Source organism: Brumicola pallidula DSM 14239 = ACAM 615 (assembly GCF_000428905.1).
Taxonomy (GTDB): Bacteria; Pseudomonadota; Gammaproteobacteria; order Enterobacterales; family Alteromonadaceae; genus Glaciecola; species Glaciecola pallidula.
Map to the genome: position 1 here is coordinate 202,399 of NZ_KE386816.1, position 115,343 is coordinate 317,741.

Here is a 115,343-nt window from a genome sequence, read left to right on the forward strand (position 1 = left end):
TTACCCTGTTAGCGCCAATATCCCCGGAAGTAAAGGCGTTGACCAACCATTGTTTGATTCTGTCATTGTAGTAACTGACAGACGATTACTCGACAAACAACTTAGAGATAATATTAAAGAATTCTCTGAAGTTAAAAATATTGTTGCTCCTGCATTTAAATCTTCTGAGCTAAAGTCTGCACTAGAGACTGGTAAAAAAATCATCATTACCACTATTCAAAAATTCCCATTCATTATTGATGGTATTGGCGATTTGAGTGATAAACGTTTTGCTGTAATTATCGATGAAGCGCACAGCTCACAATCAGGATCTGCCCATGACAATATGAACCGCGCAATGGGTAAAGCAGAAATTGATGAAGTGGAAGACGCGCAAGATAAAGTTTTAGAGGCTATGCGCTCTCGCAAGATGCGCGGCAATGCATCTTATTTGGCATTTACTGCAACACCGAAAAACGCCACATTAGAAAAATTTGGGCAGCAACAAGAAGATGGAAGCTTTAAACCGTTTCATTTGTACTCTATGAAACAAGCGATTGAAGAAGGCTTTATTCTAGATGTCATTGCAAACTACACCACTTACAAAAGTTTTTATGAAATAGAAAAGTCGATTCAAGACAACCCTGAATTTGATACCAAGAAAGCACAAAAACGTTTACGAGCTTATGTAGAAACTAGCCAACAAACGATCGATACCAAAGCAGAGATTATGCTAGAGCACTTTATCCCGCAGGTAGTGAATGCCAAGAAACTACGTGGTAAAGGCAAGGGAATGGTGGTTACACAGAATATAGTTACAGCAATTAGGTATTACAAAGCCATTAAACGTGTCTTAAATGAGTATGGTAACCCATTCAATGTCGCCATCTCATTTTCTGGTAAAAAAGAGGTTGATGGAATTGAGTATACCGAAGCTGAGATTAATGGCTTTGCGGAAAATGATACTAAAGACAAGTTTGATACTGATGAATATCGCCTACTAGTGGTCGCTAATAAATATATTACTGGGTTTGATCAGCCCAAGCTGTGTTCTATGTACGTAGATAAAAAACTAGCGGGTGTGCTGTGTGTTCAAGCATTGTCTCGCTTAAATCGCTCAGCACCAAAATTAGGTAAGAAAACAGAAGACCTGTTTGTCCTCGATTTTTTCAATAGCGTAGACGATATCAAAACAGCTTTTGACCCATTTTATACATCGACGTCTCTCTCTCAAGCCACGGACGTTAATGTATTGCATGAATTAAAAGATTCTATGGATGATGTAGGCGTTTACGAATGGTTTGAAGTTGAAGACTTTGTTAAGCGCTACTTTGACAATGAAGATGCACAAACGCTAAGTCCAATTATTGATACTGCTGCCAATCGTTTCAATATTGAGTTGGAGCTTGAAGACGATGACAAGATAGACTTTAAAATAAAATCCAAGCAGTTCGTAAAAATATACGGTCAAATGGCTTCAATCATGCCTTACGAAATTGTTGATTGGGAAAAGTTATTCTGGTTCATTAAGTTTCTGATACCTAAATTAATCGTTAAAGATCCAAATTCAGAAGCATTAGACGCATTGTTAGATTCGGTAGATCTAAGTTCCTACGGCTTGCAAAGAGTAAAACTGAATTACGGTATTACTATGGATGACGCTGAAACTGAACTAGACCCACAGAACCCAAATCCTCGAAGTGCTCATGGTGATGGTGATGAACACGACCCACTAGACGATATTATAAAAAACTTTAATGAACGATGGTTTCAGGGGTGGAGTGCAACACCTGAGGAGCAAAAGGTTAAGTTCATCAATATTGCAGAAAGTGTGAGAACTCATCCTGATTTTGAAATGAAATATCAAAACAACCCAGATCCCCATAACCGAGAATTGGCATTTGAAAAGATGCTTAAAGAAGTCATGTTGGCAAGGCGTAAAGATGAGCTAGAGCTTTATAAATTATTTGCTGGTGACTCAGCGTTTAAAGCGTCATGGACCCAGAGTATGCAGCGTACTGTGGGATTGTAAAATTGAGCCAACATATATGGAATAAGGAAGGAGTGCCTCATAAGGGTACTGTCAACTTATCACAAGTACCAATATCTGTGAGATAATTAGCGCATGGAAAATACTAAAATGTACGCAGGTTATCGCTACCCATCTCAGGTTATTAGTCACGCTGTTTGGCTATACCATAGATTCACACTTAGCTTCCGAGATGTTGAAGAGCTATTGGCTGCCAGAGGTATCTGCGTTAGTTACGAGACTGTTAGAAAATGGTGCGTAAAGTTTGGTAGCCAATATTGCAATCAGCTCAGGAAGAAACGCGGTCAACTGGGCGATATATGGTTCTTGGATGAGGTATTTATTAAGATAAATGGTGTTTTGCATTACCTTTGGCGTGCCGTGGACCAAGATGGCGATGAGATAGATATTCTCGTTCAAAAACGTCGTAACAAAAAGGCAGCCATGAAGTTCTTCAAAAAATTATTGAAGGGCCAGCAGGCAACGCCATTAAAGATAATTACTGATAAATTGCGCAGTTATTCAGCTGCGAAAAGAGACATTATGCCCAGCGTTAGTCATTCAACCGAGCAATACGAAAACAACCGTTGTGAGTTATCTCATCAGCCGACTAGACAACAAGAACGGCAAATGCGGCGGTTCAAATCACAAGTGTTGAATTGTACTCCAATATGATCCATTTACCTCTTTGTTTTGCATCCAATACTGAACCACTTTTAAGGATGAGAGCTTCTGGATATAAGCATTATAGAGGGGTTTTTTGGCTCAAATATTCAATGCAAACGTGGGTCAATAAACTTTGCAATTCAACAGAGCTGGTCTCTTATTCAAGTCAAATGTGAATAAAATACAATCGAAAGTTAAAAAGCTTTGCCTTACTTGGATTGCTAAAAAATATTACAGCTCATAGATCGATAAAACCTTTATTTAGAGTGTTTTTGAGGTTGGCATTATTCTTTTTAATTCTTCTCGCGCAGGCAACTGTTCTGGCAAGGTTAAATCCCACGTGAGTCCAATATAAGCCAATCCTTTTAAAACTAACCAGCCAACATCTACCTGTCCTTTCTCCAAACCCATATTTGCAGAGGCAGGAAACGCATGATGGTTATTGTGATAGCTTTCCCCCATGGTCAGTAGAGCAGCAAATGGAACATTGTAGCCTTGCACATGAGCTCTATCTACATGCCAATCACGCTTGCCATGATTATGTGCGAAGTAGCCAATCAACCAATGCCCGGTGACTGACACAGATACTCTAACGGCAATGCCCCACACTACCCAAGCAAGTCCACCGAACCAAAATAGAATTATTGCCAGTGGCAGTTGTTGAAGCATCCATGATTTTTCCATCCATCTATAAACACGGTCGTTACAGACACTTTGTTCTATATTAAATTTAGGTGAATTCTCAAGTTTAATATCGCAAAATATTTGCCAAAGGAAATCTTTCCAAATGGGCTGCTGATGCCCAAAGTAATCGTGACAATTTTCCTGTCGTTGCGCCCAGTCGCGCATGTCATGTGTTTTTATCATGCCAATAGGGCCAGCGAGTCCCACTATTACGCCTAGATGAACAAACAAGTATTCTAACCACAATGGGCATTGATAGCTTTTGTGGATTAGGCGTCTATGCATGCCTAATGAATGACCTAAACATAAAGAGACAATAGTCGTTATCACAAACACTAAAAACGAGGCCATTGAAAACGTATAGTATCCACCAATCATTGCAGCCAAGAACATGCTGCCAACCCATAACACTTTGGATATTGAAAAAACCACAACGCCAGCGTTAGCGTTGCTTAGCTCGTCAATTACGATACGATCATTGGTATACATATGTATTCTCCTAACTTTATTTGTTATGCCTTGTTGGGAACAAATAGTTCACTGAGCAAAAGCGCTGCTGTTTGCCCAATTGCATATTCTTGAACTGGACCGAAATACCACGCTGGGTCAAGGAATCGGTGGTAATGGACTGTCAGCGTTACTTTTGTGCCGCCATTTTCTATAGTTTTAAAGCTAATTTCTGTCCCCTTAAGATTTAGGTAATTACCAATATAACTCGTGTCTTCCAAAAATGTAGTACGGATATAGTCGTGCTCAACTTGGGTCAGTTCAAGTTTCATATGACCCTTATGTGTATTGGTTACAAACCAGCGATGATAAGTAAAGTCGATTTTATGCACATCCCCTGAAGATAAAGTGCCAGCATGTATATTGGTTGGCATAGGAAACAAGCTTAATAACCAGTTACGCTCTACGTTTAGGTGCATGGGTTGCGCAAGTTGTTGTTGGATTTGTTGGATGGAAGCATCAACAAGCAATTCTCTAGTAACCGAATACTCACGCTCAAAACTTACACTAGGGAGAACACCTTCAAACGCACTCATAAGAATTATCACGGGTAGTACATGTGCATAGTGTTTACCTTTATTAGTATGGTTTAAGTATTCAACTAACACTTGAAACAGGTACATCAGGAATAAAATAGCGAAATAAATAGGCATGAACATTATTACGCAAACAAAGCCTTCAAACAAAATGACAGATGTCCCCAGCATTACGATTAATGACCACATTACAACGTGTCCATAGTACCTGTGCAAACTTGGTTGTTCCGGTTTTTGTACGACATACAATAGTGCAAGTGCAACTAGAAATGGAATACCCACATACAGTAAAGCAGTTCGATCAAAGTCATATGAAATAAGCGCCCGAATAAGTAATGACGTTATCCCGATAATAAGCAGTATATAAATATTTCTGCGACGAGCACTTATTGTGCGAGTTTTTGGATCCGAACTTGAAACAGACATAGCGTTTTCCAGCTTTTTTGGTTAGTATAAATCACGCGTCAATTAGTTAATTAACTATTTAGTTAAATATATAATCAATGAGTAATGTATTTCAAGCTTTATCTTCGCCCGTTCGAAGAAAAATTTTAGCCTTTTTGTCTGAAGCCAGTCTAACGGCAGGTGAAATAGCGGGTAAATTTGAAATGAGCAAACCTGCTTTATCTAAGCATTTGAGCATTTTGACTAATGCAGGATTAATTAGCTCAGAAAAAAAAGGACAGTTTGTTCACTATTGTTTAGTGAAGGAGAACTTGTTTGCCAGTATGAATGATTTTTTAGTCGACTTTTGTCCCGAGGGTAAACCTTTGAAAGTAGAGAGTCATGCTATTGCCAAAGAACAAAGGGACATGGAATAAACATAGATATTTATTTTATTGACTTTTTCGTTACCTATTTTGCTGAAAAGTCTTAGACTCCCAATCCGTTAGTTCAATGAGAGCACATTCTAGAACTGCACATGGGTTTACTCTCGATGATTACGTTGCTCAAAAGCATTATGCACGTTTTATTAATGATGCCTCAGCTACATCAAGTACATATTTACTGCATAGATTGAAGCAAAACTTAATAAGGCAATACTACCGAACGCCAACGCGGCAACGGATTGAAGCGCTATACATAAAGGATGATGATTTGAAAATCGACAAACAGATTGATGTTTCGCCAGAGTGTTTTAAAAAATTCACTCGTTTTTGCAGTTCAAAGAGTGTGTAATTCAGCAAATCAGCCTCGCTCATTTATCGTCAATATGAGCGTTTGGTTTGTCATCTTAGTGGCTTTTATGTTTCTATTTTAGATTCGCGCTAGTGATTTTGATAAATTTCACTGGCCGTCTGCGGCAATTGCAACGTTCCCTCTAATTTAATCGAACTTGATTGACGGTGAATAGGTTACGATCGGCTTTGAGAGTCGCAGACATTGGACTTTCCAATCATACAAGGTAGTCTAGCGTGCAACGAACGCGACTTTTTTTAGATCAGTATAATAAGCTAGAGGCAAATTAGCTTCACCTCTCAAACCAAGATTTGTTGCACAAGGATTTAGCAAATGAATAGCATACAAGAAAGCCAGCATTCACAAGAACCCGATAGTTTCGAAACTTGGATTAATGAGCGTCCTAAGTGGTTACAGTCCGCAGCGCGTTTGCTTATTGACTCAAAGAGAATACCTAATGAGGATGAAATTAAGGAGCTTGCAAGACTATGCTTTAAAGAGGCGTCAGGGGCAAAGGAAGGTTTCTCTAGAATACTACCCGGAGCTTTAGCGCAGGCAGCCCAACGCCCAGAAATACGTATCAATAAAATTTCTGGCGTCTCAGGTGTTAACGCAATCAAAGCAGATGCAGCTCTTTCGTTTGGCAGTACAAACCTTGCCGTTATATATGGTGCAAATGGATCAGGAAAAACAAGCTTTTCTCGCATTTTAAAACAAGCATGTGGCTCAAGGGTACTGTCAAGTTATCGCAGACACCAGTAACTATGAGATAATCCGAGTATGAAAAATACTAAAATGTACGCGGGTTATCGCTACCCACATCAGGTGATCAGTCATGCAGTTTGGCTGTACCATCGATTTACACTTAGCTTTCGAGATGTTGAAGAGTTATTGGCCGCCAGAGGGATCAGCGTAAGTTACGAGACCGTTAGAAATTGGTGCATAAAGTTCGGCAATCAATATTGTCGTCAGATCAGGAAGAAACGCGGTCAACTCGGTGATATGTGGTACTTGGATGAGGTATTTATTAAGATCAATGGTGTTTTGCATTACCTTTGGCGAGCAGTCGATCAAGATGGCGATGAGCTTGATATTTTGGTTCAAAAACGCAGAAACAAAAAGGCCGCAATGAAGTTCTTTAAAAAGTTATTGAAGAGCCAGCAGGCAACGCCATTAAAGATAGTCACCGATAAATTGCGCAGTTATTCGGCTGCGAGAAGGGAAATTATGCCCAGCGTTGCTCATTCAACCCAACAATACGAAAACAATCGCTGTGAATTGTCTCATCAGCCTAGTAGACAACAGGAAAGACAAATGCGGCGTTTTAAATCACACGGGCAGGCTCAACGATTTCTATCGTGTCATGGCATTGTAAATAATCTGTTTAGGCTTGGCCGCCATAAAATGCAAGCCGATAATTACAGGATACTCCGTGAACGAGCATTTAGTGAATGGACTAGGGTTAGTTGCGTCCAGAATTTGGCATGAGCTACTGAAAATTTGTTCTTATCATCTTAATTCGATAAGTTGACAATGCCTAGCCGCTTGGAAGGATGGATAAACCGTTTTCATGAAGTGGCAACGAAATACCTAGACCATTATTTAGGGTGGTTTAGATATTTAGACAAAGATGAAAACATGAATAAAAACAATATTTTTAGTATTCAGCAACAGTTAATACAAACATAGCCTAAATAAAATAAAATGAATCGCTTTATCCATAGTAGATACGTTTTCTCGGTTTGTATTGAATAGTGCTTTGTTCTCATGACATGTCGACTACTTTCTAAAAATGGTGAATTAGCCATTTGTGACTCCGTTGTTATTAAGTGTGTTTACTGAAAATGTTCAGTAAACCGTATTTTACCAAAGAGGCAATTGGTCTACAGGCCAGATAATTCGTGCACTTAGGGATAGATGTGGTGGTTTTGTTACTATGCATGCATAGTAATAACATCGATCCATAGGTCAAATAACATTAGGTTGTTGTTTTATATGAATAAATATTGAAACAGCATAAGCGGTTACAATGCATGCATAGTAAACACACAGAAAACGGTAGAAATAATCATCAAAAACAAGGTAAGCTACTGAAAGTAACTAAATATGAGGGCTTATTAAAATGATAATATCTAGTGGTTACAATGCAGTCTTCATAATAAGTTGTTATGTTCATAAGGAGTTTCAAGCATGGTTGTAAGGATAACTGGAAATACAATAACTAATTGTGGTACTGGAATTAGTACTCCAAAGGATGCAAATGTTGAGATCGGTGCAAACAATATCTCTGAATGTAAAGTTGCAATTGAACTTCGAGATCCGCCTAGCTTCATTGAAAGTTTAGGGCTTAATGCAAATACACCGACCGATAAAATAGTATCAGTATTAAATGCAATAGGAAGTGGTTCTAATGATAAGGAAAGTATTACAGCAGAGGTGGAAAAATCAGGGCTTTTGAGTTATTTATCAAGCGCAGCTGATATCACCACATTGGTTTCTGCTTTATATCAAATATCAACATCATCTTTAGTTAACCAAGCCATTGCGCTGTTGCCGAAATGAACATAACAAGCCATTTAAGCAGGACAAAAATACGTTTGCTGTTTTCATTCCTCAACCATTTTAGCAAACGTATTTTTGCCTCTTAATGGGGCGTTAAAAGGCAAATAAATGTATCGTTATTCCCCCAAAAAATTCAATGACAATCTATTTGTGATGGGCGGTATTCGTATAGGTACATTACATGACTTTAGAAATACCGAACACAAAGCAGGGATCGCTGATCCCAAAGAGGGGACTAAAAAAGTTAGTCATCATATTGATAACCTTCATATTAAGGATTCATCTGACACAAGCAGGAACAACAAGAAAGATGTTGATTCTCTTTCCGCATTTAATGCCATCAGTCTAGGCGAAAACTGTAAAAACATTACTATTAGCAATGTATCAGTTTCTAAAATATTTAATGAGCCTGATGTGTTTATTTTGTGCGTATCAAAATATCTATCAAAAGAAACGATGAATCAATTTGAAGGTTCGGATAGCTGTGTAAAAATCACAAATGAAAGTTCATTCTTTCAGCTTATTTCTGAAACACTTAACTCTATTACACCCGTCGTATTTCATGGTGTACATGAAGTAATCTACCAAGATCGCGAAGAGCTATGGGACGGATCAAGTTGGGGGAGGCACCCCTCCATGATTAAAGAAAAGGAATTTATCCCCCAAGGTGAGCTAAGAGCTATTTGGCAGCCAAAGAGTAGCGTTGATATAAAGCCAATAATACTAGGTAACTACAGAATTGGGGCGTGTGTCAGTCATGTTGCCATTTAACAAACGCATCAAAAATCGCCCTGCGGGCTGGACGTCGCTGACGCTCCGCCTTTTATGCGGGCGTTATATGTGAAAGAAATGGATTGGCGTAATCTAGAAGAATTTAAAGGTATTGATTTGAACGACTCATTTATTCTGAGTTGGGAGCAATCGACCGAGAAGCTAACATTTGAACTTATTATAAGTATTTGGCCTGAGTCAGAGTTTTATACTAAGCCACACCCAGACGAATACACTTGCTACCGGAAAGGTACTCTGTCGTTTACCGGCATTGAAAGCTTGGTTGGGCTAGCCTCAATGGAGTCTACTCGCTATTCTACTGATCCCGATGGCTCAATCGACTATGGTAATATTGATTCATTAGTAAAGTCTGAAAGAGGGTTCAATCTCGGTGGAGAATTCGGTGAAGTAACGGTTGGCGGAGGCAAATTGCACTTTGAAATTCACACATAACAAGTTGCCTAAATTCGCCGCAAAAAGCGCGGCTGGGACAAATGCTCACGGGGCTTCGCCCAACAACGTTCGCATTTGCCCATTGGCAAAGCGTTATATACCTACAAGGAACCTATGAAATTTTCTAGATTAGATGAGATTATCAATACTAGCGAAGATATAGAACTTTCCTTCAAAGATGCGGCATGGAAGACTACCACCAATAATATTAAGAATGACGTCGGTTGGTTAAGTGAGGATGAGTACCATGCTGTTTTTGATACGGTTCCTCAACAAACGGTTTATGCGTTTGAAACTTTTGAACGCGTAAGCAAAGCAACAGGATTAAGCACGCGACTATCTACCAGTTTTGTTTTGGGCTGGGAGAGCTTCAATAAATTTCAACAATCGACAGATATACTCTTTTTGTATGTTGTGTCTGAACAGTTAGATTGGGTGTTTTATGGAAATAGGGATATATGGTCATTTTCAACAAGGTATATAATCGGGTAGCCAAGGGTTTCTAACCCTCAGCCCCCACAACACCCTGCATGCGGCTCCGCACAGGGCGTTTCACTTAGGATGGTGAAGCGCAATCCAGCCATCACGCAATGAATAAAGCCCTTCGGATTTTAAGTAATCAAGCGATAAAGCTTGATTGATCCCCGGAGTTTTAGCACTGCGCCATGGCCCTTTGCTGGTGATGCCACAAGCAACCGCGGCCTGAACATGCACACCTAACCTCATTAGACTTCTTACTTTAGTACGCGGCCTTCGCCACTGTCGCCAATAGGCCATTCTCACTCTTCGCCTGATCCAATGATCTAGATCTACGCATCGCTGATACCCATTAGCAATTCCAAAGTAGTTTATCCAGCCACGTAAATATTGGCTGATTTTAAAGAGTTGGTAGCGCATAGACACGCCCCAGTTACGGTTCGTTAACCGTCGAACTTGTTGCTTAAACTTCAGCAATGTCTTCGGATGCCAATGAATGCGTCCTCCCTTGAATGTGAATCCAAGGAATTTACTTTCACTGGTTTTAACGACGTGGCTTTTGACCGAGTTAACGATCAATTTCAAGCGCTGGATCAGGAATCTGCTGATACTACTTAGCACACGTTCACCTGCACGGGGAGACTTTACCAAAATGGTGAAGTCATCCGCGTAGCGAGCAAACTTGTGGCCTCGCTTCTCAAGCTCTTTGTCCAAAGGGTCGAGCATGATGTTCGCCAGAAGCGGCGATAATGGCCCTCCTTGAGGAACACCTTCTCGGCTTTCACTATAGAGCTGGTTATCGATAACCCCAGCTCGCAAGTAGCGTTTAATCAATTTGAGCAATCCCTTATCCTTCACTTTATAGCCAAGGTAGGTCATGAGTAAATCGTGGTCAACGCGGTCAAAGAACTTGGACAGATCGACATCTACAGCAAAACGGCGTCCCATTTTAATGATGCCTTGAACCTGTTTCACCGCTTGTTGCCCATTTCGGTTTGGCCTAAACCCAAAACTGTTGTCTGAGACAGGTTGGATCGAAGATGGGCGTTAGAACTTGAGCAATTGCTTGCTGGATAACTCTGTCGATGACGGTGGGAATGCCCAGTTGACGTTTACCGCCATCGGGTTTATCAATTTCCACACGCCTAACAGGTGACGGTTGGTATTCTCCTGAGCGAAGCTCAGACATAATACGTTTCCAGTTACCCTCATTTGCCCAAGCGGGGAAGTCATCAATGGACATTCCATCAATGCCAGCGGCCCCTGCGTTGGCTCGCACTCGTTTCCATGCAGCCATAATATTGGCTGATTGAAGTGCGAGTCCAAGTAGATCTGCGCTAAAGGCTGGCTGCTCATCAATACGCTGAGTCACGTCACTACCGGTCGGCATTCGTGTATTCAAGTTCAATAAGGCTCCTCCTTTGTTCTAAATGTTCAGGCCTTCACCGTGTCCCAACCATTACGATGGGCATTTGGCTACTATGCCGTCTGCTGACTTCTGCTTAATCATCAACAAAGTTACCCTTGTTGACGCTATCGGTTTTCATCATATTCGCTCCTTTGAGTTGATGACGCTCAAAGACCAAGGCACTTGTATACCAGAGCCTGACTGGTGGTTTACCGACCGCTTGTTAAGCAGATCTCCCCAGATAAGAGCATGAACTTTCCCTGCACTGCTGCATCATTTACGGTAGCCGTTAAGTCACGTGGCTTCGTTGTCTTGTGCCAACTCGCCTCCAGCCTACGCCTCATATGATGTTCTTGTTCATCAGCTCGCAGTTTTGCGTCCGGCTTCCTTCAGACTATCCCTCACGGTTTAGCCCTTGCCATTCGCTAGTAGTTATCGTTTAATAACAATCAAGTTATACAAACGGTGACCTTCCTACAGAGGACTTTCACCTCATTAGTTCATGCCCATGCTGGGCGTACACAAAACGATGAAGACGGATATCTGGGAAAAGCACCCAGCTACCGCTTATCGAAAGTGTTAGAAATTGGAGGTAGCTATGGCCGACTCTCGTGTGAGGCTTAAAAGGACTAACCCCGAGGTGCTGATTGGCAACCTTCGCGGGGAAGTCGGTGAAGCGATCACCAATTGGATAATTTTGAGGCAGTTAATCGGTTCGGCAAATCATCTGCAAACTGATGATGTTTTGGAAGATATGAAAAATGAAAGCCTCGCATTTATCAATGCAGTTAGAGGTCGGATCGGCAATAATCTGGTGCTTACGTTGGCGGAGCTTTCGGAGCAGAAAATTGGGCAAACTACGTTCTATTTTGCATCTGAAAAGCTAGGAACATTGCAGGATGAGGTTCAAGAGTTCAGACGATTCATAGTGGCTAACAAGCTGAAGGAAAAAAGAAATCGTGAAATTGCTCATCGTGAACAGCCGGAAGAGTGGCCTCAGATAGGTGATATTAGAATTACATACGCGACTTTGACTGTAGCTGTGGCGAAAGCAGTTCGGTTGATGAAAAAAATTGACTCGAAGTTCTTGGGTAAAGAAGCTTTCGTGCAATGGCAAAAAATGCGAGCAATGCGATATGACTTGGCGATGCCTGCACGAGCCAAATACCTGCTCCTTCCTCACATGGCTGGATAGCCGGAAGTTTCTAACAATGTGTTGCAGTGCGTTCCGGGCCTAAAGGCCCTCAACCGGACAGCCGCTGAACAACGGCGTTACATTTCAATAGAAGGATAACCATGTACGACTTGGCAATTAGAGCGAAGAACTATAAGTGTTTTAAGGAAGAAACTGGCTTTGACTCTATCCGCCGAGTTAATTTAATCATAGGAAGAAATAATGCAGGAAAGTCGTCATTATTAGACTTGATTGAAATAGTCGTTACTAAAAAATATGAAGTTGAAAGGTCTACTTGGAGAGAAAATCAACGTCCACAAATAATATTTGAAGCAGTAATTTCTGAGAATGTTACAAGCCAAGTATTTCGTTCAAATACAAGCGGTGGCGTTATCGGCGGCAATCACGGCACCTACGGGGAAAACTACGTAGGTAGAGTCCTAAAGTGGACTAAGAGCGGTAACGGAAATAATAACGCAGCGTTATTAGATTGTAATGATGAAGGGATTAATCCTCCTTTAAATAATACCGGTGATTATGCACAATTACTACCAAACAGAATGCCTATTCCTCTCGAAGGTAAAACGTTTAGGCGTCTTTTTGCTGAACGAAATATCCTTCCAGAGTTGGCTGAACCACAAAATATCACTATAGGAAATAATGGCAGCGGCTTAACAAACGCAATTCAGAACTTTATAAACAGATCTAACTTACCGAGTGATTTAGTTGAAACCTCTATCCTCGATGCTCTCAATTCAATATTTGCACACGACGCAGTATTTACTGACATAGTTTGCCAGTTGCATGAAGACAATAATTGGGAAATATATCTAGAGGAAGAATTTAAAGGGCGCATAGCACTTTCGCAATCAGGTAGCGGATTGAAAACTGTAATGTCTGTTCTTGCATGCCTCATATTAGTTCCTCACCTAGAAGAGAAGCCATTAAGTCAGTATGTATTCGGTTTTGAAGAATTAGAAAATAATATTCACCCTGCGTTATTAAGGCGACTAAATGACTATATTTATAACGCTGCAATAGAGCATGAGTTTTTGTATTTTCTAACGACTCACTCGAATGTTTTAATTGATCAATTTGGTAAGCAAAGTGACGCCCAAATAATTCATGTTACGCATGTCGATTCTGTAGCGACCTGCGCTACGGCTAACACATATATCGAAAATAATGGGATTCTCGATGACCTTGACGTTAGAGCTAGTGATCTATTACAGGCAAACGGTATTATCTGGGTTGAAGGACCGTCGGACCGAATTTATTTGAATAAGTGGATTAGCTTATGGAGTGACGCAGAGCTGAAGGAAGGCACCCATTACCAGATAATATTTTATGGGGGGAGATTGCTGTCCCACCTTAATGCAGAAGCACCTGAAGATGTTGAATCTGGTATATCTATTCTCAACACTAATCGAAATGCGATAATGCTTATAGACAGCGATAAACGAACGCAGCAAGATCCAATAAATCAAACGAAACAAAGAATTAGAGATGAGTTCGCAGCAATGAAAGCTCACTGCTGGATAACAAAGGGAAAAGAAATTGAAAACTATATCCCAGCAACTGTTGTGGATGCGTTTTGGAGTGTTTCAGACTCCGTTCAAGTCGATAGATATGAGTCATTTTTCGAATATTTAGATAATATAGTCACAGGAGAAGGCGGAAAATATAATGCTAAAAAGCCTCTACTGGCAGAGAAGTTGGCCCCTCATATGACAATAGAAAATTTAACAGAAGTATTAGATTTAAATGAAAATATGGTTCTGGTTTGTGATGCCATTAGATCATGGAACAGTTGAAATGTAACAAGTCAAAGCACTCGGGCGCAGTAAACTGCGCCGGTGTTTGAGGCGTTATACCGATAGTCGAGAATGGAGTTCACTTGTCTGCTGAAAGTAAAATAATTGAAAAATCATTAAAGTATGTTTCTTATTTGCAAAAAGGTAATAAACCTCAGAATAATAAAGAAGCTTTAAAATATTTTGTGACGTTTTTAAACACAATCGAAGAACTATCCAAAGATAAAATACGCTATTCAATAAAAGTTGGCATTGACACAGCAGAAGGAAGAAAAGAAGTTAACCTGCTAGACGATTGTGGTTTTGTATTACATCACTTATATCCAGTTATATTAACTTCTTCAGATTTAGATGAATTCGAACTATATTTTAAAGCAACAACTAAGTTTCTTGATTCAACTAACGTTTCTTTAATATCTAAAACATGCGTAATTGATTTTGAGAATAAGAACTTTAAAGAACAAATAGAAAAATCGTTCGCAATAAGTTCGCAAGGTTTAGCTGCATTAAATGCTAGGCTAAAATTTGGACGCATAGCTCTTTCAAGTTCAGGTAATGAGATATTTGGAGATAAAGACTCTATACGTAATGTCTTTTCGATATACGTTTCTAAAGTGGTTGAATTCTTTGTTTATAAGGGACAATTCATACAGGCAGGTGATTTCTTGAGCGAGTTACTAAACACGGCAAACTCATCAATTGAAAAATCCGTTTTAGTCAGTACTATCGTTTCTCACAACGCTTCATATAATTTAAGAAGTCGGACTGAACTTAATTCCTTTATAGAAGAGTATGAAGAGTTAATAAAGGAAGAAGATTTAGATTATTTAAAAAGTACTGTGAATTCTGAACCGGGGGGTGTTGAAGTACATGGCTTTTCATTTGGTAATGGTACGCTATCAACAAATACGACAAAAGATAAAAATATAGTAACGCTAATACGTTTTTCTATCCCATCTGTTTGTTCCGAAGTTGATCAACAAGTAATCGAAATTGACGATAAATTAGAAATTATATTATCCCCCATATCCGCTTTTTGGGCTGACCCCATGTTTAGAATAATGAGCAGTTGGAATATAGCAAATATGGGCTGGAGCCACTTTTGTGATGTTGAACCTGAAGAAGGAAAGAATTACACCCATATTCTTATAGCAATTAGAGAACTATATATCCCTGACGTTAAATTAAATGAAACTGGCTATGACAATATAGACTTTTCAGAAAAGGAAGCCTTAATTGGACGTACTTATTACCCACATAAAGAATTTGTTGTTAAAACTCTTCTATCAAATTTAACTGCATTGCAAAAGCATATAGAAATAGACAAAAAAGATATAAATGTAAATATGTTCTCTAACTATTTTGTTCAACACATTGACGAAATAACTAGAGAGAATATACATCACAAGTTGTACGCAATAACAAACCCTGATTCTTACTCTAAGATTCTAACTAGGTTTGTTGAGAGACTTAATAGCGTAAATTTGGCTGATGCATTTATTGATATTCGAGAATTAATGCTTTCAACCAAAATTGAGACCGAAAAAAGTTTAAAAGAGTTTGTTTTTAGGTGCGTAGATCTATTTGTTAAGCACAATATCGAAAATCATGGTGGCTACAAATATTTATGGAAGAACGATGATAATGGTAATCAAATTCCTTGCCGAGAGCCAGAAACGCAACCTTATATCTTTAGCCATTTAAGAGCTATTTTCGATTTTATGGGAATCCAAATTTCTCGTGAAGTAGAAAGTTCGAATGGAGAAGTAGATTTCTTGATTTCATTTACGAATAGTCAAAATAAACTACTCAAATTATGTGTTGAATTAAAATTAGCTCACGCCGAAAATATTGAGAAAGGCTTAACTAAACAATTGCCCGCTTATTTGAAAGGTGAGCGCTGTAAATATGGTGTTTATTTGGTTCTTTGGTACAAATGTGAGTTGTTTGATCGGCCAAGAAAGTATAACGCTTTGAGTGAATTGGAAACTCAACTTAATAAAATAAATGCTAATAAAAACATATCTAATCTTATTATTAACTGTACTAAGCCTGTATCTCCTTCGAAGTTGAGGTGATAATCGGCATAACAAGTCACTTAAAAGGACAAATAACAGTTGGTTTTTGCTCCTTCGTCGCTTATTTTAACCAACTATAATTTGCCTCTTAGTGAGGCGTTATGTTTAAAGGGACGTATAGTGTCATACGATAATTTTTGAGTAATTTAGATTCATTTTCTCCAATGAAGGAGGAATTTCAGAATTTAACTAACTTTATTCAAAATAAAATAGTTGATGTATCACCGGAAGAAAAAACTACCAATCTATATCACTACACACCTGCTCAAGGTTTAGAAGGCATAATCTCTAATGCTAATTTGTGGGCGACTGACTACCGTTTTTTAAATGATTCAAGAGAAGTGAAAGACGGGTTAGACGTTATATTTAAGGCTTTGAATTCGCGAGAAGAAGTCGTATTTCAAGATCTAGCAAAACACCTTGATGAGCACAATGACAATTTAGCTGACATTATCACGCCATATATAATTTCGTTTTGTTCCAAACACGATCTTCTGAGTCAATGGCGTGCATATGCAAATCAATCCGAAGGTTACTGTGTTGATTTTGATTTGTCTGATTCCCGATTATCAACTTATCAGAATAATACAGTTGTTATTTGTCATTTTTTACCTGTTATTTATAATGACAAATTAAAGTTAGAGATAGTTAACCTAATAATTGATGAATTAGCCAAAACAATAAAAAAATACAAACTTGATAACCAAAATATTTCGGAATTAAGTATTGAGAGCAAAGGTATAATTACTGGTCTACTTCAAAATGTTTTTCAACTTCCGGCAAGGTCCATAATCAAAATCAGTTGTCTAAGTTTAACTAACACATGCGCCATTGGTTAGGTCTCGAAGGGCTTATTTCTTTAGTATAAATTGTCATTAGATATTTAGATAATGAGTAGTTAATAAAAAATATTAAGTTTTGTGTGTTCAAATTTCGCAAGTTATAGGAAATTTTAGCCGCTCTAGATTTAGCAGGCCTGCAAGCGAGATAAATAAAGGATGCAAGATCGCATCCCATTGGAAACTATGGCAAGAGGTTTCGGAAACGACGCTGGAACGCACGTTTTTATTGGGCATAAGATCCAGCTTCACTGGAAACCGTTCCAGTTTAATATTAGAAACGACAGAAAATAGGGTGCTAAATAATAACCTAGTAAAATACTAGGGTATATACTTGACAAATTTACTCAGGTATATACAATTTCGTTACTAGCTGTGTGCCTTTTGGCCGTTAACTGAAATGAGGGAAATATGAAGCTGACATCAAAAGGCCGTTATGCGGTTACCGCTATGCTCGATGTAGCTTTGCACTCGCGCAACGGACCCGTGTCGTTGGCGGATATTTCAGAACGACAAGAAATTTCGTTATCTTATTTAGAACAATTGTTCGCTCGTTTACGTAAAGAACGACTCGTGTCTAGTGTTAGAGGTCCAGGTGGTGGTTACAAGCTTGGTCGCCCAGCAAACGATATTGCAATTGGCGAGGTGATTCGTGCTGTAGATGAGTCGGTAGATGCGACACGTTGTAAAGGACAGGCAGATTGCCAAGGCGGTGAACGTTGTTTAACTCATACCTTGTGGCAAGACCTAAGTGATAGAATTAGCCAGTTTTTGAACGGCATCAGTATTGGCGAGTTAATGAAAACAAACGAAGTAAAAGAAGTGGCTGTTCGCCAAGATGAAAACAAAGCGACGGCAAAGAATCTAGTCAGCGAAATTGAAATCAGTATGCAACTTTAATCGGAGCGATAATGAGCAATATTAAGTTACCAATCTATTTAGATTATTCGTCAACCACACCAGTTGACCCTCGTGTCGCCGAAAAAATGAAAGAATGCCTAACTAATGAAGGTAATTTCGGTAACCCAGCTTCACGTTCTCACCATTTTGGTTGGGTGGCTGAAGAAGCTGTAGACATTGCGAGAAATCAAATTGCAGACCTAGTTAATGCGGATCCGCGTGAGATCGTATTTACATCGGGCGCAACAGAGTCAAATAACCTTGCTATTAAAGGCGCAGCTACATTTTATCAGAAGCGTGGCAAGCATATTATTACGGTAAAGACTGAACACAAAGCAGTGCTCGATACGACCCGTCAGCTTGAGCGTGAGGGTTTTGAAGTTACCTACATGATGCCTGAACCAAGTGGTTTGGTAGATTTAGACAAGCTCCAAGCTGAAATGCGAGATGACACTGTTCTTGTCAGTATTATGCACGTCAATAATGAAATTGGTGTAATTCAAGACATAGGTGCGATTGGCAAGATATGTCGTGAACGCAAGATTTTGTTCCACGTTGATGCAGCTCAAAGCACAGGTAAAATACCTATTGATCTGCAAGAATTAAACGTCGATTTGATGTCCTTCTGTGCGCACAAAACTTATGGTCCAAAAGGTATAGGCGCTTTATATGTATCGCGCAAGCCAAGAGTTCGAATTGAAGCCCAAATTCACGGTGGCGGTCATGAGCGTGGTATGCGGTCTGGTACATTGGCAACCCATCAAATAGTTGGAATGGGTGAGGCCTTTCGTCTAGCCAAAGTAGAAATGGCGAGCGAAAACGAACGTATAAAGATGTTGCGTGACAAACTTTATGATGGCGTAAAAGATATGGAAGCTGTTTATCTAAATGGTGATGCTGTTCATCGTGTTGCGCACAACTTGAATGTAAGTTTCGCATACGTTGAAGGCGAATCTTTGATAATGGCACTGAAAGACATGGCCGTATCTTCAGGTTCAGCATGTACCTCTGCAAGTTTGGAGCCTTCTTATGTTTTACGCGCACTTGGTCTGAATGATGAATTGGCGCATAGCTCAATTCGATTTAGTTTAGGGCGATTTACTACTGAAGAAGAAATAGACTACGTGATCGGTGTTATTCGCAACGCGATTGATAAACTACGCGACATGTCTCCACTTTGGGACATGTACAAAGAAGGTATCGACTTGAGTACTGTTAAGTGGGCCTCTCACTAAGTTTGTCAGTAAACGTAATGAGCAGGTCATGAGTCTTAGTTGAAACATAAAAAGCAGGTATCTAGGTAATATTAATTGATTGCCTAGATACAAAAACAGTTTAATCGGTTTAAAATAGTGAAATATAAAGTAATTCACACTAAAAAGTGTTTATATTTCGCAAAACGTTAAGGGCAAAAATCATGGCTTATAGTGAAAAAGTAATCGACCATTACGAAAATCCTCGCAATGTTGGCGGTTTTGATAAGAACGACCCAACTGTTGCAACAGGTATGGTTGGAGCACCCGCGTGTGGTGATGTAATGAAACTTCAACTTAAAATAGGCCCAAACGGTATCATCGAAGATGCAAAGTTTAAAACTTATGGTTGTGGTTCTGCTATCGCCTCAAGTTCGTTGGTTACTGAATGGGTAAAGGGCAAGAGTATTGACGAAGCGGTTTTGATCAAAAATACTCATATTGCAGAAGAGTTAGCACTACCTCCAGTAAAAATTCACTGCTCAATTTTAGCAGAAGATGCTATCAAAGCAGCTGTAGCGGATTACAAAAAGAAGCATAGTGCATAATGTTGTTGTTTGGTTTTTAAGCAGGATTGCTAGCAACAAATATTAATGACACAAATTAAGGAGTATTTGAGTGGGTATTAAGGTAACTGACGCCGCAGCTGTTCGCGCAAAATCATTTTTAGACAGCCGTGGTTCTGGCTTAGGTTTGCGTTTGGGTGTCAAGACTACTGGCTGCTCTGGCTTAGCTTATGTACTTGAATTTGTAGATGGCCTTAATCCTGGGGATGAAATGTTTGAAGATAATGGTGTCAACATTATTATCGATGGCAAAAGCCTAGCATACCTTGATGGCACCGAATTAGATTTTGGCAAAGAAGGCCTAAATGAAGGTTTTCAGTTTAATAACCCTAATGCGAACGGCGAATGCGGTTGTGGTGAAAGCTTCAACGTATAACGCTTTCTTCTAGCGCTAATCCTTTTTGGTTAGCGCTTTCTTCGTTTTCCAAAGCAAGGCTTCTGTATGATGAATTACTTTGAGCTGTACAACCTACCTGAACAGTTCGAGATAGACCTAATAAAGCTTAAAGACCACTATCAAACACTTCAAAAATTGACACACCCTGACCGCTTTGCTAGTGCAAGTGAACAACAAAAGCGCATGTACCTCACCAAAAACTCTCAAGTTAACGATGCCTATTCGGTGCTTAAATCTCCTATATCAAGAGGGGAACACTTATTAATAGTGCGTGGTGTTAAACTGCCTAGTGAGCAAGACACGGTGGGTGACATTGAATTTTTAATGGAGCAAATGGAGTGGCGTGAAACATTAGACGATGCAACTTCGGCACAAGCTCTAGAGAAACTGGTGGTCGATAATCATGAGATCCTGGTTAAGCAAGAAAAAATAATTTCAGCTTTTTTGTCACATAATAGAGAACAAGATAACCAAGCAGCAGCGCAAGAGTTGGGTAAGATGAAGTTTATGGTTAAACTTGCGGACGAAATTGAAACAAAACTAGACCGGATAACGGATAGTTAGTAAATAAAATAAAAGGTTTTAAGTTATATGGCATTATTACAAATTGCTGAGCCTGGCCAAAGTGCAGCTCCGCATGAACGTAAAATAGGAGTTGGAATTGACTTAGGTACAACCAATTCATTAGTGAGTGCTGTAAAAAGTGGTCAATGTGTGACTTTGGCCGACGAACATGAAAGACATTTATTACCGTCGGTGGTGAATTATTCTGAGGCGTCAATTGATGTTGGTTATCATGCAAGAGATAATTCAAACGCAGATCCTGCAAACACTATTATGTCAATCAAGCGATTCATGGGTAGAAGTTTAGCGGATGTGACTGCCCATTGGGACCAATTACCCTATCAATTTGTTGCTGACTCAATATCTCCGCGTTTTATTACGCCCAGAGGCGAGTTAAACCCAATTCAAATTTCCTCACATATTTTAAGCGCGCTGAAAAAGCGTGCTGAAGCGCGAATGGGTGAAGAAATCACCGGTGCTGTTATTACTGTTCCAGCTTATTTTGACGATGCTCAGCGCCAAGGTACCAAAGATGCAGCGCAATTAGCGGGTCTGAATGTACTGCGTTTGTTAAATGAGCCAACGGCTGCTGCCATTGCTTATGGTTTAGATAGCAAAGAAGAGGGTGTTATTGCAGTTTATGATCTGGGTGGCGGTACTTTTGATGTTTCAATTCTGCGTTTAAATAAAGGTGTATTTGAGGTACTTGCGACAGGCGGTAATTCAGCCCTAGGTGGAGACGATTTTGACCACCTACTAGCGAGCCATTTGGCACAACAACTTGGCTTAGATGCGGTTGCAGAAAAACAAAATCATCGCCGCTTAATGAATGCGGGTAAGGAAGTAAAAGAATCCTTGAGTAATGCAGATAGCAGTGTCGTGTCAATTCAATTAGTAGGTGCTGAGCAAAGTACACAGCTTAGTATGCAATTAGAGCAGTTTAATCAACTGATCGATGTGCTAGTAAAGCAAACCATCAGCACTTGTAAACGAGCGGTAAAAGACGCTCGTGTCAGTATTGAAGAGGTGGATAACGTCATCATGGTTGGCGGTTCGACACGAGTACCACTTGTGCGTCAACAAGTTGAAGTGTTTTTCAAAAAAGCACCATTGACATCAATCGATCCAGATAAAGTGGTGGCCATCGGTGCAGGTATACAGGCCGATATTTTGGTTGGTAATAAGCCTGACAGTGATATGCTGTTGTTGGATGTACTCCCATTGTCTTTAGGTATTGAAACGATGGGCGGTTTAGTGGAGAAAATTATTCCTCGAAACACCACAATTCCAGTTGCAAAAGCGCAAGAGTTTACTACCTTCAAAGACGGCCAAACAGCAATGTTAGTGCATGTATTGCAAGGCGAACGCGAATTAGTTGAGCATTGCCGTTCGCTAGCCAAGTTTACTTTAAAAGGTATCCCTGCAATGACAGCAGGCGCGGCCCACATAAGAGTTACTTTTCAGGTTGACGCTGACGGCTTGTTAAATGTAACTGCGATGGAAAAATCAAGTGGTGTGAAAGCTGAAGTACAGGTTAAGCCGTCATATGGTTTGGAAGAATCAGAAATACTGGATATGCTGAAATCAAGCATGCAAAACGCCAAACAAGATATGCAAGCAAGAATGTTAAAAGAGCAACAAGTAGATGCGAGTCGAGTACTTGAAGCTATGCACGGTGCGTTGGCTGAAGATGGTGATGAATTATTATCTGACAAAGAAAGAGACGCTATTGATCACGCTCTGAGGAATTTAGGGCTGTGTGCAGCAGATAATGATGTTGATGCTATTAAACGAGCGATTGATGTTGTTGATAAATTAAGCCAAGACTTTGCAGCTAGACGAATGGATAAATCCATTCAAAAAGCGCTAGCGGGTCACTCGGTTGATAATATTTAAATTAGGATTGATGAATGCCACAAGTTATTTTTTTACCCCATAAAGAACTTTGTCCAGACGGTGCTGTGTTGGAGGGCGATACAGGTACTTCAGTGCTGGATTTAGCATTAAAAAATGGTATTGGTATTGAGCATGCATGTGAAAAAGTGTGTGCATGCACCACTTGTCATATTATTGTTCGAGAAGGTTATGACTCATTAGGTGAATCAGACGAATTAGAAGATGATTTATTGGATAAGGCCTGGGGACTAGAACCTGAATCTCGCTTAGGTTGCCAAGCAATTATTTGCGATGAAGATTTGGTTGTTGAGATACCCAAGTACACGATCAATCATGCCAGTGAAGAGCATTAGGTAACAATCATAACGCCGCTGTATATATTGAGCATTTTGTTATGAATTATTTTACTTTCATAAGGCACTTAAATTTATCTACTCAGTTACGTTTTTTTATTATCAAGCAACTGAATTATAGACTTTATTTTATATTGAATGGTCTTGCGGAGAGATTAAATTTAGATTAATAGAATGAATTTTAAAAACGAATTTGTGATGAAGGGGTATTCATTCAGCCTTATCTTCTTTATAATCGCGCGAAATCGTAAAAATTAGTAAATTGGAAGAATTAACCATGGCTTTAGAACGCACCTTTTCTATCATTAAACCTGACGCAGTAGCGAAAAACGTTATTGGCGCAATCTACAACCGTTTTGAAACTGCAAAATTACGCATCGTTGCTTCAAAAATGGTTCACATGAGCAAAGAACAAGCTGAAGGCTTCTATGCAGAACATAGCGAGCGTCCTTTCTTTGGTGCACTTGTTAGTTTCATGACATCTGGTCCAGTAATGGTACAAGTGCTTGAAGGCGACAATGCGGTCGTGAAGAACAGAGAAATTATGGGTGCAACTAACCCAGCAGATGCTGCAGCAGGCACGTTACGCGCAGATTACGCCGAGTCTATTGATGAAAATGCATGTCACGGTTCAGATGCACCGGAGTCAGCAGCTCGTGAGATAGCTTACTTCTTTCCTGATGAAGAAATTTGCCCACGCACACGCTAAGCAAACAAAGTGTTACACTAAGGGAGCTTCGGCTCCCTTTTTTAATTAAATTATAGAGGGCCTATAAGCCCAAGTTAGATCGCTCTTAATTCAGTCTAATCGCGTATACTGTATTCGTGTGCAACGTTAGTTGTTATAGAGCGTGCAACGATATTTGTTATAAATTGTTATGAAGGTAAAAAAATGTCTGCAAGCCAAGTAAGTACAGAGCCACAAAAAGAGATTAAAAAAGTCAATTTATTGAACTTGGACCGGCAGGGCTTAAGCGATTACTTTGCCTCTATCAACGAAAAACCATTTCGTGCCGAGCAGATAATGAAGTGGATTTACCAAGTAGGTGAGTCTGATTTCGACAAAATGACGAACATAAATAAAGATTTGCGGTCCAAATTAAAGAGTAATTGCGTTATTAAGGCGCCGGTTATTTCCGAGCACCAACAAGCAACTGATGGCACTATCAAATTTGCAATGCTGTTAGAGGGTGGACAAGAAATTGAGTCGGTATGGATACCTGAAACTGATCGCGCTACTTTGTGTGTCTCCTCGCAAGTCGGTTGTGCACTAGAGTGCACCTTTTGTTCAACAGGACAACAAGGCTTCAACCGTAATTTGTCAGTCGCTGAAATTATTGGTCAGGTATGGCGTGTTGCAACATTTATTGGCTTGTCAAAAGACACCTCGCAACGTCCTATCACAAATGTCGTCATGATGGGCATGGGCGAGCCTTTACTTAATCTTAAGAATGTTGTGCCTGCGATGCGTATTATGTTGGATGATTTTGGTTTTGGATTGTCTAAGCGCAGAGTTACCTTGAGTACATCAGGTGTGGTTCCTGCTCTGGATATGCTGGGCGACCAAATTGATGTTGCACTGGCTATTTCACTGCATGCTCCTGACAATAAGTTGCGCGATGAAATTGTACCGGTAAATAAAAAATATCCGATTGAAGAGTTTTTAGCGAGTGTAAGGCGCTATTTGGCAAAATCGAAAGCAAACCAAGGCAAAGTAACTGTCGAATATGTTATGTTGAATCAGATTAACGATAGCACTGACCAAGCTCATGAATTAGCGAAAGTATTGAAAGAAACGCCTTGTAAGATAAATTTGATACCATTTAATCCTTACCCCGGCACGCCCTATACTTGTTCGAGCAATTCAAGAATGGATAGATTTTCAAAAGTGCTCATGGAATATGGCTTTACTGTGGTGATTAGAAAGACGCGCGGTGATGATATTGATGCAGCCTGCGGACAATTAGTGGGTGACGTTGTTGACAGAACAAAACGATTACTAAAAAAACAGATGAATGGAAAACCAATTTCTGTAAAGATGACGCAATAACAAACATAAGAGAACTACCATGTTGAAAAAATATGTAGGCGCTATTCTTCTTTGTGCATTCTTAGGGGGTTGTGTTACTGAACCAAGGGATCCAGCCTTTGCTGGTGCTGCCGGTATTAATAAAGAAGCAGCCGCAAAGAATAGAGTGAGCTTGGGTCTTACTTATTTAAGTAATGGAAATTTTTCTCAGGCTAAAGCTAACTTAGATAAAGCGTTAAATTTTGCGCCTAAGTCAGCGGATGCTCATTTTGCAATGGCGTACTATTATCAGCAGGTTGACGAACTCAGCCTGGCAGAGGAATACTACCTTCAAGCTCTTAAGTTCGCGCCTGAAAATCCAAATATTATTAACAGCTACGGTGCGTTTTTATGTGAGCAAGGACGCTATGAAAAGGCCAAATCTTATTTCTTGAAAGCAGCTACGAGCAAAAGTTATGTTTCAGTGGCTGAAACCTATGAGAATTTAGCTATTTGTGCAGTAGATCAAGGTAAAACAGATGAAGCGATTAGTTTTTTCGACTTAGCCTTAAATCATCAGCCGACACGTGGTAAAAGCTTATACTTTTTAGCTCAATTGCAAAAAGAGCAGGGTAATTACGGTGAGGCCAAAAAATTATTGTGGAAGTATGACCGCGTTTCGCGGGTTTCGCCTGAATCACTTTGGTTATCATACGAAATCGCACAAGGCTTAGGTGACACCAAAGCCGCACTTGGCTATGGCGAATTAATGAAGAGTATGTTCCCCGAACATCCAAACACGGCACTTTTCAAAAAACAAATGGGTAAATTTCAACCCGTAGCCACCGTTAAAAATAAACAAAGAGTGAATTCGCAGTTAGCGGAGCAGGCTACTTTGAAAGCAGGTGCAAACAATTCAGTGGAAAATGCTCAAACGGCTGCTACAGAAAGTCCTGCCTTGATAAAAATAAATAAGCAGGTAAAAAACTTAAAACCGACAATACCTTCAGAAATTCTGGTTGCAGGAGCAGACATCGTTGTGGACGAAAAACCTGACCCAGTGCAGCCTGAGTTAGTGCCGCGTGAGTTAACAAAGAACCCCACAACTGAAGTTACGAACACAGACAATGCCATTAGCACTAATGCCGCGGAAAAACGTGAGGCCGCATTGGAGGCTGCACTTGCGACTGATTTTAATAGTGAAAATGACGAGTCTGCAAGCATTGAAGGTGCAGTGCAAAAAGTTGATAATACACTAGCAATAGAGGACAAGGTCTCTGAAGTTGCGGTGGAAGAAGCACAAGATACAGCAACACAGCAAATAGATAAGGCGGTTAACGACAATGCCAGCTATCATGTGGTGCTACCAAAGGAAAACTTGTATCGTATATCACTTCGATATAACGTTAAAATGAAATACCTAATGCAATGGAACAACCTTGACGATCCATCCGCTATAGTAATAGGGATGAAATTGCGGGTAAAGGACCCAAAAAATAATGACTGAAGAATATAATAGTAAAAAACAGGCGACAAAAGAGGCGACAAAAGAGGCGACAAAAGAGGCGACAAAAGAGGCGACAAAAGAATCGATGCAAGCTACGCCTGGCCAACAACTTAAAAAGGGACGTGAGGCGATGGGGTTGACTCAACAACAAGTTGCTGATCGTCTGCACTTGCGCTTGGGAAATATTCAAGATATTGAGACTGATACACATAAGCCTGGTGTTTCTATTACCTTTACTAAGGGGTACGTCAGGATTTATGCGAAACTGCTGAGTATGCCAGTTGATCCTTTGCTTGAAAACTTTGATGTGTTGCACCAAGGTGAAAAGCAACCTGCAAAATTACAGAGCTTTTCTCAACGTGTGGCCAAACAAGCGAATGATGACCGTTGGATGATGGTGACTTATCTCATCGTATTTTTAGTTGTCGCTTCGTTGGTTATCTGGTGGGTTCAGCAATCTGACAAATCGATAATGAACAGGTTGAATCTTTTTAATAACAATGTGACAGAGCAATCGAATAAGGTAGATGAAGGCGAATCTATTAATGCGATGACTAATAATCCAAATATGCCTGATGAACTAGCGATTTCTGAAGAAGATATTAAAAGTCAAAATGCAATGACGAATGCGAATAGTTCGCTGGATACTCAAACACAAAATAGTGAAAATATCACTGATAGTGAGGTCAACGGATCGGACCAAGCAGAAACGCTGGTTAAAAAAAACGCTGAATCAGCCAATCAATCGGCAGACGACCTATCAGATGGCGACAATTCAATTGTTTCTGAGAGTGATATTAATAACCCGATGCCTAGTTTAAGCAGTCAGACTATCGACGGATATACCATTAATAGTGACGGCACTGTTGATGTCATCTTTACCTTCAAAGAAGACTGTTGGTTAAGTGTTAAAGATGCGAATGATGAAGTCATGGCTGTAGGGGTGAAAGTAAAAGGCAGAGTAATGTCGGTTAGGGGGACGCCTCCTATATCGGTTAATCTGTGCCCGCCGCAGACTGTTGACATTGATTTCGCTGGCGCTCCGGTTGATCTTTCTAGATATCCGCGTGGTATCCCTGTTAAATTTGAATTATCTGTTACAGGTGAATAATGTTTTCCGATTCTCCGATCATTCGTCGTAAATCAACAAGAATAAATGTAGGCAATGTCCCTATTGGTGACGGCGCTCCTATTGCCGTTCAGTCGATGACTAATACGAATACTTTAGATGTTGCCGCTACAGTTGCACAAATAAAGCGTATTCAGGGTGTTGGTGGTGACATCGTGCGTGTTTCAGTGCCTACGATGGAAGCGGCCGAAGCATTCAAGTTAATAAAGCAACAAGTTAGCGTGCCTCTGATTGCTGACATACATTTTGATTACAGAATTGCGCTAAAAGTAGCAGAGTATGGCGTTGATTGTTTACGGATTAACCCGGGCAACATTGGCAATATTCAACGGGTTAGAGCCGTTGTTGATTGCGCAAAAGATAACAATATTCCAATTCGAATTGGTGTCAACGGCGGTTCGTTAGAAAAAGATATTCAAGAAAAATATAAAGAGCCAACGGCTGAAGCGCTGGTTGAGTCAGCAATGAGACATGTTGATATTCTTGATAAGCTCAATTTTGACCAATTTAAGGTCAGTGTAAAAGCGTCTGATGTGTTTTTAGCAGTCGGCGCATATCGCCTGCTGGCGAAGCAAATTGTCCAGCCTTTGCATTTAGGCATTACTGAAGCCGGTGGTTTTCGAGCTGGTGCAGTAAAAAGTGCGGTTGGGCTTGGTATGCTGCTAGCCGAAGGTATTGGCGATACTATCCGAATCTCATTGGCGGCTGATCCTGTTGAAGAAATAAAAGTCGGCTTTGATATTCTTAAGTCATTGAGAATTCGGGCAAGAGGTATTAACTTCATTGCATGCCCGAGTTGTTCAAGACAAGAGTTTGATGTTATCTCTACAGTTAATGCCTTAGAAGAACGCTTGGAAGACATAATAACGCCGATGGATGTTTCGATTATTGGCTGCGTTGTAAATGGTCCGGGTGAGGCTGAAGTGTCTGATTTAGGCTTAACGGGTGCGCGTAACATGAGTGGTTTTTATTTAGACGGAAAGCGTCAACGCGAACGTTTGTCTAATGACAACTTAGTTGACCAGTTAGAAAAACGTATTCGAGCAAAAGCAGCACAGCTTGATGAAAAAAACCGGATTAAAGTAACTGATATTAGTAACTAAACTGAATAATTCCGCATAAAGCGAAAAAAAATCTATAAAACACGCAAAAACAGGCCTCCTAAATTTTACCCCGCGCGACAAAATCCTTATAATGTCGCGCTTTATATAAATAATTAGAGACAACTGTGGCAAAGACTATTCAAGCAATCAGAGGTATGAACGACTGCTTACCATCGCAAACTGGTATTTGGCAGTTTGTCGAATCGAATATCCGTCGCGTTGTTGCCAATTACGGCTATCAAGAAATTCGTACACCTATTGTCGAAAGCACTGACTTATTCAAACGCTCCATTGGAGAAGTCACCGATATTGTAGAAAAAGAAATGTATACTTTTGAGGATCGTAATGGCGATAGCCTCACATTGCGTCCGGAAGGAACAGCTTGTTGCGTAAGAGCCGGTAATGAACATGGTTTGCTGTATAATCAACAGCAACGTTTATGGTATATGGGGCCAATGTTCAGGCATGAGCGCCCTCAGAAAGGTCGCTATCGTCAGTTTCATCAGTTTGGTGTAGAAGCATACGGTCTTAATGGTCCTGACATTGACGTTGAAATGATATTGCTTGGTGCTCGATTATGGCAGGCATTTGGTATTGCGGACAAAGTCGAATTACAAATTAATTCATTGGGGTCGGCTGAGGCAAGAGTCGCGTATAAAGAATTATTAGTTATTTTTTTGCAGCAGCACCACGATCAACTGGATGAAGATAGTCAACGTAGATTGTTATCCAATCCATTGCGAGTGTTGGACAGTAAAAATCCAGCTGTGCAAGAAATCGTAAAAGACGCTCCAAAATTGATTGATCACTTAGACGATGAATCAAAAGCGCATTTTTCACTTTTATGTGAACGTTTAGACGATTTAGGCATCCAATACACAGTTAATCCGAGTTTAGTGCGTGGATTAGATTATTATAATCGTACCGTATTCGAGTGGGTGTCTAGCCTATTGGGTGCTCAGGGTACTATTTGTGCTGGTGGCAGATATGATGGACTGGTTGAACAGTTGGGCGGTAAAGCCAGCCCAGCAGTAGGTTTCGCTATGGGTTTAGAGCGACTAGTCCTATTAGTCGAGAGCCTTGATGAGTCGCCTTATGCAAATAACGCAGTCGATATCTATTTGATGCCAATGGGTGAAAATACGCAGGCAGCAGCGACTAAGATTGCTGAACGAATAAGAAACCAACTACCAACAGTGAAAGTACAGCAGCATTGCGGTGGTGGTAACTTTAAGAAACAAATGAAAAAGGCAATGGCATCCGATGCTGCGATTGCTATTATTATTGAGGAAGATGCACTCGCTAAAGCCAGTGTGTCGGTTAAGTATTTAAAACAAGATAAACCGCAGGCTAGTTTGTTACTGAGTGAGTTATCTGCTTTAGCAGAATGGCTGTAAGCACTTTTTTGAGCATAGCTAGTCAGAACAAATTTAGTTATTAACCAGATATATGCAGCAAGCGTAGAGGAATTCAATGGAACGTTACGAAACCGAAGAACAACAGGTAGAAGCAATCAAAGGCTTTTGGAAAGAAAATGGAACCGCTATAATCGTCGCTGTCGGCATTGCCTTGGCTGGTTTGTTCGGTTGGCAACAATATAACGAGATGGTCATTGAAGGCAAAGAAACCCAATCTATGGCGTTTCAAATTGCGCTTGAAGGAATAGACGCTGAAGAAGGTTTAACTAAAGCGAGCGCTTTTGCGATGGAAAATACTGATTCAGGTTACGCTATATTGACAAGTTTAGTTGCAGCTCAAAAAGCGGTAGAAAATAAAGATTTTGATGCGGCACAAATGCATTTGAATATGGCTGTCAGTAATTCACCTAGCGTGGCCATTGCTGATTTGGCCAAAGTTCGTTTAGCCCGCGTTGAAAATCAACTGGGCGATACTGCCGGCGCATTAGCAACGTTGGACTCTGTAGTGAGTGCTTCCTATAGCGACCAAGTTCAAGAAATCAAAGGCGACATTTACTTAGCGATAAAAGAGTTTGATAAAGCAAAAGAGGCCTATGATTTGGTACTTGCTGAGCAACCTGACAATCGTGTAGTAGAAATGAAGCTAAGCAACTTAAATTTTGCTGCAACTGAAGTAGCAGGTGTTACCCAGTGAAGAATAGAATATTAATAGTGTTGCTTGCATTATCACTTGGCGGCTGTGCAACTATATCTGATTTGTTCGCGGAAGATGATGAAATTGAAATTCGTCGCTTAAAACCAATTGAAGCGACTTTCGAACCGCAAATTAAATGGGAAACAGACGTTGGCGATGGCGTTCAAGACTATTTCTCACGTTTAGCACCAACTGTCGCTTATGGCAAAGTATTTGCTGCTAGCCGCGATGGCATTGTTGTTGCACTTGAACCAGAAACTGGCAAAAAAATCTGGGAGCAAGATTTCGCAAACTACGATAACTACAGCTTCAAGAAAGCGATGTTATGGTATTCCAATCGCGCAGTGTCGGCAAAAATTTCTGGCGGACTATCGGCTGCTTATGAATCCGTTTTTTTTGGTACAGAAAATGGTTACGTATATGCCCTTGCAGAAGCGACTGGCGAGTTGAAATGGAAAGTGGGCGTTAAAGGCGAAGTTATTTCAGCCCCAGCAGTTGATGCAGGCGTAGTCCTAGTTAACACGACTTCAGGTCATTTAATTGCATTGGACCCTGACACTGGCGAGCAAAAATGGATAACAGAGTCAGATGTTCCTCCGCTAACATTACGCGGTGTTTCAGCTCCAGCAGCAGATAGTGGGGGTGCCTTAGTTGGCACTCCGTCGGGAAAGCTTCAAGTCACTCTAATCGAAACTGGTATGGTAGCTTGGGAAACTCAAATTGCTTCTCCCTCAGGTGCAACTGAACTAGAACGTATCGTTGATATTGATGTTAAGCCATTGGTGTTTGGTGGAAATGTGTTTGTGGTATCCTACAATGGGACTCTTTCTGCTGTAGAACTTCGCACCGGTCAAGTGATTTGGACACGTGAGTACGGTTCATATCGCAATATAAGTATTGATGGCAATCGCTTATTCGTGATTGATAATAGTAGCAATTTGTATGCTATTGACCGTCGCAGTGGCGTGGAATTATGGTCTAATGTTGCTTTGAAAAGTCGCAACATTACTTCGGCAACACCGCACGGCGACTACGTTGTAGTTGGTGATATGTATGGTTTTGTTCATTGGTTTACTCAGGACGAAGGCAAACTTGTAGCGCGATTAGAGGTTGGTGGCGATGATGAAGATGAAGCAATCTTCACCGCGCCTATTAGCGCAGAAAATACCTTATATGTAACAACGAGAGAAGGTAAACTTGCAGCAATTACTCAACCTGAATGAGTTGAGATTGTATACTCAGGGCGTGCATTTGGCGTACCCTTAACTATACATTCGTAGGCAAGATAAGGTGTTTGAAAGAATAACGATACACGCCAATGGTATGCCATTGGCGTTTTTTATTAAGGGCGAAGAATGTTACCTGTAGTGGCCTTGGTTGGCCGACCCAATGTTGGTAAATCAACATTATTTAATCGATTGACGAATACTCGAGACGCGCTGGTTGCTGATTTTCCTGGTTTGACACGTGATCGTAAGTACGGCCCGGCAAAATTCGAAAACCGAGCTTTTATCGTGGTTGATACCGGTGGTATTACTGGCAATGAAGAAGGTATCGACGTTGCTATGGCTGAACAATCATTATTAGCCATTGACGAAGCTGATGTGGTCTTGTTTTTAGTTGATGCAAGAGCTGGTTTAACACCTGATGATATTGGTCTTGCCGAGCACTTGCGTAAACAAAGCAAAGCAATGTATTTGGTAGCAAATAAAGTTGACGGACTTGATGGTGACAGCGAAACCGCCGATTTCTTCAAGTTAGGCTTTCCTGAGGTACTGCAAATTGCAGCTGCGCACGGGCGTGGAGTGTCACAGTTGATGACTCATGTCTTAACGCCACTCGAAAAAATATTTCCTGATATGGAGATAGTGGAAGTAGAAAGAGAAGAGGAATACCCGGATGCGAAGCTAGAGCGTTTGCAAAACTCACCAATTAAATTAGCCATCGTTGGTAAACCTAATGTGGGTAAGTCGACACTGATTAATCGCATTTTGGGTGAAGAACGTGTTGTCGTTTTCGATTCACCAGGGACCACTCGAGACAGTATATTTATACCGATGAAGCGGGATAAGCGTGAATATATTCTGATCGATACCGCTGGCGTTAGAAAACGTAGGAAAGTATCCGAAACAGTCGAGAAATTTTCTATTGTAAAAACGTTGCAGGCGATTGAAGAGTCTAATGTGGTGTTGCTAGTTATCGATGCTAGAGAAGGGGTCACTGATCAGGACTTATCATTACTAGGTTTTGTGCTTAATTCTGGGCGTTCTCTAGTGTTGGCTGTGAACAAGTGGGATGGTCTTGAAACACATGTTAAGGAAGAAATTAAGCGTGAGCTAGACAGACGCCTAGGATTTGTCGATTTTGCTCGTTTACACTTCATCTCAGCCTTGCATGGCACGGGTGTTGGTCATTTGTTTGAGTCGGTTCAAGAAGCTTATAACTCAGCTACTGTGCGTATTAACACATCGGTACTCACGCAAATAATGGAAATGGCACAGGACGACCATCAACCGCCACTTATTCATGGTCGTAGAGTTAAAATGAAGTACGCTCACGCCGGGGGGTATAATCCGCCCGTGATCGTCATTCACGGAAACCAATTGAAAGACTTACCTGATTCATATAAGCGCTACCTAATGAATTACTATCGTAAAGCTCTTAAAACCATGGGCACGCCGATAAGAATCGAATTCAAAGAGGGTGCGAATCCGTTTGAGGGCAAAGTCAATAAGTTAACCGTAGGTCAAGAACGTAAGCGCAAACGCTTAATGACTTTCCATAAAAAGAAGTAGGTGTTTTAGGCTTTACAGTACTAACAACTAAACATCTATAGGAGCGGTGATTTTGAATGCAAACTCACCGCTTTTTTGTATCTAGAAATTGGTTTGAACTACTTTAATCCATATTCGCTTGTAGTTCAAAATAAAATCGCCCGATAAAAAGCGACTTAAAATAGATGAGTTCGATTCTATGATCCAACTTTTATAGCGTTCTAATAAGCGCTTTTTACCACCTGCTTTTTACCAACCGCTTTTTACCAACCGCTTTTTACCAACCGCTTTTTACCAACCGCTTTTTACCAACCGCAATTACGTCCTTCATTTTGCTTATCCAACCATTCTTTTAGTGGGGCAAAATAAGCTTGGATAGTTGATGCGTCCATATTTGGCGAACCTGTTAATGTGGTCATTGCTTCCTGCCAAGGGCGACTTTTTCCCATTTCTAACATGTTGTTTAATGCCTCACCGGCTTTTTTGCTACCGTAAATAGAACAACGATGCAGAGCCTCTTCACTTCCGGCTATATCACACAACGCTTTATGGAATTGAAATTGCAATATATGAGCGAGGAAATAGCGAGTGTATGAAACGTTTGCAGGCACGTGATATTTCGCTCCCGGGTCAAAAGCATCGATTGAACGTGTAACTGGGGCCGCAACACCTTGATATTTTTCTCGTAACTGCCACCACAGCGTGTTGTATTGTTCTGGTGTAATGTCACCAGCGAGAACTTGCCAGCGCCATTGGTCAACCAGTAAACCGAAGGGAATAAATGCAATTTTATCCAGTGCTACTTTTAATAGCATACCAATATCATTTGATTCATCCGGTATTTCATCTATTAAACCGATTTGTTGTAAATAAGTTGGCGTTATTGAAAGCGCGATGGTGTCGCCAATGGCCTCGTGAAAGCCGCTGTTAGCAGAACCTCTGTAGAGCATTGGCTGGTCTTTATATGCTCGTTGATAATAGTTATGACCCAATTCGTGGTGAATAACATTAAACTCCTCGCCCGTTTTTTGGATGCACATTTTAATTCGCAAATCGTCCTTTTCATCTATACTCCAAGCGGACGCATGACATTGAACTTCTCGTTCTTGCGGTTTTTGAAACATTGAACGCTCGTAGAATGTGTCAGGAAGCGGATCAAAACCCAAAGATGAAAAGAAGTTTTCAGCTTGTTTGACCATTTTAATTTCATCATAACCTTGCTCTGTTAAAGCTTTGGTTACGTCAGGAACATTCATTTCTTGTTGGGGCTTCACAATGTCGTAAATATTACCCCAGCTTTGTGCCCACATATTACCAAGTAAGTGAGCTGGAATTGGTTTATCTAATGGCACAATATCTTCACCATAGTAATCAGATAACTCTGCTCTTACATGACAATGCAATGATTCATAGAAGGGTTGGATCTGCCCCCAAAGTCGGTCCAGTTCTTTTGGAAACTCCTGTGCGGGCATATCATATTTAGTGCGCCACAATTCTGATGTGTTGGCATAACCAAGCTCTTTTGCGCCTTCGTTTGCAATACTAACTTGTTCAACAAACATTTCTTTCATGGGTACGGAAACTTTTCGCCATCCCTCCCAAAACTCTAGCATTAGGGCCGGGTCACGACTTACGCCCATTTCTGCACTCATTTCAACCAACGAAAAGCATTCATTTTCAGTACGACAATATTTACCGGCGCCGTACATACCCGCTAAGTCGGAAGCAATGGTTGCCAAACGTTCGGCTTTTGCTGGGTCGCTAGGAGGAGCAATTTCCAATCCTGATTTTAATAAATTGAGTTGTCGACGCGTATCAGCATCTACGTTGACATCATTAAACTTTGCAGCTTCAACTGCATATTTAGCCCACATCACCGATAATTGCTCGCCTAGATAAGCATCTACTTGCGCATTGTCATAATTAATATTGGTTGCATAAGCCCATGCAGCATGCGACGCCGGTTTATTTAAGCGAGTGACATCGGTGTCTACTTTTTGCAAGAAAGCCTTTGCGTCATCTACAGTGTATATTGCTTTTTTGGTAGCAGTTGAACTAGCATTGTTTGGCGAGCAACCCGCGCAAAGTGCAATAAAGATTGAGGCTAAAAGTAAGCGTTTAGTTGTATTCATAGGATTATTATTCTTCTGTTGTGAATATACATATGCGTAGCTAATGCTTTATTGGTGATAAAACAAAAGCTGTCTTCCTACAAGTAGGGTTCACTCAACTATTTGCCAGCAAGACAGTTTTAACGATGCAGACTTTGTGCACCTATTCATCGTAAACTGTAAATTGCGGAACTAGTTATCCTGATCTTGTTTTTTATTATCATTTTCAGGAGGCAACTGCATACGCGCGGTCTCAATAAGATGTTGATTACGAGTACGCTGCATGACCTTAACGCGATGATGCATAGCTACCTTTGCTAGAATATGCGCCGTTACGGGCGCTGTGATCACTAAAAACAGCGTGATTAACAACTCGTTAATGCTAGCGTATCCTTGTATGTGATACATGTACACAATTGAAGCTATAAGAACACAGCCCAGCCCTAAGGTTGTTGCTTTGGTCGGCGCATGTAAGCGCACGTAAAAGTCTTGCAGTCGTATTAGTCCTATGGAGCCCACGAGCACAAAAAGGCCGCCTAAAATCAGAAATGCAGATATAATTAGTTCAACGGTGAAACTCATACTTCCTCCTATTCGATGATATCGCCGCGCAGCAGGTACTTGCCGAACGCGACGCTACTAACAAATCCGAGCATAGCGATCAGCAAAGCTGCTTCGAAATACAAGGGCGTTTGGTTGTAAATGCCGTACAGTAAAATGAGTGCAATACTGTTGATATACATGGTGTCGAGCGCTAATATCCGGTCGACTACGTGAGGTCCAATGATAAGACGCCATAGGTTAAGTATGAGCGCGATACACAGCATAACTGCGACTAAAACTACAGCAATATCTAACATCCAAAAATCTCCTTGACGCGTGATTCATAGCGCTGTTTTATTAAATCGATGACTTCTTGCTCGTTTTCAGGCATGTCTAGTACGTGCACATATAGCCACTTTTTGTCTTTTGATATATCAGCACCCACAGTACCAGGTGTCATGGTCACCGTGCTGACGAGCACGGTGATGGGTAAGATGTCGACCAAGTCAATCGGCACTGCAACTAAACCTGGTTTAATTCTGCGCGTCGGCCCTACCACTAAGATAGCCACCTCAAAATTGGCAATAATGATGTCTTTTAATAATAAAAAAACATAACTCACGACTTTAAACGGTCGCTTGATTTTAGGTTGAGGTATTCTTAAGGGGGCACACAAAACGGGGATAACAATTGCAAGTACAGTACCAAGTAAAATGTGACCCAGACTGGTTGTCGAGTTTAGCATTAGCCACACAATCAACAGAACCAAGCTATGCAGGGGCATAGGTAATAAACGTGAGAACGCGCGTGAAAGTATGCTCATTGTGCATTCTCCTCTAAATTCATTACCTCAATTAAGTACGGAATATCGTGCAGTTGTGCAGCTGCATTATTAGTATATTCTATAATGCTAGCACCAAAAAGAGCGAGTAGAGGTGAGGCGCCTAGCAACAAAAATGTAGCACAAATCTGCCATTTAGAAACGCCGGGTGTTTCAGAGTTATCACGACTTGGTGTCGATCGCCAAAACAGCGTTGTGCCTGCTCTGGATAATGCAATAATGGTAATTAGACTAGAAATCAAAATAACCGACCAAACCCATATTTTCTGCTCTACACCGGTGACAGATTGTAAAATCACAAGTTTAGCCAAAAAACCTGAGAAAGGCGGTAAACCGGCCACAGCCATCGCTGCAACTACAAATAAAACACCAAATAATGCTTGCTGCTTTATCTTGCGCGCGACCACAAAGTAATCTAAAGCTTTGCCACGCTGTTGGCCCAACATATCAGCTATCAAAAACAATGCGGCTGTTACCAGCGTGCTGTGAATAAGATAAAGAAAGCCTGCAGCCGTGGCCTCTGGCGTTCTTAACGCAAAAGCAATTAATAGTGTGCCTACAGATACAATCACGAGATTAGCCGCAAGCGTTCGCAGATTTGGGCTTGCAAGTGCGCCCACTGTGCCTGCAATTACGGTGAGTATGGCAAGCGGCCAAACCCATGGCTGGATCATATTAGCTAAATCACCGGCCTGGTCGCCAAAGATAACGGTATAAACACGAAATATGCAGTACACACCCACCTTAGTCATAATGGCAAAAAGCGCAGCGACCGGCGCGCTAGCAGCTGCATAAGTTCGAGGCAGCCAAAAATGAAGGGGTAACATTGCTGCTTTTAAACCAAATACGATCAATAGCAACGAACCACCGGCTTGAGCAATAAGCTGATTACTCTCGGATAATTGTGCAACTCGCAGAGACATGTCCGCAATATTTAGCGTGCCGGTAATTCCATAAAGTGTGCCCAGTGCAAACAAAAATAAACTTGAGCCTACCAAGTTCAAGATAACGTAGTGCACGTTTGCAGCCGTTTTTTGCTTCCCCCCGCCGTGAATAAGTAGGGTGTAGGATGCGATAAGTAAGACTTCAAAAAACACAAAAAGATTAAATAAATCGTTGGTCAAAAATGCGCCATATATGCCCAGTAACTGGAACTGAACTAGCGGATGAAAGTACTTACCTTCGCGGTCGCTGCCAGCAAAGGAATACAAGGTAACACCTAGGCCCAAAAAGCTAGTTAAGGCAACAAGCATAGCGGATAGCTGGTCTGCATATAAAATGATGCCAAAAGGCGGCTGCCAGTCGCCGACAGCATACATAATGGCACCGTTTTGAACCACCATTAGGATCAGAATAATTGAGCAAGCTATTTGTGCCAGCATTAAACATAATGCGGCAACGCGCCTATATTGATATCTCTCAACACCCGCGAATGGTGGCAGCAACATCAACAAACCACCAACCAAGGGGATTAAAATAGGAAGGATTGCCAAGTGAACCGTCATACTTTGTCCTTGTTCGGTTTTATAAATTTATCGCTATCTGGGGGTTCTCTGCCATCGACAAAGTCATTGCCAAGGTCAGCGCGAGCGCGCATCGCCAAAATAACCACAAATGCAATCATTGCAAAGCCAATAACAATAGCCGTTAATGTCAACGCTTGCGGAAGTGGGTCTGCATATGAATCAGACATATCTAAAATGGCAGCATTCTTAAGATTCAGCCGACCACTTGAAAACAAAAATAAATTAACCGCGTATGAAAGCATGGTTAAGCCAACCACGACAGAAAAGGTGCGTGCTCGCAAACACAGAAAGACACCACAAAATGTCAATACACCCACACAAATCACGTATAAAGTTTCCATTATTCCTCCGGAGTTGGGCGGTGAGAAGAAGTAAGCTTACCTAAACTCGCCAATATAAGTAAGGTGGCACCTATCACCGTCAAGTAAACGCCTAAATCGAATATCAGGGCACTTGCCAGCTCTATTTCGCCAATCAACGGGATATCAAAATAGTCAAACCAAGTTGTCATAAATGGACGATCAAAAAACCAACTACCGATGCCTGTTAGAGTTGCTATTAATACACCCAAGGCGATTAGAATTTGATAGTCGACTTTTATGCGAGGCTTAACCCAATCAACACCGTGCGCAATATATTGTTGAATTAGTGCCACAGCGGTTATCAAACCCGCAATGAAACCTCCCCCGGGCATATTATGGCCGCGCAGAAATATGTAAAAAGAAACTAAAAGGGCAAGTGGTAGTAAGCTTTGAGATATTATGGCTAAAATAGGCGGATGGCGGTCTTCTGACCATGCAAGACCATTTTCGTTAGCAGATGGCATGGCAAGACGAACACGTGCAAGTAAGTTAAAAATACCCAGCGCTGCAATACCTAAGACAAGAATTTCACCCAGTGTATCGAGTCCTCTAAAATCCACCAGAATGACGTTTACGGCATTAGTACCACCACCGCCAGTTTTACTATTGGCTAAGAAAAATTCAGAGATAGTGTCTAAGGGCTGAGTGATGAATGCATAATTAATAGTCGCCACCAAACCGCCCAACGCTGCGGCAATAGCAACATCTCTTACTACTCGTGAAGGTGACGATTCAGACGGTGTTTTTTGCGGTAAAAAATACAGCGCTAACATCAATAGAATGACTGTTACAACCTCTACAGATAACTGTGTTAATGCTAGATCGGGTGCAGAAAAGCGAGCAAACGCGATCGACACAATAAGTCCTACTACCGAAATAGTAATAAGAGCGACCATACGTTTACGATGAAAAATGACAGTAGCGATAGCGCTTAAACATAAAATGAAGGCTGCCGTGATCTCAACACCACTGACTGCTTGATCAGGAGAATTAGTCGCAGCTGTATCAATGTTAATGAGTGGAATTGTGGTAATCGCAATAGTCAACAACAGCAGCGCAGCAATATAACGCTGCAATGACCCGTTATTTAAGCCATCATGCGCTCTGGTTGCGGAGGCGACCAGTCGTTGTATCGCGCCTTCAAAAATAAGCTTTTCGTCGGATTCTTTGAATTGTGCTTGGAAGCGATATAAATGACTTCGATACGCATACACTAATAGGCCACCACTAATGGCGATGGCGCTCATTAATAAAGGTAAGTTAAATCCATGCCAAATCGATAGGCTATAGTAAGGAAGTTCACTCATCAGTACAGAGGATGAGGCGGCCTCTAGTAAACCGCCAATCATAAAGTTTGGGAATATTCCTATTAATACGCACAATACCACTAATATTTCGATAGGAACCTTCATATAGCGTGGCGGCTCATGTATATAGTAAGGAAGTTCACTCATCAGTACAGAGGATGAGGCGGCCTCTAGTAAACCGCCAATCATAAAGTTTGGGAATATTCCTATTAATACGCACAATACCACTAATATTTCGATAGGAACCTTCATATAGCGTGGCGGCTCATGAGGTGTTTTTACTAATTCTTTGGGTTCACCATTAAAGAATACGTCGTGGATAAAACGCAACGAATAGGCAACAGCGAAGATAGCGGCAAGCGTCGCTAATACCGGGATCATCCAAGAAATAAAGCCTAAGGCCGATGAATGCAAAGTTTCGGCAAGGAACATTTCTTTCGATAAAAATCCGTTAAGCAGAGGCACACCCGCCATTGATGCAGCGGCAACCATGGCAAGTGTTGCGGTGTAGGGCATAAAGTGCCATAGACCACCCAGTTTACGCATGTCTCTGGTGCCGGATTCATGGTCAATAATACCCGCGGCCATAAATAGTGACGCTTTAAAAATAGCATGATTCATAATATGAAATAGAGCAGCCACGGCTGCCAGTTTCGTATCAAGTCCTAAAAGTAAGGTAATAAGACCAAGGTGACTTATGGTGGAATAAGCCAGTAAACCTTTCAAATCGTGTTTAAACAGAGCTATGTAAGCGCCTAACAACATGGTTATCAGGCCCGTCATACTAACAATCAAAAACCACATTTCAGTGCCCGATAACACCGGATACATCCGCGCTAGTAAGAAAATACCAGCTTTAACCATCGTGGCGGAATGTAAATAGGCACTAACAGGCGTAGGCGCAGCCATGGCGTGGGGTAACCAAAAGTGAAACGGAAATTGAGCAGATTTAGTGAAAGCACCAAGTAATATCAATATAAGTGCGACAGGGTAAAGCGCATGCTCTCTAATTAAATCGCCACTTGCGAGTATGACACTTAATTCATAGCTACCAACCATGTCTGACACTAGTAACAAGCCTGCAAGTAACGCCAATCCGCCAGCCCCTGTTACCGTCAGCGCCATTCGCGCTCCTTTACGCGATTCAGATTTTGACGACCAGAAGCTAATTAATAAAAATGAGCTGATGCTGGTAACTTCCCATGCCATCCACATTTGTAGTACGTTATTTGACAGCACGATGGAAAGCATTGCTGTCATGAATAGAATTAAGTAAGAGAAAAATCGTCCAACAGCTTCTTTTTCAGACAGATAATATCTCGCGTACAAGATGATAAGTAACCCTATACCTAGGATTAATAGGGCAAACATTAATGCAAGACCATCAAGTCGCATTGATAAAGTGAGTCCGATGGAAGGTATCCACTCTAGATATTCAGTAACGACCTCACCGGCGAGAACAGCTGGCATCAAACTGATGATGTAAGCGAGCGCAATTGCCGGAGCCAACATGGTAAAAATAGTATTGACCGTGCGGCCTAACCTTTCGGTCAGCACTGGTATCAAGACACCAATCAGTAAGATTGCTGTTATCCAAAATAAGCTCATGGTTTCGCTATGCTCCAATTTTCTATTTTACGCTGATTAAGCACGTCGAAAAGTGACATACAGTAATCTAATTAGACCTATAAGGTCCAGTATTTCTTACGATTTTAGTTCTTAGGGGTGAGTTGACTTTGAAATATCGGCGTCTGAATATCAGGAAGGTATATAAAAGGCAATATTCAGTTAGATTGATGCCCATTTCTTTTGATTCATAACGTGAAGTGGGATCTTAGTCAAAACTGCAAAAAATGCCAAGTTACATTTAATGAGATTCAAGGACGCACACTCAAAACCGGTTACAATACGCTGTATTCTAAGGCTGATTTTGTTGTTGACCTCATGGATGAATAAAAACTAATTTAAGGGGCAACAGATGTTGGTTTCGAACTGCGTTGGTCAACATCAGTTTGGCGTACTTGCTTCATCAGTGAAGACTCAGCCGGCACTATAATCGCATTAATAGCATCGGCAATTAAATTATTCGTAATTCGGGCTGGGGCATTAATACTGAATTTAACTATCTTGTCATTCTTAACGTACACATATTGAGTCGCATAAAGAGGCTCTGAATCGGTTTTCAGTTGTGCTTCAAAGGCAAACACTCGAATGTCTCTTAAGCCGATAATATTTTTTAATTCATAGATGTCTGACATTACAAGCGCGTCTTTGCCCAATGTTCGGCTTATTGCGCGAATATCTTGCTGTTCAAGTTTCAATTCATTCTGACTCTGGCTCTGGCTCTCAAAGGAGTCGCTGGTTTTCAATGGATAAACATAAACATCAAACACCGCAAGGTCAAAGTCACTGTGAATGTAACGCGATAGCATGCCCTTCATTGGGTCGTTGAAAAGATGCTGACGCGATAATGCAAAATCACCAATTTGATCAGGAACCTTAAGTTTATTTTTATAATCGCTGGCACCTAAAAATTGATACAGATATTCAGCACTGAATAGTTGCTTATCCGATGCGCTTTTAAGCCACTGGCTGAATAGTTTGTTACTTGCGTTGGTCATGCGTTGCTTTGTGTCGCTGATGTTTTTATCTAAAACCAGCGTTAGTTGGATGTCATTTAGGATAATACCTCGCCACTGCGCAGAGATCTCTAATCGTAATTCTTCAACTACCATGCTTTTTGCACTATCTACTATTGTTGCACTATCTACTATTGTCGCACTGCTGATTAATAGCTCGTATTCAGTGTTTTCTAACGACTTAATAACTTCCCCTGAAATATCAATTGCATGCAATGATGTCAATAAATCGATTTGCGATAAAACGTTGAACTCACAAATTTTAGTCGGATTGGTTTGACACCAATCTCGGAATTCTTCAGTCACGTAGGCAGCATATATACTGATATCAGTGCCGTTGGCTATAAGCGTGTTCTGTTCTGAGTCGTCAATATCTATCGAGTCTGCCGCATTTGTCGGGGATATGAGTAACACGCAGAACACCATACAATAGAAACAAATATCAAGGAATGATAACAACGCGAAACGTTTTTTGATAAAAGCGGTCTGTTCACTCACTTTCTTGTCATTGAATCGTTCGGCAAGAACCTCTGGCATCCTTGGCATTTGTATCCCTTATTATTATTTTTAATACGTTTTGTGTGTGTTGACTGCCTTAGTATCTTACTGACATGAATAAATTTATTCATGTCTCTACGACTGTTTACTGTCAGAGATTAACAGATAATTTTATAGATAAAAAGAAAATAAAGTGTAGATAAATCAGATGCCTGAATAGACATCTGGTGTCGCAAATGTCGTTGCAGTTATTGCTGTTTTTGCGTGATTTCTTGAATTTTTGCAATAACACTACCGTCGCTTATACGTGTTTCAATCACATCGCCTTTTTCCAGTTGGCTGACGGAACGCACCACCTTATCGTTTTTGAATGCAATGCTATAACCACGTGACAACGTTGACAGTGGACTGACTGAATTTAGGATGTCGGCTATACGTTGCAATTGATAGCGCTTATCAGAAAGTTGCCGTTGCTGTATTGAGTTAAGTTTTTCGCTGACTTTTTGTAACTGTTGTTTTTTGTCTTTAATCGCATTTTTTGGCGATGCGTGTTGCAGGCGCAATGTTACGTTTTTGCTTTTGCTTTGCGCGTCATTCAATTTTACATTGATTGCTTGTGACAAACGCATCGTTAAGTTATCAGTATGCTGATTAGCTTGTCTAATTTGTACGGCGGGATGCACGTTTGAAAGTCGCGACTCTATTAAATGTAATTTGTATTGAATGCGTTTTAAATGCTGCTCAAACACTTGCGATAAACGATGTTGCTGCTGTTGAATATGTCTTTCTAACTGGCTTTTGTCGGTGCTAACTAGCTCAGCAGCTGCAGATGGTGTTGGTGCTCGCATATCTGCAACATAATCAGCAATGGTGACATCCACTTCGTGACCGACTGCTGATACAATAGGTAAGCTCGATTTAGATATAGCATACGCTACTATTTCTTCATTGAACGCCCAAAGGTCTTCTAACGAACCGCCTCCGCGACCGACAATGAGTAAATCAACTTCATCCCTTATATTAGCAATATGAATTTGCTCTGCAATACTTTTAGCAGCCGTGGCACCTTGCACTAAGCTTGGGTAGATAATCACCTCAATGCTTGGGTTCCTGCGTTTCAATACATTTAATATGTCATGTATGGCTGCGCCAGTGGGTGATGTGACTACTCCTAGACGCTTTACACTGGTGGGTAGTGCCTGTTTAGCCTCCATGGCAAACAGACCCTCTGCCGACAGTTTCGCTTTCAGCGCTTCATAGGCTTGTTTTAATTGTCCGAGCCCTTCTGGTTCCATATGCTCGCCAATTAGCTGATAGTCACCTCTCGCTTCATATAAACTCAAGCTACCGCGAATGACGACCTTGTCACCGGCCTTTGGTGAGAATTTAACGCCTCTATTGGCGCCCTTGAACATCGCTGTCTTAATTTGCGCTTTACTGTCTTTTAATGTGAAATACCAATGACCAGAGGACGCAGCCACAAAATTTGATAATTCACCAGACACCCACACTTGTCCTATTTCTGATTCTAAAACCTGTCTAGCAAGGCGATTTAACCGAGTTACAGAGATAATACTGGGCTGTTTTGGTGGGGTAGAAAACATAATTCACTTTTTTATTCATTTGTCTGCGAATTATAGTTTACCTAAATACAAAAAAACACTACAATTGCACCGCAATTAGCCACTGACCTAAGGTGTTGTTTGCATGTTACGAATTAGTAAAGAAGCGTTAACTTTCGATGACGTTTTGCTCGTCCCCGGTCATTCGACCGTTTTGCCCCATACTGTCGACTTAAAAACCCGCTTAACGCGAGGTGTGACGCTGAATATGCCGCTCATCTCTGCTGCTATGGATACCGTTACTGAAGCACGTCTGGCGATTGCTTTAGCACAAGAAGGTGGAATTGGTTTTATCCATAAAAATATGACTGCTGAAAGTCAGGCTGCTCATGTTCTGCAAGTGAAGAAGTATGAAAGTGGGGTTGTTTCTGACCCTGTCACAGTCAGTAAAGATGCGACTATCGGTGATACCAAAGCATTGAGTAAACGACTCGGCTACTCTGGTTTTCCAGTTGTTGATGGAGAAAATAACTTAATTGGTTTGGTTACCGGCCGCGATTTACGGTTTGAAAATCGCCTCGATGAACCTATCAGCAAAGTGATGACGCCAAAAGAAAAACTAGTGACCGTAAAGGAAGATACTAACCCCGATCTCGTTATGGACTTAATGCATGAGCATAGAATCGAAAAAATTCTGGTTGTTGATGATGCTTTTAAGTTAACCGGTTTAATCACCGTTAAAGATTTCCAAAAAGCCAAAAGTAAACCTAACGCATGCAAAGACGCCAAAGGTCGCTTGCGTGTAGGTGCTGCTGTGAGTGTTGGTCCTGGCACTGATGAACGGATTAAATTATTAGTTGAAGCAGGCGTTGATGTATTGGTTATTGATACCTCACACGGTCACTCGCAGGGGGTTATTGACCGCGTGAAGAAAGTGCGTGCGGATTATCCTAACATTCAAATTATTGCTGGTAATGTTGCCACAGGCGAGGGCGCAAAAGCCCTCGCAGATGCGGGTGTCGATGCGGTTAAGGTTGGCATAGGCCCAGGTTCAATTTGTACTACTCGGATTGTGACCGGTTGTGGTGTTCCACAAATCACGGCAGTATCAGACGCTGTCGAAGCTCTCGAGGGTACCGGTATTCCTGTTATTGCTGATGGTGGTATTCGTTATTCAGGTGATATTGCAAAAGCAATTGCTGCTGGTGCTAGCTCAGTGATGGTTGGTAGTCTGTTAGCCGGCACTGAAGAGGCTCCGGGTGAAGTTGAGCTGTTTCAAGGTCGCTACTATAAATCCTACCGTGGAATGGGTTCGCTCGGTGCGATGAACCAAAGTCACGGTTCATCGGACCGTTATTTCCAAGATGGCAGTAGCGCTGAAAAATTGGTTCCCGAGGGAATCGAAGGACGCGTTGCTTATAAAGGACCTATTTCTACTATTATTCACCAACAACTCGGTGGTTTGCGCTCAGCAATGGGGCTAACCGGATGTGCAAACATAGAAGAGTTGCGTACTAAACCACAATTTGTGAAAGTGACTGCTGCTGGTATGGGCGAATCCCACGTTCACGACGTGAGTATCACTAAAGAAGCTCCAAATTACCGTTTAGGATAAACTAAAGACGTTTCCAAAGGGCTGGTGTTGGTCATTGACCGAGAGATATCAGCCCTTTTTCATTTTTATAACTAGGTAAAACAATGTCTGCAAACATACATAGTCAAAAAATCCTTATCCTTGATTTCGGATCTCAATACACTCAATTGATCGCTAGACGTATCCGCGAAATCGGCGTTTATTGTGAGCTTTGGGCATGGGATGTGACAGAGGATCAAATACGTAACTTTGAACCAGACGGTATTATTTTATCAGGTGGTCCAGAGTCTGTGACTGAAATGGGATCGCCACGCGCACCGCAATATGTATTTAATGCAGGGGTACCGGTATTGGGTATTTGCTACGGTATGCAAACCATGGCGCATCAGCTTGGTGGCAAGGTGCTAGGTTCAGATGTACGGGAATTTGGTTATGCGCAGGTTGAAGTGTTATCAGGGGCAACAATTTTTGATGGTATTTTGGATGAGACAAATCACAATGGTAACGCTTTATTAGATGTTTGGATGAGCCATGGTGACAAAGTAAGCACAATACCAGACAGCTTTACAACCATTGCGCAAACGCCAAGTTGTCCGCATGCGGCAATGGTTAACTTAAAGAAGCAATTTTACGGTGTGCAGTTTCACCCCGAAGTTACTCATACGAAGCAAGGCGTAGAACTACTCAAACGTTTTGCTTTTGATATTTGTAAACTCGAGGCTTTGTGGACGTCAGCCTCTATCATCGAAGATGCAATTGAACGCATTAAAGAAAAAGTCGGCGACGACGAAGTTATTTTAGGTTTATCGGGCGGCGTCGATTCATCAGTAACTGCGATGCTATTACATCGTGCTATTGGCAAAAATCTCACCTGCGTATTTGTAGACAACGGCTTGCTTAGACTCCACGAAGGCGAGCAAGTCATGGATATGTTTGGTGATAAGTTTGGACTTAATATCATTAAAGTTGAAGCTGAAGAGCGTTTTTTAGATGCACTTACCGGCGTTGCAGAGCCTGAGGCGAAGCGTAAAGTGATTGGTGGCGAGTTTGTTAAAGTATTTGATGAAGAATCACATAAGCTAGACAATGCAAAATGGTTAGGCCAGGGCACTATTTATCCTGACGTGATTGAATCTGCAGGCTCTGCCACAGGTAAAGCGCACGTAATTAAATCTCATCACAACGTGGGTGGTTTGCCTGCAGACATGAAAATGGGCTTAGTTGAACCGCTACGTGAATTGTTTAAAGATGAAGTCCGTAAAATAGGCTTAGAGTTGGGTTTACCTTACGACATGTTATTTAGACATCCTTTCCCAGGACCAGGTTTAGGTGTGCGGATATTAGGTGAAGTCAAAAAAGAGTATTGCGACTTATTGCGCCGCGCAGATGCTATTTTTATTGAAGAATTGCATTCAGCTGACTTATACCAAAAAGTGAGTCAGGCGTTTACTGTTTTTCTACCGGTAAAGTCAGTTGGTGTCATGGGTGACATGCGCAAATATGATTGGGTTGTGTCGTTAAGAGCGGTAGAGACGATTGATTTCATGACCGCTCACTGGGCTCATTTACCTTATGATTTCTTAGGTAAGGTGTCCAATCGTATTATTAATGAAGTCGATGGTATTTCTCGGGTTGTGTACGATATTTCAGGTAAACCACCAGCTACTATCGAATGGGAATAGGTTATTTCTAAAAATAATTAAGTTTATTCAAGCGCATTTAACCCCGCTTGCCCCATTTTGAATTCTCTCGCGTTAGTTTAATGACAGCATATAAATGTCATTGCAAATGGGAGAGCTTTTATGCCAACACTATAAAGTAACACCACAGTAAATAGCCATGATCAGTCTGATATTACTGGCGCTAAAAGCCAACTTATCAGCACATCGCTTAATTCAAATTCGTCAGCAGACATCAACGCCTTTTCAATCAATAGTGTTATTAGACGTTCAATTGTTATACCCAGGTTAGTCGCTGCTGTTAAGAGTAAAAAATGACGGGTGGACGAATTATACAAATAGTAAAATTGCGAGAGCCTTTAAGATGCTAGGGTTAAAAGAACCATGTAAATTAGACGTTTCAACATGTTGTTGATACACTTTGAATTGGTCACACTGGTACGTGATTTTATATTATTAACAACGTTATCTTTAAACTAATGTAAACATAAATTCATTACTTTAACGGAGAAAAACTTGGTAAAAAATATCATATTGGTAACAGTAATGCTGCTTTTTACTAAGCAGCTCTCTGCCGAAGACGAGTTAACAATAAATGTTGGTGTGGCTGTGTTTAAGCCATACAGCAGCATTGACCCAAACACTGGACAATGCGTTGGAAGGGGTTTTGATGTGACTAGACAGTTACTAGAGCGATATAATATAAAGATAAAAACGTCTTGTGCAGCACCAGCCAGAATATATCGTTCATTGTCAAGTGGGACAGTTGACCTATCACTTAACATTAAGTCTACTTTGGCAGTTCAAGATAAAGTGACGTTCACAACAATTCCATTTGACGCCCTGATTTTAAATTTCTACACCAACGCTGATAAAAGTAATGGTAATAATAAAATTGCTTCGATAAGAGGATATGATTATAACGGATCTCGAGATAGGCTTATTCAACAAGGATTTGAATTTGTAGATGTATCAAATGTGGAAGACGCTATCCGACTATTTGCGAACAAAAGAACGCATTATCTGCTGTCATATGCGGGCCCATTTAAAGGTTATATCGAAAATGAAAAAAGCCAACAGAAGTTACTAATTCTAACAAATGCAATCACTGAGTTATTGCTCACGATCCCAACTCACTTTGCGATTAGTAAAGCTTCTCCTCATCATGACGCCCTCGTAAACGTATTCAAAGAACTAGATAAGGCAGCAATCGAACAGAAATATCATGTTGATGCATTTAAGTGATTCAATCTAGATACTAATGAAGTCCATTAATAAAAGCGTCACACGCACTCGTAAACTCGGCTAATTCGACGTCAGATTGCAATGTACAAGTGGCCAGGTAACCCCTGTCATCCTTCCTTTTACCCACTATTTTTGGGCTCTTACCGTTGGCACCCAAATTCATATACTTATTAATAGTTTTACCTTCGTTAATGACTTCGAAGTTATAAGGGGAGGTTCCTGTCGTGAATTTTTGCCAAAAGTCGCTATAGCTGTCAGAGGCATTATTTTTTAGATCATATAGTTTAGATATTGAATAAACTCCGTCTTCATATAAGTTTGGCTTAAAGCTAATATGACCGACGACTAATTTATCTGTATTTTCAGGTGAAATTTCAACCGCGACGTAAAAGTTACTATCCACAGATAACTTCATCTTTTTCATGGTGCCTGAAAATGCACCAACATCAAACTCCACGCTATCCTCAGATACGTCTAATTTTGCGTCTTGTAAAAATGTCGGGATCATTTCTTTTGGTAATTGCAGAAACTCTTCCCACTCGCCCAATTTTGCCGTATACGAAAGCATTATTCTGGGAAGATTGATTCTATAATTCTTCTTTTGCATCTCTAGCCAACTTGTGGAGGTGGTAATAAAGTCACAAACAATACCTTGAGGCGTCGGTAAACAATAAATCATTATGCCACGATCAGTATATTGGTCGTGCCAAGCAGCAACTTGCCAGAACCTGCCATAATTATCTTCATAATTATCTTCATAAACGGGCTCACCATAGGACGTAATATAAACTGGGGTGGCTGCAATAGTCATATTCCATTTTACCGATGTCAGAAAAGTATCCAAAATATTTTTCTTATTTTTAATGAATGCTTGTAAGCTAGTATCGACTGGTTTCTCCATAAAGAATTGATAGCCTCCTATCATTTTGTCATTTGATGAAAACCACATGGATTGTTTGTTATCAATTTTGACTTCTTTTTGTTCGCCAGGCTCGAAAAGAAGCCATTCACCATTGCCATTGATATCGATGATTGAAAAATTTTCGCTATTAGATTGATTCATCAAGTACTTTTGAATATTTTCATGTTTAGGAAAAATATCAGTTTCATACTTTGCAACAAACTCGGTTCTGCCTGATTCGAATCTGTCGTAGAAGCTTTTTTCGGCAATTTTTCTCAACGCCATTATCTCTTTGGGGAGGTCGGCTTTGAAATCCCATGAGTATATCAATGTTTTAGTGGATTCAACTTCACCCATCTGACTTTCGAAAAATTCAGCTCGCTCAGACGAAAACTCCATGAATTCTTTGATCGGAAAAGCATAATTTAAATTTTCACTGCTGGACTTCATCGTCACGATACCAACAACTTTACCGGCGAGGTTGAGTAAAGGACCACCGCTGTTTCCGGGTGACGCTGCAGCTGAAAAACGAATGTTTTTCCATTTGCCGTCAATAGGTTCATAAGTAAAAGAGGTTAGTGTTCCTTTTCTAAATATAACGCCTTCACCATGTGCATTGCCTGCGGCATAGATCACATCCCCTTCTTCATAAGCGTCAGCTATCTTAAACTCGTGATATGGCGAGGTATCTCCGGCAACTGAAAACTGAATTAAGTCGCGGTAGTTTGAATACTTTTCAACGTTGGTGATTTTGAAAATATTACCTTTACTGTCACGCAAAGCAAAATTGTCGGATAGTTGAGACTTGTAACCGATATTGAATACATGAGCGGCTGATACAAATGTGTTGTCTTGAATGAGAAATGCGGTTCCTAAACTGTGGTATTTATCATTTCTTAAATGAAATGGAATAAGCTTGTGCGGAAACGCTTCTTTGTAAACCGTCTTGTCTTCGAGCTTTAAGGTCACAACTTCAAAGATGCCATTCTTATATTTTTTAATTTGAGAAGATGAGTATTCCTCTTGTGCAACTGCGGCAAAAGAAAAAGAAATGGCTAAAGCTAAACTGATCAATAGAGTCGACATGTTTCGCATTGACTGTCCTTACTACTTATAAAACTTGAAAATCATCCTGTCAACGTCCTTGACATTGCGGATATAAATACGGTTTAGCAGGCTCCCTTTACATTGGCGAGCTAAGTTCGAAACAACAGTGTACCTCCTGCTAGATTATTTTACCTCTTCAATTTTTTGGGTACTGAATTTAATCTGTGATCGTGTCTAAGATGCCGTGCCAGTAAATCCGCCATCAACATTAGTGACCAGAAACGGTGTGGATAAATATATTGGGTTTTATAAAGCTAAGCCATTGTTGTTATCACGACTATTTTTAATTAGTTCATCACTTGCGGCGTAGTCACTTTTAGCCATACGGTCATATAACACCACGTTCGCTGTGGCTGCCAAGTTCATGCTGTTGCGAGTAGGAATATAAACAACATGATCGCAGGCAGCAATGATACTTTCAGGTACCGAAGCGTCTTCGGGTCCAAAGATATAAAATGCACTTACCGGATGCACAAATTCGGGAAGTGGAATAGCGCCTTCGACCAACTCAATAACCACTTTACTGGCACCCTTTGGAGCGATTGCTAATAGGTCATCAACACCTATAGTAGGAATGATATGTCGCATTCGTTTAGTGTCAGCATTAAACTCTTTAGCGTAACCAAATCGTTGGCCTGTGTAGAAAACAGCACTTGCACCATAGCACCCGCAAGCACGCAGAATAGAAGCGACATTTGTAGCCGACTTAGGGTTTACCAAGCCTATACTCACCAGGCCGTGTCCGGCCCAACGTTTAAACTCGGTCCTGGCTTGTTGTGGATTGACTGCATCTATGTTGTTTACATATTTCATAAGTAATTTAATTGTCTTTATAGCGCGATGTATATTAATTCATTAGAACAATTTTAATTGAATGCCGAGACCAATTCGCTGTTGGTGTCTGTTGTAATCGATTAGTGAATCACCATACCCGTTAAAGTATTGTAGCAACCAATCATACCTATCGTTAATAGGGTAGGTGAGGTTGAGTTCTACACTGCCGCGATTTTTATTAAACGATAAGTTATTTCTTACCTTTGTGAGTAAATTTAGTTTACCCATGTTAAAGCCAAATCCAAACTCGGTACGGCCGATAAAGTCGATAATATCTGGATTGTCATCGCCGGTTGGATCTAGTGCAAATGTTTTTTCATCTTCAGGCAATCGATACCAAGTTTTTAAGTAATAAAGTGAGTCAACATCACTAAAAATAGCGGTTGCGTAAATACGATTCCAACTTCTAGATTTTAAACCGCTCTGCCCATTTGATTGATGATTTAAACCAATGTTAAATTGATTAAATCGATAGCCAAACACATCCCAATCAGTTTGCCATTGATAATATACTTCAGGTTCGTAATTATTTTCTCGAAACGGCTTCGATGTTTCGTCGTTGTACACTTGCCAAAATGATATCAGCGTCATACCAAAGAAAACGCCACTTGCATCATCGTCCATCAAGTATAAAGGCATGTTGACACTTATCTGATACTTCGCCTCAAAGTTGTCGATATTCTCATCAGTGAGACCGTTAACACTGATTGGATTAGGCGATTTTACATGGGTAATGGGAAGTAGATAATTTTGCCGATATTGCGAAATAGAGAAGGGATTTACGTTAGATTCTTTAACACTTTTTTCGCGTTTATCTAAAATAGATTCCGTTGTTTGAATACCATCATTAGCTTCTTGAACCACTTTCTTAACCGAGTTAATCAACGCCGATTCTGAAATCGGTGGTGGTGTTTCTTGCTCTGGAGTCGTCGTGTTTTGAGTTGGTGGCGTATTCTCTTGCGCTGGTGATGAATTATCTTGGGCGGTTGCTGAGCTTGAATATACGAGCGCAAGAGCCCAAAAAGCTGAGAGGCATGCATTGACTGTTTTCAAACCGATTCCTTTGTGCGGTATTATTTAACCCGATGATACACTGAAACAGTTTAAAATTCGATTATTTGACCTTCGCGAGCACCAAAACAGATAAGATCCATTTCACCTACTTCTATTATCATATTGCAATGCGCAATTATTTCGTCGATGTCATCATCGGTGCGCTCTGGGTCGTGACTATAAAGCGCCAGTTGTTTGACTTCACAAGCCATTGCTAGTTTTACTGCTTCTTCGGCGACACTGTGTCCCCAGCCCGATTTTGCGGGCATATCAGACACCAAATATTGAGCATCATGGATCAAAATATCAGCACCCTTTGCAAAGGTAACGAAATCTAAAAAGTCAGTTTGTTTACGATAGGGAGGATAGAGTTCATTGTCCGTAATATAAGCAATTTTGTGGCCATTTTCTTTAATAGTGTAACAACTACCGCCGCCGGGATGGTTCATTTTTAACCTACTCACGAGACCATTGCTTATGTACCACTCATCATCATCTTCTTGCATAGGACGAGGTATTACTTGTATCGAAGCGGCGAGATCATTTTTGTGAACCGGAAAATACGAACCGGTCATTTGGTCTAGAACCGCTTCGGGTTGCTTTAAATCCGTTAAGCCCGGAGTAATCAGTATTTCGCGGTTGGCTTGATAAATAGGAATGAAAAAAGGAAACCCTTGGATATGATCCCAATGGTTATGACTCAACAGGATATACACCGGTGTTTTTTTAGCGGCTAACCTCTTGCCGAGTTCGCGTATACCAGTGCCCGCATCCAATACAATGTCGGTGCCATCATCAAGCTCGACATGCACACATGCAGTGTTACCCCCGTAGCGCACAAATTCGGCACCGGGGGTTGGTGTAGAGCCGCGAACTCCACAAAAAGTGATTTTCATAAGTGCTTTAGCCTAAATTTTTGATGTACTCAAGAAGGTTATCGACCTCTAGCAAGGTTTTTTCACCTGATTTTCTATTCTTTATTTCTATTTGTTGATTATCTAGATTACGCTCGCCAATTACAACGCTGTAAGGTATGCCAATTAATTCCATATCATTAAACATAACACCTGGACGCTCTTTTCTGTCATCAAATAATACGTCGACGCCGACGTCACATAAGTCTTTATAGAGTTTCTCAGCGACTTCTTTAACGAGTGCAGATTTATGCATATTCATTGGAATGATGACGACACTAAAAGGCGCGATACTCTGGGGCCAAATAATCCCGAATTTATCATTATGTTGCTCAATGGCTGCAGCGACAATCCGCGTGACGCCGATACCATAACAGCCCATTTGCAGTAAATCGTGTTTGCCCGTTTCGGTTAATACACCGCAATTCATGGCTTTAGAATACTTATCACCGAGCTGAAAGATATGTCCAACTTCGATGCCTTTGGTAATGGCTAAAGTGCCATTGCCATCAGGTGATGGGTCGCCAGCAACAACGTCACGAATGTCCTCAACTACATAGGTTTTAACATCTCTTTGCCAGTTTGCACCAGTGAAATGCTGTGCCTCTGTATTTGCACCACAGATGAAATCGGCTACTGTTTCCGCACTGCGGTCAACAATCACTGGTATGGAAAGCCCAACTGGGCCTAAAGAACCAAAGCCGCAATATAGCTTTGCTTTTACTGCGGCTTCGTCAGCCATTTGCAATGGAGATGCGATAAGGGCTAACTTTTCAACTTTAATTGAATTTAAGCTATGGTCTCCGCGCAACACGAGCGCGACAAATTCATGCTCAGATGTTTCGTCTGCTTTCACGATTAAGGTTTTGACGGTTTGTTTCACGTCGCACTTAAGTAGGGTAGCGATCGCTTGAATTGTTTTTGCACCAGGTGTGTCAACGAGGGTGAGTTGCGCAGAACCTGCTCTTACTTGGCCTAACGCTATTGCTTCGGCTAATTCGACGTTAGCTGCGTAGTCAGAAGCGTCGCTGTACGCTATATCATCTTCACCAGAGTCGGCGAGCACATGGAATTCATGAGAAACAGCGCCGCCGATTGAACCTGAATCGGCAATGACTGGACGATAAGATAAACCAATTCGTTCAAAAACATTGCAGTATGCTTGATGCATTCGCTGGTACGTTTGATCCAAGCTTTGGGCGTCAATATGGAAAGAATACGCATCTTTCATAATGAACTCCCTGCTGCGCATAATGCCGAATCTAGGACGTACTTCGTCGCGAAATTTAGTTTGAATTTGATACAAATTTAACGGTAACTGTTTATAGCTGCTAATTTCGTTTTTGACCAAGCTAGTAACAACTTCTTCGTGCGTAGGGCCAAGTACGAAATCTCTATTGTGACGGTCTTTTATGCGCAATAATTCAGGACCATAGTCGTCCCACCGACCAGATTCCACCCATAAATCACCGGGTTGGACTACTGGCATTGATATTTCGATAGCGCCGGCTTTATTCATTTCGTCTCTCACAATGGCAGCGACTTTATTTAGTACTCTTAATCCAGTCGGTAGCCACGTATATAAACCTGATGCAAGTTTGCGAACCATTCCTGCGCGCAGCATCAGTTGATGACTAATGACTTCAGCTTCAGCTGGTGTTTCTTTCTGAGTAGCGAGTAAATATTGTGAGGTGCGCATGGTGTTTCGGTGACCTTGAAGTTCGTCTAACGATGTCAGAGGTTAAAATAAATTTAGGACGGAAGTCTAGCAGTGGTAAGAGTGGCAACAAAGGATAAAATGAATAAACCTTTTATTTACTTTAATTTTTCTCTTTTACAGGTGAAACTATCGGGTTGAACGAGCCGGTTCATTAACCATCATTGAATTTCAATATCGAGAACGTAGTTTATTGTGTGGCGTACTTGCCACTTTATATCGAAATTATGTAGTAGTATAGAATATATTTTGTCGTCTTTAGTAGCCGTCTTGTATGCGGGGCGAGGATCTTGTTCTAGGATGTTAGTTAGTAATGCTTCCAACTGAGGATACGCATTGACTAGGGTCTGCAGTTTTAAATAGGCAAGCTTTGAGTATTCAACTGGCATCTTTTTTTTTGGAGCAAACTCTGCAAATCCAGAAATCGCATCATTAACACTGTCTGCATAATGCACGTAGGGTTTAATGTCGATAATAGGCGTTTGATCAAGTAAATCAACGCCCTCGACTACTAGCTTGTTGTGCTCATTTAGGCCACCGTTTTTGACCACAGACAGACCGATAGGATTAGGTCGAAAGGTACTTCTAGTTGCAAAAACACCCACTTTCTCGTTACCGCCTAAACGTGGAGGGCGAACAGTATCTTTCCAACCACCTTGTATATTTTCATGAAATATAAAGCTTATCCACAAATGTGAAAACGCCTCTAAGCCTCGACATGCGTTAGTCGGATTTATATCAGGGGAGAACTGAATTGTGCCCGTCGCTGTGCTTATCGATTGAGATTGTCGAGGGATACCGAACTTTTGTTTAAATGGGGTTGTCATGATGCCTATCGAACGGAATTCAAATATACTTATGCTTTTCTTACCCATATTGTTATTTGGATTGGTCATGCGGAGCAAGTAATTTTTGAAAAAATGTTTTACCTAATTTTTCTGCATGTTTTACGTTTCGAACCGGTATGTTTTCAGGGTTTGGGAAGGTTTTTAACGCAGTCTCCAAGCTTTCTTCACGAAGAATATGCAATATTGGAAAAGGGGAACGGTTAGTGTAATGACTCGTCGCATCGGCCGGTGCGTCTGCAAAAATATAGTCGGGATGAAAGGTAGCTAGCTGAAAAATGCCTTCATATCGCTCTTGTTTTAAAAGTCGATTAGCGAGGTCAACTAAATCCAAATAATCGAAGAAATCCTTGCTACCTTGGGCAATGATGAGTAACGTTGTTTCGATGCCGCTATTGTTCTCCAACAACTGCAATTCATCCAATAAAGCTTGAAGTATTAAAGCATTGTCGGTTTCTTCAGTCGAAATAGCGCGAATACGTTTACTCTCGCGCTCTTTGCGCGCAAATGGGCAAAAGTTTTCAGCAATAATAACTTTATCAATCCAACGTAATGTTTGCTCAACAGCTGTGTCAGTCTTCATATCACTTTTCGCTTAACGATGAATTTTTCACATTGTGGCTGTGGAATTTAACGTAAGCCTCAAGCGTATTTTCAATTAAGCTAGCCACTGTCATGGGCCCAACACCGCCGGGTACAGGTGTTATCCAGTCAGCGCGTTCTTTAGCAACTTCAAAACCCACGTCACCGGTTAGTTTGCCGTTTTCTAATCGATTAATACCTACATCAATCACGATGGCACCTTCTTTAATCCATTCACCAGGAATGAAGTGTGGCTTACCTACTGCCACTACGAGCAAATCAGCGCGCATTACATGTTCTTTTAGCTGTTTCGTAAACTTGTGGCATGTTGTCACAGTGCAGCCAGCGAGCAACAGCTCTAAGCCCATAGGACGGCCAACAATATTGGATGCGCCAACAATGACCGCATCAAGCCCTTTAACGGGTCGCTTTGTTGCCTCAATCATGGTCATGATACCTTTGGGTGTGCAGGGTCTAAGCGCTGGCATACGCTGTGCTAAACGGCCAATATTGTATGGATGAAAACCATCAACGTCTTTGTGTGGGTGAATGCGCTCTAATACTTTTTCTGGGTGTAAACCGGCAGGTAGCGGCAATTGGACTAATATTCCATCGATTGCGGCATCAATATTTAGTTCGTCAATTAAAGCGAGTAGTTCTTCCTCAGAGGTATTAGCAGATAGGCTAAATGACTTAGAAACGAAACCGACTTCTTCACAGGCTTTGGTTTTATTATTCACATACACTTTTGATGCTTCGTTGTTACCCACTAGAATGACGGCTAAGCCGGGCATTCTGCGATCCGCTTCTTTCAGCGTATCAACATAGGCATGTACATTATCCCTAACGTGTTTGGCAATTTTCTTGCCGTCTATTAAATGAGCAGTCATTGAAGATTCTTTTGTCGCAATATTTTAATGTAGGTAGTGTAATAAAATCGGCTATTAAAATACACTCTTAAAGAAACGTTGTGATTGCTTTTTAAGTAACTGAAGAAAAACTTAAATACATTGTAAAAAGTGTTTGACGATACCAAGGCAAGTCGGTAATATGCGCCCCCCGTAGAGGTAGTGAACTACTTCTACGGTTTCGGTGAGTGGCGCAGCTTGGTAGCGCACCTGGTTTGGGTCCAGGGGGTCGTAGGTTCGAATCCTATCTCACCGACCATTTACTTTTAGATTCGACGGGGTTCCATAGCTCAGCTGGATAGAGCAACGGCTTTCTAAGCCGTGGGTCGAAGGTTCGAATCCTTCTGGAGCCACCATGCGAATTGAAGTAGATGGTGTAAGTGAAAACAGTGGTGGGCGTAGCTCAGTTGGTAGAGCTCTGGATTGTGATTCCAGCGGTCGTGGGTTCAAACCCCATCGTCCACCCCACTTTTTTTGCAAAGGTCGACATTGTTGGTTTAATTGGCAATATCGAGCTTAGGGCATCCCTTGACAGGGTAAAGTTTGCGGGAGTGGTGGAATTGGTAGACACGCTGGATTTAGGTTCCAGTGCTTCACGGCGTGAGAGTTCAAGTCTCTCCTTCCGCACCATATTATGTGTTCAGCACATACAAAGAGTAAAATGTCGGTGAGTGGCGCAGCTTGGTAGCGCACCTGGTTTGGGTCCAGGGGGTCGTAGGTTCGAATCCTATCTCACCGACCATCTTGTCAGAAAGTTGGTTTATTTATCATTAAGTAACAGCACTCCTCGGTCACCATAATAAAAAATTCCAAAATTCCAAAATTCCAAAATTCCAAAATTCCAAAATTCCAAAACGCCACAAATGCAGACATCACACTGACACCCTTCCCAGATAGAAAGCGTCAATCGGCAGGACGCCGATTGCCGAGCGACCCAGGGATGGGCTCGAAGCGACTTTCAAACGGGGAAGGAAGACAGAAAGATGTCGGAATCCAACCGAAGTCGGAATCCAACCGAAGTCGGAATCCAACCGAAGTCGGAATCCAACCGAAGTCGGAATCCAACCCCAGCTTTCGACCAAATAATAAGCCTATTTTTGTAGTCATGGCGCGGACATAGCAATTAATTTACATTTATTACCCGTAATCACTCGACTCTGCGGTATCGTCTCTGTATAATTCCGCGTCCATTTTTAAACTCATGTGGGTTAGTTTCACTAAACCACATTCGACAACACCATGGCATTAGTCATATTAGCGTGTTGAATCATGTAAAGCGCTTAGAGGCGCAAGTTGAGGTAGAACAATGCAAGTGTCAGTCGAGACGACTCAAGGTTTAGAACGCCGTCTTACTATTACCGTTTCTGCAGATTCTGTAGATACCGCTGTTAAAGGACGTTTACAACAATTAGCAAAAACACAACGTATTAACGGTTTTCGCCCAGGTAAAGTTCCAGTAAGCGTCATTAAGAAGCGTTTCGGTCAGGCAGTTCGTCAAGAAGTTGCTGGTGATGTTATGCAACGTCATTTCTACGAAGCAATAATGAAAGAGAAAATCACGCCAGCCGGCATGCCTACTTTTGACTTAACTAAAGATGTTGATGGTCAAGATTTAGAGTTTGTTGCTACCTTTGAAGTTTACCCAGAAGTGAAAGTTGCTGGTCTTGACAAAATTGAGGTCGAGAAGCCTGTAGTTGAGATTACGGACAAAGACCTAGAGACTATGATGAAAACGTTGCAAACACAGCATGCATCATGGAAAGAAGTCAAGCGCAAAGCCAAGAAAGACGACAAAGTAACGATTAACTTTGTTGGCACAATTGACGGTGAAGACTTCGACGGCGGTAAAGCAGACGATTTCCCATTGGAGCTTGGTAAAAGTCGCATGATCCCCGGTTTCGAAAAACCATTAGTTGGAGCCAAAACAGGTGATGAAGTTGTTTCTGAAGTGACTTTCCCTGACGATTATCATGCTGAAGCTCTGAAAGGTAAAAATGCCTCCTTTGCAATCACCGTAACTAAGGTTGAAGGTTTAGATTTACCTAAAGTAGATGATGAGTTTTCTAAATTATTTGGTGTCGAAGAAGGCGGTGTCGAAGCACTTAAAGCTGAAGTTAAGAAAAATATGCAGCGCGAACTAGACCAAACGCTAAAAGCAACCGTAAAAGAGAATGTGATCGCTGGTTTGTTAGAGAATAACCAACTAGATTTACCAAAATCACTTGTCGATCAAGAAATCGATGCATTACGCGCGCAAGCAAAGCAACGTTTTGAGCAACAGGGTAAAGGCGGTAATGTTCCTGAATTACCATCAGACCTGTTCTTAGAAAATGCGAAGCGTCGCGTCAGTATTGGTTTGTTACTTGGCGAAGTGATTAAAGACAATAAACTAGAAGCAGATGAAGCTAAAGTTACTCAATTAATTGAGACTGCAGCGTCTGCATACGAAGACCCGAAAGAAGTGGTCGAGTATTACCAGTCAAATACCGAGTTAAAGCAACAAATGCAGAACCTTGCACTAGAAGAACAAGCAATTGAAGCTATTCTTGAAAAAGCAAAAGTGAAAGAAGTTAAGAAAGCTTTTGACGAAATCATGAACAAAAACGCCTAAATTGTTCTTCAACAATTGACTTAACAGGTTATCAACTGATTAAATGCTCGGATTATCCGGGCATTTTTTTTATGAAGAGAAATATGACAAATATAATTACAGAACCACAAAGCGCATTAGTACCAATGGTAATAGAGCAAACTCCTCGTGGTGAGCGCTCTTATGACATCTATTCACGCCTGCTAAAAGAGAATGTTATTTTTATGGTGGGTCAAGTTGAAGACCATATGGCAAACTTAATTGTTGCTCAGATGCTATTCTTGGAAGCAGAAAATCCAGAAAAAGATATTTTCTTATATATTAACTCCCCCGGCGGGTCAGTCACAGCGGGTATGGCCATATATGATACAATGAATTTTATTAAGCCAGATGTTAGTACCGTATGTATCGGACAAGCCGCCAGTATGGGGGCATTCTTGCTTTCTGCAGGCGCAAAAGCAAAGCGTTATTGTTTGCCGAATGCACGTGTAATGATCCACCAACCACTAGGTGGATTTCAGGGGCAGGCATCTGACTTTGAAATACATGCTAAAGAAATCCTGTCTATTAAAGAGAAAATGAATAGACTAATGGCCAAGCATACTGGCCAAGATTATGAGAAAGTGGCAAAAGACACCGATCGTGATAACTTTTTAAGCGCGCAAGATTCAGTTGACTACGGATTAGTTGATGCTGTAATGACGAATCGTGCAGACGTATTGAAAAAAGCAGATTAATCGCCATATTAAGTTATTGAGTAGCAATGGCTCGCGCTTTTTTTCATTTTGCGGGCCATAATAAAAACCCGATTTAGGGTAAGAACGAAAAGGCAAATTTTATGAGTGATGACCATGATAAAGACAGCGACAGCAAATTACTGTATTGCTCGTTTTGTGGTAAAAGCCAACATGAAGTTCGAAAGTTAATTGCGGGCCCGAGCGTATTCATCTGCGATGAATGTGTTGAGTTGTGTAACGATATTATTCGCGAAGAAATCAAAGAGATTTCGCCAAAGCAGAAAACCGATGCTTTACCAACACCAAGCGATATTCACAAACACCTAAATGACTACGTGATCGGCCAAGAGCACGCTAAGAAAGTATTAGCTGTCGCGGTTTATAATCATTATAAAAGGTTGCGCAACAATGATGTGCATGATGGTGTAGAGCTAGGTAAAAGTAACATCCTTCTGATTGGTCCAACAGGCAGCGGGAAGACACTACTTGCTGAAACGTTAGCACGATTATTAGATGTGCCTTTCACAATGGCCGACGCGACCACCCTTACGGAAGCAGGTTATGTCGGCGAGGATGTAGAAAATATCATTCAAAAATTGCTGCAAAAATGTGATTATGACCCTGAGAAAGCGCAGCGTGGCATTGTTTACATCGATGAAATTGATAAAATTTCACGCAAGTCTGATAACCCTTCGATCACCAGAGATGTTTCTGGTGAAGGTGTACAGCAGGCATTGTTGAAGCTCATTGAGGGTACTATCGCATCTGTTCCGCCACAAGGCGGCAGAAAGCATCCACAACAAGAGTTTTTGCAAGTCGACACTTCTAAAATCCTGTTTATCTGTGGCGGTGCATTTGCTGGCCTAGATAAAGTGATTGAACAACGTGTATCTAAAGGCGCTGGTATTGGTTTTGGAGCTGAAGTAAAGTCCGCGGCAGACAAAAAAGCAGTTAGTCAGTTGTTCAAAGAAGTTGAACCTCAAGATTTAGTTAAATACGGACTGATCCCAGAGTTTATTGGGCGTTTACCTGTTGTTGCTAGTTTAGAAGAATTAAACGAAGATGCGTTGATTCAGATTTTGAAAGAACCTAAGAATGCAATCACCAAGCAATATGGTGCTCTGTTTGCTTTAGAAGACACTGAACTTGAATTTCGTGACGATGCATTGCATGCAATTGCAACTAAAGCGATGAATCGCAAAACGGGAGCCCGTGGTCTGCGTTCTATTGTTGAAGCTGTGTTGCTAGATACAATGTATGAATTACCATCGATGCCAAAGGTAAGTAAAGTCGTTATAGATGAAGCTGTTATTAAAGGTGAGTCTAAACCACTGCTTATTTACGATAACGCACCAGATAAAAAGGCAGTTTCAGAGTAAAAATCTGTATTTAAGACAATCAAAGCTGAGCTGACAGAACCATAGGGACTGACTTCTCAGCTTTTTTTTTAATTAATTTTTGGTTTTTTTTGAATTTTGGTTTGAACTTTGCCGGCCAAGCCCCATATAAACAAGCAAGTGCAAAAACAAGAGAGAACTATGACAACTGAGCTCAATAATCTCAGAACAATGCCAATATTGGCGTTGCGCGATGTGGTCGTTTACCCACATATGGTTATCCCGCTCTTTGTAGGGCGGGAAAAGTCTATCCAGTGTTTAGAAGCGGCAATGGATAATGATAAGCAAATATTTTTAGTCGCACAAAAAGATGCAGGTATTGATGAGCCAGCAGTTGATGATATTTATACGGTTGGAACCGTAGCGACCATCCTACAGCTTCTTAAATTGCCAGACGGAACTGTTAAAGTGCTGGTAGAAGGTAATGTCCGTGGTCAAATTGAAAAGTATATTGACACCGACCCCTTCTTTACCGGAGAGATAAAATCATTCGAAGCTGAGACATTAGACGAAGCTGAGCAGGAAGTATTGATACGCTCTGCGGTTTCCCAGTTTGAAGGTTACGTAAAACTGAATAAAAAAATTCCACCAGAAGTGCTAACCTCACTAAATGGCATCGAGGACGCTGCGAGATTGGCCGACACGATGGCTGCTCATATGCCGCTGAAACTGGCAGAGAAGCAAAAAGTACTAGAAATGAACCCGATTACAGAGCGTTTAGAGTATTTAATGGCGCTGATGGAAGGTGAAATTGATTTATTACAGGTCGAGAAAAAAATAAGAACCCGCGTTAAAAAGCAGATGGAAAAAAGTCAGCGTGAGTACTACCTCAACGAGCAAATGAAAGCGATTCAAAAAGAGCTGGGTGAGATGGATGAAGCGCCTGATGAATTCGAAGCATTAGCTAAGAAGATCATCGAAGCGAAAATGCCCAAAGAAGCAAAGGATAAGGCCGACGCCGAGTTAAATAAATTGAAAATGATGTCGCCGATGTCTGCTGAAGCAACAGTCGTTAGAAGTTATATCGATTGGTTGACATCGGTGCCTTGGTATAAACGCAGCACCGTAAAAAAAGACTTAGCAAAAGCGGAGGAGGTATTAGATAACGACCATTACGGCCTAGAAAAAGTCAAAGAACGAATCATTGAATATTTAGCCGTGCAACAGCGAGTTAAGAAACTCAAGGGTCCTATCCTATGTTTGGTGGGTCCTCCAGGTGTTGGTAAAACCTCACTAGGCCAATCTATTGCGCGAGCGACAGGTAGGCAGTATGTCAGGATGGCGTTGGGTGGCATGCGAGACGAAGCTGAAATACGAGGCCATCGCCGCACATACATTGGCTCATTGCCGGGTAAGCTGATCCAGAAGATGTCAAAGGTCGGGGTTAAAAATCCACTGTTTTTGTTAGACGAGATCGATAAAATGTCTTCTGATATGCGTGGAGACCCTTCTTCAGCATTATTAGAAGTTCTTGATCCAGAGCAAAACTCAACCTTTAGTGACCACTACTTAGAAGTTGATTATGACCTTTCGGATGTGATGTTCGTGGCGACCTCGAATAGTATGAATATACCGGATCCGTTGTTAGATCGTATGGAAGTTATTCGTTTGTCTGGGTATACCGAAGATGAGAAGTTGAACATTGCGATACGCCATTTGATCAGCAAGCAAATTTCGCGCAATGGTTTGAATGATAAAGAACTGATAATAGAAGACTCTGCAATCATTGGTATTATTCGTTATTACACCCGAGAAGCAGGTGTCAGAAATCTTGAAAGAGAAATATCAAAAATCTGCCGAAAAGCAGTCAAACATATTCTTTTGAATAAAGGCAGCAAGACGGTTGTTGTTAATCAAGACAACTTAAAAGAATACTTAGGTGTTCAACGCTGTGACTACGGCAAAGCTGATAAGAACAATCAAGTTGGTCAAGTAACTGGTTTAGCTTGGACTCAGGTGGGTGGTGATCTTCTTACAATAGAAGCGACCTCTGTACCTGGCAAAGGCAAGACAACATTTACTGGTTCTTTAGGTGATGTCATGCAAGAGTCGATTAAAACAGCATTGACGGTCGTTCGTTCGAGAGCAGAGAAGTTACGTATTAATAGTGACTTTCATGAAAAACGAGATATACACGTCCACGTACCAGAGGGTGCTACACCGAAAGACGGTCCAAGTGCTGGCATCGGTATGTGCACTGCATTAGTCTCATCATTGACGGGTAATCCGGTAAGATGCGATGTTGCAATGACGGGTGAAATTACACTTAGAGGCGAAGTATTAGCCATTGGTGGTTTAAAAGAGAAGTTATTGGCGGCTCATCGTGGTGGTATAAAAACCGTCATAATACCAAAGGATAACGAGCGTGATTTAGAAGAGATCCCCAAAAATGTGATTGGTGACCTCAATATTCATCCGGTTCAATGGATAGATGAAGTGCTGAATATTGCACTTGAGTCTCCTGTTGAAGCGATAGAAATTTTATCGTAATTTAGGATGAAATGGTTCCGAGGCTTGCCTGTTGAATAAAAAACAGGCAATTCTTTCGAATTAAACACAATTTTTTTACTTTTTTTAAATATTAGGGCTTCACAAGTCCGTTAGTTATGCTACCTTAACATCCGTACTCGCTTAATGCCTTGTCACGAAAGGGATAGCAAGCGATTTACTAGGAAGTTAAAAAATTGTTAATCACAGCTTGAAGTTCCACTGCAAGCTTGTTATAACTTTTAGACGATATAATTTTGCATTGAGCAATATAATAAAAAAATAAAGGGGTCATATTGTGAACAAGTCTCAACTAATCGATACAATTGCTGCTAGCGCAGACATTTCTAAAGCTGCTGCGGGTCGTGCATTAGATGCTTTCACTGACGCAGTTACTTCTGCTCTTAAAGATGGCGACCAAGTAGCACTTGTCGGTTTCGGTACATTTTCAGTTCGTGAACGCGCTGCGCGTAGCGGCCGTAACCCACAAACTGGTGAGACTATCCAGATTGCTGCTGCTAAAGTACCTTCATTCAAAGCTGGTAAAGCATTGAAAGACGCTGTTAACTAAGCATTTTAGTTTTATTTTAAAAAGGCGATGGCTATTCCATCGCCTTTTTTATTTATATAATTTAAAAAAAGAACCCTTAATAGTCGCGCAAGCGTTGTTCAACAGGTATAGTATGCGGCCTAAAAAAGCGAATTAAGCGGCGCAATCACTCGTTTGATTGCAACATGAAAGTTAGTATTACAAGGTTGTTTTAACTTATGTTAGAAAAAATTAGAGAGGGCTCTCAAGGTCCTTTAGCCATGACTATCGTTGGCTTAATAATTATTAGTTTCGCAGTCACTGGTGTTGGAAGTTACTTAGGTTCTTCATCAACTCCAGTGGCAGCGACAGTGAACGGTGAAGACATCACATTAAATGAAGTTGAAGCAGCTTACCAAAATCAACGAACCCGAATGGAAGCTCAATTTGGTGAGTCAGTGGCTGCAGCGTTTGCTAATGAAGCGTACTTGGAAACCTTCAGAACGCAGGTTTTAGATCAATTAATTTCGGAGAAGCTGATAGAACAGCAAGCAACTGAACTTGGTTTACGAGTAAGCACTGAACAAATTAAACAGACTATTTTTGATATTGATGCATTTAAAATTGCGGGTCAGTTTGATAACGATACTTTTCAAGCCGTCATCGCTAGACAGAATTTCACACCGGCGAGTTTTCGAGACTATTTGCGCAAGCAAATGACAACTGAACAGCTAAGCAATGTGATCAATGGTTCAAGCTTCAGTATTGATGACGAAGTAACTGCCATATTGCGTTTGCAGCAGCAGACGAGAACAGCGAGAACGCTTGAAGTTAGTGCGACCAATTTTGCGACCGATGTTACTGTGTCTGACGAAGAAGTTGAGCAGTATTATCAATCTAATTTGAGTGATTTTGATACGCAAGAACAGGTCAAGTTATCCTATGTAACAATCTCTGTTTCCGACTTGATTGCTAACGAAGTTGTAACAGAAGAAGAAGTCCTTGCTAATTACCAAGACAATCTAGCCGCTTACCAAACGCTAGAAGAACGCCGCATTTCACATATTTTAATTGAATTTGGTGACGATGAAGCAGCAGCTAAAGCAATGGCGGAGGAGGTGCTTGCACTGGTTCAGGTGCCAGAAGCTGACTTTGCTCAAATTGCATCAGAACGCTCTGCGGACACAATTAGCGCGGAAGTTGGTGGCGACTTAGATTTCATCAACAGAGGCGATTGGAGTGAGTCATTCGAAGACGCAGCATTTGGATTAAAAGAAGTAGGCGATAACAGTGGACTGGTGCAAACTGAGTTTGGTTATCACATTATTAAGTTAACCGAACTAACATCGGTAATCACAACGCCGTTTGCTGAAATCCAAGAAGAGCTAACTCAAAGACTATTGAAAGACAAAGCAATGGGGAGTTTCTTTGGTCTTCAAGAACAAGTAGCTAGTGCCGCATTTGAGCAGCCTGATAGTTTACAGCGAGTGTCCGAAATTACTAATAGACCTATTATTGATACTGCGTTTTTTGAGAAAACTAATTACCCTGCATCGGTTAATTACCCGCAAGTAGAAAATGTTGCGTTTAGTTCTGAGTTAGTTGAAAACCGTTTAAACAGTGATGTTCTTAAGATAACAGACGAAAAAATCATGGTCACCAGAGTGATAGGTCATAACCCACAACGAACGTTGCCACTTGAAGATGTTAGTGCGAGTATTGTAAACCAACTCACGGCTACAAAGACACAACAGGCTGCGGTTGATTGGGCCGAAGGTCTCAAAACTAAAATATTTGCTGGTGAATCGATTGATGAAGCGTTAGCTGCAAAGTCATTAGAAATTAAAACAGTTGAGAGTATTCCTCGTTTTGGCCGCGAAGTTCCTATCGAGATGACGATTGCTATCTTTAAGCTGTCGCCAGTTGCACAGCAAAACGTATCAGTTGTGAAGCTCAGTTCAGGCAATGTCGGTTTGGTTATCTTAGAGTCAGTTCAGTCGGCGTCTGAAGTGTCAGAAGAAGACTTGCTTGCTGGCAAAACAGGTTTGGCTAGTAATGCAAACAGAAACGCTTATGATAACTTTGTAGACGCATTAAAAGGCAAAGCTGACATCGAGATAATGAAAAGATAACATGCTTGCTTAACATTCTGTTTAGTCGAACCGATTGAATAGAGTGAAGGTTAAGATAAACCCCGTGAGCCTGTCAGGCCATGGGGTTTTTTGTATATCACAACAACCACATGATGCTTGAAAAGGCAGCGAGAATGGTTGCACAAATGACAATAATATAAATGAAGCCCTGTTTGCCTTGTGATATAGAGTGGCCACTAGCGCGTAAATAGAACAGCCAGAAAATACAAAGAACGATAGGGATTAGAAATAAGAACTTAAACAATCAGATTGTACTCCAAGGTGTTAATTTACATTACATTATCTCAGATAATGTTTGCTTGCGATGTGCTTAAACGGCACCCAGTTAGACAACATACGTTATATTTGTTCAAATAGTGCATATTCTTTTAAAATCAAGATGGTAGTTTAATATCGGTCTAAAACAAATTTACAAATAGCACTTAAACTTATTTATCACACTCAAAAAAAAACGCCGATTAGGCGTTTTTTAAATTGTTTTACTTTTTTTTAAACATCTACACTATCAACGATGTTGTAAGGAGTTTCCTTACAACGCGTTTATTTGTGTGTTTAGACGGCTCTTGTGACGAGCAGCTTTATTTTTATGAATAAGGCCTTTAGTTGCCATACGGTCCAAAACCGGAACTGCGGCTGTAAATGCTACTTGTGCAGCTGCTTTATCACCAGCTGTAATAGCGGCAAGTACTTTCTTGATGCACGTACGGGTCATGGAGCGACGGCTTGCATTATGCTGGCGACGCTTCTCAGATTGGATTGCACGTTTCTTCGCAGACTTAATGTTAGCCAAGGTGAAACTCCTAAATAAATTCATGTCAAAATTGAGGGTGCGGATTATCCGGTTTTTAAATACCTGTGTCAATAAAATTGACGGCTAAAGTCAAAAAATAACGTAAATAACTAACTTGCCGTTGAATGCTTTCGACTTTACATTTATTTGAAGGTAAAAGCGCCCATTATTTGTGCAATAAGCAATCAGTTATTGCGAGCCTAAGGGTATTAATGCGATTATAAAAATACAAATGCAAATGCAGTAAGAACCGTTGGTTACAAATAGTAATAACGCTAAGGTAAAAGTGGGTCGATGTTAAAATCAGGGATTGTCGTCAGCTCAATGACGTTAATATCGAGAGTACTCGGATTAGTGCGAGATGTTGTGGTCGCTAATCTTATGGGGGCAGGAGCAGCCGCTGATGTTTTCTTTTTTGCTAACAAAATCCCTAATTTTTTACGTAGATTATTCGCCGAAGGCGCTTTTGCACAAGCATTTGTGCCGGTTTTAACTGAAGTGAAGGCGCACCAAGACAAAGCTGAATTGGAAGACTTCGTTGCAAAAGTGTCTGGTACACTCGGCGCAATTGTTTTCGTAACCGCCATCGTAGGTGTGGTTTTATCGCCCGTATTGGCTGCATTATTTGGCACGGGCTGGTTTATCGACTATTTAAATGACGAACCAGATGGGGCTAACTTCGAGCTAGCCTCTAGTATGCTAAAAATTACATTCCCTTATATATTTTTTATATCACTGACGGGATTTGCTGGGGCTGTCCTCAATACACTCAACAAATTTGCGGTAGCGGCATTTACACCTGTCCTGCTTAATCTCAGTATAATCACCTGTGCATGGTTATTTGCTGAAAGATTAGAGCAACCTGCTTTTGCGTTAGCTTGGGGGGTTTTTATTGGTGGCATGGTGCAACTATTATTTCAACTCCCTTTTTTATACCGAGCAGGCCTTCTAGTTAAACCTAAGTGGGGTTGGCGCGATCCCAATGTGACCAAAGTAAGGACACTAATGATCCCTGCGCTTTTTGGCGTATCGGTGAGTCAAATAAACTTACTTCTAGATACACTAATAGCTAGTTTCCTAATGACAGGCTCAATTAGTTGGCTGTACTACAGTGACCGTTTATTGGAATTTCCACTTGGCTTATTCGGTATCGCGATAGCAACGGTTATATTACCTGCACTTTCACGAAATCATGTTAGTAAGGACGATCAAGGCTTCAAAAATAATTTGGATTGGGCATTTAAGATTATTTGTTTACTCGGTATACCAGCATCGATGGCGCTTGTTCTATTGGCTTTTCCACTTTTAATGGTTATTTTTCAACGTGGCGAGTTTTCGGTTGTGGATGCTCAAATGGCATCTTATAGTCTAATTGCCTACGGCAGTGGTCTATTGGGCTTCATGTTAGTTAAAATACTTGCTCCCGCGTTCTATTCTCGTCAAGACACTCGGACACCGGTAAAGTACGGCATTATTACGATGGCCACTAATATGCTGTTCAACCTGATTTTTGCTATCCCTTTCGGTTATGTCGGTTTGGCTATTGCTACTGCTATGTCGGGTACGCTAAATGCTATCCTTCTATATCAGCGTTTACATCGGCAAGGGGTCTATAAATTAGGAAAAGATACTCTCAGTTTTATTATTAAAGTGGCGTTAGCATCCGTTTTTATGGGTATCTCCATTTATATATTTAATCTTAATTTTGCCTGGGAATCAGCGATCTTGATGGAACGCGTTTACATGCTAAGCAAACTTGTTGTTTTAGGGCTCAGTGTCTTTGCGGTCAGCTTAATATTGGTCGGAATTCGACCAAGGCATTTCAAAATTCAAAAATCGGCCTAAAAAATTGGCTTGGTCTCCTTATAATCATTGGTATTCACTCAGCGGTCGTTTATAATCTTTAGGCTTTAAAACGATTACATTCATTTAATTTTTGTGTATTGCTCTCGGTTTTTCTTAAGAACCGCGAAGAATGCATAATTCAAACATCAAAAGGCAAGGTGGTTTGCAGTTAATTCGAGGCCTACACAATTTACGGCAACAACAACAGCGTTGTGTGTTAACTATTGGTAAGTTTGATGGCGTTCATTTAGGACATCAGGCTGTGCTGGTTAATTTAGTTGAGAAAGCAAAAACACTCGGTTTGGCCTCAACTGTTATGATTTTCGAGCCGCAACCTGAAGAAGTTTTTGCTCCGCAGCACGCACCTGCTAGGTTGTCACGTTTTCGCGATAAATATGAACAGTTCAAAGCGTTGGGCATTGACCGTCTTATTTGCGTTAGATTTAATTCTGTTTTTGCTGCAATGAGTCCTGAAAGCTTTATTCAAGATTTATTAGTAAAACAACTCGGTGTTAAATTTTTAGTGGTTGGTGATGACTTTCGATTTGGTCATCAACGTAAAGGAAGTTTTGATTTATTGCTAGCAGCCGGATTGAAATCGGAGTTTGATGTAGTTAGTACACAAAGCTTTAAATTAGCAAATTGCAGAATTAGTTCAACCGAAATTCGCCAAGCGTTGTCCAATAGTGATTTTGAGTTAGCCAAGGAAATGCTAGGCCGAGAGTTTACGATTGCTGGGCGAGTTAATCACGGTGACAAAAAAGGCAGAACCATTGGTTTTCCGACGGCAAATGTGTTGCTTAAACGATGTAAGTCGCCCATCAGTGGTGTTTTTGCGGTTGAAGTTATTATTGCTAAGCAGTGTTTTAAAGGCGTCGCTAATATAGGTAATAGGCCTACGGTTAAAGGTACCAAATCGCAACTAGAAGTGCATCTGTTTGATTTTAAACAGGACCTTTACGGTACGTTTATAGAAGTTATTATTAAATGTAAACTCAGAGATGAGAAAAAATTTGAAAACTTTGAAGCGTTGCATCAACAGATAAAATGTGACGCTCAAGCAGCACGAGATATATTCAATATTTAAAGACTTACAGTAATAAAGTCAGTATTAAATTTAAAAAAATATAATTATAGAAGTGGAAAACCAGATATGACTGATTATAAACAGACGCTAAACTTGCCCGAAACGGCGTTTCCAATGCGTGGTAATTTGGCTAATCGCGAGCCGCAGATGTTGAAACAGTGGACAGACAAAAAGCTGTATGAGCAGATCAGAAGCGCTAAAGCTGGTAAAAAACCTTTTATATTGCACGATGGCCCTCCGTATGCGAATGGCGATATTCATATAGGCCATGCGGTTAATAAAATTTTGAAAGACATTATTGTCAAGTCAAAAACCTTATCAGACTTTGACTCGCCTTATGTACCTGGTTGGGACTGTCACGGTTTACCTATTGAGTTAATGGTAGAGAAGAAAGTAGGGAAACCGGGTAAAAAGGTCACTGCTGCTGAGTTTCGTGAAAAGTGCAGAGCTTATGCCGAACGTCAGATTGACGGGCAACGTAAAGATTTTATTCGCTTAGGTGTGTTAGGCGACTGGCAAAACCCATACAAGACCATGGACTTTAGTTCAGAAGCGAACATTATTAGAGCGTTTGGTAAAATTGTAGAGTCAGGGCATTTAGAAAAAGGGTTTAAGCCTGTTCATTGGTGCACGGATTGCGGGTCAGCATTGGCAGAAGCTGAAGTTGAATATCAAGATAAAGAATCTCCTGCAATTGATGTGAAGTTTGAGATTACCGATTATGCTGGGTTTGCAGATGCTTTTGGTATCGCCTCTGACCTACTGCAGCAAATTAAGTCTTCAGTTGTTATTTGGACAACAACACCGTGGACTATTCCTGCAAACCGCGCGATTAGTTTACATCCTGAGTTAAGTTATGAGCTGGTAGCTGTGACGTTGCAGACGGGTAAAGAAAATTATGTTATTGCGGCTGATTTAGTTGAGACTTGTATGCAGCGTTATGGCATTACAGAGTTCAATACTGTTGGTGCATGCACCGGTGCTGAGCTTGAAAATCTATTGGTTAATCATCCACTGAATCCTATTCAAGTGCCGTTGATTTTAGGTGAGCACGTTACAACTGAGGCCGGAACCGGTTGCGTGCATACTGCACCTGCTCACGGAGTAGACGATTTTAATGTAGGCAAACAATACGATATCGAAGTTTATAATCCAGTAGGTGGCAATGGTGTTTATCTTGAAAATACGCCATTATTTGCCGGCTTGCATGTGTTCAAGGCTAACCAGCCAATTGCAGACGCGTTAGCTGAGAAGGGCGCTTTAGCGTTGCAGGTGAAGTACGTGCATAGTTACCCACATTGCTGGCGTCACAAATCACCGATCATCTTTCGAGCCACTCCTCAGTGGTTTATCAGCATGGATAAAAATGGTTTACGTAAGCAATCAATTGAACAAATTAGTAAAACAAAATGGATCCCAGGCTGGGGCGAAGAACGCATTAAGAGCATGGTTGAAAGCCGTCCAGATTGGTGTATTTCACGTCAACGGACTTGGGGTGTGCCAATCGCATTGTTTGTGCATGAAGAAACAGGCGAACTGCACCCAAAAACCGCACAAATTATTGAAACAGTAGCCTTGGCGGTTCAGAAAAAAGGGATCCAGGCTTGGTGGGATATGGACGTTGAAAGCCTAATTGGGGCAGATGCAGCTCAATATCAAAAAGTCACAGACACACTTGATGTCTGGTTTGATTCTGGTGTTACGCATTATTTTGTGGTTGATAAGCGTGATGACATTCCCGCGGGTGCCGATTTATACCTCGAAGGTTCAGATCAGCACCGAGGTTGGTTTATGTCTTCATTAATTTCGTCCACAGCTATGCATGGTCATGCTCCTTATACAGAAGTGCTAACTCATGGTTTTACCGTTGATGCCAACGGTAAGAAAATGTCTAAATCCTTAGGTAATGTTGTTGCACCTCAAGAAGTGACCAATAAACTAGGTGCTGACATTCTGCGCTTATGGGCCGGTTCAACCGACTATCGTGGCGAGATGACAGTTTCAGATGAAATTTTGAAGCGTTCTGCTGATGCCTATCGTCGAATCCGCAACACTTGCCGCTTCTTACTTTCAAACTTAAATGGGTTTGAGCCGACTAGAGATATTGTGCCCTTCGATGATATGGTTGCATTAGATCAATGGGCTGTTTTGCGTGCATCTGCAGTGCAAAAGCAAATTCTGGATAGTTACGACCAATACGATACTTTAGTGGTGTGTCAAACAATGATGCAGTTCTGTTCTATCGAAATGGGGAGCTTCTATCTGGATATTATAAAAGACAGACAATACACCGCTAAGACTGATGGTCTAGCGAGACGTTCCTGTCAAACGGCGTTATATCATATTGCTGAAGCCTTAGTACGTTGGATGGCGCCAGTAATGAGTTTTACCGCACAAGAGGTCTGGGAAGCGATGCCGGGTGAGCGTGATGAATTCGTTTTCACAGGGGCTTGGTACACAGGATTACCAGCAGTTAATGCAACGGCAACCAATTCGCTTGATAATGATTTCTGGCAGACAATCATGAAAATAAAAACCGAAGTGAATAGCGCATTGGAAAAAGCGCGTAATGAGAAAATCATTGGCGGTTCACTTGAGGCGAAAGTGATTGTTTATGTGAATTCAGGAAAAGCAAATTTGCTTGCCAAATTAAAAGACGAGTTGCGTTTTGTACTCATCACCTCTGAAGCCGAAGTGAAGGGCTTGAGTGAAAAAACGATGACGGCCATTGCGTTGAATGATTCAGATATCTTCATTGATGTATTAGTCGCCGATGGCGAGAAATGTGCTCGTTGTTGGCACTATAAACCAGAGGTAGGTAACGATCCTAAACACCCTGAACTCTGTAACAGATGTATCAACAACGTTGATGGTGACGGAGAAGTGCGCGAATATGCTTAATCTTTTGAAGAATACGGGAATGCGATTTACTTGGATTTCAATTATCATCGTAATACTAGACCAGTGGACTAAGCAAGCGGTGGTAAACTCAATGCAGTTGTATGAGTCTATTGAAATAATTCCGTTTTTCAACTTTACTTATGTACACAACTACGGTGCAGCATTCAGTATTCTTTACGATGCTGGCGGTTGGCAACGATATTTCTTAAGTGCCATTGCCTTAGGTGTCAGTGGCTTGATATTGTGGTGGTTGAAAAGTACAACCCGACAGCAACTATTGTTACCAGTTGCTTTCTCATTTATTTTGGGTGGCGCAATAGGTAACGTCTATGATCGTATCCTGCATGGTTATGTAATTGATTTTCTTGATTTATACTATGGTAGTTGGCATTGGCCTGCATTTAATATTGCCGATTCTGCAATATTTATAGGTGCTGCTTTGCTTATCATTGACATGTTTATTAACAAAGAGGCAAATGAAGTTGACAAATAATACCTTAGCCATTGGAGATAACTGCGAAGTTATTTTACATTTTGACTTAAAGCTGTCGGATGGTTCAGCTGCTGATAGTACTAGAGTGAATAACAAACCTGCAAAAATGGTAATGGGTGATGGAAGTCTGACCAAAAATTTTGAAGATTGTTTGCGCGGACTAGTGGCAGGTGACAAGAAGTCTTTTTTGTTGAATGCTGACGATGCCTTTGGTATGCCCAATCCTGACAATATATATTATGTTGACCGTACTAAATTTAATGCAGATACACCGGTAGAGGAGGGCATGATAATCTCGTTTGCCCAACCTGACGGTTCTGAACTACCCGGTGTTATCCGCAGTGCTGTTGGACATTCAGTCACAGTTGATTTTAATCACCCACTCGCAGGACAAAGTGTCACTTTTATTGTTGAAATTATAGAAGTAAGAGACACGGGAGCAAAATAAAATGAAGATCCATTTGGCCAACCCTAGAGGCTTCTGCGCAGGAGTCGACCGCGCTATTATTATCGTCGAGCGTGCACTGGAGATGTTTGGGTCGCCGATCTATGTTCGTCATGAAGTTGTGCATAATAAATTCGTTGTCGATGGTTTGAAAAAACGTGGTGCGGTTTTTATTGATGAGTTGACTGAAGTTCCTGACGACACCATTGTTATTTTTTCTGCTCATGGCGTATCGCAAGCCGTTCGTGCAGAAGCCGATAATCGCGGACTCAAGGTGTTTGACGCAACTTGTCCATTGGTGACAAAAGTTCATATGGAAGTAATTCGAGCCAGTAAAAAAGGCACTGAGTGCGTTTTGATTGGACATCAAGGACACCCTGAGGTTGAGGGCACAATGGGGCAATATGACAACCCTAATGGCGGTATATATTTAGTTGAGTCAATTGACGATGTAGAAACCCTTGTGGTTAACAACCCTGACGCACTTTATTATTGTAGCCAAACGACGCTTTCTGTAGATGATACTGCCGATATCATTGATGCTTTGCGTCAAAAATTTCCAAAAATTGATGGCCCGCGTAAAGATGATATTTGTTATGCAACACAAAATCGACAAGATGCGGTAAGAGAGCTTGCCAGTGATTGCGACATTCTATTGGTCGTGGGCGCGCAAAATAGTTCAAACTCAAATAGGTTGAGAGAGCTAGCTGAAAAAATTGGTTCAAAAGCGTATCTGATAGCGGATGCAGATTGTATCCAAAAAGAATGGCTTACCAACGTCTACAACATCGGTGTCACTGCCGGCGCTTCAGCACCAGAGGTTTTGGTTAAAGGGGTCGTTGATAAATTACTGAGTTGGGGTGCAGTTACTGCATCTGAACGCCCCGGGCGCGAAGAAACAATAGAATTCGCTGTGCCAAAAGAGCTACGAATTAAGCAAATTTAAGTTTTGGTAAAACAAATAAACTAGCGCCAAGCATAGTAAAAACAGTGTGTTGCGCTAGTATCCCCACTATAAACCTACTTCAGTTCAGTTTCGATACGTATTTAATACGTTAGACTTATTCACGATAACCAAATACTCATGCATCTCATGTAAGCTGATGTTATGAAAAAGCTGTTTTTGAATAATTATGATGCTGAATAAGCCGTCTAATAAATTAGCGAAAAAATCAATGCTATCCCAGAGCGGACTCGGCATGGTTGAAGTGTTAGTAACTCTTTTTATACTATCAATCGGCCTTTTAGGCGTTGCGTCGCTGCAATTTGTAGGGTCGTTTTCTAACGCTGATGCCTTGAATCGTACTCAAGCTGTTTTTGTAGCACAGCAATTCAGTGAACGTTTGAATGCAAACGCGATGTCATCTGACGTCACGGATGGCTTTGTTGTTGACAATAATTATTTTGATGACGAAATATATAACTTTGATAACCTGACGTGCTCAGTAACAGACGCAAGTCCTTATGAATGCCATTGTAAAGCGCATCCTGCTGCTATTGCCAATTGCCAAACAGGTGATTGTAACTCAGCTGAACTAGCTGAGTTTGATGGTTATCAAATGTCATGTGCCGCTGCACGAAATAATCCGAATGCTCAAATAAGCCTGACATGCACAGATAAAGATTTGGGCGATACTGACTTATGCAGTGCTGGCTCTATTCATGAAGTCATCGTTAGTTGGCCTGTGCGCAACTGGCAGGGCAACGAGAGAGTGTTAAATAGTGCTTGTAATAAGACGCTAACAGATTCCAACGACTGCGTTGTAGTGGAGGTTGCCTTATGAATCTATTTATCAACAAAAGTAGTCAGAAAAAAAATCAAAAAGGATTCACCTTAGTCGAAATAATGATTTCGATGGCATTAGGATTGGTGATCGCAGGTGCGGTAATTCAAATAATGGTCAGCAACTCGGTCACTGAAAAATTGAATAGAGCAATGGCATCCACTCAAGAAAGCGGGCGGTTTATTATTAATCGCCTGCGTGGCGAAATATTGATGGTGGGTTTGTATGATCAAATGAATCCTAAGTTAAACATTAATGTAGATGTTGTCGACGAAAACAACTTTGTACGAAATCATCCCATCATATTGCCCAATCAGTTTGCGGTGAGAACAAGTTTAGGTGCTGTTCAAGGAAGCAGCGGTGGCAATGATACCTTAGTCGTTAGCTTGCAAAGCAATATGGATTGCAGAGGTTATGCCCTCGGTTATTTAAATGAAGAAGAATTTTATGTGGTTAACGAATATTTCGTTGCTGATAATAAGCTCAAATGTAGGGGTTTTGATGGCCGTTATTTACGCGGGCAAAAAGTGGCTGATGGTCATAACAGCCACAACTCAATTACCCTCTTAGACGACGTAACTAACTTTCAAGTCACCTACGGTATCACTGACTTAGCGTCTACTGCAGGGTCAGCAATTCCTACTCGTTTTATCACAGCGGATGGGATCCAACTTGCAATAGACACTGGCAAAACAATAGTCGCTTTGCGTATCGCTCTCGTTGTCCGTGCTGATAGTGACATTACAGTTAAAACCAAGCCGTTTTTCAGATTACTCAATGAAGCAAATTATGTCCCAGACGATAATGGCCTATATAAATCATTTGAAACAACAATAACATTAAGAAATATGAAAAATTTCGTAAGGAGCAATGCATGAAAAGTCAGCAAGGTGTCGTTATGGTTTTTGCACTGCTGGTGCTGATGTCATTGACCATTCTAGGCGTTGCCTCCGTTTCTAGTGGCATATTACAGACTAAAATGGCGGCATCACTAGAGCGTAAATCATTTGCTTTTGATGCGGCGGAGGCTGCACTCGCTGGTGTGGTATATGAGGCAGAAGACGAGTCTTTATTATCCAATCCGCTTAAATCAGACCCGCTGTCTGAAGCGAGGCAGTTAGATGCCTTAGACCTTGCCAATGATGAATTAAGTTGTTTTGACAATGATCGTACTGATCGCTTTATCACCAATGATGGATTAACGCGAGGAAAGATGCATACAACGCAAGGAGATTTCAGAACTAATCCGGCAACGACAAGTTGGTCTAAAAGTGTTTTTGTCCGAGAAGAAGCATGCAGAGGGTCGAGTAACGTTATTGGTGGCAGTAATATTAGCTGTCATATTTTCATGGTTAGGGGCTGCGGAAAAACTGTGGGAAGCAATTATGCCGTTGCAAATACAATGAGTGCAGCTGTTTTTGCACCATCATCGAATTGAGGTATTAGGTATGTCAATCAAGAAAATTACAAGTTCGGTCAGCGCCTTTCTATTAACTATCCTGATCAGTATGAGTGCCATGGGAGACGACCTCGAAATATACTTAGGAACAGGAGGTACATCAAATACCTATAATCCTAATGTATTGTTTATTATGGATAGTTCTGGCTCTATGGGATCCAAAGATGGTACTGATGAGACTAGAATGCTAAGGGTGCAAAATGCACTGAAAACCGCGTTAGGTTCAGCCACTAATATAAACGCTGGTTTGATGCGATTTTCAGATTTTGGTGGTCCTATTTTATTTCCTGTACGCGGAATAGACTCGCCAGTTACCCCTGAAATTATTATTCCAATAACCTCAGGGACTGATGATGCTTATGAAATCGATGAAGACGTTACTATTTCCTCTAGTGAAATTGATTTAACGAAAGGAACAGATACCGTATTAACTGGCTTGCGATACCAAGGTTTACGAATTCCTAGAGGAGCTGTGATCACCAGCGCTCGTGTGCGCTTTACATCGAGTACTCTGAACACCTCAGACGCCACACTATCGTTTAGAGCTGAGGCGATCGGCAACTCAACGACTTTTCAAAATGAAGCTAGTAATATTTCAAACCGCCTAACCACAAGTGCTGAAGTAATTTGGGACACCGACAATAACTTCCCCCTGTCCAGTGAGAGTCTGTTATCACCCGACATTAGCGCAGTGTTGCAAGAAGTTATTAATCGAGGTGATTGGTGCGGTGGGAATAGCCTCAATCTCATCGTAGAGGGCACAAGCGTATCTGCTTCAAGCGGTCGCAAAACATCGTCGTTGGAGCAGGGCAATGGTTCAACGCCTCAATTAATTGTCACGTATGATGAAACTACCGCAACAGGGTGTATGCGTGAGCGTTTGATATATCAAGTAAACTCACAGGGTGAGAATGCGGAAGAGCGCTCGAATGGCTATCAAAATACAGGACAAGAGCTAACGTTTAACGCTTATTCGAATGAATACGTCGGTTTACGTTTTGCGGGTGTAAATATTCCTGAAAATGCGACTATTACTGATGCTTATCTAGAGTTTACAGCTTATCAAAATGGCACCTCTAGCGGCGCATCTATGCTCATTCAAGGTGTTAACGAGGACCACCCAAATGATTTTAGTCCCTATATTCGTTACATGCAGCACAATAAAAGTAAAACCTCAGCTGTTACCTGGAGTAATATTGAATCTTGGTACAAAAATCGTGACTACAAAAGCCCTCCCATTACCAGTATTGTGCAGACAATCGTTAACCGCTCTGGTTGGAGAAACGGTAACAAAATGATGTTTATTATGTCCAACTTTACTAACGCTAGTAGAGGCGGATATACCGTCAACGGCAAGCCTTCAGGAGCGGCTCGATTGGTCGTCGAATTTGAAGGTAATGCGGTGCCTGGATCGTCTGCAACTGTTCGTCAACATCTTATGAGTAAAGTTGATGAGTTAACATCAAATGGCATGACACCTATCGTTGATACATTGTACGAAGCTTCACAGTATTTCGCGGGTGGTCCGGTTTATTATGGCAGAAAACGCGGTGAAGACTCCGTTAGCAACTACGTTAGACGCAGTACAAGAGTAAGTCATCGCGCGTCTTACATTGGGGATGATGCGATCCGTCCCTCGGGCTGCAACGAAGAAAACTTAAGTGATTGGGGTTGTACTCAAGAGTATATTCCTGCCGGTGCAAATTATATTTCTCCAGTGACAGACCTGCAGTGTCAGGTAAACAATCATATTGTATTGTTATCCGATGGTGAAGCCAACAACAACCACAGTGTTAATGAAATACAAACATTACTAGGTAAGAGTTGCTCAGGTAGTGGTGGCGAGAAGTGTGGAGTGGACTTGGTTAAGAACATAAGTGACGCCGGTGATTCAGCGATAGACGCTAGGGTAGTTACTCATACTATTGGTTTTGCTGCTAACAGCACTGCAAACAACTTCTTAAATCAGCTTGCATTACAAGGAGGAGGAGGCTTCTATCAGGCGGACAATAGTGATGACTTAGTTTTGGCATTTCAAAGTATTTTGCGCAACGTGAAAGATGTAAATGCAACCTTCGTTTCTCCTGGTGTTGCTGTAAACCAATTAAATCGTTTAACCCATAGAGATGAATTATACTTTGCTTTGTTTAAACCTTCTGAAGGAACAAATTGGCCGGGTAATCTGAAAAAATACCGGATCAGTGGTGACAAAGTATTGGATAAAAATGGTGTCAACGCCGTGGATAGTGGTTCAGGCTTTTTCTCTGAAAACTCTCATTCTTACTGGTCGACTATTCAAGATGGTAATGATGTCAGAGCTGGCGGCGCGGCTAGTCGTCTGGACTTAGTCAGAAAAGTATACTTTTTTGATACTACAGGTTCCGTCATTATCCCTACTAATCAGATTTCTGAAAGTAATTCTGAAATCACAAGTGCTGACCTAGCATTAGATCCAGTTTCGGACCCTGTGGGTACCAGAGAACTCGTTCTTCAATGGGCCAGAGGTGTCGATGTTAGAGATGACGATGGTGACGGGTCTACAACAGATGTTCGTTTACAAATGGGCGATCCGATACATTCGCAACCTGTTATTGTGAATTACAGTGCAACCGACAGTTCTGTTTTTGTTGCGACTAACCATGGTTTCTTGCATTCGATTGATGCTGAAACAGGTGAAGAAAACTTTGCAATAATGCCTAAAGAATTAATGCAAAACCTGAACGATTTTTATCGTAACGGCAGTTCGTTTAATCATATCTATGGACTGGATGGCGACATGGTTTACCGCGAGTACAATGGTAAAAAATATATTTATATCGGAATGCGCCGCGGTGGGAACAATTACTATATTGTTGATGTAACCGCTAAAATGGATCCTAAAATAGTATTTACGGTTGATGGTGGCCAAGGTGATTACGCAAAAATGGGCCAATCTTGGTCAAGACCTACTATTACAAAGATTAATATTGGTGGCACAGTCAAAGATGTCATGATCATTGGTGCTGGTTATGATCCCGACCAGGACGCAAAAGCAAATCGTAGTGAAGACTCAATGGGTAATGCAGTCTATATTATTGATGCAAACACAGGCGATTTACTGTGGTCTGCAAGTAATGATAATGCTGATCTATTGTTAAGCGATATGCAATATAGTATCCCTGCTAGGATCTCAGTCATTGACCGCGACAACGATGGTTTAGCTGATCATATGTACGTGGCTGACATGGGCGGGCAGATATTCCGTTTAGATATCTACAATGGCCAAAGCATTAGCAACCTTGTTAGTGGTGGGTTATTAGCAAAGATGAGTGGAGACACAGTAGAGCAAAATCGACGCTTCTATTACGCACCTGATATTGCTGAAATTTCTACAACAGACGAACATTACTTTGCAGTTGCTATCGGTTCTGGTTTTAGAGCTGGCCCTCTGAATACGAGTATTGAAGATAGCTTTTTCATGATTAAAGACAAAGGTGTATTTGTTCGTGATGAATTCAATAAATTCGTACTGCCTAGTACACCAATCAACCCTGCTAGCTTATACGATGCGACAGAGCATTTATTGACCAGTGATAATGTGGATGAAAGAGCAGTGCAAAGCAGCCTGTTTGCGTCCAAGGATGGTTGGATGATCCGTCTGACTCAAAATGGTGAAAAAGTATTGGCGTCACCGTTAATACTTGATTATAAAATATTCTTTACCACTTACCTGCCAGCGAGCTCTAGTGCCAGTGCTTGTGCTCCCCCAACAGGAAATAGTAGAGCCTATTTGGTAAATCTTATTGATGCCAATGCGGTTGAAGATTTAAATAATAATGATCAAAAAGATGTCACTGATAGGTTTGCGTTACTTAAGCAAACCGGTATTGCACCGGATACTAAAATACTCATTGAGAATATCGTTAAACCCGTTGTTTGTTTAGGTGCAGAATGCGTATCAGCTGTGATTGAGACAGATGAAGATGGTCAAATTATATCTTGTGGTTCTGACTTTGAATGTTTAGCCAGAAACATATACGGTAAGTTTGAGCGAGTTCAGAAAAATACTTGGAAAACTGAAGTGGAGCGCCAATAAATGAAATTTCAACAAACGCAGAATGGGTTTACATTGATTGAACTGATGATTGTAGTCGCCATTATAGGCATCATCACTGCAATTGCGTTTCCCAGTTATCAAAATATGATTAATGGTGCGGCAAGAAGCACGGCGCAAGCTGACCTTATGTCTTTTGCGGCAGCGATGGAGAGACATAACGCTTCTAGCTTTTCGTATAAAGGTGCAGCTGAAACTGGAGCGAATACAGGAAAACCAAATATATTCGCTTCGCATTCACCCAGTTCTGAACCTGCGGGCAATAAGAGATATGAGTTGACGATAGATGACGTATCAGCTAACGGTATTACATTCCGTTTGAAAGCAACCCCGATATCAGGGGGGTCCTTAGCAAGTGATGGCGCACTTTTTATTTATAGTGATGGGCGTAAAGCATGGGATCTTGATAATAATGGAAGCATTGCTACTAACGAGTTTTGTTGGACTTGCTAGTTGATAGTTAATTCTTTATACGCTCTTCATTGACACCCGCTTCATATTGAAGTGGGTGTCGATAATACGATTACGAGGCTAATTAGCCTCTCTGCCTAAGAAGTAGAAGCCTCATTGTCTTGCGCCTTGTAGAATCTAAACACCTCAGGCAAGTTGACCTCTATCTGTCTTATCTATCTATCTGTCTGTCTGTCTGTGTATGTCTATGTGTATGTGACCAATTTTGAGGACCAGAAAAATAGCGTAGGTGCAGGTTGCTATCTAAACTTGGCATTATGGGATTTAATTTTAGGCGTTAACACCAGTATTTAGAGGTTTAATTTACATCATTAGTGCTTAGGTGCAGGTTAATGCGACTCCATCCATGTCTTCGTGTGTGCCGTTATCGTCTGCATCAGAACTGACTTTCACTCGCCCCTGCAAAGACACTAAAATCGCTCTAGCAACAGTCGCGTCAGTGTTAATTGGACAGAGTTGAATACTGAAAGACCGACTAGCGGCGCCTGTATATTTGAAATTAATACTCGTATTTGGACCCGTCATTTTGGTTGAGTCAGACGCCTTGGATGTCGCTACTAGAAGCTCCTCATCTGAGTTTCTATTACCATCTGCATTGCTATCAATGAACACAATTTTGGGATTATTCCAATTGGTTCCACATGCTTCAAAATCTTCAGATGGGCACACAACAACGTTGATTTGTTCATCTATCGCAAGGTGGCGAGCATATTGAATTATGCCGCTGACTTCATTAATCTCTCCGGTAATTCTATTTTTAATCAGAAAATTTTGCATACTGGGCGCGACAACCGTTAACACAATCGCTAATATTGCTAAAGTGATCATCATTTCAAGAAGGGTAACGCCTTTTTGACTGGTTTTACTAACTTGCGTGGTAATCTCGTTATTTAACACAGTGACCCCCGATAAAAATTCAGCTAACTATACTCTACTTTTATTGTAGTTGCGTATACACTAACATCGCTCGTTAGCGTAGTTAATACCTTGTGTTAATGTATAGAACGTAAACTCGGGAGAATGAGTATCGTTGAGCCGCGTTGGTTGATTTTTTTATTATCTCGAATTGCTACCTTACAATAAATACGGCTTAGTTAGAAAAATAAAGAGGGAAAAGTTGATGTTGAAGTCTGAAGTAATCCAAGAAATGCGTGTTTTACCTGAAATAGACATCGAACATGAGATCCAACGCCGAACTCAATTCATGAAAGATAAATTAAGCGAGTCAGGTTTGCGTAGTTTAGTGTTAGGGATCAGCGGTGGTATTGATTCATGTGCATTAGGTCGTTTAGCACAATTAGCAGTTAATGAATTGAATCAAGAATCTGATAATGAATATCAGTTTATCGCGGTTAGGTTGCCTTATGGTGCTCAAGCGGATGAAGAAGATGCACAAGCATCGATTGATTTTATTCAACCAAGTTTGCAAGTGATATCAAATATTAAGCCAGCTGCAGACGCGATACATGAAAGCGCAGTCAACGGTTTATTAGCAGAGGGTGTGAATAGTTTTTCAGCTCAAAAAAGTGATTTTGTTAAAGGCAATGCCAAAGCTAGAACAAGAATGGCGACCCAATTCGATATAGCTGGGTTGATGAATGGATTAGTGCTAGGTACTGATCATTCGGCAGAAAATATTACTGGTTTCTATACCAAGTTTGGTGATGGTGCATGCGATTTAGCGCCATTGTTTGGTCTAAGTAAACGTCAAGTTCGCAGCCTAGCAAAACAGCTTGGAGCGCCAGAAAAAATTATTACAAAACCACCAACTGCAGATTTAGAAACAATGTCACCACAGAAATCTGACGAGTCGTCGTTAGGATTAACCTATGACCAAATCGATGATTTTTTAGAAGGTAAAAGTACGGATAAGGTTGCCGACGATAAACTATTAGCTATATACTTAAAAACGCAACATAAACGACTCTCTATTCCTACCGTTTATGACCATGAATAAGGAAAGTCAAATCTAATGAAAAAAATTGAGGCTATTATTAAGCCGTTTAAGCTAGATGACGTTCGTGAAGGCTTATCTTCAATAGGTGTTAGTGGAATTACAATGACTGAGGTCCGGGGCTTTGGAAGGCAAAAAGGCCATAAAGAACTTTATCGTGGAGCCGAATACAATGTGGATTTTTTACCCAAGATAAAAATTGAGCTAGTTGTGCCAGATAGCTTGGTAGACAGGGCTGTTGAAACTATTTTAGAGCAGGCAAAAACGGGTAAAATTGGAGACGGTAAGATATTTGTATTTGATGTTGAGCAAGTTGTTCGTATTCGTACTGGTGAAACTGACGAAGACGCTATCTAACGTCTCCGAATGCATGGCTTGTAAAGGCAGTTTACATACTGCCGACTTCACGTCCATTATATGCGCCACATCTAGCACGCATTGTGTACAAGCAATGTCGTTTACAAGCAATGTCGTGTCTTAGTGCGAATGTCCGCAGCCATCTTCACCGTGCACGTGACCATGCTTGATCTCATCCACAGTTGCTTCACGTACATCAACAACTTCAACGTCAAAGGCTAACGACATGCCGGCTAATGGGTGATTGCCATCGACTGTTACCGTTGTGTCAGTTTTGTCGATAATCATCACAGACTGTTCGCCATCGTCCGTCGTTGCTCTAAAACTCATGCCTACGTCAACGTCCATGTCCTCGAACATGTCAGAAGGGACTTCTTGAATTAAATCGTCATGGCGTTCCCCGTATGCTTTGTCAGGGTCAACATTGACTGAAAATTTATCACCTTTTACTTTTCCAGCTAATGCATCTTCAATGCCTTCAATCATAAAATGACTGCCTTGCAAAAATGACATTGGAGGCGCTTCGTGAGACGAATCGATCATTTCACCTTCGGTGGTACTTACTGTGTAATGAAGCGTAACGACATTATCTTTCTGTATTTGCATCTTGTATCCTTTGCTTAATTTAATTTATACGGTAGAGCGCTTACTGTGAACTGGTGCTCTGGGAACGCTTTCGATCTTAACACATCACCTGTTTGTGTGTCATTTGCAAGAACCCCAAACAATAATGTAGTGTCATTAAGCACCGCGCTTTGCAGCACAGTGCCGCCGCTGCGCCAATTTTCACCTGCTTGTTTTTCCAAGGCATCTCCTGGCTTTAGCTCGATGGATGCGTCAACACCTTGATGAATTAGAATATAAGATGCTCTTTTATTGCGCCCTAGAAATTTTGTGCGTGCAATAGTCTCTTGACCCATGTAACAACCTTTATCAAAATCGATACCGGCGACAGATTGTAAATTGAGCATCTGAGGAACAAATTCGTTACTGGTTTGAGCTTCTATACACGGGATACCGTCAACTATATCCATAGCCTCCCAGTGGCTTTCGTCCTGATAGGTAGCAACGTCGGTTAGCTTACTAAACAAAGCTAGGCCATCAGAATTTAGAGCAAGTATATATCGTGGCGTGCTTATGTTAAGGCAAATTGCGCTGCCAAATTCATTACTAAGCACACCCAAATGTTGCTCATTTAGTTCTGCAAACAATGATTTAAGAGCGCTTAATGTTGCGGTTCCAGATATGCCGAAAAAACTCAACTCTGGGACTGCTTGCTGAATATCTACTTTAGAGAAGACACCATATTTTTTGAATTCGGCAAGGCTTTTTTCGATAGCAGATTTGCGCATGATCAAATGATAAACATCACTGCTTAGTAGTGCGGTAAATACGGACCAAGTTTTACCCTTAAAATCACAATGTGCGCCAATTCTGGCAGCATTTCCATGCATCTTTTTTACATCTACAGTAACTTGGCCTTGTAAATACTCTGTCGCTTGTGGTCCCGAAAATGTGACACAACCAAGCTGGTTCAATTTTGCTATAAATTCGTTTTGAGATGACATTTTGTAGCCTCTAATACTGTCGAGATTGCCTATTGTCATACAATAACGGTGCAATCCAATGCTTGTGTACAGATGATATTGGGATGGTACGTTACTTTGCAAGATGATGTTCTACTCAACAACACATTATCTTGAACTTTTGACGCTAATAAATCGACTTTTTAAATATCTTTTGATCAGTTCTGCAATCATCTGCGTTATGCTACTATACAAGCAAATAAAGCATAAGGTACCCAATGTTTACAGCAAAAAGAGTCGCTAGGTTAAGATGGGCATGTCGACGCGGCATGTTAGAGTTAGATGTGCTATTTCTTCCTTTTGTTGAGCAAGCTTTCGATGAACTACCCGAAGGAGAAAAAGTCGTTTTTGAACGTTTGTTAACCTGCGATGACCCAGATCTGTTTGCGTGGTTTATGGGCCATAAAAAATGTGAAGACCCAGATTTAACTTATATGGTTCAGAAAGTGTTGCAAAGAGTTAAGGTGTAATTCGATATCGCATATCGTGACATTATCGTTACTCGGTATAACTTTGACCTAATTCAATTTTTCAACGGTTATGTAGTGCCACTTATTATTTGTTGGTCATTGCCATCGACAGTAATGCCAAATTTTTATATATTGCAGTTAATCTTTACTATGCTGCTTAGCAGTTGGCTTGGATTTAAGTTACTTTGCAACACGATTTTGGAAACACATTTTTTAATCTCGATGAGTCAAAAAAGACCGTTGCTTTGTGATTGCTACAAGGAAACATCTTCCGCTACTAATGATCACAAGGCGCATAAAAATGAGACAGTCCACTCTCAAAAAACCAATATTTGTTACCAAATTTCATCTCGTTCGCGCTGTACACAATTGTGTGCTTTCTTAATATTAGAATCTACGCAGGAACATATAACAGGGTCAGCCTCTGCTCTCAAGGCAGGCCGCAATGACAATACAATTGTCCATGTGATTAACTCGATTATCCTGTTTAAGTGGCAGACAACAGAAAGCCATTACAGAGCACTAGCATCTGTAATTGCACTTAATACAAAATTAGCAAGCTAACAATAAATACCGTCAACGTTTTTTTAGTTTACACACAAACTTAACGTAGGAAGAGCGAGTAGATGATGAACATGGGCTTATTAAAAGCGGCTTTGTATAATCCACAATGCCATAAGCGTGTTATCCCTGTGCTACCGTTGAGTAGTCTTCGAAAAGAAATTCAAATAGACGCAATTCATTGCGAGCGTTACAACAAGGCAGTTAGTTGGCGGCTTGGTATAGCATCTGTAATACACCCCAATTACTTACAAGTCCTTACCTTACCTATGCAACTGGAGATGATGGTAAACAAACCGTTTCCATTTAAACCAATGGGCCTAGTGCATTTAGCTAATTTTATTAGGGTAAATTACTTGCCTGAACAAAGTTCAAAATTGATCCTAAAAACATCGTTTAATGGACTTGCTTGGCATAAAAAAGGCTGGGTTTTTGCTGTCTTAAGTGAAGGTTTTGTGGATGGCGAGCTAGCAATTTCTGGTACGTCTTACTATTTGTCTAGGCAACAACATAACCAAGTTAATGAGAGCGAGGCATTGGCGACTGATATGAGTATTTGTGAACCGCATTTTAAAGCAGATAATGTCCTCGAAACGGCTTCTATAATGCCAATAGTTGACGCCGTCATTTCTCCATTCGACGAAACCATAGAGATAAACTTTCCCCTTGGCATAGGACGCAAATATGCACAAGTCTCAGGTGACTTCAATCCAATACACTTGTCTCGTTGGACAGCAAAAGCAATGGGCTTTAAGCAAGCTATCGCGCATGGGATGTATTCAAAGGCAATTTGCTTGTCAGCGGTATTAAAACAAGAAATGCAAAACAGTAAAAGGGCATTAGCACAAACACCAATGCAGTTTTCTACACAATTTATACAACCTATTTATTTGCCAACGCGCTGTGAATTAAAAGTAAATAGTGAAATAGATCAGATAGACTTTTCGCTGACTTCAAAAAGCCGCTCCAAAGAAAGAGAGCATTTGCGCACAAACATGATAATTGCTTAGTACATTACTGTCTGCGCGGTAATTACATTTCCTTTTGAATAATGGTGGGTTCAGGATTGTCTAACATGCCAGGGTAGTCTAGGTTGTAGTGCAATCCTCTGCTTTCTTTTCTTTGCATTGCACACATCACAATTAATTGTGCGACACAAACCAGATTCCGCAACTCCAACATATTATTGCTGACCTTAAAATTACTGTAATATTCGTCAATTTCTTGTTTAAGCAAGTTTATGCGTCTCAACGCTCGCTCTAATCGTTTATTGGTGCGCACAATACCGACATAATCCCACATAAAAAGTCGAAGTTCGTGCCAATTGTGTTGAATAATCACCAGTTCATCTGAATCAATTACCCGGCTCTCATCCCAAGCTTGTATTGGCTCGTCAATCCATGTTTCGTGTATGCGCTTAACGATATGTTTGGCGGCGGCATGCGCAAACACAATGCATTCTAGTAACGAATTACTAGCCATTCGGTTCGCCCCATGCAAACCTGTGTATGCAGTTTCACCGATAGCATATACATTTTCTAAGTTAGTGCGAGCATCGAAATCCGTAATAACGCCGCCACATGTGTAGTGCGCAGCAGGAACTACCGGTATTGCTTGAGTCGTAATATCTATGCCCAACGAACAACAGCGACTATAAATATTAGGAAAGTGTTTTTTGACGAAGTCAGTGGGTTTGTGGCTAATATCTAAGTACATGCAGTCAGCACCAAGACGCTTCATTTCAAAATCGATGGCTCTGGCGACAATATCACGCGGCGCCAAATCGCCTCGCTCATCAAATTTATGCATAAACTTAGTGCCATCTTGGTGGCACAAAAATGCGCCTTCTCCGCGCAATGCTTCGCTGATAAGAAAGTTTCCTGCGTCTGGATGAAACAAGCAAGTGGGATGGAATTGGTTAAATTCCATGTTGGCTATTCTACACCCTGCCCGCCATGCCATTGCGACGCCATCGCCACTTGATACATCAGGGTTTGAGGTGTATTGATAAACCTTACTGCCGCCGCCTGTGGCAAGCGTTGTGAAGCGAGATCTGATAACTTCTACTTGTTCTTTTTTACGATTCCAAACGTACGCGCCAACGCAATGGTCTGGCGAAATTTTACTCTTTATTAAGTCAATCGCATTATAGCGTTCAAATAAGCGGATGTTAGGATGATTGGCGACGTTATCCGACAGCGTTTTTTGCACCGCTGCGCCAGTTGCATCGGCAGCATGCAATATTCTTCTATGGCTATGTCCACCTTCACGCGTTAAATGAAATTTAGTTTCACCATTCTCATTTTTTTCTTGATCAAAAGGAACGCCCTTATTAATCAACCACTCCATACTTTCTTTTGCATTGCGAACAGTAAACGCAACAACAGCCTCATCACATAGCCCTGCGCCCGCATTTAAGGTGTCTTTGACATGGTCGTCGATAGAGTCTGTATCGTCAAAAACAGCAGCAATTCCGCCTTGCGCGTAGCGAGTGCTACCTTCATTAATATCACTTTTGCTCAGCACGATAACGTCACACAAATCAGCCATTTTTAAAGCGAGGCTTAACCCTGCTGCGCCACTGCCGACTATTAATAAATCGCAGCGATGTTCAATTGTTTGAGACATAGGTCGTTTTTCGGGTAACATGTAGGGAAATAGTGTATCGACATATTAATCATCTAGTAAAAAATTACAACTGATGGTTATTTATAAATTATTTTAGCTGTATATCGAACTTATCCATAAAGTGTCAGTCTATTACTACACTTGCATGAGCCATAAGCGATGTATTTTAGGAGTAGTGGCTCGAATGAGCGAGCAGAAAACCGATCAAGAATTAGTTGAGCAAGTACAGAAAGGTAATAAGAACGCTTTCAATTTGTTAGTTATTCGTCATCAAAACAAGGTGATGAATATTGTTTCAAGGTACGTGAAGAACAGTGGGGATGTAGCAGATGTAACGCAAGAAGCATTCATAAAAGCGTACAGAGCACTACCCAACTTTAGAGGCGAAAGTGCTTTTTATACTTGGCTTTATAGGATAGCGGTAAACAGTGCAAAAAATTATTTAACATCTCAAGGGCGCAAACCCCCAGCAAGTGATGTTGATGCGAGTGAAGCTGATTATTATGATGGAAGTGATGCATTAAAGGAAAATAACTCTCCTGAGCGTGCTTTGTTATCTGACGAATTACAGCAAAAGTTATTTACGGCAATAGACGTGTTACCTGAAGATTTACGTTCGGCAATTACTTTACGAGAAATCGAAGGCTTGAGCTACGAAGAAATAGCGGCAGTGATGGAATGTCCGGTTGGGACCGTTCGGTCGAGGATTTTTAGAGCCCGAGAAGCAATCGACAAAGTCATCGTACCTTTAATGCAAACATAAACACTAAAGTATAGCGTTCACTAAAGAAAATAATGTAATATTAGCAGTGTTAACGTAGGAATTTATTATATGACGCAACAGCTCGAAAAATTATCGGCATTTGTAGATGGCGAACACCATGATCCTGACATAGCTAAAAGCTTGACGCAAGATCCTGGACTCGCTGACAAATGGAAACGTTATCACTTAGTCAGAGATTGCATTCGCAGAGAGATGAGTGCTGACATTCACTTTGACATCAGTGCTGAAATTGCCAAAAAGTTGGAAAATGAGTTGCCAATGATTGCACCGACCCGCACCTGGCAAGAGCTTCCTATTGTTGCCAATGTTATTCCTTTAATAAAACAAAGTGGACAGTTGGCAGTCGCTGCTTGTGCTACGGCTGTGATGATATTCAGTTATCAGTCATACAATCAACCAGAAGAAACGTTGCCATTCTTGACCGCGCCGACAGAGTTTGGCCCACAAGGTGGTTTGGCTCCCGTGAGTTTAAGTAGAAATCAGGGTGTCGACCGTGAAGGCATGGCAATAGTGCTTGAACAGCAGCGCCAAATTAATGCGATTATAGAAGACCATCAACGCCAACTTAAACTTAAAAATGCGGGACAAAGTAAAATTTCACAGACACCAGAGGCTGAGCCGAGCGCAGACCCAGCTCAAAAGTAATATGATAAACGGAATAAACAAAGTGAGCAGTAGGGCTAACATCGGTAGGCTGCTCTGGAAGCGGAGCTTACTTGCCATTCTTCTGGGGGTTTTCGCTCCTACTTCTGTGTCAGTTGCTGAGTCCATCGACTCAAGCGCTGCCCAATCAGAGCCTTTATCAGAGCCTTTATCAGAGCCTTTATCAGAGCCTTTATCAGAGCAATCACTAGTAAACGAGCAATCGCAACAGCCCAAAAAAGACCCTAAGGTGGTTAGTTCAAAAAATCAGCGAACATTAGCCGGAGAGGCTGCTCAAGGTGTTTTGAAAGTTAACGACACCTTTGATCCTCTATCTGCAATTAGCTGGTTGGAGCGTTTAGCACGACAAACCTCACTTTTAAATTACGAAGTCTCATTTGTGCTAAATATTCCAGGAAAAGACACTCAACCGTTTCTATGGCGTCATGCCAAAATAGATGACAGTACACAAATAGAGCAACTTAGCCTATTGAATGGTCCCGGCTTTGAGAACATTAGAGTCAATGATGTCGTGAGTGTATTTCAACCTGGTTATCCCCCTTATAGTATGTATGGAAACGCAATTGACGGGCCCATACCTTATGCACTGTTGCATGAACCTGAGCAACTTCAAATGAGCTACCAATTTTTACTTGTTGGCAGAAATAGAGTATCCGGACGCTCGGCGCAACAAATTCGTATCACCAGTATTGATAAAACAAGATATGGGTATCATTTGTGGTTGGATGAAGAAACCGGCATGCTACTAAAGTTAAATATGCATGGTTTAGATGGCAAGTTGTTACAGCAAATTCAAGTCATTCAGCTAAAAATCGATGACAAAGTTGCTGACGTATTCAGTCAGTTACAGCGAGATAACTTACCTCGGGTGATTAATGTTGTGAATCCACCGCAGCGAAAGCATGAGTGGGCCTTGACCTTTTTGCCTGTGGGTATGAAACCCGTAAAGCAAGATATACATCAATTAGCGATTACAGGGCAGGTGGCTGAATATAGTTTGTTCAGCGATGGTCTGGTCAACGTGTCAGTTTATATTCAAGCAGCAACGGGTGTTTTTCAAAATGATGTTAATCTAAATAATGGCGCTAATACGGTGCATTCTCGCACCGATGGCAAAGTGCAAGTTACGGTGGTTGGAGATATACCTTTAATCACTGCTCAACTCATGGCAAAATCAATCGAAGTAACAAATTAATACTAAATTATGATTGAAGAAACAGGTACCGTTAAAAAAGTGAAAGGTTATGAAGTTTGGATTGAAACCCAAATTAAGACCACGTGTGGTACTTGCCATGTCAGTAAAAATTGTGGAACAAGCGTGGTTGCTAAAGCCTTTACTGCGAAACCAGAATTACTCAAACTAATAAGCCTCTACGAGTTAAAGGAAGGACAAACTGTCAAATTGGGGATACCAGAAGAGCAACTAATAGGGGCTTCGATGTTGGTATACTTGTTGCCTATTTTAGTCTTAATTGTATCTGTGTCGTGCATGCAATTCATGCTTCCAGAGTTACATGAAGGTTGGCAAATTTTATTTGGCTTTAGTGCCACAGCGATAAGTTTCTGGCAAATCTCAAAATTTGCGAAAAAACAGGACAAAGGACAGTTTTCTCCGGTTATTTTGGGCGCAGTAAACGACGCCACTATTACTATGAAAAACGAAATTCCACTCAAAAAAATAATCTAATTTAGCGCATTTATTTACGTTAAATAATCTCCATAAGTGCAGCGCACAACACTTCTTAAGAAATTATTGTCAAGTTGTGAGCAAGTTAGCCAGTCAAAGCGTAGTAATAATGCGGTAATCATTCGCATTTGTGCCGATAAAACGGTAAAATCGCATCTTTATTTTTCGCTTATAAGACCAAGGTAAGTCCGGACAGTAAAATAAAGCGTCTTTGGACTAAATATATACTCTGGTAACTTCAGGACAAGTAGCTAAACTTATGCAACTAAAGAACATTCGCAACTTCAGTATTATTGCGCATATCGACCACGGCAAGTCGACGCTTGCCGATCGACTTATTCAAACTTGTGGTGGTTTAACTAATCGCGAAATGTCTGCTCAAGTGCTTGATTCAATGGATATCGAGCGTGAACGCGGAATAACTATTAAAGCGCAAAGTGTAACACTATATTATCAAGCAAAAGATGGTGAAAAGTATCAACTGAACTTTATTGATACGCCGGGGCATGTCGACTTTACTTATGAAGTATCACGCTCACTAGCTGCGTGTGAAGGGGCGTTATTAGTCGTTGATGCAGGCCAAGGTGTTGAAGCGCAGACACTTGCAAACTGTTACACCGCAATGGATTTGAATATGGAAGTTGTGCCAATTTTAAATAAAATAGATTTGCCACAAGCTGAGCCAGAGCGTGTTGCTGAAGAAATTGAAGATATCATCGGCATAGATGCAATCGATGCTGTTCGATGCTCGGCTAAAACCGGCGTAGGCATTGAAGAAGTATTAGAAGAAATAGTGAGACGCATTCCACCGCCTGTCGGTGACGTTGATGCCCCACTACAGGCATTAATTATTGATTCTTGGTTCGATAACTATCAAGGCGTTGTTTCCCTTGTGCGCATAGTGGAAGGCCAACTAAATGCAAAAGATAAAATTCAAATTATGTCAAATGGTGTTGTACATCAGGTTGATAAAGTCGGTATTTTTACGCCAAAACAGACCGACACAGGGACTTTGCGAGCAGGTGAGGTAGGTTTCATTATTGCAGGTATAAAAGAAATCAATGGCGCTCCCGTTGGAGACACCATTACCTTAGCTAAAGCGCCTGCTACAAAAGCATTGCCGGGCTTCAAGAAAATTAAACCACAAGTATATGCCGGGTTATTTCCGGTAAGCTCTGATGATTATGAAGATTTTCGAGACGCACTATCAAAACTCAGTTTAAATGACGCATCTTTGTTTTATGAGCCAGAGAGCTCTGCTGCATTAGGCTTTGGTTTTAGAATTGGCTTTCTTGGTATGTTGCACATGGAAATCATTCAAGAACGTCTAGAGCGTGAATACGATTTAGATTTGATCACAACGGCACCAACGGTTGTTTATCAAGTCAAAACCACCAAAGGCGAAGTGCTACAAGTAGATAATCCGTCTAAGCTACCGGCGATTAACGATATCGACGAGATTCGGGAACCGATCGTAGTTGCAAATATTCTAGTTCCACAGGAGTATTTAGGTAACGTCATCAAACTTTGTGTAGACAAACGTGGCATGCAAACAGCAATGACATATCACGGTAAACAAGTCGCTGTTACTTACGATATGCCAATGGCAGAAGTGGTTCTCGATTTCTTTGATAGACTAAAATCAACCAGTAGAGGCTTTGCATCGCTGGATTATAACTTCAGTCGTTTTCAAGTCGCCGATATGGTGCGCTTAGACATACTTATTAACGGTGAGCGAGTTGATGCGCTAGCACTTATAACGCACAAAGCGAACTCACAAAAGCGCGGACGTGATTTGGTTGATAAATTACAAGAGTTGATCCCAAGACAAATGTTCGATATTGCAATTCAGGCAACCATTGGTACACATATTGTTGCTCGTAGTACGGTTAAGCAATTACGCAAAAACGTGATTGCAAAGTGCTATGGTGGTGATATCAGCCGTAAGAAAAAGTTATTACAAAAACAAAAAGCTGGTAAAAAGCGTATGAAGCAAGTAGGAAATGTAGAGTTACCGCAAGATGCGTTCTTAGCAATCTTGAAGGTGGACAACTAATGGCTAATTATTTTGCAATGTTTCTGGTAGCAATGACTGCTATTACAGGTGTTATATGGGCAATTGATGCCTGGTTATTTGCACCTAAAAGAAAAGCAATGGCGCTAGAAGAACGAAAAGCTATTTTAGGTGATAACACTATCACTGAGTTAGCAGGCGAGGATGCAGATCCTTATTTGCCTGCCTTAGTGGATAACGCAAAACAGTTTTTTCCCATTTTCGCGCTCGTCATGGTGTTTCGTTCTTTTTTGTATGAACCTTTTCAAATTCCCTCTGGCTCGATGATGCCGACCTTGTTAGTGGGTGATTTTATTCTGGTTGAAAAGTTTAGCTATGGGATTAAAGATCCTATTTTTAGAACTAAGTTAATTGAAACAGGTGAGCCAAAAAGGGGAGATGTCGCTGTATTTAAGTTTCCAAAGGACCCTAATATCGATTTTATAAAGCGTATCATCGGTTTGCCTGGCGATAAAATAGTTTATCGTAACAAGCAATTATATATTACTGAGGCCTGCGACGTGCAGCAGCCTTGCCCAACAGAAAAAGCTGTTAAACAAATTTTTTCAGGTAGAACTGATTACATTAGCCGCGGTGTCTATCTTGAGGAATACACAGAAGACCTAGGTAATAAACAGCATTCTCTATTGCGCAATCCAAGAGCTATCGACGCAACAGCGCGCTACGAGCCAGTGCAGCCAGGAACTGCTATTAATGAGTGGATTGTTCCGGCTGAAAGCTATTTTGCGATGGGAGACAATCGTGATAATAGTGAAGATGGTCGTTATTGGGGTTTTATTCCAGAGGCTAACTTAGTTGGTGAGGCCGTGCTCATTTGGGTTAGTTTTGAGTTTGACCGAGTGCCAGAAGACTTGGTACCTACATGGGTGCCCTCTGGTATTCGTTTTGAACGCAGTGGTAGTATTAATTAGTTGGCGCTTATTGCCAATAGTGGCCTAACTGTCTAAATGATAGTTAACATCAAAGGTGTCTATATCTTTTGCGTTTCCGGTAAGTAGTTATTACCGCAAGAGTCGCAAATTAAATAGGCATCGCAAAGAGCTATAATGAATCCATATATAAGATTAGACAAAGTACTTGGCTATACATTTGAGAATGAGGCTTTGCTTGAGCAAGCATTTACGCACCGTAGCGCTGCTAAAATTCACAATGAAAGACTCGAGTTTTTGGGCGATGCAGTGCTAGGTATGGTTGTTGCTGACCTGTTATACCTGCAATTTCCGGAGCAACCTGAAGGCAAGTTAACGAGAATGCGTTCATCACTCGTAAAGGGCGATACTTTGGCACTTATTGCCAAAGAACATGACTTCGGTGCTTTATTGAAATTAGGTTCTGGCGAAATGAAAAGTGGAGGCCATCGACGTAGCTCAACCTTAGCTGATGTTGTTGAAGCGGTTATAGGCGCGATATTTTTAGAAGCGGGTATAGATGCGGCCAAAAATACGATAATTAAATTATTTGCTAGTCGCATTGAAAAGCTCGACCCGTATAGACAAATAAAAGACAACAAAACACAGCTGCAAGAATTTTTGCAGTCCAGACAATTGCCTCTACCAAACTACGAAGTCATATCGATTAGTGGTAAGGACCATGCGCAAACTTTTGAAGTTGATTGCACCGTCGAGCCATTGAATACAAGCCAGATTGGTAAAGGAAAAAGTCGTCGACAGGCCGAGCAAAACGCAGCTAAACAAACATTAGAGAAGTTATTAAATGAGTAATAAACATTGTGGGATGGTTGCCATCGTTGGTCGCCCGAATGTTGGTAAATCGACTATTTTAAATCAAATTTTAGGTCAAAAAGTCAGTATTACCTCACGCAAGCCGCAAACAACGCGACATCGCATCATGGGTATTGATACCTTGGATGATCGCCAAGCAATATATGTCGATACTCCCGGCTTACATGGTGACGAAAAGCGTGCTATTAACCGCTTGATGAACCGCGCTGCGGCAAGTTCATTGGGTGAAGTGTTTTTAGTTTTGTTTATTATCGAGGGAACACGGTGGACTGAAGATGATGATCTGGTTTTATCTAAAATAAAACAGGCCAATATACCTTGTTGGTTAGTGGTTAATAAAACTGACAAAGTCACTGACAAAGCGCTTTTAATGGATACGTTAAAAACCCTTAACGAAAAGCATGATTTTGAAAACGTTATTCCAGTCAGCGCTAAACAAAATAAACAAATCGACCATTTGCGTCAACTCGTAATGAAGGCGTTACCACCGAGTGAGTTTTATTTCCCTGAAGATTATATTACTGACCGTTCAAGTCGATTTATGGCGGCTGAAATAATCAGAGAAAAATTGATGCGTTTTACCGGCGACGAATTGCCTTATGCAACAACGGTTGAAATAGAACAGTTTAAGCTTACGCCAAGAGGTATTTACCATATCAATGGCTTAATATTGGTGGATCGCGAAACACAAAAACGTATGATTATTGGTAAATCAGGCAGTCACCTTAAAACCATGGGCGCCGAGGCGCGAAAGGATATGGAAGCATTATTTGATAATAAAGTATTTCTTGAGTTGTGGGTTAAGGTCAAAGCTGGTTGGGCGGATGATGAACGTGCATTGCGATCCCTTGGTTACGATAATGACTATAAAGGATAATGCACCTTAAAAAACTATTTTTAGTGCTATTGTGGGACAAACAAATATGCAAGAGCTCAGTGATTTTAGAAAAGAATATACAGCGGGTCGTTTAACATCAGAGGCGCTTACGGAGCATCCTGTCGATTTATTTAAAGTATGGTTAGATGACGCGATTAACGCAAAACTTCCCGATCCAAATGCCATGACAGTGGCTACTGTGGATGCAACAGGGCAACCCAGCCAACGTATTGTGTTACTGAAAGACTTGAGTAACGAAGGTTTTGTCTTTTACACTAATTTGGGTAGTCGTAAAGCGAAAGATTTAGCCCATAATTCAAAAATTTCGTTACACTTTCCATGGTACTTTTTGGAGCGTCAAGTCAGAGTTAATGGTGTTGCTAAAGCCCTCTCAAGAACCGAAGTTGCGAAATACTTTTTGTCTCGTCCCAAAGACAGCCAATTAGGCGCTTGGGCATCACAACAAAGTCAGCCAATTTCAACGCGTGAATTATTAGTAACTCAGTTTGCTCAAATGAAAGAAAAGTTTGCCAACGGTCAAGTGCCGTTACCCGACTTTTGGGGTGGTTTTCGTGTTGAGCCCCAGCAAATCGAATTTTGGCAAGGAGGCGAACATCGCTTACATGATCGCTTCGAATATAATAAACAAGATAGTGGCAGTTGGACAACACAACGATTAATGCCGTAGGTTATGATTGATAGCCATTGTCATATCGACCTTGAGGTATTTGATAGCGACCGTGACAATGTATTAAAACATGCCTTTGACGTAGGTATAGAGCGCCTGTTAGTACTCGGCTTAAGTAATCAGCAATTTGGTAGATTACTAGACTTAAAACGGCGATATACACGGGTCGATATCGCGTTAGGTTTACATCCTTATTTTCTTAAATTACAAGACACAGCACAGACTCAACTTATGCTCGATGAGTTGTCACACTTGGCCAACTTGTATCAAGACCGTTATATCGCTTTTGGTGAAATGGGCTTGGATGGCAGTTTATCGCTAGACATGGCGTATCAAAAGGAAATATTGTGCGCTCAGCTTAGCCTTGCTGAGGAGTATAAAAAACCTGTTATTTTACATCACAGAAAATCCCACAATCACCTAATCCGCCTTTTGAAAGAACAAAAATATCAAGGAGGAGGCATACTTCATGCATTTTCAGGTAGTTATCATGAAGCGATGACGTATATTGATATGGGTTTTTTATTAGGAGTAGGTGGCACTATCACCTATTTGCGTGCTAGTAAAACCAGAGACAGTATTGCGAGGCTTCCGCTAGATAAACTTGTTATTGAGACAGATTCACCTGATATGCCGCTGAGTGGCTTTCAGGGGCAGCGCAACCAACCAAGTCAACTCGGGTTGGTTGTTAACGCCTTGGCTGAACTCAAAAAAATATCTTCACAAGAAATTCAACAACAAACAACGATGAATTATCTAACGCTTTTTGGTTTATCACTGAACTGATAGTTAGCTCGTACTTTATAAAATAGACGAGTTAATATTATCGCGCAGATAGCGGTTAACAGCATAATTAGGCCAGTTTGCACTAGTTGCGAGCGATTAAATGCTTTGTGATGTTTAATAATAGCTTCGCGGTCAAGTAACAGTTTTACGTAACCGATGGTTTTACCGTCATATATGATGTCTTCAACGAAAATAAGCGGTGGTTGGTCCAACACTCTAAATTGCTCTATGATCGAATAATTTTCATCAAAACTTTTAATTGTTTTACCGGACTGGTCATATAAAGAGGTACCTTTGACTAAACTATCAGTTTCAATTGTACTGACATAGTTTTCGATACTTTCTTGGTCATCTTTTTGTAACGGCCCCGCTAGCATCCGCGAGGCTTGAGCGGCCAAACTCCTGCCCAGTTGTTCTGACTCTAAGCTATACCATTCATTCGCATTTTTGTTGTGCATAAACCACAAATTAACACCTATAACCACAATACACACAGCCAGTATAAAATTGGATATGCGCTTTAACATGGAAAATTTAGGTGTGCTTTGCTTAGACAAGCGTTTCTCAGTGGTCATGACATTTCAGCAACAATAGGATAAATAACCCTTTTTGCCAAGACTTTGTTTTATTGCTGATAGCCTTTAGGTATCATTAGGCTTATAAAGGAAACACGTATTCTTAGGATCTATTTTGTACCTTGTACCCACACAAACTAGCACGCAACTGAGTAGCGCTAAGTTCGCTAACTATCTAGCACAAAAAAACATATTGTGGATAGTTTATGACGCTCAAAATAAAGAGTGTGCAAATAAGCCGCAATTAAACGACACAGTTGATAACACCGCAATACAAGCATTGAGATGTAAATGGTATAGCCAGAATAATATGAATGGCGGTGATCAAACATCAAATATTAAAAGCAACAATATTTTTCGTACTCTTATTGTCGCTGCTCCAGGCCTTAATTTTCCGATGCTTGAGGAAATTGTTGCTGCGCTACCCATTCAATCAAACTCAGTCAAAGTCACTGCGAATGGCTACCATGGCGCATTTGATAAAATGGTGGTGAATATAGACTGCCACATCGATGAGTCTGAGATAACAACAAAAGAACTCAACAGGAAACTTAAACTGCTAAGTGATGCTCTTTTCATTGATGTCTTTTGGAAACCTAATATCTCTTTTGAGCGCAAGGGACTTGCCGTCTTTGACATGGACAGTACCTTGATAGAAATGGAATGTATAGACGAAATTGCTAAATTAGCCGGTGTGGGTGACGTCGTTAGTAGAGTAACTGAACAAGCAATGCTTGGTGAAATTGCTTTTGCACAAAGCTTATATCAACGTGTAGCATGCTTGAATGGGGTGGAGTTGGATGCTTTACTAAATATACGTAAGCGTCTGCCATTCATGCCTGGTTTTACTGTCCTGATAAATGAGTTAAAACGCAATGAATGGAAAATTGCAATAGCATCTGGGGGATTTACTTATTTTGCTGATCACATAAAGGCCCTATTCGAATTAGACTACGCCTTTAGCAACACCCTAGAAGTTAAAGATAATAAACTCACAGGTAAAGTTTTAGGTAAGGTTGTTGATGCTCAAGCGAAAGCAGATATTTTGCAACAGCTAGCAAAAGAAAATGACATTCCCATCGCAAACACGATCGCCGTTGGCGATGGCGCTAACGACTTAGTGATGATGTCGGTGGCAGGTACTGGTATCGCGTTTAAGGCTAAACCTAAAGTACAAGAGCAAGCAGCTAACTCAATTCGTTTTAGCGGTTTGGAAGCAGTGTTGTACTTGTTGGGTTAACATACGCCTGAGTTCCCCAAAGTGGCACGGTTGATAAACTGTGCTTGAAGCTGCCAGAGGTTTCCTTAGTAGAATAGGACACGTACATTAAAGTTTGAGAGTCAGAGTCAAACACACGACGTATTTTCATTGTTTTGAAAAAAATACTTTTCGATTTTCTAAACACAATTTCCCCAGACTTTGACTTGTCAATTTGCGTAATCATAGCAGCGGTGATTTCACCGGTTTGCCTGCACGCAATTGAGCTATCTGAAGGATCGGCTAAGCTTAAATCGGCCTCAATGCTGGCAACATGACAAGTCACACCTGTCACTAATGGGTCAACAAGGGTATTGAGTTTAATATCTTGAGTGGTAAATACGCCCAGTGAAATATCGCCCACCTCTGATTTGTCACACCCAACTAGTCCACTTGCAAACACCAGTGCAATTGCGTGTAATTTATATTTATTCATGTACTACCTTTAAAGATGATTAGATGTCGCTACAAATAGTCGTAACAAACGGTTGATATTAATCTAGCACTCAATCAAAGTTGCAAGCAAGCTAACGATGCATCATTTGAGATTATGTCTGAGTGAAACGTAAAATACAGGCAAAAAAAGAGCATATCCTTGCCGTCTTCTTTCTTTATCTAATGTCTGTATTGATGGTGTTATATTAAATAACGAAATAGAAATAGCTCTGTTATGAGATGGACTCATTAAAACCATGAATTAGCGCCTATAAGGTATAGAAAAAATAAAAGGTTTTATAGCTGATGCATAATAAATGTAGTAGAAACAATAAACCAAATCAAAACATTGTTTTTGTTTTAAACTAAAGTCTAATTTTTTTGTACTTAATAATTTTTTATCTCTTATTAATACATATAAAACAAAAGTTTAAATTATTTTAATAAAACAGTTTTACTTTATTAGAGGGGTAGTGAGTAAAAAGAACTTATTCAATCCGAAATGCAGTGTTTCAATTGCAAAATATACACTTAATTATGGTTGAACATAAAAAAAGTGTTTAAAAAATGCACATTTCGATTAATACAACAATCGATACCCAATAGCGAAGCACTACCAGTGGATATATATTGCCTTTAAAAAGCCAATCTACTTATTTAGTTTATAGCGATAAATTGCCTCTTGCGTAATATCAGTCAAATAAACTTGACCCGCAATATCCCACATCTGTTGTTCTAATTGTTTCGCTTTGTGAATAGCGTAGCGAGTAATGTACAACAACTCTTGCTCTAAAAAAGAAGTATCAGGGCGATTTGAGCGACTAATATGAACGCTGAATGCATAAAACTCACCTCTGGCCATTGCGGTCTTAATGAATTGTAATTTTGAACGGTGAGTGGCTAGTTCGTTTTCCCACTGCGCAACAATTGCCGTCTCATAATCGATATCTTTAGGGTCAAACGCGACATATATTTCGGCCTGAACAGGGCGGAGATCGAGTCGCAATGCACGCAACGCATCCCGTATGAACGCATTACCCTTGTGCTTATCTTGAAACAACCAAGCGTTATTCATTTTTGTTGCCGGCATATCGTGTTGCAGCAAATTCAACCACGAAGCCCTTATTGGTTGCATCGTTGTGGTGGTAGGAAAATAACCACCGTTATGCTTTTGCATATAAGTGCATAATTGCGGCGTGTTTCTAGCTTGCATGCAACGCAATGCGTGGCCCATGCCGGGCACAGACTCTTCGTTTGTAATAGTTTTAAGTTTATCTTTATTATTATCTATTAATTGTGTAAAAAACTTCTCAGCGACGCTAAGCTCCTCCTCCGTTATTGCTTCCAAATGAAGAACTAGTTTGTCGTAATTGATATGTTTGACTCTGTACTTCAAGTCTTCCAGTATAAATTGTGTGGTTTTTTTCTGTAAAATAGGGAATGAAATACTCACCTTTGAATTAATACGCTGTTCAAAAGGTGAATCGAGTTCTAACTTCAGCCCGCTAATCGAGCAATCTTCACTGACGCCGGTAAGATGAGTATCGTAATTTTCTAGTCTGATTGATGTGCGCAACTTATACCGCGTTTCTTTACGCAATTCTTGTTGCTTGTAACGAAATGAAAGTACGACGACAGGGGGTCTATTTCGAGGATGTCCAAAAGTGGCCAAGTGCTTAATTTTGTCTCTATTTAACGTTTCCTTTTGATAGCACTGTTGAGCCACTAAATGAGTCACATCTGTCACGCTCAACATGTGCTTTATGTTTTTTAGTTTTGCTTCAAGCCTTGGTATTAATGGGCGGTTTAATCTATCAATTTTACGATTAATACCTGTCGGCATGGCACTGGGAACATAAGCCGACTGCGGATCAATATCGCTGCAAACAACTTTATACACACGCCAACTGACTTTGCGTGAGGCGTAACTCAAAAACACCGCTTTTAGTTCGGGCTCATGTTCCAATTCTGCGCTTGTTGCTGAATAAAAGTAAACTTTACCGTCTTTGATATGAGTAAAGGCATATGCCCATATGCAGTTGTCGGACCTTGGACTGCTAAGCATACTAAGGAGTCTTGGTGGGTTAAGTAAAAAACCAATATTTTGTTCATCGTCTTCGTCTAACCAATAATCCATTATCTCTTTATTTGTCCCATTCACACAGGCAAACTTGGCGGTGGGCGTTTGTGGGTCTTGAGTATCTACGAATACTGACAATGACGGCGTTGTGCTTGCGAATGCTTGCTCATGAATTTTGTCATCTAAAGCAACTACAGTGTTGTCAAGATTCACTTTATATTTGCGTTTATGAGATTTGATCAGATTTTTTACATAATTATTAAAAATTTGAGGTCCTGATCTAGAATCGCGATAAACATGAATTCTTGTTTGCTCTGCCTCTCCTGAAATGCCTAACACTCGGTATTCAATGGTTTCTTTTGTTAAACCTGAATCGGACTGAAAACCGCGAAAGACAATACTCACAGGTGTTAATATCTTTATCATGTCGAGCTCAGACGGGTTTTTTAGCTTAAGCTTTAAACCATTAGGACTGATGTCGACAGTTGTGGCAAATAAGCTTTTATTATTGTCCAAAAATATTTCTATAAGAACGACATAATTCATGCGTTCTTCGTGGCGATGTGAAAAATTTAATAACTGTTGATTAGTCACAATATACTTTTCAGAATTTGACTTGCGACTGTCTATATTTTGCTCTTCGGTTGGTGTCATCGTGCCTGCATTGGTGTTGAATTCATGCTCTGCCAAATTTAATACCGACTCATAGACTCCAAAGGTATAACCAGCGTATTGCTCAACTAACTGTGCAAATAATTGGACCGCAGGTTGGTGTAAGTAATGCTTAATTCCTTGAAAGGAGACTAATTCGCAGGGTGAACTAACGCGGGTTCTTAGGTCAATTGAACGAATACATGGTTTCGACAGCCGTTTCATTTCCATTTTTAGTAAAAAACGATTTTCGTTGCTGAAATCTTTAGTTGCCTCATTCAACAGGCGCGAAAATTCCGGCTTCTCTACAAATGGAGCTAGTTTATTGATAAGATATGTGTGTTGGGACAGATCGTTTGTCATGCAGTCCTGTTCTATAGAGCGTCGTTTTTACTAGCAAGATCGGTCATTATCTCGTCTGCACGTTTTAATAGCGCTTGTTAATTCATTTATCGGCAAAAAACTTCATTTCTAAACGGATTTTTGTCACGGATTTCGTTATCCTTCAACGATAACACGAAATGTCAAAAACCCCCTATATTGAGAACTCAAATTAATCATGGCTAAAAGAAAAACGGCTTTTGTTTGTAACGACTGTGGCTCAGACCATCCGCGCTGGCAAGGACAATGTAACGATTGTCGTGAATGGAACACACTGACTGAAATTGTAATTGAAAATTCACCAACAAAAAGTGTCCCTGCAAGTCGCAATGGTTTTTCTGGGATCACCGCGGCGAAAGTTGAAGTTTTAAATGAAATCGATTTAGCTGCACTACCGCGTTTTTCGTCTGGCTTTAAGGAACTCGATCGTGTGCTTGGTGGCGGTATTGTTCCTGGTTCAGCTATATTAATTGGTGGTTCCCCCGGTGCGGGTAAAAGCACGCTATTATTGCAAGTCATGTGTTTGTTAGCGAAAACGAAGTCGACTTTGTATGTGACAGGTGAAGAATCACTTCAGCAGGTCGCAATGCGTGCTAAGCGACTGCAACTACCCGACGATAAGCTCAAATTATTAGCCGAAACAAACATAGATACTATTTGTCAATTGGCGCTTCAGCACAAGCCAACGATTATGGTTATTGATTCAATACAAGTGATGCACATGAGTGATATTCAGTCTGCACCCGGTGGTGTGTCGCAAGTAAGAGAAAGTGCAGCTGCTTTGACGCGGTTTGCAAAACAGCATCATATAGCAATGTTTTTAGTGGGCCACGTGACTAAGGATGGCAGCTTGGCTGGTCCGAAAGTGTTGGAACACTGCATCGATTGCTCAATCATGCTAGAAGGTGAGAGTGATAGCCGTTTTCGTACTTTGCGAGGCACTAAAAATAGGTTTGGTGCGGTTAATGAATTAGGCGTGTTCGGAATGACAGAAAAGGGTATGAAAGAGGTGTCTAATCCCTCTGCTATTTTCCTAAATCGCGAAGATGAAGCCTCTCCTGGTAGTATTGTTATGACGATTTGGGAAGGAACCCGTCCGCTGCTTGTTGAGATACAAGCGCTGGTGGACTACTCACAGATGTCGAACCCAAGGCGGGTTGCGGTGGGTGTCGATCAAAATCGGCTGGCCATGTTGCTGGCAGTTATGCACCGCCATGGTAATGTGCAAATGAACGATCAAGATGTATTTGTAAACGTAGTGGGAGGAGTCAAGATTACAGAAACAGGCGCCGACTTGGCTGTTTTGTTAGCAATGGTATCTAGCTTTCGCAATTATACATTATCAAAAGAGTTAATTGCATTTGGTGAAGTTGGTTTGTCAGGTGAAATTAGGCCTGTGCCCAATGGTCTTGACCGTATAACTGAAGCCGCTAAACACGGTTTTAAACGAGCAATAGTGCCCAAAGCAAATATGCCTAAACATAAAATACCGGGTATTGAAGTCGTGCCTGTGAGTCGACTTGCCGAGGCATTAGAAGCTATTTAAGTGTACTGGAATTTATAAATGAGCCATTCAATTAAGACGCCTGTTGTATTTTTACCCGGAACGTTGTGCGATGAACGCATTTTCATCCCGCTATGGCATGCACTCAATGCAAACGGTAATTCATTAGAGAATAAGGCATTCGTGCCACTGCAATGGGCTGATGATTTAGAGCAAATGCTAGCGTTGAGTGAAGACCGACTGGCTTATTTTCCGTCAAAGGTACACTTGGTTGGTTTCTCAATGGGGGGATATATTGCGGCGCTTGTTGCGCTGGCTAATCCGCAAAAAGTGGCCTCGTTAACACTACTGTCCAGCACAGGAACGGCGTTAGCAAGTCAAGATTTAGCGCAACGTAAGCTGTTGCTAGGCGCAATTAAAAACAAACAGTATAAAGGTATGACGCAGTCATATATTGAATTTATGTTACACACTAAAAATCATGGAAATGGGGTCATTACTGAGCTTATAAAAGAAATGGCTGATGATTTAGGACCATCCGTACTCGCAGCACAAACAAATGCTACAGGGAACAGACAGAATCTGATTAACAAGTTAAGTAAACAAACCTTTACTACTTATTTTGTGGTAGGTGAGCAAGACAATATCGCCACGGTAACTCAAATTAATGATATTGCTGCAAGTGCAGCTTCACTGCACAAAGAGGTGATTGTTGGTGCTGGCCATATGCTCCCCCTTGAGCAAACAGATGTGTTGGCAAATTACCTCCATTCTACGTTACCGTAAATTAGCTGTTAATAGGATAAACAGGCTGTTAGCAGCATAAAAAAGAGCTGACACCTAATAAAGTGGCTCCCTTAAGTTGCACACTTTACCGAAACACAGCTCTTCATCATTCATCATTTATCATTCATCATTTATCATTTATTATTTTTTATTATTATTTGTAATATCAGCTGTTGCTCGAATACCCTTGAGACTGAGCGAGTTAACTGATTTTCTTGTATTTCAAACGATGTGGCTCAACAACGTCATGACCGTAAGTTTCTTTTATCCAAGTCTCGTATTCATTATAGTTACCTTCGTAAAAGTTAATCTTACCTTCATCTCGATAATCCATAATATGCGTAGCCACTCGGTCTAAAAACCATCTGTCATGCGAAATAACCATCACGCAACCAGGGAATTCTAATATTGCATTCTCTAATGCGCGCAAGGTTTCAACATCAAGGTCGTTGGTTGGTTCATCCAGCAACAATGTATTACCGCCTGCCTTTAAAAGCTTAGCTAAATGAACTCGGTTGCGCTCACCACCCGACAAGTCTTTTACAAATTTTTGCTGATCGGATCCTTTAAAGTTAAAACGACTACAATACGCGCGACTATTAAGTTCAAAGTTACCAATACGAACAATATCTTGACCATCGGACAGTTCCTGATAAACCGTTTTGTCGCCATCCATGTGATCTCTAAACTGATCAACACTGGCTAGTTGAACCGTTTCGCCTATGTCTATTTTCCCTGAATCAGGTTGCTCCTGACCCGTTAACATTCTAAACAAGGTTGATTTACCTGCGCCGTTAGGTCCGATAATGCCAACAATCGCTCCTTTTGGTACTTTAAAACTGAGATCATCAATTAATAGACGATCGCCATATGACTTTCTCAAATTAGTCACTTCAATTACTTTGTCACCCAAACGCTCACCCGGTGGAATAAATAGTTCATTTGTTTCATTGCGTTTCTGGTAATCGCCAGAGTTAAGCTCCTCAAAGCGCGACATTCTTGATTTACTCTTGGCTTGACGACCTTTTGGATTGCTTCGCACCCACTCGAGTTCTTGCTTAATAGACCGCTGACGCGCACTCTCAGTGCGTTCTTCTTGCGCCAAACGAGCGTCTTTTTGTTCTAACCAGCTAGAGTAGTTGCCTTCCCATGGAATACCTTGGCCACGGTCAAGCTCGAGTATCCAACCAGCAACATTATCAAGGAAATATCTATCGTGGGTGATGGCGACAACAGTGCCCTCATAGTCATGTAAAAAACGTTCTAGCCATGCCACTGATTCTGCATCTAAATGGTTAGTAGGCTCGTCGAGTAGCAGCATTTCTGGTTTTTCTAACAACAATCGGCACAGAGCAACACGGCGCCTTTCACCACCGGAAAGTGTGCTAACATCAGCATCCCAAGGCGGTAAACGTAATGCATTTGCAGCCCGTTCTAATGCATTCTCTAAATTATGGCCATCTTTGGTTTGAATAATGGCTTCCATCTCACCTTGTTCTTGCGCTAGCGCATCGAAGTCGGCGTCGGGCTCAGCGTAAGCTGCATATATTTCATCAAGTCGCGAAAGGGCATGAGCAACATCAGCGACAGCTTCTTCAACATTACCCCTAACATCTTTGCTTTCATCCAGTTGAGGTTCTTGTGGCAAGTAGCCAATTTTCAGACCCGTTTGTGGAATAGCTTCACCTTCAATATCAGTATCAATTCCTGCCATGATGCGCAGTAAAGTTGACTTACCTGAACCATTCAAACCTAAAACACCAATTTTGGCACCAGGAAAGAAGCTGAGGGAAATATTTTTCAGGATTTGACGATTAGGTGGGACAATTTTCCCAACTCTATTCATGCTGTACACATATTGAGCCATAGTTCTCTCTTTTAACCTTTATGTTGATATGTTGTATTAATTCAGAACATAAATACGTTTCAACGCGTAAGTATATCGAACGTACTTTGTTTGATTGAATTTGTAGCCGTGAATTGTAAGGACTTTGGCAATTAAGTACTAGCTAATATCTGTGATATCATTAATAAAAATAATAAAGTGCTAATAACACAAGTTTTTTAACACAAGCTTTTAACACAAGCTTTTAACACAAGCTTTTAACACAAGCTTTTAACATAAGGAGTTGTATGCCAGCGTCTTACTCTTTGCAAGAACTCGCGCAACTTATCGGTGGTGAGTTACGAGGCGATCCAAGCGCAATTATCACCAGTATGGGCACTTTGGAAGGGGCTAAAAGTGGGCAGATGTCATTCTTAACGAATGCGAAATATAAGAATGCAATGGCAACAACAAAAGCAACTGCGGTTATTCTGAAAGAGGCGGATGTCGAATTTTGTTTAACCAATAAAATTATTCATACTGACCCTTATGTCGCCTTTGCGAAAGCGGCTCAATTACTAGATCCAACGCCAACACCTGATATGTTTGTTTCCGAGTTGTCACATATTCACTTCAGTGCCAATATTGGAGAAAACGCGAGCATTGCGCCGGGTGTGGTGATTGAAAAAAACGTAAAAATTGGAAAGAATGCTATTATAGGCGCTAACTCGGTGGTTGGCGAAGGTGCGCAAATAGGAGACGACGTAAACTTACGCGCAAATGTGACTCTTTATCATCGCGTCATTTTAGGCCACAGAGTGTCAATTCACAGCGGCACTGTTATTGGCTCCGATGGGTTTGGTTATGCCAACGACAAAGGTATATGGGTAAAGATTGCGCAAACCGGTACGGTCGTGATCGGTGATGATTGTGAAATCGGAGCTAACACCTGTATCGATCGAGGTGCGCTGGATAACACGATTATTGGCAACGATGTAATTATTGATAATTTGGTGCAAATTGCACACAACGTAACAATCGGTGACCACTCATGTATATGCGGCGGGACTGGCATTGCAGGCAGTGCTAATATAGGTAAATACGTGGTAATTGCAGGAACTTGTGTGGTGAATGGGCATATTGATATTTGCGATAAGGTTCAAATAACTGGGTTTAGTATGGTCACTAAATCAATCACGCAGCCAGGTGTTTACTCATCGGGTATGCCTGCGCAACCGAATAGAGAATGGCAAAAAAATACAGTTAGGCTGCGTCAAATAGACAAATTAATTGACCGCGTTAAAACATTAGAAGGTCTGCATAAGTAATCTTTACAATTGCTTATATTTAATTCCAATAAAGCGCTATACAAGCGCCTCAAAATGCTTAAAATATCACACTGAAATTTAGGTGAAGACGTATGTTCTATGATCCTCTTATCAGCATCGGCAGCAGCAATATAAATAAAGACTTATTCGTATTGCTATCGAACAATTGAGACGAACTGAAATGTGCACGCAAAACAAGCTCAGCAGGAGATCCACATGTTATCAAAAAAGATGAATATCGCAGAATTCGATCCGGAATTGGCAGCAGCGATAAATCAAGAAAATCAACGCCAAGAACATCATATCGAGCTTATTGCGTCTGAAAACTATTGCAGCCCGAGGGTAATGGAAGCTCAGGGTTCACAATTGACTAATAAATACGCTGAAGGCTACCCTGGTAAGCGTTACTATGGAGGTTGTGAATTTGTTGATATTGCCGAAGAATTGGCTATAGAAAGAGCAAAACAGCTGTTTGATTGTGATTATGCAAACGTACAACCGCACTCTGGTTCACAGGCAAACACGGCTGTGTTCATGGCATTAATTAATGCCAATGATACGGTACTGGGAATGAGCTTGGCGGATGGTGGTCATCTTACACATGGTTCTCATGTTAACTTCTCGGGTAAAATTTATAATGCGGTTCAGTATGGCTTACACCCAGAAACTGGCATTATTGACTACGACCAAGTTGAAGCGCTTGCAGTAGAACACAAGCCTAAATTAATTATTGGTGGATTTTCTGCTTATTCAGGTGTCGTTGATTGGGCTCGTTTCCGTGAAATCGCAGACAAAGTAGGTGCTTACTTACTAGTGGATATGGCTCATGTCGCAGGCCTAGTTGCGGCAGGTGTTTATCCCAGTCCATTACCACATGCGCACGTCGTCACCACAACAACACATAAGACATTAGCGGGGCCACGAGGTGGTTTGATTTTGTCCGCTTGTGGCGATGAAGCTTTATATAAAAAGTTCAATAGCTCAGTATTTCCAGGCAACCAAGGCGGACCTCTGTGTCACGTTATTGCTGCTAAAGCAGTTGCATTTAAAGAGGCGCTTGAACCTGAATTTAAAACTTATCAGCAACAAGTGCTTAAAAATGCTAAAGCGATGGTAGCAGTTATGCAAGAACGCGGTTATAAGATTGTGTCGAACGGTACGGATAACCACTTATTCTTGTTAGATTTAATTGATAAAGACATTACAGGTAAGGCCGCTGATGCTGCTTTAGGTAGTGCAAATATTACGGTAAATAAAAACTCTGTACCCAACGATCCAAGGTCACCTTTCGTCACAAGTGGTTTGCGTATTGGCTCTCCAGCGATAACTAGACGCGGATTCGAAGAAGCACAAGCAAGCCAGGTTGCTACTTGGATGTGTGATGTTCTTGACAATATTGATGATCAAAGCGTTATCCAAAGAGTTAAGGGCGAAGTCGTCGAATTATGCGAACGTTTCCCTGTTTATGGCTAGTGAGTGTAAAACTAGTTAACACATTTTTTAACAGAAGTTAGATTGCAGGCCATCCATTGTGTATGGCCTTGCGTATTTTTGGAGCGCTTGCTCATGTTTTGCCCATTTTGTTCTGCACAAGAAACCAAAGTTATTGATTCGAGGCTTGTGGCCGACGGTGCGCAGGTGCGCAGGCGTCGTGAGTGTCTAGAATGCCGCGAACGATATACCACATTTGAGATCGCTGAACTCGTTATGCCCCGTGTCGTTAAGCGTGACGACAGGCGCGAACCTTTTAATGAAGACAAACTACGGGCAGGGCTACAGAGAGCACTCGAAAAACGCCCGGTTAGTACTGAAAAAGTTGAAAACTGTATTGTTCGTATAAAGTCATCATTGCGTGCAACCGGTGAGCGAGAGATTAAAAGCGAATTTCTTGGCAGCTTGATAATGGATGAACTCAAAGAATTGGACAAAGTGGCATATGTTCGTTTTGCCTCGGTATACCGTTCATTTGAGGATATTAGAGAGTTTGGTGAAGAAATTGCCAAGCTAGGTGATTAATGCCTAAGTTCAGTAAAATCGATGCACATTGGATGTCTATTGCATTGAAACTAGCCAGCAACGGTCGCTTCTCAACAATGCCCAACCCTAATGTGGGCTGCGTTATTGTTGATATAAAGGGTAACTTAATCGGTCAAGGCTACCATCAGAAAGCAGGCCAAGGGCATGCCGAAGTGAATGCACTATTTGATGCCGGTTTTATTCCTCATCAGAATAGTGCCATAAGCCAAAGTTACCCTCATTTTACGCCTGTAACTAGCGGCGCAACAGCTTATGTCACTCTCGAACCTTGCAGCCACACCGGTAAAACGCCCCCTTGTACAACAGCACTCATTGAAGCGCAAATAGCACGAGTGGTAATAGCTAGTGTGGATAGTAACCCTGAAGTAATGAATAAAGGCATAGTGCTTCTGCAAGAAGCGGGTATTCAAGTTGATACTGGGCTGATGGGATCTGAAGCGCAGAAGTTAAATACCGCATTTAACTTTCGCATGACACATAACAAACCCTGGGTGATCGTCAAATTAGCAACCAGTATTGATGGTAAAACGGCCCTAAAAAATGGCCAGAGTAAGTGGATTACAGGGTCAAAATCACGAATAAATGTGCAGCTAGAAAGGGCCTGTAGTTGTGCTATTTTAAGCGGTGCTGATACCGTCATAGCGGACGACCCAAAATTGAACGTGCGTATTGATGAGTTGCCTGAATTTGCAAGTTCGCTTTTCCAAAAACGCGCTGCTCAGCCAGTCCGGGTCATTATTGATGGTCAAAATAGGCTGCATAATAATTATCAAATTTTTCAAGATGAGCACAAAGTGATGGTGTTCAATGCGCAACATAACCCTCTGTTAACGGCCAACAACATCGAACAAATTCAAGTGGCATTGCTTGATCCAAAAGGAAATCAAACAACGCAACATCGCCAGTATTTAGATTTACAGGCTATAATGCATGTCTTAGCTGAAAAGCAGATTAATCGTGTTTGGACTGAAACGGGCGCAGCGCTGTCAGGCGCACTTTTGAACATGAATCTGGTCAATGAATTGATTGTCTATCAAGCGCCGATGTTGCTTGGTAGCGACGCTAGAGGTGCTGTGAATATAGGTCAATTAACAAATTTACAACAAGCAATAGAAACAGAATTTGAGGAAGTGACTCAGGTTGGGGGTGATCTAAAAATTCGCTTATTGATTAAAAGCTAACAACAATGAAACAGCATTAGGAGTGTCGGTGAATGTTTACTGGGATTATAGAAGCCAAAGGAACGATTAAATCTTTGGTCAATCATGGCGACGATATTCGCCTGACCGTAGAAACAGGCAAGCTTGATATGAGCGACGTTGCCTTAGGTGATAGCATTGCCACGAATGGCGTTTGTTTAACCGTTGTCGATTTTGGCGCGCACTATTACAGCGTTGATGTTTCTTCTGAAACTATAAAACACACAGGGTTTGCTGATTATAGTAATGGCAGTGCAGTGAATCTTGAAAAAGCAATGCGTGCTGATACTAGATTTGGTGGTCACATTGTCAGTGGTCACGTTGATGGTGTGGGCGAAGTACTCTCTTTTACTGACCATCAACGTTATGTTGAAATTTGGGTAAAAGCGCCTGGTGAATTGGCTAAGTATATTGCACACAAAGGCTCAATTACGGTTGATGGAGTAAGTTTAACCGTTAATGAAGTAAAAGGGGCATCCTTTATGTTGTGGTTAATTCCTCATACTTTACAAGAAACAGTCATGGGTACCTACGCAATAGGGACCAAAGTGAATTTAGAAGTTGATGTCATAGCTCGATACCTTGAAAGGCTAATGCTGGGCGACAAAGCGGCACAAGAAGAAGAGCAAGACATCAGCATGTCGTTTTTAGCTGAACACGGCTATTTGAAGTAGGGTCGC

General features: G+C 41.1%; 100 protein-coding genes, 5 tRNA genes and 3 pseudogenes (1 of these 108 running past the window's edge). 78 read left to right on the plus strand and 30 right to left on the minus strand.

Annotation, left to right across the window (positions count from 1 at the left end):
* Both G399_RS0117145 and G399_RS20990 read left to right on the plus strand, forming a co-directional pair.
* A protein-coding gene (locus G399_RS0117145) for a type I restriction endonuclease subunit R (RefSeq protein ID WP_006009677.1) crosses the window boundary here: on the plus strand, window positions 1–2,011 show its 3' portion. Its footprint begins 1,016 nt before the window's first position; the window shows 2,011 of its 3,027 coding nt (coding positions 1,017–3,027); its start codon lies beyond the left edge, outside the window; its stop codon occupies window positions 2,009–2,011.
* A gap of 93 nt (window positions 2,012–2,104) precedes the next feature.
* A pseudogene (locus G399_RS20990) lies at window positions 2,105–2,659 on the plus strand (IS6 family transposase); the annotation flags it as partial.
* A gap of 276 nt (window positions 2,660–2,935) precedes the next feature.
* Here G399_RS20990 and G399_RS0117155 read toward each other — a convergent pair.
* Both G399_RS0117155 and G399_RS0117160 read right to left on the minus strand, forming a co-directional pair.
* Window positions 2,936–3,847, minus strand: a complete 912-nt coding sequence (locus G399_RS0117155; protein ID WP_006009680.1) for an acyl-CoA desaturase — start codon at window positions 3,845–3,847, stop codon at window positions 2,936–2,938.
* A 23-nt stretch (window positions 3,848–3,870) separates the two neighbouring features.
* Window positions 3,871–4,827, minus strand: coding sequence for a hypothetical protein (locus G399_RS0117160; RefSeq protein WP_006009681.1), 957 nt, complete (start codon window positions 4,825–4,827; stop codon window positions 3,871–3,873).
* Window positions 4,828–4,904: 77 nt separating this feature from the next.
* Between G399_RS0117160 and G399_RS0117165 the strand changes: the two genes are divergently transcribed.
* The 4 genes and pseudogenes from G399_RS0117165 to G399_RS22115 form a co-directional block, all read left to right on the plus strand.
* Window positions 4,905–5,222 carry a metalloregulator ArsR/SmtB family transcription factor gene (locus G399_RS0117165; RefSeq protein ID WP_006009682.1) on the plus strand — a complete coding sequence of 106 codons (318 nt, stop codon included), beginning with the start codon at window positions 4,905–4,907 and terminating at the stop codon, window positions 5,220–5,222.
* A 691-nt stretch (window positions 5,223–5,913) separates the two neighbouring features.
* Window positions 5,914–6,342, plus strand: coding sequence for a hypothetical protein (locus G399_RS0117170; RefSeq protein ID WP_006009685.1), 429 nt, complete (start codon window positions 5,914–5,916; stop codon window positions 6,340–6,342).
* Window positions 6,343–6,360: 18 nt separating this feature from the next.
* Window positions 6,361–7,068 carry an IS6 family transposase gene (locus tag G399_RS0117175; RefSeq protein ID WP_006009686.1) on the plus strand — a complete coding sequence of 236 codons (708 nt, stop codon included), beginning with the start codon at window positions 6,361–6,363 and terminating at the stop codon, window positions 7,066–7,068.
* A 51-nt stretch (window positions 7,069–7,119) separates the two neighbouring features.
* Window positions 7,120–7,269: pseudogene (locus G399_RS22115) on the plus strand (IS1595 family transposase); the annotation flags it as partial.
* Here the strand turns inward: G399_RS22115 and G399_RS21810 are convergent.
* Window positions 7,245–7,388 (minus strand): phage integrase N-terminal SAM-like domain-containing protein, encoded by a 144-nt coding sequence (locus tag G399_RS21810; RefSeq protein WP_211229869.1) that lies wholly within the window; start codon window positions 7,386–7,388, stop codon window positions 7,245–7,247. The pseudogene G399_RS22115 and the gene G399_RS21810 sit on opposite strands and share 25 nt — an antisense overlap.
* 382 nt (window positions 7,389–7,770) lie before the next feature.
* On the opposite strand from G399_RS21810, the gene G399_RS20995 reads away from it, so the two are divergent.
* The 4 genes from G399_RS20995 (at window position 7,771) to G399_RS0117195 (ending at window position 9,858) form a co-directional block, all read left to right on the plus strand.
* On the plus strand, window positions 7,771–8,142 hold the full coding sequence (locus G399_RS20995) for a thioredoxin domain-containing protein (protein WP_006009690.1): 372 nt from the start codon (window positions 7,771–7,773) through the stop codon (window positions 8,140–8,142).
* 108 nt (window positions 8,143–8,250) lie between these two features.
* The gene (locus tag G399_RS0117185; protein WP_006009691.1) at window positions 8,251–8,913 is read left to right on the plus strand and encodes a hypothetical protein; all 663 of its coding nucleotides are present in this window, start codon (window positions 8,251–8,253) and stop codon (window positions 8,911–8,913) included.
* 69 nt (window positions 8,914–8,982) lie between these two features.
* On the plus strand, window positions 8,983–9,366 hold the full coding sequence (locus G399_RS0117190) for a hypothetical protein (RefSeq protein ID WP_006009692.1): 384 nt from the start codon (window positions 8,983–8,985) through the stop codon (window positions 9,364–9,366).
* Window positions 9,367–9,480: 114 nt separating this feature from the next.
* Window positions 9,481–9,858, plus strand: a complete 378-nt coding sequence (locus tag G399_RS0117195; protein ID WP_006009693.1) for a hypothetical protein — start codon at window positions 9,481–9,483, stop codon at window positions 9,856–9,858.
* 60 nt (window positions 9,859–9,918) lie between these two features.
* Here the strand turns inward: G399_RS0117195 and ltrA are convergent.
* Window positions 9,919–11,233 (minus strand): annotated as a pseudogene (gene ltrA / locus G399_RS21000) (group II intron reverse transcriptase/maturase).
* Between the two features lie 91 nt (window positions 11,234–11,324).
* On the opposite strand from ltrA, the gene G399_RS22120 reads away from it, so the two are divergent.
* From G399_RS22120 to der, 21 genes are all read left to right on the plus strand, one after another.
* Complete coding sequence (locus G399_RS22120) at window positions 11,325–11,504, plus strand: hypothetical protein (protein WP_006009694.1); 180 nt, start codon at window positions 11,325–11,327, stop codon at window positions 11,502–11,504.
* A 345-nt stretch (window positions 11,505–11,849) separates the two neighbouring features.
* Window positions 11,850–12,446 carry a hypothetical protein gene (locus G399_RS0117205; protein ID WP_006009695.1) on the plus strand — a complete coding sequence of 199 codons (597 nt, stop codon included), beginning with the start codon at window positions 11,850–11,852 and terminating at the stop codon, window positions 12,444–12,446.
* A gap of 101 nt (window positions 12,447–12,547) precedes the next feature.
* Entirely contained in the window at window positions 12,548–14,239 is a 1,692-nt protein-coding gene (locus tag G399_RS21005; protein WP_006009698.1) for an ATP-dependent nuclease, read from the plus strand.
* A gap of 83 nt (window positions 14,240–14,322) precedes the next feature.
* The gene (locus G399_RS0117215; RefSeq protein WP_006009699.1) at window positions 14,323–16,317 is read left to right on the plus strand and encodes a hypothetical protein; all 1,995 of its coding nucleotides are present in this window, start codon (window positions 14,323–14,325) and stop codon (window positions 16,315–16,317) included.
* Between the two features lie 137 nt (window positions 16,318–16,454).
* Entirely contained in the window at window positions 16,455–17,156 is a 702-nt protein-coding gene (locus G399_RS0117220) for a DUF2971 domain-containing protein (RefSeq protein WP_026843841.1), read from the plus strand.
* Between the two features lie 411 nt (window positions 17,157–17,567).
* A complete protein-coding gene (iscR, locus tag G399_RS0117225; RefSeq protein ID WP_006009702.1) occupies window positions 17,568–18,056 on the plus strand; it encodes a Fe-S cluster assembly transcriptional regulator IscR in 489 nt (162 codons plus the stop codon).
* Between the two features lie 11 nt (window positions 18,057–18,067).
* Window positions 18,068–19,291 (plus strand): IscS subfamily cysteine desulfurase, encoded by a 1,224-nt coding sequence (locus tag G399_RS0117230; protein ID WP_006009703.1) that lies wholly within the window; start codon window positions 18,068–18,070, stop codon window positions 19,289–19,291.
* Between the two features lie 182 nt (window positions 19,292–19,473).
* Window positions 19,474–19,857, plus strand: coding sequence for a Fe-S cluster assembly scaffold IscU (iscU, locus tag G399_RS0117235; protein WP_006009704.1), 384 nt, complete (start codon window positions 19,474–19,476; stop codon window positions 19,855–19,857).
* Window positions 19,858–19,927: 70 nt separating this feature from the next.
* On the plus strand, window positions 19,928–20,251 hold the full coding sequence (gene iscA / locus G399_RS0117240; protein ID WP_006009705.1) for an iron-sulfur cluster assembly protein IscA: 324 nt from the start codon (window positions 19,928–19,930) through the stop codon (window positions 20,249–20,251).
* A gap of 66 nt (window positions 20,252–20,317) precedes the next feature.
* Window positions 20,318–20,836, plus strand: coding sequence for a Fe-S protein assembly co-chaperone HscB (gene hscB, locus G399_RS0117245; RefSeq protein WP_006009707.1), 519 nt, complete (start codon window positions 20,318–20,320; stop codon window positions 20,834–20,836).
* A 27-nt stretch (window positions 20,837–20,863) separates the two neighbouring features.
* Window positions 20,864–22,732, plus strand: a complete 1,869-nt coding sequence (hscA, locus tag G399_RS0117250; RefSeq protein ID WP_006009708.1) for a Fe-S protein assembly chaperone HscA — start codon at window positions 20,864–20,866, stop codon at window positions 22,730–22,732.
* A 14-nt stretch (window positions 22,733–22,746) separates the two neighbouring features.
* On the plus strand, window positions 22,747–23,085 hold the full coding sequence (fdx, locus tag G399_RS0117255) for an ISC system 2Fe-2S type ferredoxin (protein WP_006009709.1): 339 nt from the start codon (window positions 22,747–22,749) through the stop codon (window positions 23,083–23,085).
* Window positions 23,086–23,362: 277 nt separating this feature from the next.
* Window positions 23,363–23,794 carry a nucleoside-diphosphate kinase gene (gene ndk / locus G399_RS0117260; RefSeq protein ID WP_006009710.1) on the plus strand — a complete coding sequence of 144 codons (432 nt, stop codon included), beginning with the start codon at window positions 23,363–23,365 and terminating at the stop codon, window positions 23,792–23,794.
* Window positions 23,795–23,977: 183 nt separating this feature from the next.
* Window positions 23,978–25,135: a dual-specificity RNA methyltransferase RlmN gene (gene rlmN / locus G399_RS0117265; RefSeq protein ID WP_006009711.1), complete on the plus strand. Its 1,158-nt coding sequence runs from the start codon at window positions 23,978–23,980 to the stop codon at window positions 25,133–25,135.
* Between the two features lie 19 nt (window positions 25,136–25,154).
* Entirely contained in the window at window positions 25,155–26,600 is a 1,446-nt protein-coding gene (pilW, locus tag G399_RS21010) for a type IV pilus biogenesis/stability protein PilW (RefSeq protein WP_006009712.1), read from the plus strand.
* On the plus strand, window positions 26,593–27,711 hold the full coding sequence (locus G399_RS0117275) for a RodZ domain-containing protein (protein ID WP_006009713.1): 1,119 nt from the start codon (window positions 26,593–26,595) through the stop codon (window positions 27,709–27,711). The genes pilW and G399_RS0117275 overlap by 8 nt, the downstream gene beginning before the upstream one ends.
* Window positions 27,711–28,832, plus strand: coding sequence for a flavodoxin-dependent (E)-4-hydroxy-3-methylbut-2-enyl-diphosphate synthase (ispG, locus tag G399_RS0117280; RefSeq protein WP_006009714.1), 1,122 nt, complete (start codon window positions 27,711–27,713; stop codon window positions 28,830–28,832). Before G399_RS0117275 ends, ispG begins: the two co-directional genes overlap by 1 nt.
* A 125-nt stretch (window positions 28,833–28,957) precedes the next feature.
* Window positions 28,958–30,229, plus strand: a complete 1,272-nt coding sequence (gene hisS / locus G399_RS0117285) for a histidine--tRNA ligase (protein ID WP_026843844.1) — start codon at window positions 28,958–28,960, stop codon at window positions 30,227–30,229.
* A gap of 76 nt (window positions 30,230–30,305) precedes the next feature.
* Entirely contained in the window at window positions 30,306–30,944 is a 639-nt protein-coding gene (locus G399_RS0117290) for a YfgM family protein (protein ID WP_006009716.1), read from the plus strand.
* Window positions 30,941–32,167 carry an outer membrane protein assembly factor BamB gene (gene bamB, locus G399_RS0117295; RefSeq protein ID WP_006009717.1) on the plus strand — a complete coding sequence of 409 codons (1,227 nt, stop codon included), beginning with the start codon at window positions 30,941–30,943 and terminating at the stop codon, window positions 32,165–32,167. The genes G399_RS0117290 and bamB overlap by 4 nt, the downstream gene beginning before the upstream one ends.
* 132 nt (window positions 32,168–32,299) lie before the next feature.
* Window positions 32,300–33,739 carry a ribosome biogenesis GTPase Der gene (gene der / locus G399_RS0117300; RefSeq protein WP_006009718.1) on the plus strand — a complete coding sequence of 480 codons (1,440 nt, stop codon included), beginning with the start codon at window positions 32,300–32,302 and terminating at the stop codon, window positions 33,737–33,739.
* Window positions 33,740–34,023: 284 nt separating this feature from the next.
* On the opposite strand, the gene G399_RS0117305 is transcribed toward der, so the two are convergent.
* The 9 genes from G399_RS0117305 to xseA all read right to left on the minus strand — a co-directional run bounded on the left by G399_RS0117305 (window position 34,024) and on the right by xseA (window position 45,149).
* Window positions 34,024–35,850, minus strand: a complete 1,827-nt coding sequence (locus G399_RS0117305; protein WP_006009719.1) for a M2 family metallopeptidase — start codon at window positions 35,848–35,850, stop codon at window positions 34,024–34,026.
* Window positions 35,851–36,021: 171 nt separating this feature from the next.
* Window positions 36,022–36,411: a Na+/H+ antiporter subunit G gene (locus tag G399_RS0117310; protein WP_006009720.1), complete on the minus strand. Its 390-nt coding sequence runs from the start codon at window positions 36,409–36,411 to the stop codon at window positions 36,022–36,024.
* Between the two features lie 8 nt (window positions 36,412–36,419).
* Window positions 36,420–36,689, minus strand: coding sequence for a K+/H+ antiporter subunit F (locus tag G399_RS0117315; protein ID WP_006009721.1), 270 nt, complete (start codon window positions 36,687–36,689; stop codon window positions 36,420–36,422).
* The gene (locus G399_RS0117320; RefSeq protein ID WP_006009722.1) at window positions 36,683–37,195 is read right to left on the minus strand and encodes a Na+/H+ antiporter subunit E; all 513 of its coding nucleotides are present in this window, start codon (window positions 37,193–37,195) and stop codon (window positions 36,683–36,685) included. Before G399_RS0117320 ends, G399_RS0117315 begins: the two co-directional genes overlap by 7 nt.
* Window positions 37,192–38,718, minus strand: coding sequence for a monovalent cation/H+ antiporter subunit D (locus tag G399_RS0117325; protein WP_006009723.1), 1,527 nt, complete (start codon window positions 38,716–38,718; stop codon window positions 37,192–37,194). Before G399_RS0117325 ends, G399_RS0117320 begins: the two co-directional genes overlap by 4 nt.
* On the minus strand, window positions 38,715–39,080 hold the full coding sequence (locus G399_RS0117330) for a Na+/H+ antiporter subunit C (protein ID WP_026843845.1): 366 nt from the start codon (window positions 39,078–39,080) through the stop codon (window positions 38,715–38,717). Before G399_RS0117330 ends, G399_RS0117325 begins: the two co-directional genes overlap by 4 nt.
* The gene (locus G399_RS0117335; RefSeq protein WP_006009726.1) at window positions 39,080–42,016 is read right to left on the minus strand and encodes a monovalent cation/H+ antiporter subunit A; all 2,937 of its coding nucleotides are present in this window, start codon (window positions 42,014–42,016) and stop codon (window positions 39,080–39,082) included. Before G399_RS0117335 ends, G399_RS0117330 begins: the two co-directional genes overlap by 1 nt.
* Window positions 42,017–42,372: 356 nt before the next feature.
* On the minus strand, window positions 42,373–43,593 hold the full coding sequence (locus G399_RS0117340) for a hypothetical protein (protein WP_006009729.1): 1,221 nt from the start codon (window positions 43,591–43,593) through the stop codon (window positions 42,373–42,375).
* A 200-nt stretch (window positions 43,594–43,793) separates the two neighbouring features.
* The gene (gene xseA / locus G399_RS0117345; RefSeq protein WP_006009730.1) at window positions 43,794–45,149 is read right to left on the minus strand and encodes an exodeoxyribonuclease VII large subunit; all 1,356 of its coding nucleotides are present in this window, start codon (window positions 45,147–45,149) and stop codon (window positions 43,794–43,796) included.
* Between the two features lie 103 nt (window positions 45,150–45,252).
* Here xseA and guaB point away from each other — a divergent pair, with 103 nt between their 5' ends.
* The 3 genes from guaB (at window position 45,253) to G399_RS0117365 (ending at window position 49,625) form a co-directional block, all read left to right on the plus strand.
* Window positions 45,253–46,722: an IMP dehydrogenase gene (gene guaB / locus G399_RS0117350; RefSeq protein ID WP_006009731.1), complete on the plus strand. Its 1,470-nt coding sequence runs from the start codon at window positions 45,253–45,255 to the stop codon at window positions 46,720–46,722.
* An 83-nt stretch (window positions 46,723–46,805) separates the two neighbouring features.
* Window positions 46,806–48,383, plus strand: a complete 1,578-nt coding sequence (gene guaA, locus G399_RS0117355; protein ID WP_006009732.1) for a glutamine-hydrolyzing GMP synthase — start codon at window positions 46,806–46,808, stop codon at window positions 48,381–48,383.
* Window positions 48,384–48,896: 513 nt separating this feature from the next.
* Window positions 48,897–49,625 (plus strand): type 2 periplasmic-binding domain-containing protein, encoded by a 729-nt coding sequence (locus G399_RS0117365; RefSeq protein ID WP_006009734.1) that lies wholly within the window; start codon window positions 48,897–48,899, stop codon window positions 49,623–49,625.
* Between the two features lie 13 nt (window positions 49,626–49,638).
* Here the strand turns inward: G399_RS0117365 and G399_RS22815 are convergent, their stop codons facing one another.
* The 8 genes from G399_RS22815 to folD all read right to left on the minus strand — a co-directional run bounded on the left by G399_RS22815 (window position 49,639) and on the right by folD (window position 58,468).
* Window positions 49,639–51,621, minus strand: coding sequence for a S1 family peptidase (locus tag G399_RS22815; RefSeq protein ID WP_006009735.1), 1,983 nt, complete (start codon window positions 51,619–51,621; stop codon window positions 49,639–49,641).
* Window positions 51,622–51,879: 258 nt separating this feature from the next.
* On the minus strand, window positions 51,880–52,446 hold the full coding sequence (locus tag G399_RS0117375) for an RNA methyltransferase (protein WP_006009736.1): 567 nt from the start codon (window positions 52,444–52,446) through the stop codon (window positions 51,880–51,882).
* A 42-nt stretch (window positions 52,447–52,488) separates the two neighbouring features.
* Window positions 52,489–53,520 carry a phospholipase A gene (locus G399_RS0117380; RefSeq protein ID WP_006009737.1) on the minus strand — a complete coding sequence of 344 codons (1,032 nt, stop codon included), beginning with the start codon at window positions 53,518–53,520 and terminating at the stop codon, window positions 52,489–52,491.
* Window positions 53,521–53,570: 50 nt separating this feature from the next.
* Window positions 53,571–54,416: an MBL fold metallo-hydrolase gene (locus G399_RS0117385; RefSeq protein WP_006009738.1), complete on the minus strand. Its 846-nt coding sequence runs from the start codon at window positions 54,414–54,416 to the stop codon at window positions 53,571–53,573.
* Between the two features lie 7 nt (window positions 54,417–54,423).
* The gene (locus G399_RS0117390) at window positions 54,424–56,133 is read right to left on the minus strand and encodes a proline--tRNA ligase (protein ID WP_006009739.1); all 1,710 of its coding nucleotides are present in this window, start codon (window positions 56,131–56,133) and stop codon (window positions 54,424–54,426) included.
* Window positions 56,134–56,312: 179 nt separating this feature from the next.
* Window positions 56,313–57,047 carry a tRNA (N6-threonylcarbamoyladenosine(37)-N6)-methyltransferase TrmO gene (gene tsaA, locus G399_RS0117395; RefSeq protein ID WP_244877411.1) on the minus strand — a complete coding sequence of 245 codons (735 nt, stop codon included), beginning with the start codon at window positions 57,045–57,047 and terminating at the stop codon, window positions 56,313–56,315.
* On the minus strand, window positions 57,031–57,579 hold the full coding sequence (locus G399_RS0117400; RefSeq protein ID WP_006009989.1) for a DUF1415 domain-containing protein: 549 nt from the start codon (window positions 57,577–57,579) through the stop codon (window positions 57,031–57,033). The genes tsaA and G399_RS0117400 overlap by 17 nt, the downstream gene beginning before the upstream one ends.
* A 1-nt stretch (window position 57,580) precedes the next feature.
* The gene (folD, locus tag G399_RS0117405; RefSeq protein ID WP_006009987.1) at window positions 57,581–58,468 is read right to left on the minus strand and encodes a bifunctional methylenetetrahydrofolate dehydrogenase/methenyltetrahydrofolate cyclohydrolase FolD; all 888 of its coding nucleotides are present in this window, start codon (window positions 58,466–58,468) and stop codon (window positions 57,581–57,583) included.
* A 200-nt stretch (window positions 58,469–58,668) separates the two neighbouring features.
* Between folD and G399_RS0117410 the strand changes: the two genes are divergently transcribed.
* The 11 genes from G399_RS0117410 (at window position 58,669) to G399_RS0117460 (ending at window position 68,358) form a co-directional block, all read left to right on the plus strand.
* Window positions 58,669–58,745 (plus strand) — tRNA-Pro (locus G399_RS0117410).
* 20 nt (window positions 58,746–58,765) lie between these two features.
* Window positions 58,766–58,842 (plus strand) — tRNA-Arg (locus G399_RS0117415).
* Window positions 58,843–58,878: 36 nt separating this feature from the next.
* Window positions 58,879–58,954, plus strand: a tRNA-His gene (locus tag G399_RS0117420).
* A gap of 77 nt (window positions 58,955–59,031) precedes the next feature.
* Window positions 59,032–59,116, plus strand: a tRNA-Leu gene (locus tag G399_RS0117425).
* Window positions 59,117–59,151: 35 nt separating this feature from the next.
* A tRNA-Pro gene (locus G399_RS0117430) sits at window positions 59,152–59,228 on the plus strand.
* Window positions 59,229–59,792: 564 nt separating this feature from the next.
* Complete coding sequence (gene tig, locus G399_RS0117435; protein ID WP_006009986.1) at window positions 59,793–61,097, plus strand: trigger factor; 1,305 nt, start codon at window positions 59,793–59,795, stop codon at window positions 61,095–61,097.
* Between the two features lie 83 nt (window positions 61,098–61,180).
* Entirely contained in the window at window positions 61,181–61,813 is a 633-nt protein-coding gene (gene clpP, locus G399_RS0117440) for an ATP-dependent Clp endopeptidase proteolytic subunit ClpP (RefSeq protein ID WP_006009984.1), read from the plus strand.
* A 101-nt stretch (window positions 61,814–61,914) separates the two neighbouring features.
* Window positions 61,915–63,192 carry an ATP-dependent protease ATP-binding subunit ClpX gene (gene clpX, locus G399_RS0117445; protein WP_006009982.1) on the plus strand — a complete coding sequence of 426 codons (1,278 nt, stop codon included), beginning with the start codon at window positions 61,915–61,917 and terminating at the stop codon, window positions 63,190–63,192.
* A gap of 159 nt (window positions 63,193–63,351) precedes the next feature.
* A complete protein-coding gene (gene lon, locus G399_RS0117450) occupies window positions 63,352–65,700 on the plus strand; it encodes an endopeptidase La (protein WP_006009980.1) in 2,349 nt (782 codons plus the stop codon).
* 295 nt (window positions 65,701–65,995) lie between these two features.
* Window positions 65,996–66,268, plus strand: a complete 273-nt coding sequence (gene hupB / locus G399_RS0117455) for a nucleoid-associated protein HU-beta (RefSeq protein WP_006009977.1) — start codon at window positions 65,996–65,998, stop codon at window positions 66,266–66,268.
* A 197-nt stretch (window positions 66,269–66,465) separates the two neighbouring features.
* Window positions 66,466–68,358, plus strand: coding sequence for a SurA N-terminal domain-containing protein (locus G399_RS0117460; protein WP_006009971.1), 1,893 nt, complete (start codon window positions 66,466–66,468; stop codon window positions 68,356–68,358).
* 550 nt (window positions 68,359–68,908) lie between these two features.
* On the opposite strand, the gene rpsT is transcribed toward G399_RS0117460, so the two are convergent.
* Window positions 68,909–69,169, minus strand: coding sequence for a 30S ribosomal protein S20 (gene rpsT / locus G399_RS0117465; RefSeq protein WP_006009969.1), 261 nt, complete (start codon window positions 69,167–69,169; stop codon window positions 68,909–68,911).
* A 294-nt stretch (window positions 69,170–69,463) separates the two neighbouring features.
* Here rpsT and murJ point away from each other — a divergent pair, with 294 nt between their 5' ends.
* From murJ to G399_RS0117520, 11 genes are all read left to right on the plus strand, one after another.
* Window positions 69,464–71,014 carry a murein biosynthesis integral membrane protein MurJ gene (gene murJ / locus G399_RS0117470; RefSeq protein WP_006009968.1) on the plus strand — a complete coding sequence of 517 codons (1,551 nt, stop codon included), beginning with the start codon at window positions 69,464–69,466 and terminating at the stop codon, window positions 71,012–71,014.
* A gap of 130 nt (window positions 71,015–71,144) precedes the next feature.
* Window positions 71,145–72,101, plus strand: coding sequence for a bifunctional riboflavin kinase/FAD synthetase (gene ribF, locus G399_RS0117475; RefSeq protein WP_006009967.1), 957 nt, complete (start codon window positions 71,145–71,147; stop codon window positions 72,099–72,101).
* Window positions 72,102–72,167: 66 nt separating this feature from the next.
* The gene (gene ileS / locus G399_RS0117480) at window positions 72,168–75,002 is read left to right on the plus strand and encodes an isoleucine--tRNA ligase (protein WP_006009966.1); all 2,835 of its coding nucleotides are present in this window, start codon (window positions 72,168–72,170) and stop codon (window positions 75,000–75,002) included.
* Window positions 74,995–75,495, plus strand: coding sequence for a signal peptidase II (lspA, locus tag G399_RS0117485; protein ID WP_026843848.1), 501 nt, complete (start codon window positions 74,995–74,997; stop codon window positions 75,493–75,495). The genes ileS and lspA overlap by 8 nt, the downstream gene beginning before the upstream one ends.
* Window positions 75,479–75,943, plus strand: coding sequence for an FKBP-type peptidyl-prolyl cis-trans isomerase (gene fkpB, locus G399_RS0117490; protein ID WP_193362903.1), 465 nt, complete (start codon window positions 75,479–75,481; stop codon window positions 75,941–75,943). Before lspA ends, fkpB begins: the two co-directional genes overlap by 17 nt.
* Window position 75,944: 1 nt before the next feature.
* The gene (gene ispH / locus G399_RS0117495) at window positions 75,945–76,886 is read left to right on the plus strand and encodes a 4-hydroxy-3-methylbut-2-enyl diphosphate reductase (RefSeq protein ID WP_006009963.1); all 942 of its coding nucleotides are present in this window, start codon (window positions 75,945–75,947) and stop codon (window positions 76,884–76,886) included.
* A 187-nt stretch (window positions 76,887–77,073) separates the two neighbouring features.
* Entirely contained in the window at window positions 77,074–77,724 is a 651-nt protein-coding gene (locus tag G399_RS0117500) for a PilV family protein (protein ID WP_006009962.1), read from the plus strand.
* Complete coding sequence (locus tag G399_RS0117505) at window positions 77,721–78,602, plus strand: PilW family protein (RefSeq protein ID WP_006009961.1); 882 nt, start codon at window positions 77,721–77,723, stop codon at window positions 78,600–78,602. Before G399_RS0117500 ends, G399_RS0117505 begins: the two co-directional genes overlap by 4 nt.
* Window positions 78,599–79,162: a pilus assembly PilX family protein gene (locus G399_RS0117510; protein ID WP_006009960.1), complete on the plus strand. Its 564-nt coding sequence runs from the start codon at window positions 78,599–78,601 to the stop codon at window positions 79,160–79,162. The genes G399_RS0117505 and G399_RS0117510 overlap by 4 nt, the downstream gene beginning before the upstream one ends.
* A gap of 10 nt (window positions 79,163–79,172) precedes the next feature.
* Entirely contained in the window at window positions 79,173–83,258 is a 4,086-nt protein-coding gene (locus tag G399_RS0117515) for a PilC/PilY family type IV pilus protein (RefSeq protein ID WP_006009959.1), read from the plus strand.
* On the plus strand, window positions 83,259–83,729 hold the full coding sequence (locus G399_RS0117520; protein ID WP_006009958.1) for a type IV pilin protein: 471 nt from the start codon (window positions 83,259–83,261) through the stop codon (window positions 83,727–83,729). It begins immediately after the preceding gene.
* Window positions 83,730–84,065: 336 nt separating this feature from the next.
* Here the strand turns inward: G399_RS0117520 and G399_RS0117525 are convergent, their stop codons facing one another.
* Window positions 84,066–84,644, minus strand: a complete 579-nt coding sequence (locus G399_RS0117525) for a GspH/FimT family pseudopilin (RefSeq protein WP_006009954.1) — start codon at window positions 84,642–84,644, stop codon at window positions 84,066–84,068.
* Between the two features lie 223 nt (window positions 84,645–84,867).
* Between G399_RS0117525 and nadE the strand changes: the two genes are divergently transcribed.
* Both nadE and G399_RS0117535 read left to right on the plus strand, forming a co-directional pair.
* Window positions 84,868–85,704, plus strand: a complete 837-nt coding sequence (nadE, locus tag G399_RS0117530; RefSeq protein ID WP_006009953.1) for an ammonia-dependent NAD(+) synthetase — start codon at window positions 84,868–84,870, stop codon at window positions 85,702–85,704.
* 15 nt (window positions 85,705–85,719) lie between these two features.
* A complete protein-coding gene (locus tag G399_RS0117535) occupies window positions 85,720–86,058 on the plus strand; it encodes a P-II family nitrogen regulator (RefSeq protein ID WP_006009951.1) in 339 nt (112 codons plus the stop codon).
* A 120-nt stretch (window positions 86,059–86,178) separates the two neighbouring features.
* Here the strand turns inward: G399_RS0117535 and G399_RS0117540 are convergent, their stop codons facing one another.
* Both G399_RS0117540 and ygfZ read right to left on the minus strand, forming a co-directional pair.
* The gene (locus tag G399_RS0117540) at window positions 86,179–86,664 is read right to left on the minus strand and encodes an FKBP-type peptidyl-prolyl cis-trans isomerase (RefSeq protein ID WP_006009949.1); all 486 of its coding nucleotides are present in this window, start codon (window positions 86,662–86,664) and stop codon (window positions 86,179–86,181) included.
* Between the two features lie 14 nt (window positions 86,665–86,678).
* Entirely contained in the window at window positions 86,679–87,626 is a 948-nt protein-coding gene (ygfZ, locus tag G399_RS0117545) for a tRNA-modifying protein YgfZ (protein ID WP_006009946.1), read from the minus strand.
* A 236-nt stretch (window positions 87,627–87,862) separates the two neighbouring features.
* Here ygfZ and G399_RS0117550 point away from each other — a divergent pair, with 236 nt between their 5' ends.
* Both G399_RS0117550 and G399_RS0117555 read left to right on the plus strand, forming a co-directional pair.
* On the plus strand, window positions 87,863–88,114 hold the full coding sequence (locus G399_RS0117550; RefSeq protein WP_006009944.1) for an FAD assembly factor SdhE: 252 nt from the start codon (window positions 87,863–87,865) through the stop codon (window positions 88,112–88,114).
* Window positions 88,115–88,740: 626 nt separating this feature from the next.
* Window positions 88,741–89,685 carry a MaoC/PaaZ C-terminal domain-containing protein gene (locus G399_RS0117555; RefSeq protein ID WP_006009942.1) on the plus strand — a complete coding sequence of 315 codons (945 nt, stop codon included), beginning with the start codon at window positions 88,741–88,743 and terminating at the stop codon, window positions 89,683–89,685.
* A 22-nt stretch (window positions 89,686–89,707) separates the two neighbouring features.
* On the opposite strand, the gene nadB is transcribed toward G399_RS0117555, so the two are convergent.
* Window positions 89,708–91,303: an L-aspartate oxidase gene (nadB, locus tag G399_RS0117560; RefSeq protein ID WP_026843852.1), complete on the minus strand. Its 1,596-nt coding sequence runs from the start codon at window positions 91,301–91,303 to the stop codon at window positions 89,708–89,710.
* 184 nt (window positions 91,304–91,487) lie between these two features.
* Here nadB and rpoE point away from each other — a divergent pair, with 184 nt between their 5' ends.
* The 10 genes from rpoE to G399_RS0117610 all read left to right on the plus strand — a co-directional run bounded on the left by rpoE (window position 91,488) and on the right by G399_RS0117610 (window position 100,604).
* Window positions 91,488–92,066: an RNA polymerase sigma factor RpoE gene (gene rpoE, locus G399_RS0117565; protein ID WP_006009939.1), complete on the plus strand. Its 579-nt coding sequence runs from the start codon at window positions 91,488–91,490 to the stop codon at window positions 92,064–92,066.
* 69 nt (window positions 92,067–92,135) lie between these two features.
* On the plus strand, window positions 92,136–92,732 hold the full coding sequence (locus tag G399_RS0117570) for a sigma-E factor negative regulatory protein (RefSeq protein WP_006009936.1): 597 nt from the start codon (window positions 92,136–92,138) through the stop codon (window positions 92,730–92,732).
* Between the two features lie 22 nt (window positions 92,733–92,754).
* Window positions 92,755–93,945 carry a MucB/RseB C-terminal domain-containing protein gene (locus tag G399_RS0117575; RefSeq protein WP_226988934.1) on the plus strand — a complete coding sequence of 397 codons (1,191 nt, stop codon included), beginning with the start codon at window positions 92,755–92,757 and terminating at the stop codon, window positions 93,943–93,945.
* Window positions 93,946–93,954: 9 nt separating this feature from the next.
* Window positions 93,955–94,437 (plus strand): SoxR reducing system RseC family protein, encoded by a 483-nt coding sequence (locus tag G399_RS0117580; RefSeq protein WP_006009932.1) that lies wholly within the window; start codon window positions 93,955–93,957, stop codon window positions 94,435–94,437.
* 259 nt (window positions 94,438–94,696) lie between these two features.
* Window positions 94,697–96,493, plus strand: a complete 1,797-nt coding sequence (gene lepA, locus G399_RS0117585) for a translation elongation factor 4 (protein ID WP_006009930.1) — start codon at window positions 94,697–94,699, stop codon at window positions 96,491–96,493.
* Complete coding sequence (gene lepB, locus G399_RS0117590) at window positions 96,493–97,422, plus strand: signal peptidase I (RefSeq protein WP_006009928.1); 930 nt, start codon at window positions 96,493–96,495, stop codon at window positions 97,420–97,422. Before lepA ends, lepB begins: the two co-directional genes overlap by 1 nt.
* Window positions 97,423–97,557: 135 nt before the next feature.
* Complete coding sequence (rnc, locus tag G399_RS0117595) at window positions 97,558–98,232, plus strand: ribonuclease III (protein WP_006009926.1); 675 nt, start codon at window positions 97,558–97,560, stop codon at window positions 98,230–98,232.
* Entirely contained in the window at window positions 98,225–99,130 is a 906-nt protein-coding gene (gene era / locus G399_RS0117600) for a GTPase Era (protein WP_006009924.1), read from the plus strand. Before rnc ends, era begins: the two co-directional genes overlap by 8 nt.
* A 46-nt stretch (window positions 99,131–99,176) precedes the next feature.
* A complete protein-coding gene (gene pdxH, locus G399_RS0117605) occupies window positions 99,177–99,818 on the plus strand; it encodes a pyridoxamine 5'-phosphate oxidase (RefSeq protein ID WP_006009922.1) in 642 nt (213 codons plus the stop codon).
* A gap of 3 nt (window positions 99,819–99,821) precedes the next feature.
* Window positions 99,822–100,604 (plus strand): TatD family hydrolase, encoded by a 783-nt coding sequence (locus G399_RS0117610; RefSeq protein ID WP_006009919.1) that lies wholly within the window; start codon window positions 99,822–99,824, stop codon window positions 100,602–100,604.
* Here the strand turns inward: G399_RS0117610 and G399_RS0117615 are convergent.
* The gene (locus tag G399_RS0117615) at window positions 100,571–101,179 is read right to left on the minus strand and encodes an AhpA/YtjB family protein (protein WP_006009917.1); all 609 of its coding nucleotides are present in this window, start codon (window positions 101,177–101,179) and stop codon (window positions 100,571–100,573) included. The two genes, G399_RS0117610 and G399_RS0117615, sit on opposite strands and share 34 nt — an antisense overlap.
* A gap of 115 nt (window positions 101,180–101,294) precedes the next feature.
* On the opposite strand from G399_RS0117615, the gene serB reads away from it, so the two are divergent.
* Window positions 101,295–102,419 (plus strand): phosphoserine phosphatase SerB, encoded by a 1,125-nt coding sequence (gene serB, locus G399_RS0117620; RefSeq protein ID WP_006009916.1) that lies wholly within the window; start codon window positions 101,295–101,297, stop codon window positions 102,417–102,419.
* Here serB and G399_RS0117625 read toward each other — a convergent pair.
* Together G399_RS0117625 and G399_RS0117630 are read right to left on the minus strand one after the other, a co-directional pair.
* On the minus strand, window positions 102,382–102,873 hold the full coding sequence (locus tag G399_RS0117625; RefSeq protein ID WP_006009914.1) for a CreA family protein: 492 nt from the start codon (window positions 102,871–102,873) through the stop codon (window positions 102,382–102,384). The two genes, serB and G399_RS0117625, sit on opposite strands and share 38 nt — an antisense overlap.
* A 648-nt stretch (window positions 102,874–103,521) precedes the next feature.
* The gene (locus tag G399_RS0117630) at window positions 103,522–105,966 is read right to left on the minus strand and encodes a PilZ domain-containing protein (RefSeq protein WP_081585785.1); all 2,445 of its coding nucleotides are present in this window, start codon (window positions 105,964–105,966) and stop codon (window positions 103,522–103,524) included.
* Between the two features lie 196 nt (window positions 105,967–106,162).
* On the opposite strand from G399_RS0117630, the gene radA reads away from it, so the two are divergent.
* The gene (gene radA, locus G399_RS0117635) at window positions 106,163–107,530 is read left to right on the plus strand and encodes a DNA repair protein RadA (RefSeq protein WP_006011206.1); all 1,368 of its coding nucleotides are present in this window, start codon (window positions 106,163–106,165) and stop codon (window positions 107,528–107,530) included.
* Window positions 107,531–107,548: 18 nt separating this feature from the next.
* Window positions 107,549–108,274, plus strand: a complete 726-nt coding sequence (locus G399_RS0117640; protein ID WP_006011208.1) for an alpha/beta fold hydrolase — start codon at window positions 107,549–107,551, stop codon at window positions 108,272–108,274.
* Between the two features lie 202 nt (window positions 108,275–108,476).
* On the opposite strand, the gene ettA is transcribed toward G399_RS0117640, so the two are convergent.
* Window positions 108,477–110,141 carry an energy-dependent translational throttle protein EttA gene (gene ettA / locus G399_RS0117645; protein WP_006011210.1) on the minus strand — a complete coding sequence of 555 codons (1,665 nt, stop codon included), beginning with the start codon at window positions 110,139–110,141 and terminating at the stop codon, window positions 108,477–108,479.
* 266 nt (window positions 110,142–110,407) lie between these two features.
* On the opposite strand from ettA, the gene lpxD reads away from it, so the two are divergent.
* The 5 genes from lpxD (at window position 110,408) to G399_RS0117670 (ending at window position 115,337) form a co-directional block, all read left to right on the plus strand.
* Complete coding sequence (lpxD, locus tag G399_RS0117650; protein ID WP_006011212.1) at window positions 110,408–111,427, plus strand: UDP-3-O-(3-hydroxymyristoyl)glucosamine N-acyltransferase; 1,020 nt, start codon at window positions 110,408–110,410, stop codon at window positions 111,425–111,427.
* Between the two features lie 216 nt (window positions 111,428–111,643).
* Window positions 111,644–112,900, plus strand: a complete 1,257-nt coding sequence (glyA, locus tag G399_RS0117655; protein WP_006011214.1) for a serine hydroxymethyltransferase — start codon at window positions 111,644–111,646, stop codon at window positions 112,898–112,900.
* Between the two features lie 93 nt (window positions 112,901–112,993).
* Window positions 112,994–113,443 (plus strand): transcriptional regulator NrdR, encoded by a 450-nt coding sequence (nrdR, locus tag G399_RS0117660; protein ID WP_006011216.1) that lies wholly within the window; start codon window positions 112,994–112,996, stop codon window positions 113,441–113,443.
* On the plus strand, window positions 113,443–114,645 hold the full coding sequence (ribD, locus tag G399_RS0117665) for a bifunctional diaminohydroxyphosphoribosylaminopyrimidine deaminase/5-amino-6-(5-phosphoribosylamino)uracil reductase RibD (RefSeq protein ID WP_006011218.1): 1,203 nt from the start codon (window positions 113,443–113,445) through the stop codon (window positions 114,643–114,645). Before nrdR ends, ribD begins: the two co-directional genes overlap by 1 nt.
* 32 nt (window positions 114,646–114,677) lie before the next feature.
* Window positions 114,678–115,337: a riboflavin synthase gene (locus G399_RS0117670; RefSeq protein ID WP_006011220.1), complete on the plus strand. Its 660-nt coding sequence runs from the start codon at window positions 114,678–114,680 to the stop codon at window positions 115,335–115,337.
* Window positions 115,338–115,343 lie beyond the last annotated feature (6 nt).

Bases quoted from the DNA above. Each gene is read 5' to 3' on its own strand.
- G399_RS0117510 (WP_006009960.1), top strand. From the start codon at position 78,599: ATGAAAAGTCAGCAAGGTGTCGTTATGGTTTTTGCACTGCTGGTGCTG.
- lpxD (WP_006011212.1), top strand. From the start codon at position 110,408: ATGCCAGCGTCTTACTCTTTGCAAGAACTCGCGCAACTTATCGGTGGT.
- clpX (WP_006009982.1), top strand. From the start codon at position 61,915: ATGAGTGATGACCATGATAAAGACAGCGACAGCAAATTACTGTATTGC.
- xseA (WP_006009730.1), bottom strand. From the start codon at position 45,149: ATGTTTTCTACCCCACCAAAACAGCCCAGTATTATCTCTGTAACTCGG.
- pilW (WP_006009712.1), top strand. From the start codon at position 25,155: ATGTTGAAAAAATATGTAGGCGCTATTCTTCTTTGTGCATTCTTAGGG.
- G399_RS0117555 (WP_006009942.1), top strand. From the start codon at position 88,741: ATGATGAACATGGGCTTATTAAAAGCGGCTTTGTATAATCCACAATGC.
- der (WP_006009718.1), top strand. From the start codon at position 32,300: ATGTTACCTGTAGTGGCCTTGGTTGGCCGACCCAATGTTGGTAAATCA.
- G399_RS0117535 (WP_006009951.1), top strand. From the start codon at position 85,720: ATGAAAAAAATTGAGGCTATTATTAAGCCGTTTAAGCTAGATGACGTT.
- G399_RS0117375 (WP_006009736.1), bottom strand. From the start codon at position 52,446: ATGAAATATGTAAACAACATAGATGCAGTCAATCCACAACAAGCCAGG.
- G399_RS0117160 (WP_006009681.1), bottom strand. From the start codon at position 4,827: ATGTCTGTTTCAAGTTCGGATCCAAAAACTCGCACAATAAGTGCTCGT.
- ndk (WP_006009710.1), top strand. From the start codon at position 23,363: ATGGCTTTAGAACGCACCTTTTCTATCATTAAACCTGACGCAGTAGCG.
- G399_RS0117340 (WP_006009729.1), bottom strand. From the start codon at position 43,593: ATGCCAAGGATGCCAGAGGTTCTTGCCGAACGATTCAATGACAAGAAA.
- G399_RS0117305 (WP_006009719.1), bottom strand. From the start codon at position 35,850: ATGAATACAACTAAACGCTTACTTTTAGCCTCAATCTTTATTGCACTT.
- G399_RS20995 (WP_006009690.1), top strand. From the start codon at position 7,771: ATGGTTGTAAGGATAACTGGAAATACAATAACTAATTGTGGTACTGGA.
- G399_RS0117630 (WP_081585785.1), bottom strand. From the start codon at position 105,966: ATGACAAACGATCTGTCCCAACACACATATCTTATCAATAAACTAGCT.
- ileS (WP_006009966.1), top strand. From the start codon at position 72,168: ATGACTGATTATAAACAGACGCTAAACTTGCCCGAAACGGCGTTTCCA.
- radA (WP_006011206.1), top strand. From the start codon at position 106,163: ATGGCTAAAAGAAAAACGGCTTTTGTTTGTAACGACTGTGGCTCAGAC.
- G399_RS0117550 (WP_006009944.1), top strand. From the start codon at position 87,863: ATGTTTACAGCAAAAAGAGTCGCTAGGTTAAGATGGGCATGTCGACGC.
- tig (WP_006009986.1), top strand. From the start codon at position 59,793: ATGCAAGTGTCAGTCGAGACGACTCAAGGTTTAGAACGCCGTCTTACT.
- nadB (WP_026843852.1), bottom strand. From the start codon at position 91,303: ATGTCTCAAACAATTGAACATCGCTGCGATTTATTAATAGTCGGCAGT.
- G399_RS0117330 (WP_026843845.1), bottom strand. From the start codon at position 39,080: ATGGAAACTTTATACGTGATTTGTGTGGGTGTATTGACATTTTGTGGT.
- lepA (WP_006009930.1), top strand. From the start codon at position 94,697: ATGCAACTAAAGAACATTCGCAACTTCAGTATTATTGCGCATATCGAC.
- G399_RS22815 (WP_006009735.1), bottom strand. From the start codon at position 51,621: ATGCGAAACATGTCGACTCTATTGATCAGTTTAGCTTTAGCCATTTCT.
- glyA (WP_006011214.1), top strand. From the start codon at position 111,644: ATGTTATCAAAAAAGATGAATATCGCAGAATTCGATCCGGAATTGGCA.
- G399_RS0117275 (WP_006009713.1), top strand. From the start codon at position 26,593: ATGACTGAAGAATATAATAGTAAAAAACAGGCGACAAAAGAGGCGACA.
- nrdR (WP_006011216.1), top strand. From the start codon at position 112,994: ATGTTTTGCCCATTTTGTTCTGCACAAGAAACCAAAGTTATTGATTCG.
- G399_RS0117325 (WP_006009723.1), bottom strand. From the start codon at position 38,718: ATGACGGTTCACTTGGCAATCCTTCCTATTTTAATCCCCTTGGTTGGT.
- G399_RS0117310 (WP_006009720.1), bottom strand. From the start codon at position 36,411: ATGAGTTTCACCGTTGAACTAATTATATCTGCATTTCTGATTTTAGGC.
- clpP (WP_006009984.1), top strand. From the start codon at position 61,181: ATGACAAATATAATTACAGAACCACAAAGCGCATTAGTACCAATGGTA.
- folD (WP_006009987.1), bottom strand. From the start codon at position 58,468: ATGACTGCTCATTTAATAGACGGCAAGAAAATTGCCAAACACGTTAGG.
- G399_RS0117170 (WP_006009685.1), top strand. From the start codon at position 5,914: ATGAATAGCATACAAGAAAGCCAGCATTCACAAGAACCCGATAGTTTC.
- G399_RS0117520 (WP_006009958.1), top strand. From the start codon at position 83,259: ATGAAATTTCAACAAACGCAGAATGGGTTTACATTGATTGAACTGATG.
- G399_RS0117540 (WP_006009949.1), bottom strand. From the start codon at position 86,664: ATGCAAATACAGAAAGATAATGTCGTTACGCTTCATTACACAGTAAGT.
- rnc (WP_006009926.1), top strand. From the start codon at position 97,558: ATGAATCCATATATAAGATTAGACAAAGTACTTGGCTATACATTTGAG.
- G399_RS0117400 (WP_006009989.1), bottom strand. From the start codon at position 57,579: ATGAAGACTGACACAGCTGTTGAGCAAACATTACGTTGGATTGATAAA.
- G399_RS0117185 (WP_006009691.1), top strand. From the start codon at position 8,251: ATGTATCGTTATTCCCCCAAAAAATTCAATGACAATCTATTTGTGATG.
- G399_RS0117500 (WP_006009962.1), top strand. From the start codon at position 77,074: ATGATGCTGAATAAGCCGTCTAATAAATTAGCGAAAAAATCAATGCTA.
- G399_RS0117580 (WP_006009932.1), top strand. From the start codon at position 93,955: ATGATTGAAGAAACAGGTACCGTTAAAAAAGTGAAAGGTTATGAAGTT.
- ispG (WP_006009714.1), top strand. From the start codon at position 27,711: ATGTTTTCCGATTCTCCGATCATTCGTCGTAAATCAACAAGAATAAAT.
- G399_RS0117335 (WP_006009726.1), bottom strand. From the start codon at position 42,016: ATGAGCTTATTTTGGATAACAGCAATCTTACTGATTGGTGTCTTGATA.
- era (WP_006009924.1), top strand. From the start codon at position 98,225: ATGAGTAATAAACATTGTGGGATGGTTGCCATCGTTGGTCGCCCGAAT.
- G399_RS0117385 (WP_006009738.1), bottom strand. From the start codon at position 54,416: ATGAAAATCACTTTTTGTGGAGTTCGCGGCTCTACACCAACCCCCGGT.
- ribF (WP_006009967.1), top strand. From the start codon at position 71,145: ATGCATAATTCAAACATCAAAAGGCAAGGTGGTTTGCAGTTAATTCGA.
- G399_RS0117205 (WP_006009695.1), top strand. From the start codon at position 11,850: ATGGCCGACTCTCGTGTGAGGCTTAAAAGGACTAACCCCGAGGTGCTG.
- pdxH (WP_006009922.1), top strand. From the start codon at position 99,177: ATGCAAGAGCTCAGTGATTTTAGAAAAGAATATACAGCGGGTCGTTTA.
- murJ (WP_006009968.1), top strand. From the start codon at position 69,464: ATGTTAAAATCAGGGATTGTCGTCAGCTCAATGACGTTAATATCGAGA.
- guaB (WP_006009731.1), top strand. From the start codon at position 45,253: ATGTTACGAATTAGTAAAGAAGCGTTAACTTTCGATGACGTTTTGCTC.
- G399_RS0117320 (WP_006009722.1), bottom strand. From the start codon at position 37,195: ATGAGCATACTTTCACGCGCGTTCTCACGTTTATTACCTATGCCCCTG.
- G399_RS0117315 (WP_006009721.1), bottom strand. From the start codon at position 36,689: ATGTTAGATATTGCTGTAGTTTTAGTCGCAGTTATGCTGTGTATCGCG.
- G399_RS0117505 (WP_006009961.1), top strand. From the start codon at position 77,721: ATGAATCTATTTATCAACAAAAGTAGTCAGAAAAAAAATCAAAAAGGA.
- lepB (WP_006009928.1), top strand. From the start codon at position 96,493: ATGGCTAATTATTTTGCAATGTTTCTGGTAGCAATGACTGCTATTACA.
- hscA (WP_006009708.1), top strand. From the start codon at position 20,864: ATGGCATTATTACAAATTGCTGAGCCTGGCCAAAGTGCAGCTCCGCAT.
- G399_RS0117570 (WP_006009936.1), top strand. From the start codon at position 92,136: ATGACGCAACAGCTCGAAAAATTATCGGCATTTGTAGATGGCGAACAC.
- G399_RS0117165 (WP_006009682.1), top strand. From the start codon at position 4,905: ATGAGTAATGTATTTCAAGCTTTATCTTCGCCCGTTCGAAGAAAAATT.
- tsaA (WP_244877411.1), bottom strand. From the start codon at position 57,047: ATGACCAATCCAAATAACAATATGGGTAAGAAAAGCATAAGTATATTT.
- iscR (WP_006009702.1), top strand. From the start codon at position 17,568: ATGAAGCTGACATCAAAAGGCCGTTATGCGGTTACCGCTATGCTCGAT.
- ettA (WP_006011210.1), bottom strand. From the start codon at position 110,141: ATGGCTCAATATGTGTACAGCATGAATAGAGTTGGGAAAATTGTCCCA.
- rpoE (WP_006009939.1), top strand. From the start codon at position 91,488: ATGAGCGAGCAGAAAACCGATCAAGAATTAGTTGAGCAAGTACAGAAA.
- G399_RS0117175 (WP_006009686.1), top strand. From the start codon at position 6,361: ATGAAAAATACTAAAATGTACGCGGGTTATCGCTACCCACATCAGGTG.
- G399_RS0117610 (WP_006009919.1), top strand. From the start codon at position 99,822: ATGATTGATAGCCATTGTCATATCGACCTTGAGGTATTTGATAGCGAC.
- G399_RS0117615 (WP_006009917.1), bottom strand. From the start codon at position 101,179: ATGACCACTGAGAAACGCTTGTCTAAGCAAAGCACACCTAAATTTTCC.
- G399_RS0117640 (WP_006011208.1), top strand. From the start codon at position 107,549: ATGAGCCATTCAATTAAGACGCCTGTTGTATTTTTACCCGGAACGTTG.
- G399_RS21005 (WP_006009698.1), top strand. From the start codon at position 12,548: ATGTACGACTTGGCAATTAGAGCGAAGAACTATAAGTGTTTTAAGGAA.
- G399_RS0117460 (WP_006009971.1), top strand. From the start codon at position 66,466: ATGTTAGAAAAAATTAGAGAGGGCTCTCAAGGTCCTTTAGCCATGACT.
- G399_RS22120 (WP_006009694.1), top strand. From the start codon at position 11,325: ATGCCGTCTGCTGACTTCTGCTTAATCATCAACAAAGTTACCCTTGTT.
- G399_RS0117390 (WP_006009739.1), bottom strand. From the start codon at position 56,133: ATGCGCACCTCACAATATTTACTCGCTACTCAGAAAGAAACACCAGCT.
- G399_RS0117670 (WP_006011220.1), top strand. From the start codon at position 114,678: ATGTTTACTGGGATTATAGAAGCCAAAGGAACGATTAAATCTTTGGTC.
- ygfZ (WP_006009946.1), bottom strand. From the start codon at position 87,626: ATGTCATCTCAAAACGAATTTATAGCAAAATTGAACCAGCTTGGTTGT.
- nadE (WP_006009953.1), top strand. From the start codon at position 84,868: ATGTTGAAGTCTGAAGTAATCCAAGAAATGCGTGTTTTACCTGAAATA.
- lspA (WP_026843848.1), top strand. From the start codon at position 74,995: ATGCTTAATCTTTTGAAGAATACGGGAATGCGATTTACTTGGATTTCA.
- ribD (WP_006011218.1), top strand. From the start codon at position 113,443: ATGCCTAAGTTCAGTAAAATCGATGCACATTGGATGTCTATTGCATTG.
- hscB (WP_006009707.1), top strand. From the start codon at position 20,318: ATGATGAATTACTTTGAGCTGTACAACCTACCTGAACAGTTCGAGATA.
- G399_RS0117195 (WP_006009693.1), top strand. From the start codon at position 9,481: ATGAAATTTTCTAGATTAGATGAGATTATCAATACTAGCGAAGATATA.
- G399_RS0117230 (WP_006009703.1), top strand. From the start codon at position 18,068: ATGAGCAATATTAAGTTACCAATCTATTTAGATTATTCGTCAACCACA.
- ispH (WP_006009963.1), top strand. From the start codon at position 75,945: ATGAAGATCCATTTGGCCAACCCTAGAGGCTTCTGCGCAGGAGTCGAC.
- guaA (WP_006009732.1), top strand. From the start codon at position 46,806: ATGTCTGCAAACATACATAGTCAAAAAATCCTTATCCTTGATTTCGGA.
- G399_RS21810 (WP_211229869.1), bottom strand. From the start codon at position 7,388: ATGGCTAATTCACCATTTTTAGAAAGTAGTCGACATGTCATGAGAACA.
- G399_RS0117515 (WP_006009959.1), top strand. From the start codon at position 79,173: ATGTCAATCAAGAAAATTACAAGTTCGGTCAGCGCCTTTCTATTAACT.
- fdx (WP_006009709.1), top strand. From the start codon at position 22,747: ATGCCACAAGTTATTTTTTTACCCCATAAAGAACTTTGTCCAGACGGT.
- G399_RS0117290 (WP_006009716.1), top strand. From the start codon at position 30,306: ATGGAACGTTACGAAACCGAAGAACAACAGGTAGAAGCAATCAAAGGC.
- G399_RS0117155 (WP_006009680.1), bottom strand. From the start codon at position 3,847: ATGTATACCAATGATCGTATCGTAATTGACGAGCTAAGCAACGCTAAC.
- iscU (WP_006009704.1), top strand. From the start codon at position 19,474: ATGGCTTATAGTGAAAAAGTAATCGACCATTACGAAAATCCTCGCAAT.
- G399_RS0117625 (WP_006009914.1), bottom strand. From the start codon at position 102,873: ATGAATAAATATAAATTACACGCAATTGCACTGGTGTTTGCAAGTGGA.
- fkpB (WP_193362903.1), top strand. From the start codon at position 75,479: ATGAAGTTGACAAATAATACCTTAGCCATTGGAGATAACTGCGAAGTT.
- lon (WP_006009980.1), top strand. From the start codon at position 63,352: ATGACAACTGAGCTCAATAATCTCAGAACAATGCCAATATTGGCGTTG.
- rlmN (WP_006009711.1), top strand. From the start codon at position 23,978: ATGTCTGCAAGCCAAGTAAGTACAGAGCCACAAAAAGAGATTAAAAAA.